This is a genomic window from Arthrobacter sp. GW460-12-1-14-TSB2 (assembly GCF_059423525.1).
Window position 1 is genome coordinate 550,235 of record NZ_JBWKYC010000001.1, and the last position, 86,537, is coordinate 636,771.

Below are 86,537 nucleotides of genomic sequence, written 5' to 3' on the forward strand. Positions count from 1 at the left end.
CCAGGCCGTCCCCTCCGGCGGGCCGGCCGTCGAACCGCGGGCAAGGCAGGTCACATCGTGGCCCGCGGCGGCCGCCTGCCGGGCAATTTCGGCTGACAGGAAAGCGGTGCCGCCAAGAATCAGGATGCGCATGTGGCCACGCTACGACGCTAGTGTTGAAGGTGAACAGAGTGTTATGCGCCCGGCGAACGCCCGGCAGCTCCGGCTGAAGCCGATAAGTAATAAGGAGCATCCCTGCCGATGTACAGCATGTTGTCGATCACCCCGCCCGCCACACCGGACATTTCCGGAATCAATGCCGCAGGAATTGTGATCAGCATCGGAGTGGGTGTCACGATCTGGCTCGTCGCCTCCTTCGTGATTGCCGGAATCACCAAGAGCGTGGCCGCCGGCACCACATTCTTCAAGAAGCCGCACTTCCGATGGGTGGCCCCGGCCCTGCGCGCCCTGGACCACGAACGCCGGGTCCAGCGCGCCAGGACGATCGGGTCCCTGTTGAACAGTGTGGCGGGTGTCCTCATCGCCGTGATCACCATCATGTACGTCCTCAAGAACCTGGACGTGGACATCGCGCCGCTGCTGACGAGCGTAGGCATCCTGGGTGTCGCCATAGGCTTCGGCGCCCAGCAGCTGATCCGCGACTTCCTGGCCGGCATCTTCATCACCATCGAGGACCAGTACGGCATCGGCGACGTCATTGAGACCAGCGAAGTGGTGGGCACGGTCGAATCCATGGGCCTGCGCATCACCCGCGTCCGTTCCGACGACGGTGCCATCTGGTACCTGCGCAACGGCGAAATCCTGCGCGTGGGCAACCGCTCCCAAGGAAACTACGTGGCCCCGGCGGACGATTCCGCGGATGTGCCCGCCCCTGAGACCGCACCCCAGCAGAAGGCCGGAGAATAGAACCATGACGATTCCCAGCGCCGGCGAACCCCGCCAGCCACAGCAGCTGATGCAGAACGATCCCTTCACGCAGCCTGGTTACACCGACAACTTCTACGACGCAGTAGGCGGCCACGAGACCTTCGTGAAGCTCATCGACGTCTTCTACGACGGCGTGGCCACCGACCCGCTGCTCCGGCCGATGTATCCGGAAGAGGACCTGGGTCCGGCGAAAAGGCGTTTTCTGATGTTCCTCGAGCAGTATTGGGGCGGCCCCACCACCTATGGCGAGGAGCGCGGACACCCGCGGCTGCGCATGCGCCACATGCCGTTCCGCGTCACGCCCGAGGCGAAGGAGCGGTGGCTGCACCACATGCGAACAGCAGTGGACGCGCTGGAACTGCCGCCGCTCTATGAAGGCACCCTGTGGGACTACATGGAGCGCGCCGCGCTGTCCATGGTGAACAGCCCCTCGGACGCCTGAGGTCGGTCCCGCATCTACGCTCGGTCAACGCGGCTTCCGCCGCGTCGCGAGTGCGGTGCGTGCGTTGCCGCCAACATGCACCAGCAAGGCAATCACGAGGAACGCAACGAGCACCTGCGCCGTCGTAATCAGCGCGGCCGGCCAGCCGCCCTCGAGCGTCGGATCGAGGAAGTCGTACACGTACCAGCCATCGATGGCCCCGCGCATCCAGGAGTAGACGAGGAAGGCGGACGGGTAGATGAGCCAGGTTAGCGGCCGCGACCATTTTCCGTGGACAGTCTTCGTGACCAGGAGCCAGTCGAGCGCGATGAACAGCGGAGCCAGGCGGTGATGTGCCAGCTGGGGCCAGTACATGTCCCAGCTCCACCACGGCTCGTCCGGCGGGGCGACGAGGACCGCGTAGATGATTCCCGTCATCACCAGATAGAACGTGAGTGCGCCCAGCACATGGTCCCACCAGTCCGGCAGCCTCGACCGCGTCCGGGCGGCGGAAACGACAAGGACCAGCCCCAGGACGAGGTTCGACTGAACCGTGAACTCCGAGTAGAGCTGGCCGACGTCCACATCGCTGCCCGGAAGGGTGGCGTCGTACGTCTTCTGGGCCAGGGCGACCAGAACAATGAGGCCCACCGCAAAGCGGAGCAGGCGGATCCAGATACGGTCGGGATGCAGCGCATCGTTGAAGGCGAGGTGCCGCTCGATCGGGGGAACCAGTACGGCCACGTCGCTCATGCGGTCAGTATGTCAGGCCGCCAGGGCTGGCGGGGAGGAGCTAAAGTCCCGACCCTGTGCGCGCCAGGACGTGTCCGCGGGATCCGCTGAGCCGGAACCAGCGCCCCGCCCGGTAGAGCTGCTGTTCGCCGTCGGCGAGGAAGCCGAGGGTGAGGGCGGCGAAGGCCGCGCCCAGCGGCAGCCCGGCAGCGCCGGGGAGCTCCCTCCCCCAGACTGTAGCCCGGGCGTTGTTGACGATCAGCGCGCCGGGTTTGTCCGGGATGATGGCGGCGATCTCGGTGATACCGGTCTCTGCGGCCCGGCGCAGTTCAGCGTCCGGCAGTGTGGCGACGGGCTCCCAGCCCGTGCGGGGCGCACCGACGCCGGCCCACGATTCGGTGACGGTCACTGGCGGCAACGGCAGTTCGACGTCGTTCTCCCCCGCCCGGGCGAGCCGGTCAAGAACCGCCGAAATCGGAACGGTGACGTCAGTGTCCGCTGGCTGCGCCAGGGCCATGGTCCGCAGCCCGAGGATCGTCGGCGTCGCCTCCCCCAACAGCCTGGGGCGCAGCACGCACACGTAAGCGGCCAGTACCGGGCCGGAGGCCTGGAGGCGGATGGCGCCGTCGTCGATCGACTTGGCGCGGGTGGCAAAGGTGCGCAGATCGGCGAGGTCGCGGGGATCGGTGAACTGCAGGGGCTGGGTTAGGACGTCAGACACAATATCGACTCTACCGGCTGTGCCTCTTTGGGACCGCGCCGGAGTCACGTCTAAAGTCGAACCATGACTGAAGCCGATGCCGGACTGCAGGGGACACCGCCCGTGGACCCTACCTCCTCGCTTATTGAACTCCTTGACCTCGGCGAGCTTGAGGGTGCCCGGACCGATGAGGACATCTTCATGGGGCCATCCCAGCGGCAGCCGCGGCAGCGTGTCTTCGGCGGCCAGGTCCTGGCACAATCGCTCATCGCCGCAAACCGTACCGTTGACCCCGCGCGCAGCGTGCATTCCATGCACGGATATTTCCTGCGACCGGGTGATGCCAACAAGCCCATTACGTTCGGCGTCCAGCGGCTGAGGGATGGCCGTTCATTCTCGGCCCGCCGGGTGCACGCGTACCAGGATGGCATGCCCATCCTGTCCATGATCGCCTCCTTCCAGGAGGAAGACGAGGGAATCGACCACCAGTCCGCCATGCCTGCGGGCATCCCCGACCCCGAATCGCTGCCCAGCACGGCGGATCTCCTGGGCAAGTTCGACCACCCGGTGGCACGGCACTGGGCTTACGAGCGTCCCTTCGATATCCGGCACGTGAACCCGCCGCTGTATGTTTCGGCCAACGGTGAGAGGGACGCCCGCAATGCCGTGTGGATGAAGACCTTCGGGCCGATGCCGGACGACGCCAACACGCACCGCGCTGCCCTTGCCTACGCCAGTGACTACACGCTGCTGGAATCCATCCTGCGCAAACACGGTCTCAGCTGGATCACGCCGGGCATGAGCGTCGCAAGCCTCGACCATGCCATGTGGTGGCACCGGCCCGTTCGCGTCGATGAATGGCTGCTGTACGTTCAGGAATCTCCGAGCGCCCAAGGCGCCCGCGGGCTGGCCACCGGCAAGATCTTCAGCCGCGACGGGCTGCACGTGGCCACGGTGGCACAGGAGGGCATGGTCCGGGTTCCGACCGACCTCAAAAGCAAAGTTGCGGGCGCTGTCCAGGCAAAGGTCCTCCAGCACCAGCTGCGCAAGTCCGGGAAGGACTGACCCGGCAGTTTCGGAGCGCGGCCGACGGCGGCCCACTCCCGGCTGTTGGCGCGGATGCAAAAGGCCGGCTCCCTTCGGGGAGCCGGCCTTTTTTGCATTACCGCGGTGGCTGTGGGGCCTAGTCGCGGGTCAGGCGGCGGTGCGTGACGCGGTGCGGCTTGGCCGCGTCGGGGCCCAGGCGCTCCACCTTGTTCTCTTCGTACGACTCGAAGTTTCCTTCGAACCAGTACCATTTCGACGGGTTTTCCTCGTCACCTTCGTAGGCGAGGATGTGGGTGGCCACCCGGTCCAGGAACCAGCGGTCGTGCGACACCACCACGGCGCAGCCGGGGAACTCCAGCAGTGCGTTCTCGAGGCTGCTGAGCGTTTCGACGTCGAGGTCGTTGGTCGGTTCGTCAAGGAGCAGCAAGTTGCCGCCCTGCTTGAGGGTCAGCGCCAGGTTCAGGCGGTTGCGCTCACCACCGGAGAGGACACCCGCCTTCTTCTGCTGGTCCGGGCCCTTGAATCCGAACGCCGCTACATAGGCGCGGGACGGCATTTCAACGTGGCCCACCTGGATGTAGTCGAGGCCGTCGGACACAACTTCCCAGAGTGTCTTGTTGGGGTCAATGCCGCCGCGGCTCTGGTCAGCGTAGGAGATCTTGACCGAGTCGCCGATTTTCAGGTCGCCGCCGTCCAGCGGCTCCAGGCCCACGATGGTCTTGAACAGGGTGGTCTTGCCGACACCGTTGGGGCCGATGACGCCGACGATGCCGTTACGGGGCAGCGTAAAGGACAGTCCGTCGATGAGGGTCCGGTCCTCGAAGCCCTTCTGCAGGTTCTTCGCCTCGAGCACCAGGCCGCCGAGGCGGGGTCCCGGCGGGATCTGGATCTCTTCGAAGTCGAGCTTGCGGGTACGGTCCGCCTCTGCGGCCATCTCCTCGTAGCGGGCCAGGCGCGCCTTGGACTTGGTCTGGCGGCCCTTCGCGTTGGAGCGGACCCATTCGAGTTCTTCGGTGAGGCGCTTGGCCTGCTTGGCGTCCTTCTTGCCTTGGACTTCCAGGCGGGCGCGCTTCTTCTCCAGGTAGGTGGAGTAGTTGCCTTCGTACGGGTAAAGGTGCCCGCGGTCGACCTCTGCGATCCATTCCGCGACGTGGTCGAGGAAGTACCGGTCGTGGGTGACGGCGAGGACGGCGCCGGCGTAGCTGGAGAGGTGCTGCTCCAGCCAGAGGACGCTTTCGGCGTCGAGGTGGTTGGTGGGCTCGTCCAGCAGCAGGAGGTCAGGCTTCTGCAGCAGGAGCTTGCACAGCGCGACGCGGCGGCGCTCACCACCGGAGAGGAGGGTGACGTCGGCATCGGCCGGCGGACAGCGGAGGGCATCCATGGCCTGCTCGAGCTGGGAATCGAGGTCCCATGCGTCGGCGGCGTCGATGGCTTCCTGGAGCTGGCCCATTTCCTCCAGCAGGGTGTCGTAGTCGGCGTCGGGGTTTGCCATTTCCTCGGAGATCTCGTTGAAACGCTGGATCTTGCCGTAGATCTCGCCGACGCCTTCCTGGACGTTGCCCAGGACGGTCTTCTCCTCGTTCAGCGGCGGCTCCTGGAGCAGGATGCCCACCGTGTAGCCGGGGCTCAGCCGCGCCTCACCGTTGGAGGGAGTGTCCAGGCCAGCCATGATCTTGAGGATGGTGGACTTACCGGCACCGTTGGGGCCAACAACACCGATCTTTGCACCCGGGAAGAAGGACATGCTCACATCGTCGAGAATGAGTTTTTCGCCAACAGCCTTGCGGGCCTTGGTCATTGTGTAGATAAATTCCGCCATGGTTCCAAATCTAGTGGGTCGGCGGGGTTAACTCACATTCGCGGTTGTCATCGGTGGGCGGTTGGTAGCGGTCCGGTTGAGGCTCAGCCGCCGACGAAGCACTTTCCGGTAGCCAGCACGGGCAGGACTGTGACGACGACACTTCCGTCGCGGATCTGGCCGATCACACAATCCGCACCCTGCAGGGCGGCGGCCTCAATGGCGTCGACCTCCAGGCCTGTAGGCGTGCGGCTGGCGGATACCTGCAACGAACCGGCGGGTATTCCCGCACCGGTCAAGGCCGCAGTCAACTGTTCCTGCCCCGGTTTGGGGTTGGCCGCGGCGACTCCCTGCAGGGCGTTGGTCACAGTGTCCTTCAACCTGGCAGTCGCCGCGTCGGGTTCCGGCTCCGCGGCAGCGCCTGTGGCAGTGGTCGCGGTCCCGGCTGGCGTTGCAGGCCGTGCCGCCTCCGATGCCGGCACAGCGGCCGGGGAAGCCGACTGCGAGGCCGGGGATCCGGAGTCCGTGCTGGTGCAGCCGGCGAGGGCCACCGCAAGCATGGAAGCTGCGAGGAGCAGCACTGGCGCGCCCGTTGGGCGCCGTCGGGTTCCGAACTGTCGCGTTCCGGACCGGCTGATCAGGTACCGGCGAATTCCGGATTGTCGCTGGGATGTCTCTGCTCGGATCACTTGGCCATTCTGCCATGCGGCACCGCAGGGGGACGGTGCCGCACTGGCGGCATCAACGGGATGTGTTCAGGCGGCGGCCCCGGTAAGTTCGCCCGTCTCCGAGTCAAGCTGCAGGACGTCACCGTTTTCGTCGTCAACGAAGATCCCGTCTGCGGACGTATCGCCGGTTTCATCGGGGTCGCCAGGGTCGCCAATGCCCTGGGTGTCGGAGGCAGAACCTTGCGGGTCCTGGCCCGTGCCCTGCTGCGCGGGGTTACCGGCGTTGCGGATGAAATTGGCCGAACCCCACATGAGGTCGTGGCCGACGGAGTCTGCGTCGATCTCGGCAGAGTGGTAAATCCGGCCTTCCTTTTCCCAGCTTCGCATTTTGAGCCTTCCCACGATGATGACCCGCTGGCCCTTTTTGATGCTGCAGGCCATGTTGCCGGCAAGCTGCCGATAGCCCTGAACGGTGAACCAGTTGGTATTCCCATCGACCCACGTACCGGATGCGCGATCGTACCGGCGGTCCGTGGAGCCGAGCCGGAAGGATGCCGTTGGGACGCCCCCGGGCGTGGTGGAGGTCTTGATCTCCGTGGCGACGAAGCCCCGGACGGTCATATTGTCAGTCATCTTGGTGTCCTGTCTCGAATGATGATGCCCTAGCAGGCACCTTCAGCTTCACGCCGCAACGCAGCCGTTTCGAGGCACGGCTCCCCCTATGTGCAAAACTCCGGGGAACAAGGGGTTGTTGGGGATGAGTCGAAACGCCGCACACGGGCTGACTGGCCGAACGCGCGCGGCACTGTAAACTTTTCTAGGCGCCGCCGGAGCAGTCCGGAGGCGCCCACGTGCCCCAGTAGCTCAGGGGATAGAGCAGCGGCCTTCTAATCCGCCGGTCGGGGGTTCGATTCCCTCCTGGGGCACAAGAAAAGTGGCTCTGACCTGCGGAAACGTAGGTCAGAGCCACTTTCATTTCAGTCAGAGTATTGGCGAATCCACCGCTTACCCACCGGAATCAATTTCCCAACGCCGAAAGCCCATAGAGCCGCAGGATGGCCAGCTGCCTTGTGGAGTCTCCCGTTTCGACCACGCGCCGAACCCACTGAATGCGAGGCCCATAGGCGAAGATTTGAAAGCGCGAAGTCATGAGCACGTCGTACAGCAGGTTGAAGTAGGGCGCCATCCGGCGGTGCATTGTGTCCATGTCTACGCCAGCCAGTAGCAGCCCCTGAAGGAGCCCTCCGGCGTGCTCGACCAGCCGGAGCACCGGAGCGGGAAGATGATGGCCGCCCACAGCATAGGCGGACCCCATATCCCCGGATAGGTCAGTGAGCTTTGCCAGGCACTCGGCGTTGTGCCGGTCAACAAGTTCCCGGAGGAGCACGCGAGCATCGTCGGGGACGTCCCGGAGGGTTTCCACGGTCATGCCCTTCCGGGTCTCGATCATGATGGCCCGAACCACGTTGACAACCTCCATCCGGTCCTTGGCCCGCTGGGAGAACCTGTCGTTCCGCACTTGAAGGCGCGGTTTTAGGAAGAAGTCCACGAGCAACGCGACGACAGCACCAGCGCTGGCCGTGCCAAGCACAGTCCAGATATTCCAGGCCGGGGCCGCAGCCGCGGCAGTCTCAGCGGGGGTCATTTACCTCCCCCGGCATTTTCCCCGAACGCCTGTAGCAGCTCGGTCATGTCCGGCGCTTCGTGCGTCTTCTGGACGTAGTGCCGGCTGGTTATCTGCTCGTTCGAGTGACCAAGCTGGGCGGATGCCGATGCCATGCCCTCAGAGTTGGCCAGGAGCGTCCCCACGGACTTCCGGAACGTGTGCGGCGTAACCCACTGGAAACCGATGTCATCCCGTGCCGAACGCCACTGCTTCCGGAAGTTCCCCGGATCCCGTAGCGTCCCCGTCGATGACGGAAAGACCACGTCCCATGGGTTGGCCACCCACTGCTGTACCTGGCGGCGGAGGAGCATTTCCACAGCAAATGGCGGCAGGAAGTAGCGCTGCCGCGAGTTGGTGGACTTCGGATGCTCTTGAATCGTCATCCCTTCCCCTTTCACGTAGATGATGGTGCCGGTGACAGTCAGCGTGGGCCTGGTGGACTTTAGGTCAACGTCCTTCCATCTGAGGGCGAGCGCTTCCCCGATTCGCGCGCCAGTTGCGAGCATGATGTCAACGACGTCGAGCAAGTCGTTCGGACGCTTCCTGCCGACCGGCCGAACTGCAACCTGCCACTGATGAAGCCCAGCCCGGAGTGCAGCTGCTTCCTCGATAGTCAGGGCGCGCACCTCCGTCCGGCTTACAGGGACCTTCGCAACGTCGCGGAGCGGGTTCGCGCCGATTGCGCCATGTCGAGCCGCGAGGCCGAGCATGGCTGATAGGACGGTCTTGGCGAGCTTCGCCGAGCCATTTCCGTGCTTCGTCCGAGTGGCCTTGAGGAAGCGGTCAAGCCGAGAAACTGTGGCTTCCCGGACAGTGAGTCCTCCCACGCCTGGGCTCACGTATGAGTCCAAGACCTCTCGGTAGCGGCGCTGCGTATTGATAGCCCGATCCTGGTCCATGAACTCCTGCCACCAGACCTCCGCCAACCGAGTCAGTCGGGTGTCGGCCGTTATATCATCCCCCGCCGGCATCGCCCGGTCCCTAAGAGCGGCCACAAGGGCTTGTTCCGCCCTGGACCCGCGATCATTCTTGGAGGCCGCCAGGGCGCGGGCTTCTACTTTTCGGGTGACGCCATCAAAGTCACGGAACCTCGCCATTGCCCGCCAGACTCCGGGGGTAACCTCGTCCCTGCTGATCTTCCCCCAAGTTCCGATCTGCAGCGGCGGCCTAGGCATCATCGGGCTCCTGAATCCCCGATATCAACAGATTTTCCTTGAAACGGAAGCCTATGCGCGGCTCGTTTGAATCAGTGAAAGTAACCTGTGGGAACTTAGCCTCGAGCGCCTTTCCCATGACGTGCTCAGTCAGGGTGTCTCGAATGTGAATGAGGGAGTTATACCGCGAATCGGCCGGGGTATCTCTCAATTGCTCAACATCCTTCCAACCTAGGCTCAGCCTGTAATCCGCGGGAAGCGATGCATCCAGCGCGTCCAACTCAACCTCCGACTCGACCTTGACCTCCTCCACGGGCGTGTAAATGACGCCCAATCGAGCCAAGGCATCTACCGGAGAGAGACTGGTCTCGGAATACTCATCGCGGATGGCGTCTTGCAAGAACCGCGTCGCCGAGCAGGAAACGGAGTACGGGCCCGGCCGGCCTTCCGAAAGCTCAAATAGGAGCTGAACGCTTCGCCGAGTTGCCGCAGCACTCAAGTACCGGTATCGGAGATCCGAGAAAGCTTCGCGGGCCGTTGACTCCACAACCCTCATCCGCTCCAGGGTGGTTGCGATGGGGTCCTCAGGTGCCAGTAGCTCACTCTGACTAACCCCCAATGCTCTAGATATGGCCGGCAGCTCGGCCAAGCGAATTGGGCGTATGCCGGATTCCACCTTCGACAACGTGCCCTGAGACCAAACAAGACCAGCACTGCGTAGCGCGCGCACGGTCTGCGCCTGATTCAGGTTCTGACGCTCCCTCACTTGCTGGAGTCGCAGGCCTATCTCTTCATCGGGTGTTGAGTTCATGAGTAGGAGCATACACTCAAAATCGAATAATTGCCTTTCGACTTTGACTTGTATCTTTCATCGACTTCGAATACCGTCTATTCCAGCACGAACAACCGCGCTGAATAGAGAGGCCCTTACCTTTGAAACCTCAAGCCGCTCAGGCCACCCAAGAGCGTCACCTATCCCCGAAGGACCTGGCGGATCGGGTCGGCGTACCACTGCAGACAATCTACGGATGGAGGGTCTACCACAAAGGTCCGCGTGCAATGCGGATCGGAAAATACCTGCGCTACCGATTGGCTGATGTTCTCGCCTGGGAGGAGTCCCAACTGGATGAGTCCAAGGCTCCAGCATGATTACCAGTGCAGAAAAAAGCCGCGGAGCTCTCGCCAAAGAATTCACCGCGGCCACGGAACCAAACCATAAATAGAAGGACAGATTCCCGTGAACAACACTACCAAGTACCCGGCCACCATTCGAGAGGCTGGCGATATGGCACACAAGCTCGATCTGGATCTCTCAGAGTTCCTCGAGATGTTGGGCCCTATCCCGATGCCGCCCGAGGGTTACACCCTCGCCCACGGATCCTCAGACCGGTGGATCGGAAACGACATCGTGAAGCGCCGCTGGATCATCACCCCGGTATGGACCTGGAACTCCGCGGGGGGCTCCCACACCATCGAACTCTGGACCGCGAGGAAAAGCGTCGGTGAGACCGACGCGCCCCTCTCACCGGCTGACGCGCTACAGCTCGCCGCTGACCTCACCGCCGCCGCTCAGACCGTCCTGGGCGCCGGAGGTAACAACTGATGCAGCGATCTGAACTTGGACCCGTGCTCGAAAAACTCGAACTGCTGGAGGGTCGCGAGTTTTCAGTGGGCCTCGCTGACACCTGGTTCGAGATCCTCGGTGATCACACCCAGGCCGATGCCATGGCTGCCGTGCTGGCATTCCACTCCAAGCCCTACAAGCGCCCGGCGTATCCCGGCGACATCAAAGGGCACATTCTCGAAACCGAAGGGATCAGGCTCAGGCGTTGCGGGACTCTCCAAGGGAACGAGGCGGATTGGTTCGAGTGCCCGCCGGGCGAGGTGCATGCCAGGCTTCGCCGGCTGGTATCCACGGGCGAATGGAGTCCGGACGATTACCGCCTCTACAAGCGCTCCGAGTTGACGCTAGATCGGTATCTGGAGAAGCAGGGGGCGCTCCTTGGCTAGGGATCGCTCGAATATCCGGGTTGATCTCTGGGCGGACGGTGACTGGCGCGCTCTTACGATGGGCGCCCAGCACCTCTACCAACTGATCCTCACTCACCCGACGTTGAACTACGCCGGTGTCGCTGACTGGCGTCCCGGACGGCTCGCAGCACCGACGGCTGGGCGGACGGCCCAGGACGTCATGGCGGACGCTGAAGAGTTGGCTGCGGCATTTTTCATCTACGTAGACAACGAAACGGAGGAAGTTCTTGTCCGTTCCTTTGCGCGCCATGACGGAGTGATCAAACACCCCCGCCTTCACGTCACTATGGCAAACGCCTTCGCCGGTATCGCCTCGACTGAGATCAAGGAGTTCTTCGCTTTCGAGATCCAGAAGCTCCACTCAGAGCAGCCCGAATTGGCCCTCTGGGAACACCCGAAAGTCCAGACAATCCTCAAAGCGAAGGCAAGGGATATGAAGGAATTTAGCCAAGCGGAGAGCATGGCCCTTGGAAGCGCTATGGCAAAGCCCTTGGCAAAGGATTCGAATAGCGTTCGTATGCGAACAACTACTGCTACTGCTACTTCTTCTAAAGAAGAAACTTCTTCGTCGGCGATTTCTGACGAAATCCCGCGACCCGATGTTGAAGAGCTTCTGAATCTCCTCGATTCATCTCTTGAGGCCAACGGCTCCAAGAAGCCATCGAGGAACAAGAAGAACCGCGACGCGGCCCGGCTCCTGCTGGACAGGGACCAGTACACGGTTGACCAGGTTGCCTGGATGATCCGGTGGGCCACCTCGGATGAGTTCTGGAGGGCCAACATCTTGTCCATGTCAAAGCTCCGGGAAAAGTTCGACCAGCTGAGGGCAAAAGCCGGCGTCGGCGCCAAGCCGGCGTCGGCCGGATTCAACGGGGAGATCGACGTTGACGCAATCCTCGGGCGCGATGTCTGGTCTCCCGGCACACCGCCCGCAGGTCTCGACGTCGCGGCCGAGATCGCGTGGAAGAAGGAACAACGGGCCATCCACAACGCCGAACGGTTGGCTGAAGCTAAACGGAAACTGGGGGTCGCAGCATGACCGACCGGACCCCGCGGCAAGACACGGATGCCGAACGAGCTGTCATCGGCGCCGCGCTACTGGACCAGCGAGCGCTAGAAGACATCACCTTGAAGGGCGAGGACTTCTACAGGCCCCAGCACGAGCAGCTGTGGGACATGATCCTTACGGAGTCACGGGCAGGGAGGCCGTTCACCGCCCTGGCGATGTCGCAGAAACTCATATCCTCCCCAATCAACGGGCTGGACGCGACCTATCTGCACCAATGTATGGAAGCGGCACCGGTGCGATCGGCGGCCGGCCATTACGCCAGCATCATCACGGGAACTGCGCGGCTGCGGCGGCTTGCCGAGGTCGGTGCGAAGCTGCAACAACTGTCCGGAACTGCGGGATGGGATGAAACGGAAGCCGTCCTTGACCAGGCTCGAGTCACCTTGGATGCGACGGCGAACGAAGCCACAGGCATCCGGGTCCGGACGTTCTCGGCGGCACTGGAAGACGCCGTGGACCTGTGGTCAGCACCCAAGGGCCGCTCCTACCCAACGGGATGGTCTGAGTTGGACCACCGATTCAATGGAGGCTGGCACCCTGGGCAGCTAACCGTTATGGGCGCCCGCCCAGCCGTTGGGAAGTCGCTCGTTGCGGGTTGTGCGGCAGTGGCAGCTGCAACGTACGGGGTAGGGTTCTTCTCGCTCGAGATGAAAGAGCACGAGGTGGTAGGTCGCATGGCCGCCGCGTCCGAAGGGATCGATCTCCACAAGATCAACTCCCACAGCCTGGGCGAAGCGGAGTGGGCGAAGATCGCGCGCCTCACAGCGAAGGCTGCCGAATGGCCGGTATACATCGAGGAAGCGTCACGGATCACCATGGCCCAGATTCGTGCCACGGTCCGCACATGGGCCCGACGTGGACCGCTCCCGCTGGTCATCATCGACTACCTGCAGCTGTGCGCGCCGGCGGACCCGAGGGACATGCGGGAACGTCAAGTTTCACGGATAGCTGAGGACTGCAAGCACCTCGCGAAAGAGTTCGACACTCACGTCCTGGCGCTCGCGCAGGTCAACCGCGGATCCACACAGCGAGCCGACACCCGGCCAACGATGGCAGACCTCCGCGAGTCCGGAGGCATCGAAGCGCACGCGGACAACATCATCCTGCTCCACCGCGACGACCAAGAAATGGAAGGCGAAATCGAACTGATCATAGAGAAGAACCGGCACGGAGAGACGGGCAAGATCCGCCTCGCCTGGCGCCCCCACTTCGCATCCGTCAGCAGCATGGCCCACGGACCAGGAGACTTCCGCTATGGCATCGCGTGACCTCACACTCACCCCGCACAGGCCCTACCAAACGTCTAGCTCAGGAGACACCACCATGACAGAGCAGCTGCTCAACAGCACCGTCCACCGCCTCACGCGGGACCACCGCACCACACACACCGACCGCGAGTTGGGAAGCACCACCTATCCGACGGAGCTGGCACTCTTCACTCAGCTTCAGCAAGAGATCACGTCAAGCAGCCGGCCATCGACGGGTGCATCGTCGGGGCCCCGGATTCCCGTTGCCCTGGCGGCCGTTATCCTCTGGGATGAGATTCGCGAAACTCTGTCAACCATGAACATCGCGATCACAGGCAAGGACGAACGATCGGTTTCCCCAGAGTCCAAGCTCCAGAAATGGGCGGCATGGACGCAAGCAGATGTCAGTGGTGACGAGACCCGAAAGTGCCTGCACAAAGCCGCGGCATGGGCGGCCGCCATCGACCAACTCATCAACCCCGTCCGCCGTATCGAGATCACCGGATCCTGCCCTGTCGACGGATGCGGCGCCTCGCACGCCTGGACGTGGGACGAAGACGAATACGTCCGAAATACCGCTATCACGGCCTCGGGGTCCGAAGCGCGTTGCGGTGCCTGCGGAACGACGTGGCTGGGGGCAGAATTGCACACACTGGCACTCGAACTCGGGAAAGTTGCGGCATGACACCCACCACTCCTCAGACGCCCATCTTCAAGGCTGGCCTAACCAAATGGGCGATGCCGTTCGACAGGGCGGCGGGTGCCCGGACCCCGCAGTTGCCCGAGGATCCCGGAACTGTGCACGCCGTCCGCCCGGTGGCTACCGAACTTGGGATCAAAGAGCCCCATTTCATCGAAGACACGTGGGGTTACCGAGCGGCCCTCTGCGGGGCGAAGGTCAAGGTCATCATGCCCAACACGTTCAAGACCGAAGAACCGGACGCCTGCGCGGACTGCATCGCCGAATCCCTCAACCCGATACAAGAGTCACCCACGCGCCCCGGCGCGGGGCTCACGTCACGAACCACGAAAAACGCGGAATTTACGTCGAAAAATGCGAGCACTGCCAACAGGCGGCCGTCGACGGTGAAAAGTGGCTGAAAGACGCGGAACTCGGTACATAAGCGCGCCCATTGAAGAGCGGCAAAAGCGGCAAAACGAGCGGCGTTTGCCGCCGATTAGCCGCGGCAAACGCGCGACAAACAGAGCGGCAGAGTTAAGAGTACCTACTTACGTAGGTGCCTTCCTCACCTAAGTCTCTTCTTCAGTTCTAAAGAAAACACGGTGAAAGTTCTCAATCAATCGTCACCTAAGTAACGCGAGGGACCGGGACGGCTGATTGAAGGAAGGAGTCAATTTGATCACCGAAAACCAAGCCAAGGCCCTGGCCGTCATGCTCCACGAGATGCGCCCACGCTGGTCCGCCCCGGCCATGCTCAAGGTCTTTGAACGAAACCACGGACACCCCGCGGCGTTCGCAGATATCGCGACCGCGGCCGTCAACGCTGCCAGAGACCCGAAGGTTGAGACGCCAGGCTGCATCTTCATCGATCAGCGGTTCTGGCCACCAGAGGTCAAAGCCCGGCTACCCAAGCCCCCGCCATGCGAAGACCACATCGGGCAGGAAGCGCACAGCTGCCGCTCCTGCCACGCCGACGTCAAAGCCGGTATCCGCCCCGCCGACCGCATCGGCAAACACCACGAACCAGAAAGCGAGAACGACGAATGACCACCGAACTAAAGCAAGGAACGCCCGTCCGATACTGGCCAGGGTTTCGCGACGGCGCATCCAAGCTCGGGCGCCTCCGCTCTGGGCTGGCCACGATCGGCGGCACGCAGGGCTACTACGTGGCCGGGGCAGGGTTCATCAGCGGCGGACACGTCGAGCCCCTGCCCCTGAACGACGGCGTCATCGAAGTAGCTAGTGGTCGTGAAGCGTTGGAAGTCTGCGGCTGGGAAGGCGTTACCGACGTCGTAGTCACCGACAACGCGGAACGCCTCAAGCTCGAAAAGCTCATGAGGGGGCTGCGCTGATGGCCGGCGCCCAAACAGCATCGAGCATGACGGAGCTGCTGCGCCAGCACTACAACCCGGACGGGCGAGCCATGGGGCACCTGTTCATGCCCGAGATCGGGGCGCCAGGCGGGCGCCGACGAGCGGACCTGCTCGTTGCGCCAATATCGATCGCCGGAGCGAAAGAGAACACCCTGATTGGGCACGAGATCAAGGTGACCCGATCGGACGTCATGGCCGAGCTCTCCGACCCGACCAAGGCGGATCCGTGGCTGCGCTACTGCACCCGCTGGTATCTCGTCGTCGCCGACCCCGCACTCGTCGAAGGCCTTACGATCCCTGACCTATGGGGCGTTATGGCCCCGCCGTCAGGCAGGCGCACGAGATCGATGACCATCCTTCGTGAAGCCCCGAATCTGACGCCAGACGGCGACATGTCCCCGGCACTGTCCCGGCTCGCGGCATACATGGTCGGCAGGCTCGAAGGCGTCGTGAAGCGCGCCGAATATGACCGTGACAGCTGGAAGAACCGGGCCGAGAATGCCGAGCGGCGAGAGCAGGAAGCCCGGCTGAACGGCGGCGGCGGGCACGTCAGCCCGCACACGAAAAGGATCAATACGATCGTGAACCTCGTCGAGCGCGGCAAGCACGACTACCAGGCCGGGATGCCGTACCTCATGGATGAAGACGTGACCGAACAGGACATCGCCGAGGGCATCCTCGACCTCGCCCGCAGCAAAGCCATCGCCCGCGACGTCAGGCGAAGTATCGACGGGACGATCCGGGAAGTCGAACGGACCCTCAATCCCTTCGCACACGTCACGAAACAACTACAGGCAATAAAGGCCAAAGCCGCAGAAACCGAAGCCGTCCCAACCGGGGCGGCTTTCGACTTTAAAGGAGACATGACGTGAAGCGCGATACAAGATCCGCATACCGCGCCCGAGCTGCCGCGACCGAGCGCAGCGTTGACGAGGCAATAGCCGAATCCGAGGCCGCAAAAGCTGCAGAGGATGCCAAGAAGGCTGCGGCGCATGCCGAGCGAACCAAGCCGGTCCCATTCACCCGCGAGCAGCTACAAGCCGCAAAGGCCGTCCGCACGTACTACGGCTGGCATCGAGTCGTCCGCGTAAACACGAGCACCGTCACCGTCAATGGGGACTTCGGAGACTACCGAGTGCCCGAGAAGAACATCTTGGAGGTAGCAGCATGACCAAATTCCGCATCGGCGACACCGTCCGCATCATCGGCGGCCACGAGCACCTGTTCGATCAAGTCGGGACCATCGTCAGCTTCCACCCGGGCGGGACCAAGTTCCGCTACAACGTCGCCGTCGGAGGTGCCGACAACCTCAGGTTCAAGGACGACGAACTGATTCTCGCCGACGTCGTGCCAAGGACCGTCAACATCATCGTCCACGGAGCACCGGCAACTCAGGGCAGCAAGAAAGGCTTCATCCGCGGCAAGAAAGTCGTCCTAGTCGAGATGGACGAGAAGCTGCCCGCATGGCGTGCCGCCGTCGAAGCCGCTGCCCGCCTTGCCACCGGGCCCAGCTGGGACACATGGGACAGCGCGGTAAGCATCAGCGGAACCATCCAGCTCCGCAAGCCCGCCACCACCAAGTACCCGGACGCCCCGGCCGGCACCCCGGATCTCGACAAACTCCAACGCGCCATCGGCGACGCCCTCACCAAATCCCAGGTCATCAAGGACGACGCCCGAATCGTCCACTGGGACATCCGCAAAGTCTGGGCCGACAACGTCCCCGGCGCCAACCTCACCATCACCCAGGAGCAGCCATGAACACGCCCACCAAGTACCGCAAGAAGCCCGTCGTCATCGAAGCCATGCAGTTCGACGGCACCGACGAGACCAGCCAGGCCATCCACAACTGGGCGGGCCGGGACGTCGCCATCGTGGACACCGACCACATCGAACACCTGTGGGACTTCGATGCCGGGTGCTACATCCTTCCCCGCGGGAAAATGATCCACGCGCCGTTCACTGTGCGGCACCTGATCGTCATGACGCTGGAGGGTGAGATGCTCGCCGCCCCCGGCTGGTGGATCATCAAGGGCGTCCAAGGCGAGTTCTACCCCTGCGATCCGGACATCTTTGCCAAGACCTACGAGGCGGCATGAGCAAGCCGGAACCGTGCCACCGGTGCCGCGCCAAGGTCACAGAGGAGCTGCCGCGACCCGGACTATCCCGATTCCTCGGGAAGGTCTACCGCGAGACATGGCGGATCAAGTTCAACTACCTACGCATGAACAGCTGGGACAAAGCCGTGACGGCTCACGACGTCGTCGCATCAAACCTCTGGAGCGAGGTCACCCTTTGCAGCAACTGCTGGGGCGACGTCCTGGCCTTCATCAACAAGAAGATTGCGAGAGAGTCATGAAGTACTTCTATGACACAGAATTCATCGAGGACGGAACGACCATCGACCTCATCAGCATCGGCATCGTCGCTGAGGACGGCCGCGAATACTACGCCGTGAACGACGGCGCCGACTGGGCCCGGATCCGGAAGCACGAATGGCTGATGGCCAACGTCTTCCCGCAGCTGCCTTTCAGCGGTGATTGGAAGCCGAAAGAGCAGATCCGGGACGAAGTCGCCGAGTTCCTCCTCGCCGGAAGCCCGCCCGAACTCTGGGCATGGTTCGCCTCATACGACCACGTCGCACTTGCCCAACTGTTCGGGACCATGATGGACCTCCCCGAAGGCATCCCGATGTACACCAACGATGTCCGATCCCTCGTGGACTGGACCGGCGTCGAGCTCCTGCCAAAGCAGGCCGCCGGCGAACATGACGCCCTGGCCGACGCCCGGCACGTCAAGGTCATGTACGAGCACATCATCAAGACCCGAGATCGCTCATGAGCGGCAACGCGATCACACTGGTCCGGAACGCCGAGGACAAGAAGACCGGGATGACCGTTGCCGACCTATGGGCATTCGCTCAGGATGCCCTCAACCTTGGCATCGACCCGCGAGAGCCCATCAAAGTCACCACCGGGTGGCGACTCCAAATCATCAAGCTCGAAGCAGGAGGCAGCCGATGACCTTCCCCCATGTGAACGCGACCGAACCCGAACACCCGCCCCGCAAGCTGCGCAAGTTCGCTTACCGGACCTACCCCGACGCCGCGGAGCAGGAGATCAGCTCCCACGAGATCTACTTCTACGAGGCCGGACGGATCGGCTTCTGGAACTTCAGCGACGACGGCGAGCGCGTCCTCGTGCTCGCCACCAAAGCATTCGATGTCAGGGAAATACCCGACGCAACAAGGAGAGCCAAGTCATGACCCTCAAGGACAACATCCACCAGCTCACCAACGAGCACATGACGATGGCCGACGACGGATCATTCGTAAAAGCACCCCCACTACTCGCCGAACTCCGGGCAGCCAGCGGATCAAGCCTCGGAGCCCAAGGGGCAGGATCTGGCGGCTCAGGAATGATCGTCAACGCCAAAGCGGTCAAGCTCGAAAACGAGATCAAAGCAAAGGCCCTCGCCGAGCACGGCGCAATGACGGGCAATGAGTACCGCGGCAGCCTCATTGAACTCCTGCGAGCGTGGGCGCTGGCGGCCTCCACGGAATGGCAACCCTACCTCGAAGGGATCACCCTCGAATGGATCGAAGGTGTCCGGGCCCTGCTCGTTTCCAAGCGGCCGCCGTGGCGTCCATCCATCCCATGTCCAGCCTGCAGCCAGCGCTTCTATGGCCCGGAGCGCGAACCATGCCTCGCCGTCCACTACTGGGACGACGAAGCCGACCAGATCGCCCCACCATCGGCCTGGACGGCGAAGTGCGACGGATGCGGGGCCGAATGGAACGGCGACAACCTCAAATGGCTCCGAGCAGCAGCCGACACGCCGAACAAGGATGTTGCACAGGTGAGTTAATTCCAGATAAGCTGTGTCACGTCGAGGTCACAAGTCTCGAAAAACTCAGGTCGGTCCACTCGGACCGGCCTTTTTGTTGCCCTAAACCTTCCACAACGGGCCCCCAAAGACTGAAGCCCCGCCGACCCCCATACGGCGGGGCTTCACCTGGCAGTAGAAGAGGCAAGGTGCCAGGGCTGGCTGTAAACCGGTCCACGGCAGGTTCGATTCCTGCTGCTGCCGCGGGAACAACAGTTCCCCCGGGCGCCTTCAGGCGTACCCCACACGTGCGGCTCCGTCAACGCCAGGCCAATGACCAGCGAAGGACGGACCGGGAGTCCTCGAATCCTCCTGCCAAGGGACACCCTGCGGAGCCGCACAACAAACTTTCAAAGCTCTCCTGCATGGAGACCGCAGGTCGGTACTGGGCAAGTCACCTAAGTGCGACCAAGGATCAGCCGGGGCTGACCTCACGGTCGGGTCGGATCAACTGCATCTGCGGCCTAAGAACGAGGCGACGCTACGCGCCTACTCCATGCAGGAGCCACACGTCCCGGCCAGTTCCGCGCCATGCACACGAGCATGCTGGGAACCTCATGGCCGGCACCAAACCGGGGAACGCCCACACCAGCGGCTGACACTGGCGGGGCAACACGTAACCCAGCGACCGACACGTAGGAACTGGGCGAAACGCGGCCAAGCAATGAATGCCGGACATATGGGCCGGAACGAGATCCCCATTCGATAAGGGGATGCAACCGCAGACTTCAGGAGGCAGGGCATGCGTCTGTACCGCGCCATTTGCGCCTGGCTCGAAGCCTCAGCAGCCGCAATGACTGAGCCTCAAGAGTTCGGACCCGAGGGAGCAGGAGAGGCCCGTAGCGAGCATGCTCACTCGTACAGCGTGCCTCCTGAGCTACACGTACGCAGCGACCGCGAGCCCCTCTACGACGACGAAGACCGCACGCACCGAAGAAGGCCCATAGGCTTCACTCGGCGCTGATGGACTCCTTAGCGGCCGACCGAACCTTGGCAGCAAACGCCTGGGCCTTAGCCTGATCCCCACGCTTTACCTCGAACGTCCAAGCGAACTCGGGACCCTCAATCAGCAGGTAAGACTCACCGCCAGACTTCTTCTTCATGGCCAGCGAGATCAGGCCGAAAGCAGCGAACCGGGTCAGGGTCACACGCTGAGATAAGGCCTCGCCTGACTCCACCACGGCCGTCACACCCGCCAGCGGATACTCGCCCTTCTGCTTCGACTCAAGGCATCGCACCCTGTCCTTGTACAGCGTGAGCATCCCATACGTCGCTACGGGCGCCTTAGCAGCCCACTCCTTTAGTCCCATGGCAGGTGAGTCTACGTGGCAACCTCACGCACCGGCACCAGTCAATGGAAGAAAGTACGCAAGCGCGCACTCCACCTAGCCCAAGCACAAGGCATAGAGCGATGTCCATACTGCCGAGTCGTCCTTGACTACGTCGTGAGCCGCACACCATCGAGTGCAGAGCCCGACCACGTCATAGCCCATGCAAACGGCGGCCAGGACGCGCTAAACAACGTCATTGTGTGCTGTCGCAAGTGCAATCAGTCCAAAGGCAACCGCCCAGCACCCAAAACAATGACCATTCTGAAGGCCAAACCGCTCAAAACGAGCCGGAAATGGTGACTGTGGATAACCCCGGATAAGGCTTTTCCTTATCCCAAACCCCAAAAAAAGGGGGTGGGGGACACCCCTCCCCGCCCCTCGTTTCCTCGTACCCCAGGCATAGCGAAAAATATCCCCCCGAGCTGGCCCGCAGCTGCAGCCTGATGGATTTCCGCGGCCATGAGGGGCGCCTGTGACCGCTGCGCCGCCTGCTTGTAGGGCTTTTGACCTCCGTCAGATTTGCTCTCGTGGGCGGTGTGGCTCCAATCTTCAATGCGTCTATTTCCCTTTATTTACAAGGAGAAAGTGTGACATTCTGTTAGAATTGGAGCATGTCGAATCGGTGTTGCGAGGAGTGCGGGGAGCCGTTGAGGCTGTATCGCTCGCAGGCTCGGACCTGTTCGGCTCGGTGTCGTAAGCGATTGTCCCGCCGACCGGGTCTGCCGCAGGCCATGACCGAGCGCGCGAGATGGATTCGGCGCACTTCCACGAAGCGTCCGATCACTGTTGCCGGCAAGCCCGCCAGTTCGACTGATCCGGCGACATGGTCCACATTCGCTGAGGCCAAGGCATCGTCTGCTGGCGTCGGCCTGGGCTTTGTTCTCGGTGACGGTATCGGCTGCATCGACCTTGACCACTGCTTCGTCGACGGCGAGCTCGCCGACTGGGCTGCCGAGTACATCCGGAGCGTCTCTGAGCCGGTGGTCTTCGCTGAAGTCTCTCAGTCCGGTGAAGGTGTTCACCTCTTCATCGAGGCGCCGGAGGCTCCTGGCCGGAAGATCCGCGACGGCCGGAACATCGAACGCTACACAGCCGACCGCTACATCGCGGTGACGGGAAACGCCATCAAGCTCTAGGAGCTCTCATGCCGATCAAGCACCATCTCATCGCAGCTGTCGGCCGGGCTTCCGAGGGCCAGACGGTGGCCTGGTTCGGACCGTCGCAGGTTCTCGTGCGCGAGGACTTCATGAGCATCGCTGGCGTGATTGCTGATGGGGTTACGGTGCGGCGGACTAACGGCGCGGAGTCGATCTGGTTCCCCAATGGCGGGCGCATCTGGTTTAAGTCCGTCCGTGCGGCCCGAGGTTTCGTCTGTGATCGGTTGTATGTCCCCGAGCGCATCACCGGCGATGACTTGATGATCCTTGTACCCTCTGTCGTCTCATCTAAAGACGGGGCCATCGTCTACTACTAGGAGGCCGCCGTGGATGAGCCTTCCGGACTTGGTGAGCGCGGTTCTGCTCTCTGGCAGACGATGTCCGGGGCTGACGTCGCTCGGAATGCGCTGGTGCTGGAGGCTGCCCGCACTGCTGACCGCCTGGACGAGTTGGACAACATCATTCAGGGCAAGGGCGTCCTGAACCTCATGCAGTTCCGGTTGCACCTCGATGAGATTGACGAGGATGGCGATCGGAACATCAACGTCGAGGTGAAGTTCGCTGCTCCGTTGGCTGAGGCCCGGCAGCAGGCGACCGCACTGGCGAACCTTCTCACGAAGCTTTCCCCCGCTGATTCCAAGGCGGCAGCCGCGCCGGCTCCCGTGCCGTCGGACCTTCCTTCCAATGTTTCCCCTCTGGACAGGTTGAACAAAAAACTGAAGGCCTAGGTGGTGCGCGTGCTGATCGGTTCGCAGGTCGCACGCTTCAACACCGCTCCTTCCCCGCGTGGCTACTCCATGGAGCATGCCGAGAACGCACTCGAGTTCGCTGAGGGTTATAACTACATCGCGGACCCTTGGCAGGCGGAGGTTGTTCGGGCTTGGCTGCGGACTGATGATGCTGGCTGGGTTGCTTCGACGTGGGGCCTGAGCGTCCCCAGGCAGAACGGTAAGAACGGCGCGCTGGAGATTGTTGAGCTCTACTTGATGGTGGCGCTCCACATGAAGATCCTGCACACCTCGCACCTTTTGAGTTCTGCGCGCAAGGCGTTCAAGCGTCTCATGTTTTTCTTCGGTACGAGGGTCAATGATCCTCACGCGAAGTTCCCCGAGCTGAACGCTCTGGTGAAGGAAATCCGCAAGACCAACGGCCAGGAAGCCATCGAGCTCCACACGGGCGGTTTGATCGAGCTGGGCGCTCGCACGGGCGGCGCCGGGCGCGGTAGTTCCTTTGACGTCCTTGTAGTTGATGAGGGTCAGGAGTATGAGGAGGACGAGCAGGAGGCTCTTGAGCCGACTACCTCGGCCGCCCCGTCTGGTGATCCGATCACGATCTACATGGGCACTCCCCCGAAAGATCTCTCCGAGCGCGGCGAGCCTTTCGTGCGGGTCCGGAATGCTGCCGTGACCGGTGCTGATAAGCGTTCGGCATGGGTTGAACATTCACCGGCCGGCGATGTCGACAAGATGACCGAGCAGGAGCTGCGGATCTTCACTGCCGACCGGAAGAACTGGTCCGAGGCCAACCCCGCACTTGGCGGCCGCATCAAGCTGCGGACGGTCGAGACTGAGCATCACAAGTTCTCCCCGCGGTCGTTCGCGCGCGAGCGGCTCAACATGTGGCCGACTCCTTCGGTTGCCGGGAAACTGGCGTTCACGAAGTGGGACGACCGGGCGATCGATGACCCGGATCCTGACTGGCCAGTGGCCGCATATGGCGTGGACATGAACCCGGAACGCACGAAGGTATCCATCGGGGTATCCACGTTCTCAGAGGGCGACAGCATCCACCTTGAGCTGGCCGCTGATGCCCCGTTCGATGAGCGCGGGACTACGGCTTTGGTGGAGTGGTTGTGGGAGCGTGCGAAGCGCCGCATCCCCATCGTCATCGATGCATACTCCCCGGCCCGTGACCCGCTCGAGGCACTGCTGAAGGCCAAGAAGATGAAGGTATTCATCCTCAGCGGCCAGGAGTACACACAGGCGTGCTCGGGCCTGCATGAAGCGGTCGAGAAACACCCGGCCGTGACGCACTTCGGCCAGGAACACCTCGACCATTCCGCGAAGAACACCACGCAGGACCCGATCAAGAACCGCCCTGGCTCGTTCAAGTGGAACCGAACGAGCCTCGATGTCGATCTGGCCCCGACCGTGGCCGTGACTTGCGCCCATTTTGGAGCGAAGAAGTTCGCCCGCCGCATTCCGAAGGCTTCTGAGAAGAAGGTTCGCGGCGCAATCGTTTTCTAGGAGGTGGCCTGCTTGGCTGTTCTTGATGTAGCGCGCCGCCTGACTGATGTTGAGTCGTCAGCCTTCAACCGGATGCTGAGGACCATCCGGCGGAAGGCGAGCCGGAACCAACTGCGGACCAAGTATGTCGATGACAAGAAGCGCCTCGACAAAATCGGCTTTTCAGTGCCGCCGCACATGGTGGACTTCCAGACTCCGATCGGTTGGGCCCGGAAAGGCATCATCACGCCGGCATCAAGGATCCGCCCGGATGGCTTCACTCTTCCGCGGCAGTCGGATCTTCTCGATGAGATCCATGGCGCTTTCGAGGATACCCACTATGCGGCCGTTGAGCGGATGGCCATTGAGGCGTCACTTCAGCATGGAGTGTCGTTTGTCTTTGTGACCCCGGGAGATCAGATCCTTGGGGAACCTGAGGTCATTGTCTCTGCCCGGACGGCAGTGGAGGGCACTGCTGAAATCGATCCTCGGTCGAACCGGGTAACGATGGCGCTCGAGTTCATCAGCGGTGTTGAGTACTTGCTGTACATGCCTGGGGTGACTCTCAGCGTTGAACGCAAGGATCAGGAGTGGAAGGTTACGCGGGAGCACGTCGGTGTCCCTGACTTCGTTCCTTGTGTCCCCTACATCTGGGGATGGTCGTTGAGTCGTCCGATGGGCCGGTCCCGTGTGACTCGACCACTGATGGGGTACATCGACCGAGGCGTCCGAACGATGCTCCGTCAGGAAGTCACTGCGGAGTTCTTCTCGGCACCGCAGCGGACATTGCTGGGCGCTGAGGAAGAGCACTTCACAGACCCCAAGACCGGCAAGAGGATATCTCCCCTCGACGCACTCATCGGTGGTGTCTGGGCTCTGCCCAACACCCGGGATGAGGAAACCGGAGATCTCATTACGCCCAAGCTTGAGCAGCTGCAGCAGGCATCAATGCAGCCGCACAGTGAGATGCTCCGGACCATCGGCTTGATGGTGTCCAGCGAGTTGTCCATACCCGTCGGATATTTGGGCATCATCCATGACAACCCGTCCAGCGCTGACGCCATTCTGGCGTCGGAATCGGACATGGTGGCCATGGTGGAGTACGAGCGCGACCTCAGCTACGGCATCTCACGGCAGAACCTGGCACGGACGATTATCGCAGTGAAGTATGGCGGTATCACGCCGGCCATGGCCGCCGAGCTGCGCGGCTTGAAGGCACACTTTGCGAATGCCGGCACGCCTACTCGTGCCGCACGTGCTGATTCGGCGCAGAAGTACTCCATGACGTTCCCCAACGGCGATCCGGAGGTGGCCATGGAGGAGTACGGCCTGACCAAGTCGCAGATCGAGCGGAACCTTGCCTATGCAAAGCGCGCCGAGTCAAGCACCCGACTCGACACCCTCATGGCGGCGGCTAAGGTCTCCGCCGCTCCGGTGTTCAGTGACGGCGAGGCTGCAGCTGGACCCGTTGACGAGCAGCTCAAACAGGCCACTCTTCTGAAGGCCAAGGCTGACGCGCTCGGCACCCTCCGTCGCGCCGGAGTGGACGCCGCGTCGGCAGCCTCGCAGGTTGGGCTGACAGGCGTGAAGTTCATCCCGGGTAACCCAATCACCATCCGTGAGGATGCTTAGCAGTGGTCGAACGCGAGTCGATTGAACGGTACCGCCTGGCATCTGCCGAGCTTTCGAGCCGGGTTACTGCCGAGTTGGCCGCATACTTCGCAGCGCTCGATTTATCCCGTCCCGAGGCCGTGCGTGACGCCATGCTGGAGTTCCTGCCCATACTGGTGGCTCAGTATGGGCAGGTGGCCGAGGTGCTGGCTATGGACTGGTACGAGGAGCAGCGCGCCGAGTCGGGCGCAACAAGCCGCTTCCGCGTGGCCGCCCCGCAATCTCCAATATCCGCATCACGCGTCGAAGAGAAGGTCCGGTACGTCGCAGGTCACCTGTGGACTCCGGAGCCCGCCGCGATGCTGTCCGCTCTCACCGTTGCCACAGACAAGTACGTGAAGCAGCACGGCCGCGACACCATCGTGTGGAACGCGGATCGCGAGGGCGCCACATGGGCCCGGGTTCCGACCGGGCCGAAGACTTGCTCTTGGTGTCTGATTCTCGCTTCCCGGGATGCTGTCTACGTCTCACAGAAGTCGGCGGAGACGCGTGCGGATGGAGATAAGTACCACGGCAAGTGCGACTGCCAGGCGGTACCGCTGCGGCGTGGGGACGACTACCCCGAGGGATACCTGCCGGACGACTACTACGACATGTACATGATCGCCCGCGACTCCGCAGGCTCCGGCGATATGAAAGAAATCGCCGCAGCGATGCGCCGCGAGTTCCCGGACTTCGTCAACGACGGCGTCCACACCCACTAGGTTCCCTTCCGTGCGATGCGGGCAGGGTTATTTGCCGTGCGATGCGGCTTTCACGAAGGAGCTTTCCCATTGAAAAAGCAGTTCCCCCACGGCATTGACATCACCGCCCCCGGCGGACTCACTGCGCTGATGGCGTTCCACCGAACAACCTTCGGTGACGCCGTCATGGAGATCGATGCAGAAGCTGAGGCAAAGGCAGCGGCTGATGCCGCAGCGAAGGCAGCATCCGACGCGGCCGCGGCAGCCAAAGACGCTGACGAGAAGCTCGGCGAGGGCGGCATCAAGGCTTTGAAGGCCGAGCGCGAAGCTCGGGAAGCCGCCGAGAAGCGCGCCTCCGACGCGGAAGCGAAGATCCAGGCCGCCGAGAACGCCAAGCTGTCCGACATCCAGCGGGCCCAGAAGGAACGAGACGATCAGGCGACCGAGAACGCGAAGCTCAAAGTCGCCAACGCCCGTCTCACCGCACTGGCGGAGCACCCTGTCCCAAAGGACTACCAAGACTTGGTGACCGGGACGGACGAGGCCAGCTACCTCGCCTCCGCCAAGAAGATCTCCGAGCTATACGCCCGAGCTGAGGGGAAAGCTCCAAAGCCTGACCCGGTTCATAAGTCAGGAACCCGCACCGGCGACAAACCCGCCGAGGGCTCTGTGGCATCCGGCCGCGAGCTCTACGAAAGCAAGCACAAGAAAACCAACTCTTAGGAAGGCTGACCATGCCTCGCTACACCTCCGAATCATTCGGCAGCGGGAACATGTCCTGGCTCGGTTCTGAGCATGCCGTCAACGCGGCACGCACCGAACAGCTGGACATCTCCACGTTCACTGCCGGCACCCACTACCCGGACGGTTACATCCGCTCCGGCACTCCGGTCGCGAAGGTCGGCGGTGTCCTCGTCCCGTACGACGCGACTGAAGGAACCGTGACCGCCGCTGGCATCCTCGCCGGCTTCGTCCTCACGGATCAGAAGGTTGTCGGCACCGCTGACTTCCCTGTTCCGCTGATCGACCACGGCCGCGTTATCGCGTCGAAGGTCCCCGTGACCTTTGTGAAGCCGGCGGCCGCCGCCAAACTGTCCGCAACCACCATCGTTTTCGTCTAAGAAAGGGGGATGACTCATGGCACTTTGGACTGATCTCATCACTCCGGCCGAGCTGACTGGCTACGTCCGCACGGCCCTTGAGGATCTGGAAGTAAACCAGGCCTCTCTCGCTGCATGGCTGCCCAACACCTTCGTGAGCGACATCAACGTCCGCTTCGTGAAGGGCCAGGCTGGTCTTGTCGCCGAAGCGTCCTTCCGGGCGTTCGACGCCGAGCCGGAGATCGCTGGCAGCACTTCGGGTCAGCGCGTCACTCTGGAGATGCTGCCCCTCGGGCAGAAGCGCATCATCTCGGAGTACGACCAGCTGCGCATGCGAAACGCCTCCGATGAGGTGCTGCGCAACAGCATCCTCAAGGAAGCCCGCAACGTTGCCCGCGCCATTGCCGACCGCATCGAACGCCTCCGCGGCACCGTGCTGGAAACCGGCAAGGCCACAGTCAACCAGGGCAACCTCGCGTTCGATGACGACTTCGGGCGCGCTGGTGGGCACAACCTCACCGCAGGTTCGCTGTGGTCGACGTCGTCCGTCGATCGCCTGACGTACCTGCAGACGCTCGTGGCCACCTACAAGGCCACGAACGATGGCACGGCGCCAGGCGCAATCGTGACCTCTGACCGCGTGCTCATTGCGCTGGCAGCCGGCGACCAGTTCAAGACCACGCTGGTGGGTGGAGCGTCTCGCCCCGCTATCGCCAGCGAGGTCCGCGAATACCTGATCGCGGCTGGCCTCCCCCCGGTCACGGTGTACGACCGCCGCACTTCTGGCGGCCGTGTTCTGTCGGACGACAAGCTGATCCTGCTGCCCGCTCCCGTCAACCCGATGGAAGGCGAGTCGGACCTCGGCGCGACGTTCTGGGGTCAGACCCTGACCTCGCAGGAGTCCGAGTACGGCATTGCCGACGTCGAGCAGCCTGGCGTTGTCGTCGGCGCCCACAAGGCCACGTCGATCCCGCACATCGCGACGGTCGAGTCCGACGCTATCGCGCTGCCGGTGCTGGCCAACGCGAACCTCTCGCTGGTGGCCAAGGTCCTCTAGACATGACCGGATGGGGCGCCGTTTCGGCGGCGCCCCATCCCCACCCTTTGCGAAAGGAAAGCAATGCCAAAGTTCTCTGTGCATGTTGCACTGATGTCACCCGTCTTCCGGCCGGTGAGCTTCTCCCCCGGCGACGATGTCCCTGAGTGGGCTGAAGAGCTCGTGGGCGAACATTGCCTCGAACCTGAGGAAGCCATCGACTTCGATGGGGAATCGGACGAGGGCCCCGGTCCGGAATCCGAAGGCCCCGCTGACGACTCCGAGACTGACGAGACCCAGTCCGAGGAAGAGCCGCAGCCGGCTGTAACCGATGTGCCTGACTTCACTGCCCCCGCACCTGCCCGCCGCGGCAGCCGTACCCGGAAGTAGGAGCCATGGCCGCTGACTACGCGACGCTGGCCAACCTGAAGCTGCACTGGCCCGGGCTGCTGGCCGAGGACGAAACCGAAGCGACGCAAAAGCTTCATGAGGCGTCCGTCGAGGTCCGCGGCAACTACCCGGACATCGACGCCCGGCTCTCCATCTCGGTGGAGGACGGCGGCATGGATCCGGACATCCCCAAGCTCGTGGTGAACCGAATGGTCAAGCGGGCCATGGACGTCACCGACGATGCGCCGACTGCCGGGCTGGAGACCTTCCAGTTCGGCACGGGCCCGTTCTCGGTGGGCGGCAAGGTGCACAACCCGGACGGGAATATTTACCTGTCGGCGGCGGATAAGCGCCTTCTGGGCAAGTCCCGTCCGCGCCGGCAGGCTTGGACGATTCACCCGGGAGGCTGACATGGGCGTGGCATATTCACTGCCGGGCGATTACCACGCGCCGGGGATGTCAATCGTGAATCGGTTCCCGAAGTCCTGGCTGACCGCTGTGACCGTTCTTCGGGGCGGCGGCAAGGACGCCAAGGGCAACCCGCTACCGACCATGGAGATCATAGTCACTGGGTGTCTGATCGGGCCGCGGGCGACCGCTGACCCGTTGGACCGCTCAGAGATTGTGAGTGCTGCCGCAGTCCTGTACCGAGGACCGGGCTTCACGTTCCTACCCGCTGACCGGATCCGCGTTCCATCGGGTGCGCGGATGCAGGGCACATGGTCTGTGGATGGGCGCCCTAGCGAATGGCCGTATGGTTCCGAGGTTGGGTTGGTGATGTCCTGATGGCAGTCCGCAAGGTTCCCGGTTCGCGGTATTACATGGCTGATGACAGCGGGCTCCGCGACATCGCCACATCGTCGGCGGTTGGCGAGGCAACCTTGGCGGCCGCGCAACGCCTGGCTGGCAATGCGCAAGCCGTGGGGCGCGGCGAGTACGAGGCCGCGCCAACGACTGTGACTGCCGGTTGGGCGAACGAAAGTCGGGCTGGAGCCGTTGTCCGCGAGACCCGCCGGGACTGGAAAGACACGAGGGACGCGATCCTTCTCCGCGTAGCCCAATCCATGGAGGTGAGGGGTAAATGATCGACGCACTCCTCTTCCCGGACACGCGGGATGCCCTCTTCGACTTGATCGACGGCGCCACGCATCTCGGCGCCCCGGTGCGGGCGGTCTACCAGGTCCCCGCGGACTCCTACGGGGCGATCGAGGGGCCCTTCCCGTTGGCGCTGATCTACGTGAACGGCGGCACCCGGGGATTCGTTGACCGTGTGGACCGGGCGACGATCGAGGTCTATGCTCCCGGGCAACAGGCCGAGAACACGCTGGAGTCCATCGCCGCTTCCATCGTCGGATCGGACATTGAGACGCCGTCCGGATACATCGACGGTATCGCCACAGACATCACCCCTGCCGACGTCCCATATCAGTCCGACACTCTCAACAAGGCCGTGGCGACTTTCCTTGTGACGTCCCGGCCCCTCTAGCCCCGTTCGGGGAACTAACCAACTCTGAGCCCTTGAAAGGGGTCTATTCACCATGCCTACCTTCGATACGATCCGCCAGGAATCCGACAACCGGAACTTGGTCCGCAAGATTCAGAAGGCCGTCGCCTTCCTGGCGCCAACCAGCGTTGACCTTCCCGAAACCCTGTTCGGTGTCGGCGGCGCCCTGATCGACCTCAAGACCGCCGGCTGGCTACCCGTTGGGCTCGTCACCCCGGACGGCTACGAGTTCGGCCGCGACATCAGCACTGAGGATGTCTCCGCCCTTGGCTATGCGAGCCCCGTCCGCTCCGACATCACCGAAGTTGCGCGGTCCGTGACCATGACTCCTTTGGAGACCGGCCGGAAGCACATGCTGGAACTGACCTACGGCACGGACCTGACCGCCGTAACGCAGGCTGTCGCGTCGGGCGAGATCGTCATTGACGAGCCGGACTTGCCGGTTGGCCAGGAATACCGCCTGCTCATCATCGGCTCCGATGGTCCGGCCGCTGACAACTGGATCCTCGGCCGCGGCTACGGCACGGTGAAGCTCTCCTCGACGGATTCGCAGAAGTGGGGCACTGGCGATCCGGTGTCGCAGCCGCTCACCTTCAACGTGTTCACGGATGCCGAGATCGGCACGCCGGTCCGCCACTACATCGGCGGCACGGGTGCTGTGAAGCACAAGACGGCACTCGGCTTCACCGCCGCTGTCTAATCCCCCCAATCACGGTGCGCGCCGCTCTCCGGGTGTGGCGGCGCGCACCGTTCCCACCTACACCCGAAATTCTTAGGAGCCGATATGCCCCGCTTCATTTCCAAAGACGGCAAGCACACCGTCGAGACCGCCGTAGCCACCGAGGCCGCCGAGCTGCGCCGCGACGGCTACACCGAGCAGAAGGCCCGCACAGCTGATGTGCGCGAGGCCGACGCCGCCAAGTCCACCAAGTAAACCCAACCCCTCACACCCGGAGGTAACACCATGGCCGTAGACAAGCCGAACATCAACCTGACCCTCGCTGCCCTCGAGGCGGAGGTCGCCAAGCCAGAGCCTTTCGTGCTCGCACTCAAAGGCGGGAAGCGCATCACGTTCCCCGACCTGTACGACCTGCCTGCCGTCGAAGCTGAGGCTTTCTTCGCCAAGTTCGAAGGAACTGGCAGGACGGACTTCGCACTCCTCGAGGAGTGGCTGTCCAAGGAGGACTACGAGGCGTACGTCGCAGCCCGGCTGCCGCTGCGCGTCCACGGCGCACTCATTGAGCGCGTCATGGCCTACTACCAGCAGACGGTAGGGACCCCGGGGGAAGGTACCGCCTCCGCGAGCTGATCCACCGTTACCGCCCGCAGATCCGCGCCGACCTCTTACGGGAGTTCGGCGTGGACCTGGCGGAGTGGTTCCGGGCTAAGCGGTGGGTTGCGTTGCTCGAGCTGATCGACAACCTGCCCACCGCTTGCAAGCTCAACGAGGCAATAGCTAACGACCCGGAATCCGCGAAGCATCTTGCGGAAATGCGGATGTCCCGGCCGGACGACGCCGACCCGTGGTCCCCAAGAATTTCCGAGTTTGATCTGAACATCACCATGCTCCGCGAGATCCTGCACGCCATCAAAGGTTTGCGGCAGGTCAGTATCGCGGCGGCTGGCGGGAAGCCCGGCGAAGAGAAGCCGTTCCCCGCCCCGTACACCGAGATTGACCGCGCCATCGAGGCGGCGGAACGCAACTGGGCTGAGCTCTTCGTCCAGCAGTTCGGGTTCGCATCCGACGACATCTGACAACTCCATAGGAGGCCCTTGTGCCCGTAATCGGTGTAGCCGAAGTCCTTGTGTCTCCGGTGTTCAAGGACCTCCAGAAGAAGGTCGGCCAAGAGCTCGACGGCGCCGCGACGTCCGCGGGCCAGTCTGCCGGGTCCAAGATGGGTTCCGCCCTCGGCGGCGCGCTGAAGTCAGGTGCGATCGCGGTTGGCACTACTGCCGTGGCTGCCCTCGGCGTTGCGCTCACCAAGGGTTTCGGGCGCCTGCAGGCCATCGAGAATGCCAAGGCTAAGCTGACCGGGCTGGGCCACGACGTCGAGTCCGTAACGGGCATCATGAACGACGCCATGGCCGCCGTGAAGGGCACCGCGTTTGGCCTTGACGAGGCGTCCACAGTGGCGGCCGGAGCGGTGGCAGCTGGCGTAAAGCCCGGCAAGGATCTTGAGCGGACACTCCGGCTGACCGGTGACGCCGCGACGATCGCGGGCGTGGGCATGGGCGAGATGGGCGCGATCTTCAATAAGGTCGCGTCCTCGAACAAGATTCAGGGCGACGTTATCGCCCAGCTGAATGACGCCGGTATCCCCATCGTGCAACTGCTTGGTAAAGAGCTCGGCACGACGGCCGAGGAAACCGTCAACCTTGCTTCTGAGGGCAAGATCAACTTCGAGACTTTCCAGAAGGCAATGGAGGCAGGGCTTGGCGGCGCCGCTCTGGAGTCCGGCAAGACTTTGCAAGGCGCTTTCAAGAACACGATGGCGGCTGTGGGCCGAATCGGCGCATCGCTGCTGTCCGGCGTGTACCCGAAGATTCAGCAGTTCTTTGCCGGCGCCATCGACTGGCTCAAGCCGCTGGAAGAGGGCGCGAAGATCGCAGGCGCGGCCATCGGCACGTTCCTGGACAAGACCATCTCCGGCGCGCAGGGCCTTTGGGATCTGCTCGTCAAGGGCGACTTCACCGGCAAGCTCACCGCGGCCTTCGGGTGGGAAGAGGATTCACCACTGGTGGATTTTCTACTCAAGGTCCGCGACGGTGCGAAGGGCCTCTATGACCTGCTGATCACTGGCGACTTTACGGGCAAGCTGACGTCCGCCTTCGGTTGGCAGGAAGATTCCCGATTCGTTGACTTCCTCCTGACCATCCGGGACGAAGTCAAGAAGATCCCTGGCGCGCTCGAGAAAGTAATCGACACCAGTAAAGACGTGGCTAAGTGGCTGTGGGATATGCGCGAGCCCATCGGCGTCATCGCCGGTCTCATTGTCGTCTCCCTGATCCCCCACTGGGTCGCACTCGGTGTGGAAGCGGTCAAGAGCGCCGTTCAGCAGAAGTTCGCATGGGTCATCGCTCGAAGTGAAGCTATCAAGTCCGCATTCGTCCACTCGTGGGCTGTTGTGGCCATGGTCGGCGGCTGGCTCCTCATGGGCGCCCAGGCAACCATTCAGGCTGTCAAGATCGCCGCCGCGTGGCTCATCGCCATGGGCCCGGTCGGCTGGATCATTGCCGGCGTCGCAGCGATCATCGCCGCCTTCGTGCTGGCCTACAACAACATCGGCTGGTTCAAGGATGGCGTAGATGCTGCCATGCGCTGGATCGGCGACGTCGTGGCCGGCGCTTTCGGCTGGATTCAAGACGCCATCGGCGCCGTGGTCAACTGGTTTACGAACGTGGCAATGCCCACATGGTCGGCCGCCATCGACATGGTCGGCGGATACTTCATGTCCCTGTGGACTGACTGGATCAAGCCAGCCTTCGACGGAATCGCGTCGTTCATCAAGTCAACCATCGACGGTATCGGCGCTGTGTTCACGTGGCTGTACGAGAACATCATCAAGCCCGTGTTCGACGGGATCTCCGCGGCGGTAGCCTTCGTCGGCGCCGTGCTTACCGACTGGTACTTGACATCGATCAAGCCGGTATTCGACTCCATCGGCGTAATTGTCAACGGCTTCTATCTGTTCTTCCGTGGCGTCTTCCAGCTCGTGGTCTCGCTGATCACGTACATTGTGATCCCGCTGTTCATGGCCTTCTGCAATCGGATGGTGGAGGCGTTTACCGCCATCGGAACCGTTATCGCCGGTTGGTGGAACGCGACCGTTGCGATCTTTGCCGCGGTCGGCGTGGCCATCAGCGACTGGTGGAACGGCGTAGTTGCGATCTTCAACACCGCTGTCAGCTTCGTGCGGGACGTACTCTCGGCGGTGTTCACCTGGCTCTACGACACGGTCATCAAGCCCGTCTTTGATGGGATCGGTAACGCGATCAAGTGGGTCTGGGACAACGTCATCAAGCCCGTATTCGACAACTGGGTGTACTTCTTCACCGTTGTCATCCCGCAGGCGCTGAACTGGCTGCACGACAACGTCATCAAGCCAGTATTCGACGCCATCGGCAACGCTGCGAAGTGGGTCTGGGAGACGCTGCTAAAGCCGGTATTTGATGCGTGGGTGAACGTGTTCACGGTCATCCTGCCGGACGCCTTCAACTGGCTGTATGACAACGCGATCAAGCCAGTTTTCGACAGCATCGGTAACGCGATCAAGTGGGTCTGGGACAACGTCATCAAGCCGGTATTCGATGCGCTGAACAAGTTCATCACCGAGACGATCCCGGATGCATTCGACAAGGGCGTGGGCTTCATCAAGACAGCTTGGGACAAGCTGATTGAGATCGCCAAGATGCCGGTGAAGTTCGTCATCGACACGGTCATCAACGATGGCCTGATCGGCGCGTTCAACACGGTGGCTGGCATCCTGCCGGGCATCGACAAGCTGCCCAAGGTGGCGCTCCCCGACGGGTTCGCCCGCGGCGGCATCCTGCCGGGGCAGTCGTCATGGCGGAACGGCGACGACCAGCTGGTGCCCATGCGTAAGGGTGAGGGCGTGCTGGTCTCTGAGGTCATGCGTGACCCGTACGAGCGTGCGCGCTTGTACGCGATGAATAAGGCCGCGATCATGGGCCGGAAAGCATCGGAGGCTCGGGCCCTGTTCGGTGAGGGCTTCGCTAAGGGCGGCATCGTCAATCCGCTCAAGCAGCTGATCGAGACGCAGGGCTACAACCGGATCCACAAGGGCGTCGACTTCGCAGCATCGGTCGGCACTCCTGTCTTCGCTACGGAGGACGGCCGCGTGTCGTGGTCCGGTCCCGGCGTTCAAGCGCCTGGCGTATGGGGCGGCAACGAGGTTCATGTCGATGGCGGTTCCGGGATTCAGTCGTGGTTCGCTCACTTGTCCTCGATGGCCGTCAAGGTCGGCGACTTGGTGCGGGCCGGGCAGCAGATCGCACTGTCGGGTAACACCGGCATCAGCTCCGGACCTCACCTGCACTTCGGGACGTTCGCCGGCGGCTGGCCAAACGATGTCAACCCCTACGGCTACCTCACGGGTGCGGGCACGCCTTCGGGCGGCGGGTTCAATCCGCTGGCCGGCATCATCGACGGGCTGCTGGCGAAGTTCAAAGAGGCGTTCCCGGCCGCCGGCATGATCGCTGACCTCGCCATCGGCGTCGGCAAGAAGCTGTTCGGCGCGGTCGGCGGACTCATCACCGGCGGCCACGGCTCGGCGGCGGGCCCGGCGCTGTATGACCTGGGCGGCATCCTGCCCCCTGGTATCTCGCAGGTAGTGAACCGCACCGGCAAGCCTGAGGCGATCCTCAACCCGCAGCAGTGGGCGGACATCAGCAGGCTCGCCACGCAGGGCGGCGGCGGACGGGGCGACACCCATTTCCACGGCAACGTCGGATGGGACCCCGACGAGGTCGCACACCGTATCGAAACGAAGCGGCGAGACACGTTCGCAGCTTTCGGAATCTAGGGAGGCCATTTAGTGGGTATCGCTTACGCCATCCCTTACGTTCCGCCGGCCCCGCCGGAGTCACCATGGCGGGGCATTAGCCTGTCGTGGCGCGGCTGGGACGGATCCGAGTGGGAGCTCACACGCCCGGCCACAGGGTTGTTCCTGCGGCCGGGCGTGCGGGGATTGCACCTGCCGTCGTTCGACCGGCAGTCCAGTTCCTCGCCCATGGTCGCAGGCTCCCGGCACCGAGGCACGTCAACGAATGACCGGGACGTGTTCTGGCCGCTGTACCTCTACTCGGATCGGGGCTCAGCCGAGTTCATGGAGAGGGACCGCGCATTCTGGCAGTCCCTTGACCCTGACCTTGAGGGCACGTGGACGGCCGGGGTTCCGAACGGCGGGCGCCGCACGCTCGGACTCCGGCTACTGGGCTCCGATGACGAGATGAACCATGACCCGGTGCAGCGCGGCTGGGCGAAGTACGGCATCAACCTGCTCGCCGACCAGCCGTACTGGCTCGGCGAGACGGTCACGAAGTCATGGGCTCAGGGTGACATGCGGAACTACTACATCACCGAAGAGGACCGGACGACGTACGGCTACCCTGCCGACGCCATCCATTACCTCTCCCCTGGCGGCTCGCTCGGCACGGCGACGTTCACGAACGACGGCGACGTGCCGGCGTATGCGGTTTGGACTGCGATAGGCCCGACGACGGCTGTGTCGTTCGGCGTCGGCGGCCGGGACATCATCGTTCCGTTCGACATTCCGGCAGGCTACGCGGTGCAGCTCGACACGGACCCGGTCAACGGGCAAGTGCTCTGGTACGGGGCATGGGATTCCGCAACCAAGTCGATCACGTCCGCCGTGGACCGCACGGCAGAACTCGACCCGGCGTCGGCGTTCGTCCCTATTCCGCGAGGGCAGGACCGGCCGCTGACTATCCAGATGACCGGGACTGGCACCGTGATTGCATCTGTCCGGAATAAGTACTGGAGGGCGTGGTAGTGGCCTCCGAGATCCCGTACGAGATCGTGGTTTACCGAGGCTGGGAGTTCGCTGGCTGGGTGGGGCGGCCGCTAGATTTGAAGCCGACCATCCGGCACAACATGAAGTCCACGGCGACCTTCACCATTGACGCCGATCATCTGCGGGCGACCGACCTTATGGCCCCGGGCGCCCGCGTGATGATCTACCGTCACGGCGAGCTGGAGGTGTCCGGCCCGGTGCGCCTGGCTGGCGGCAGCTTTACTGTGGCGCCGAATCTGACGTTCACTGTTGAGAGCGACTTCCGGATCCTGCATAACTGGCTGGCCTGGCCGAAACCGGCGGCGGCCCTCACTGGGCAGGACGTCGAGTACCGGACCATCACGGGCCCGGCTGAGACTGTCGTGAAGACTGTCATGGCTGAGAACGCGGCACGGCTCGGCTTCCCGCTGACCGTGGCCCCATCGCTCGGCCGCGGCGCGGTCGGCAAGTACACTTTCCGGTTCCATCCGGCCTATGACCGGCTGTTCCCTGCGGTGGATCAGGCTGGGATCGGTGTGACGGTTCGGCAGGACGGCGCCGGGCTACTGCTGGACTGCTACACCACACGGGACTACCCGCACCGACTCTCCCCCGAGAACGGGACCGTCATCGGCGGGACTTACTCGCTGGCGGCCCCGAACACTACCCGCGTGGTTGTCGGCGGCCAAGGCGAGGGAGTGGCCCGCGAGTTCCGGGAATTCCAGGACACGTCACGCGAATCCGCCTGGAACGACGTCATCGAAGTGCTACAGGACGCCCGCGACTCATCGTCCGGCGACGTCTACGCAGACCGCGCCAACGAAGTCTTGGCAGAGGGCGCGCCGCTCGCCGGGCTCTCCCTCGAGCTATCCGAGACCCCGCACTTCCGCTATGGCGGCGACGGGCTGCGCGTCGGCGACCAGGTGACGGCAATGATCCACGGGCAGGCGTTCACGGACGTTCTGCGCGAGGCCCGGCTGTCATGGGACAAAGGCGGCGACGTCGCAACTCCCGTCGTGGGCGAACGCTCCGATGACCCGGACCTCAACCTTGCCAAAAGAATCCGCGCCCTCCAGCGCGACAATGCAGACAGGAAGGCCCGCTAATGGCTTTGACGAGCGTCTTTTACGACGGCGTGGTGACCGAAACGGACCGGGCCAAGAATCAGGCCGGGACACCCATATACGGCGTGTATGGCGTGAGCGACTTCGAGGTCACCGCTCACCCGTCGATCCCATACAACGTTCTGGTGAAGGCTGGCCGGGCGCACGGGCACGGCGTCACCGATACGGCGACGGTCGATCAGGTGGTTCCGTGCGCGACACTGGCCTCCGGCACCCGATGGGACCTGATTGTCGTTCGCCGCAACTGGCAGCCGGCACTCGGTGGGCCGTCAACGCTTGTGGCGCTGCAGTCCGGCGTGGCCGCGGAGATCCCGGCGTCACGCAAGGTTGGCCCCGGCGTGGAGGATGACCAGCCCATCGCCCTCGTGAAGTGGGTTGGCGGGTTGAGCGCGCCGCAGCAGATCATTGACCTGCGCGTGTGGCCCGCCGCCGGCGGCATGGTCGCCAAGGATGAACTGGTGCGGACCTATCTGACGCAGGTAGGCACCCGAGTGAAGATCGGCGCTAACCTCTGGTCGTACGAGCTGCTGGCCAACAACGTGCCCGGGTGGGTAAACGAGGACGGTTCCGGCCCATGGGTGAGCCTCACGCTCGGCACCGACTGGGCGAACAATAACGGCAGCCAGGCACGGGCCCGGTTCGTGGGGCGCGGCGCATTCCTCCACGTCGAGGGCGACGTCCGCTACGTGGGTGACGTGGCGGTGACCGGCCCGCCTCTTGAAGGCTGGGTAGTTGCCAATCTCCCGGCGGGGATGACCCCAGCGTTCACGACATTCGTACCGGGAACAACCAACGAGTATGCCAACGGCGCGTTCTACTACGTGACCCCATCGGGCATCAAAATCGGGCCGAAGCCCCTCAAGAAGGTTGCCCAGTTCAACGGACTGGCGGCCCTGAAATGATCGACTTCCTCAACAAGCTTTGGCTCCGCGTGCAGGAGCCACGCGCACTGTCCGTCATCTACTTCTTCGCCTATCTGGCGGTGTTCGTCCTCGGCCTCGCCGTGGTCTCGGACCCGCCCCGGACAGTGCAGTCAAGTCTCGGCCAAACCCTTGTGGCCTGCTGGGCGGGCATGCTCGTGGCCGGCGGCGGGCTGGGGCTCGCGACTGTCCTGCAGGGCGCTTGGCTATTTGAACGTGCCGGAGCGATTCTCTGCATGTTTGCGATGGCCATCTACGGCGTGTCCGTCACGTCCCTGCCCGTTTCGCAGGCCAGCCTCCGAATAGCCACTCTCTGCTTTGTGATCTTCTCCATCCTCGCGTTCGCTGCACGCCTCGTGAAAACCAGGCACTACGCCTACGACCCCGAACGGTAGGCACACGCATGGACTCAGCACAGGTACTCGTCACGGTTTTCGGGGTGGTCGGCAGCAGCGGCGCCCTCGTGGTCCTGGTCAACGGCGTCGTGAAGTACTTCAACGGAACCGCCGGCCGTGAACGGCTCCGCAACGCCAGCATGAAAGAGCAGCGGAACGAAGCCTGGGCGGACGCCGAGCGCGAGCGGAACCGGGCGGACCGTGAAGCGTACAACCGGCGCCTGACCGAAGAGTACGCCTCCCAGCTGCGCCGTGACTGTACCGAACACGGCGTCACCGACAAAGAGCTCCGGCCCTGGCCCGAACTCAAGAAACCCCCGCCCGGCCAAGACTAAGGAGCACTGATGAGCGGATTCACGCTACCAACTTCCCGCCCGATCACCCAGGCTTGGGCTGCGGAGTTCGACGACTGGGACGGTGACGGCACCGTCGACTACCCGGGCGGTTTCTACCATTCGATCGGCTGGGACGGGCACAACGGCATCGACTATGGCTGTTTCACCGGGGACCCGGTGGAGGCTGTCGCTGACGGTGTTGTGGCGTTCGCCGGGGACGCGGGCTACTGGCATGCGATCCTTTCCGGCGGTGGCAACGCCGTTCTGATCGAGCACCCGGCCTACGAAGTGCAGACCGAGTATCTGCACCTCTCCCGCTGGGCGGTGGCCGTCGGCCAGTACGTCACCAAGGGACAGGTTATCGGATACTCCGGGGCGACCGGGGCAGCGACCGCCCCGCACCTGCACCTGGGCATGCTCAAGCTCCGCGGCTACAACCTGAACGACCGCTGGCGCGGCCGCATCGACCCGACCCCATGGCTCTACGGCTCCCTCAACCCGGACTACGCCGGCGCCGGGGCCATCGCCCCACAAGGCAGCATCACCCCAACGGAAGAAGGATTCCTCATGGCCCTCACGGACGCAGAACAAAAACTAGTCCTAGACACCATCGGCTATATCCGTTCGGCCCAGTTCAAGGCGGACATCTTCGCCGGTACAACTCAGGTCGAAAAGGACGCCCGAAACAAGTTCCATCAGGAGGCCCTGAATACCGGCGTTCCGTGGTTTGGATACGACGGCAAGCAGCCACCCGAAGGCCAGCGCCGCACCACGTCCCCAGCCGTGGACCTCGGGTACGCCGACACCCGCGAAATGCGGACCACCGCCCTCGTGTCAGGGCTGCAGGAACTCGTCAAGCAGCTGAGCGAAAAGCAGGGTGTCACCGTCGACTATGACGCGATCCGCGCTGCATCCGCTGCAGGCGTGAAGGATGCCATCGAATCCATCACCACAACCGTGAAACTGGAGGCCTGACCATGGATGTCCTCGCAACTGTCATCACGGCGCTCCTCACGGTCATCTCCCCGCTAGCCATCGCCTTGGCCAAGCGGGAGTCATGGACACGGCTAGTCAGCGTGTCCGTTTCCATCGTCGTGTCCGTGGCCATCGGCTGGGGCTACCTCGCCTATACCGGCGGGATCAGGTACTCCGCGGACATCGTCCAGACCATCCTTGCCGTCTACGGCGCCCAGCAGTTGGCGTACACCACCATCCTCCGATGGTGGGCCACCGTGCTGGAGCAGGTTGGAAACAAGCCCGCCATCGACGCCCCCGAACACCGAGCAGAATAGGCAGGCCTATCCATGACCGACTACCCGTACGAGGGAACGCTGATCGCGGACCCCGTCACTTTCCAGCGCGCCGTCCGCGCCTCCATCACGGTCTATGACTGGAACGACACCAACAACTCGACGCCGCTGGCGCTCAAGGATCTGAGTGGCCTACCGCTTGCCAACCCATTGACGAGCAGCGCGGACGCTTTCGTTCAGCCTTTCATCACAACGTCAGACGGCGTCAAACTCGTCGGTGGCGGCCTGACGGTTGTGGCTTTCTCGCCGAAGGGGATCCGGGACGCAGCTGAGGCTTCGGCCCTGGCTGCTCAGGAGGCGGCCGGTGCTGCGTCCGACGCTGCCGGGTCCACTCTGGCGACGGCAACGGTCAACGGTTCCGGCCGGCTGATCCTCACGAAGGCAGACGCCTCAATCGTGGATGCCGGTGCCGTGGTGGGTCCCCAGGGTTCAACCGGGGCTACGGGCCCACAGGGTCCTACCGGCGCCCAGGGCCCGGCCGGGGTGGCGGATGACGCCTCTATCGCAGCACAGGTTAGCAACGGAGCGAGCGCCACGCGAGCGGCACTAAATGCCACGATTGCCAGTGAAGTTGCAGCGCCAATTTCGGCCGCAGTAGCACCCAAGCTGGACAGCACAACCGCCGCAACGACCTACGTCAGCCAGAGTTCTGCCGCTGCCGCGAAGGGCATCAAGACCGCGTCCGTAGCCACCTCCGGCTACACGCTTGGCCTGGGTGACCGTGGCAACGCCGTGGAAATCAACGCAGCCACCGATACGCGGGTAATCGTCCCCCTTACTTCGTCAGTTGACTTCCCGGTTGGAACGGAAGTCGAAGTCGTTAGGATCGGCGCAGGCGGGGTGTCCATCGAGCCGACCTTCCGGAACTTCTGCACAAACCCCACCATGGAACTGGACTTCGCCGGATGGGTGGCCCGCACTGGCGGTCTAACTCGCGACCCTGCCGCCGCGCTACTCGGTGGCTATGGCGCCCGCGCAACATCGACGGCGTCCGGGCAGAACTTCGGATTCTTTTATCAGATCCCCGGCGCCCTAGACACGCTCGGCCTCAAGGTGGGCGATGCCGTAAGCGCCCGCATTAACGTCCGCTCGGCGTTCGCCAACGGCGGGCAGATCGCCGTCCGGTTCCAGGCCGGGACCACTACCGTCTCACAGAGCTCCTTCGGCGCGGCTGTAGTCAACGGCGTCGCGCTCATCGAGAACGCCATCATCCCTGCCGGGACTGACAACATCATGATCGTCTCGCAGGCCGTGTCCACGGCGTCCAGCCAGATTGTGGACTGGGACGGGCTCATTGTCGTAAAGGGTGCAACAGCACCCGCCGCTTACGCGGACGGTGACACTGCCGGTTATGGCTGGCTCGGCACCGCGCACGCTTCACAATCGTCGGGGCCGCTGTTCCGTGACAGCGGCCTCACTCTCGGGAAGTTCGGGAGGGCCATTCTTCGCAAACGCGCCGCCAACGAGTGGGTGCTGGGCAATGCGCTGCCAAATGAGGCGCTACTGACCACGGGTACGCTCCAGACCGACCGGGATAACGGCCAGCCCGGTATGGTAGCGCCCGGCACTCCGCTGTCCACCCTCTCGACCGTCGCGCTCACGTCGGGCCGGGCTTGCCTGGCGCGCTTCGTCCCGTCCCGCACGATGTATATCACGAAGCTCGCCTTCCGAGTCCAGACGGCATCGGGCACCGACGACCCCTGCGACGTGGGGATCTACGACTCGAGCGGCACGCGGCTCGTCTCGTCCGGCGCGAAGACTGCCCTGCTCAACACGACGGGCACGAAGTTCATCACGATCACAACCACGAAGCTCACGGCCGGCGTCCCGTACTACGCCGCCTTCGCCGCGACAAGCACGGCGTCACTGAGTCACGTCAACGTGATCGGCGACGGCTTCGGCGCAGGCGCACCCGCGCTGGAGCTCCAGAAGAAGGACGCCTCGTACCCCCTGCCGAGCTCGCTGACGGGGCTGGGTGGCAGCGACAGTGGCCCGGTTATCTTCGTGAGGGAGTCATGAGTCTGCGACGCGACACACGACGCGGGCCACATCAGGCAAGGGCGCTGACGTGGGCACCGCCCACGCTCTCAAGCCCCATCACCGTGACAGTCACTGACGATCCGGCAACGAGGTATATCTCACTGTCGGCAGGGCAGGACCTCATCCTCCAGATGCCAACTACTATCGGCGCTGACTACTCGGGACTGGGCCAGCATGACGCCTTGGTTGAAGTGACTGGCGGGCGACACGTCGTAGTGATTGGCGGCCATATCCAAGCCGTTGACACCGCAACCACAGCCATGTCCGGCGCGGTTGGAACCACCGAAGCGACACTGCCGGTCGCGAGCACTTCGGGGTTCCCTTCCTCCGGGGCGCTTCGGGTTGACGGCGAGCTCATTTACTACGCATCCAAGGACGCCAGCAACTTCCTTGGCTGCACCCGCGACGCCGGATTCTTCAACGATGGGGCGCTGAGCAGCAAGTCGCACGCAGTGGGCGCCCTCGTGCATGTTGCCGAGTCGGCCCGGCAGGGCATCGCTTTCGTCTCACAGACGGGCACGGTTCACGCGGAGGGCTTGCGTATCGATGGGCAGATGAACGACGGTATCCGCATATTCGGAACGGACACCACTATCGTCCAGCTCCAGAACATCAGGATTGGCCCGACAACAGCGGACGACCCCGCGTACAACATCAACGGCCATCCCGACTGCATACAGGTATGGCGCGGTGCGGCAGAGGTTCGCATCGACCGGGCCACCCTGCTATCGAAGCAGGGCAAGGCCATGCTGAACCAGTCGGTCAGCACCTTCAAAACCGGTGCCCTGCGGCTTCGTGACGTCGAAGCCTACGGCCTGGGCGACAATGCGCCCCTGTTCACGAACTCAGACCCGACGACGGCGATCTACGCAAACAACGTGTGGGCTAAGCCGATGGCCGGTAAGGCAGGCACGTCCGGGATGGGCGACTACGTGAACACGCTAAGCGACTCCGAGTATCCTCCGGAGTTCGTCTCGGAGGGCTCGGCCGGCCTCGGCTATGTAAGCCCCGGATACCTGGCGTAGCGGTTCCTATCGACCGGCTAAGTGCCCTAACTGAAATTGGCCCGTCCGCCTGAGAGGACGGGCCAATTTTTCTTTGAATGTGGCGCCATCGCCCCCGACTCGCGTGGGGTTTTCCTTTGCTCCAATTCTCCAAGGCTTCAGCTGCCGGATCGTCCGGCCGCTTTCCGCCTTTGCCAAAAGCGCCGGTCAGTTGACGACAAAGACGGACGTCCACTAGGTCCGCGGTTATCCGGACGCCGTCCTTCTATTCCGCTATCACGGCCGCAAGAGTACCTTATTGCCACTGCCCATTTTGAGCGATGGCGGCAGCAACGGTCTCCCATGAGTGCATGGACCCCTGTGCACACCCCCGAAGTACGGATCCTTGTTCCAGAACAATTCCACTAGGCAAAGAGGCAATCATGCGTTTAGCCGTTCGAATACTTGCCCCGCTCTTTTTCGTCCTTGCGATGCTTACTCCGGCCAGCGCCGCAGTGGCCGACCCCGCACAAGTCACTCACTCGGGAGTGCTAGGTGGGGCCTTCAGCAGCTGCACTAACGAGTTCATCAATATCGAAGGCACGTACGTAAATATCTCACGTCCACTCAGTGACGGAACTTATGACCAACGAGTGATCATCCATGCAACAGGTACCAGTTCCTCGGGTACAGAGTACGTGTGGAACTATGAGTCCCATTGGGTGACAAACGGAATCCAATTCTCGTTCGAAGACGATCGCGCTGTCCTTGTCAGCTTAGGATCCGCCCCCAACCAACGCGTGGTCTTCCACTTCCAGAACGAGCCGTTCGAGTACAGTTTCACCGTCATTTGTACGGGCTAACCCAGGAGGCAACGAACGGGGCTCGCAAGACGAGCTTTCAAATCTGTCCCCTAACTGAAATAGCCCCGTCCACTTCGGTGGGCGGGGCATTTCGGCTCGTAGCGCGTCGCGGGGATTACGTGTGGGCTTTCTGGGCCGCCAGAGACGCTTCGTTCTGTCCATCCGGGAGCTCAGCCAGGTCGTCGAGGAACTGGGTTAGGTGCGTCCATGATTCATACTTGTCGTGAACTTCCCGGTAGGCGATGAACCACCGAATCTGCGGTGCTAGGTGAGTCATCGCTCTCCCCCACGTCGAGACAACGTGCTCTCGAACCACGTCACCCCTGATGGCATACATTGCGAGCGTGTCGTAATGTGCCAAAGCCCGATTTATAAGCCTGAATGGCGTCGTATCAAGGTCTTCGATGTCGGATTGCCTCTTGATGTCAGCAAGGTACGCCCTTCCCAACTGGATGTCAGCGTCAAGAAGCTTGGTGTGCATCGTGTTGAAGAGATCGGCCTTACTTTTCAGCAAGTTGAACTTGAAGGTGTGTACGGCGACTAGGAACGCTGCTGTCGCGATAGATGCCGTGACGAGCTGCAGAACTGTTGAGTGCCAGCCGGGGCCGGTGACGAGCACAACAACACATGTGATTACGGCGCCGACAGCAGCGCCGAAGATCCAGATGGCAAACTGCTCGCGGCGCCGAATAATAACGGTGGGGTTTTTCATTGGGAAAGCCTAATGCCGGGTTGGGCCACAACCGTGACCGTGACGCACTGTTGTCGAGGGTTCTCCGGAAACCCCCATTTGCGGAGCAGCCAAGGACCCCCACGTTTTGAGTCCCCCGACTTTGCATGGGGGTTTCTTCGTATCAGGAATCGTCGGCGAGTTCGCCGGCTGCGACCTGCCGGGCTGTCTTGGCGTAGGCCTGGCTGATGTATTCCTCGACATCAGCCGCTCCGACCCGCCACATGCCACGTCCACCGACCTGAAAACCTCTGAGCTCCCCAGATTTCAGCAGGGCGCGGACGAGTGGGATGCCGACGTTCAACTCTTCGGCCACTTGCTCGACAGTCAGGAAGCGGCGCTTCGGGAGTTCGTCATTCACGGGACCACCATATCCGGACCTAGACTCCTGCTGTGGCAAGCAATGAACGCGACTTCCTCTGGTACTGCGAGAGACACACCTATGTCCGCGTCGAACTTCCGGCAGCCGAGGTGCACAGCTGGGAGTACGGCAAATACCCGCATCTGGCAGCCACGATCACCGTTGATGACGGCGCCCGCATCGAGGTGCTCGGCGAGGGCTCGCGCTGGGCCGGGGACTGGATCTGCTTCTCATGGGTCGACGACGAGGACCAGACGTCATGGACGTGGGTCCCGCGCTCCGACATCCGGAAGGTTACCGACTCGGAGTGGGATGTGCACCAGTTCAACAGGCTCCCGACCGGCATGCAAGCCCACCGGTGGGAACGCGGCCTGCCCGGGTTCATCGCCACCTAATTTTCCACGTCGGGCCGAAGCCCCGCGATCGTCTCGACGCCGAAGTGTCGGACTCTGGGCGTCTGCCAGAGTTGACCAGCTCCTGACTGGCAAACTATCCAGGGGCTGTTCTCGAAGAGATCCCTTTTGTGACACGCGTTACAGGTCACAAGAGGCGCTGGTAACACGGGGAGCTCCGGGCTCTGGCATAGAATTGGCGTATACGAAGGGGGACACTGTGAGGGAAACAGTGACTGAATCACCATTGTCGAACAGAGCAATTTCGGAGTACGCGGAACGCATCGGAAGGTTCCACAATGCATACTCGGCCGAGGGGCGAGCGGACATCAAGTGCCTCGTTCGCGCCTTGGGTGGCACCGTTGACGTATCTGAGTCAGTTTTCGCAAGAGAAGCACTGACCGTCAACGCCCCCGGGGACTTCCTGGTCCATCTGCCGCCGATGACTTCCGACCGACGCGACCGGTTTACCATCGCCCACGAGTTGGGCCACTACTTCCTGCACTATTTGGAACCCAAAGTTGCCGGCTCCAAAACGTTTGGCCGCGGAGAGCGCAACCGTGGAGAGACACAGGCGAACGTCTTTGCGGCTGCACTGCTAATGCCGGCCGAGTTCTTCCGGGAAGCCTATGCTCGCGTCGGTAGCGACTGGTGGACGTTGGCCGAAACCTTCGGAGTTTCGCCCAAGGCTGCAGAGGTACGAGCCCAGGTGCTGGGTCTCTGAACTTGGCACCCAAATCGAATACGGCCAAATCCAAATTATTCGTCTCCTGCGACCTGGTCGGGTCCACTCACTTCAAGCAGACTCAGGCCGGGTGGCAGAAAGTCTTCCTCAGCTTCTATTGGGAGTTCCCGCAGTTTGTAAATGCTGCCGATCGAGAACAGGCGCAGCACGACGGCGGACACACCGACTTTCACCTTTGGAAGGCTGTCGGGGATGAGTTGATCTTCGAGGTAGACGTTACTGACGAGGCGTCAGTTGGCCGGGCAGTAAGAGTTTGGCTTAGCGCCTTGGATGAATACGAGAAGCAGGTCTTGGCCGAGCCGAAAATGGCGCTCAAAGGTGGCGCGTTCATCGCGACGTTTCCCGGTCCTGACAGCGAGTCGACCATACCGCGTAAACCAGAATACGGAGACTCAGACCAACCGGTCGTTTATTTGAACCAGAGCGCGCTGTCGGGAAATCGCACCCCGACAAAATACCTCTACGACTACTTCGGCCCAAGCATCGATACTGGTTTCCGCGTCATCGGACGAGCTGAAAGGCGTTATTTCACGCTCTCCGTGGAAGTCGCTTGGGCTATGGGGCTTGCCGCCCATCACGCCAAAGGATCGAAGAATGACGAAAAAACGCATACGGTGGAGGACTTCGTCTTTCACGGGGCGCATGTGCTCAAGGGTGTCTGGCGGGCTCGGGAGTACCCGATCTTTGCGGTCGACCGGGACTGCGAAGATGCCGTAAACAAAGCCGTCGCCAAAATGAATGGCAAGAAACTTGAGGCGTCGCAAGTCATTGACGTTTGTCACGCCTGCGCTACTGACGGGCAATGGCCTTTCAGACTGTACTTACCCGACTCCACGAACGAGAGCTTCCGGGAAGTACCAGCGGATGCAATGTCAGAGCTCTTAGACTCCGAGACCCCGCTAGATGGAGCCGAAAGTGCCGACGAGTCCAGCGACGGCGACAACTTGGACACCCATGATGGACCCCTCGGCTAGGTCGTACCCCCGGCTATTGAAGGGTAGGCGCGACCGGCTTCAGTTGTTCAGGCGCGCGACCGCTTCCGGCCGGGTACGCGTGTGCTGCCTCCGTGAGGAGCATCCTGTTTACGAGGTCAAGTGATCAGGCGTATTTATAGGTGCCAACCGGGCGTCGATCAGGGCCTTTTGGTGTCTGCGAGCATCAGCGGAGCCTACGACCACGGTCGGACAATAAGTTTTCCTGATGCAACTAAGCGCGGCTTGAAACGATGCCCATACCTAGCGGACTGCCGATTGGCATTCACTCGGATGCTTTCCTGGGGCGATCGCCTGCCTTTCCGTACGGCCGACTACTTCGCTGTTTATCAGCCAGCCTTGTCGCGGACTTCGCGGATCTGAATCGCGAATGGCGCTCGTACTTTCGTGGTGCAACCATGTTGATGAGTATCTGGATTTCCCTGCGCAATTCGGTGTGCGTCGCCGCCCTAACGGCTTCATCCCTAACGCCGACGCCAAACAGCCCTTCGCGTGCGTTGCTGAATTTCATGCACTGGACCAGAACTCGGTATGAGTAATCCGCGACTCTCGGATCACTTGCCTTGGCCAATAAAATGCCAGCCCTGTGGGCAGCTTTAGTATTTGCCGTGTGCTCATCTGATTTGGCTTTCAAATTATCGGCCGTCAGTGACGCCCACCAGTAGGGCTTTTTGTTGCGGATTGCTTCTAACTCAGCCAGGTTGTCCGCCATCACCATGGCCTTCTGTGCGAAGTCCATGACATCTGCTCTTACGGAGGCAACTCTCGCTGCGCGCTCCTTTGCGGTCTGAGCAAGAACCTGAATTATGCCACCCACGACGACCCCGGACAGGCCAATAATGGCAGGCGTGTAGTCCACTGGTGTCTGCGAGACTTGCTCGGCTACGGATGTCGCTAACGGGTAAATCATCGAACTATCCTAGCCCGCTGCTGGACCCGCTCCCCGCCTCACCCGAGCCTGGGCCAAGCGTGCGTACACGCGCAGGGTGGTCTGTGGGTCCTCGTGCCCGAGCCGCGCCTGCACGACATGGACCGGCACGCTTCCTTCAAGGGAATGCGGCGTATTCGCGTGCCAGCTCTAGGCTAGCCGTCGCACTTCAGTTGATGACCGCCAAGTGTTCCAGCCAGGAACTTCATCGTCCAGCGCACGACGGCGATCCCCAGTGAGGTTTCCCTGTGACGCTTCCTGTCGACGGGCGTGAAGCCAGACGCCCAGCACCCGTTCCGCGGCCGTGGCAGCGGTCCGATAGCTGGGCCAACGCCCGTTGCGTTCGTGAAACTCTAAGAGCTCGGTCAGGCGTTTCTGCCAGCGTTCATCGTCGACGACCGGCCGCAGGGGCGTCTCCCAGCCGGGGATAGCAGCAAGTGCCTCCGCCCGCTCCGTGGTCAGAGTCCCCCGCCGATGACTCGTACGTTGGTCGGTGAGCCACCGGGCCATCCTCTGCTCATCGACGTCCTTGCTTCTTGAGGACGGGAAGCATCCGTTCCGCTCACGGTAAGCGCGGACGGCTTCGAACCGCGCCAACCAAATCGTGGGCAGTGGCCGTCGAGGCGCGGGGCGGTTTCGCTCGTGCTCGATCCGGAGGTTCGGATCCCTGAGTTTCTGCAGCCGAATATGCCGGTCCACCGTCCCACGAACCGCTCCGCACACCTCAGCAACGCGACGGACACTGAGCCCTCTTCTGTACATAAGATCCCACTCAGGATGAAGCGACGGCATGTCTGGCATAGCCCGTATTCTTCAGGATGCCGAAGCACTAGCCAAGCATCCCGAACATGCAGTTCTTCACCTGCATCGGCAGGCTACGAGTCGCAAAAGGTGGTAGGAATGTTCCAGACGCTCCAACGGCGGGCGCCAAGGGATCTGGGGGATCAGTGCAGCTGTCCGAAATTTATGCGATTTTCAGCCAATCGTCAGCAGACGACTGGCTGTATGTTCCCTGCCACAGCGGAAGTGGATCGTCCTACGTCGAGGACTGGACCAGCTGGAATGACGGCAAAGAGACATGGGGGCTGGGCCTAAAGCAGCATCCGCACCGAGCTACCTACCGTGGAAATGTGTCACTTACTATCGCCTTCGGCATGGAAGAAGACCGATCGGAAGATTACGACTGGGCCAACGAGCACTTCCCCTCGATGGTCACAACAAAAGGCTCCACGGTGGACTTGGAACGCATCGACATTTTCTGGAATGGCGCACTGATCGACAGGAAGCTCTACTACACGTTGCCTGATGCCCGACGCTGGCTGCCAGTCTTCGACACCCATTACGAAAGCCAGGACGCCGATCCCGAGCGGTCCGTTTCCGAAACTGACGTGCGCCTGCTGGAGCTGCTATACCAGTTGGAAGTTGACCACCTCAGTATCGGTTATCGCCCCATCAGGGAATCGCTTGCCCGGGCTGGCGTAACCATTGAGGACGCGCAGTGAGCGCTATGGAGCGGTACCTCACCCTGACGATCGAGTACCAGAAGGCCAAAGCGAACGAACGGGTGATGAGGACAACTCCTCTTGATAGGACGCCTGCCATCATTGCATCCGAAGCGGACCTTGCGTTACAGGCGATGATTGGTCCCGGTGACGACACGTTGGCACGCGCATACGTTGCCTCGCACAACGCGCTGCAGCGGCTCACCTTCATGCTTGAGTCCAAGGGTGTGCTCGACCACTCAGAGCTCGCCCACGTATGGAACGAGGATCCGAAAGCATAGCTGGAGGCCACTCAGATTCTGCAGCCAGCGATCATATGGTGGCTGGCGTGCCACTTGACACTCCGGGCTGCGGGCTAGCATCTAACGGCTCTATCGAGCTGAGCATCTGTCTAATACGCTCACGCTGCGTGCGGGGCCGATGCTCGGGTTTAGATGGCGGCATGATGATGACCTGATAGTGCGCTTCGGAGAACCGGTAGAGTCGGCCGATTTTGATGTGAGGCCATTTGCCGGCCTTGCACATACGACGCACCGTTTCCGTGGACACGCTCAGCTTCGCGGCCACCTCGGCGGCAGTGAGCAGCGGCGAATCGTCCATCCGTCGATCATAAGTACTCATATCCCTACTCCCTGGCCTAGCATCGTCGGCATGAACCTGGATCCGGGTACCGTCGAAAACTCCAAGCTCGCTTACAACCTAGAAGAGGCGGCCGCAGCCACCGGCTACAGCGTCAGCACGTTACGTATTGCCATACGGCACCACGACCTCCTGGCCCGATATGCCAACACCAAGCCGGTCATCCTTGCCGAGGAACTCCAGGGCTGGTTGAGGTCCCTTCCCACTGAGCCTAAAGGCGGGCACCGCCCGCTCAGCCGCTACGCGGAAGACGTAGAAGGATGGCCCGGCCCGCCAGAAGAACGTCAGCGCCCGCCCATACCGCCTGCGAAAGCACTATTCCGGACACCGGAGGAAGTCGCCCCAGAGCTAGGCATCAGCAAGTCTGCGCTGCGGAGCTACTGCCGAGTCTCCGGTATCCACACGCGCCTCGGCAAGCGCCTCATGCTCCACGAGGACGATGTCATTCGCTTGGTGGAATGGATTCGCGAGCACCACGACAAAGGCGACGAGTGGGCGGCCGAGCCCGAGGCGGACCCATTCGCGTAGGCGCAGGGTGGCCTTTCTTGGTCCATGTCCCCGGATCCCTTAGGAGGTTCGGGGCCTTTTTCGGTCGGCTATGCTCACCCCATGACCAACTTTGCAGAACCACAGACATGGTGGGATCAGCTCTCCGAGGAGACGCAGGCCCGGCTCCTTGCCGGACCCCTGAATGAGGTGCCGGGGGACCTAATACTGGAGGTAGTAAGGGCCGGTGCGCCAGTGACAGGGGCATGGTTCACACATACGGAGAACGGGCCAGACAAGTTGAGCTTGCCGAGAACCTTTGAGGAGTTTCTGGAGGAGCGGCGCCAGCGCTGAGCCCCCGCCGGCCCCGAATCGGGCCGTACACCGTCGGACCGTCGGCTTAGTGTGCCATCCCGTGGTGAAGGTGGATACTCAAGCTGTAGTGCGGCTACTCATGCTCCAGGGCCGATATATTTACGGCATGCCCACTTTCACCCTCTCCGGCGTCGACTACGACTATCTGGCGCCCGAGCTGGCGGGTTCACCCGAAGATGTGCAGTCGTGGGAGTACGGGAACTGGCCCAAGGTCGAGGCTGGCATACCCCTTACCGCGGGCGGGACAGTCCAGGTCCACGGCGAAGCGTCGCGATGGAGCCGCGATCAAGTCTGTGTGTCTTGGCGAAATGACGACGGGCACACGCAATGGGCGTGGATCCCCGCGGGGAACGTTCGCCGCCTTACTGCGTCAGAGTGGGACATCATAGAACATAACGAATGCCCGCCTGGGCTCCGCGCCATTAGATGGGGAAAGCGTCTGCCGGGGTTCTTGCCCGAATAGCCAACTAATTTGGCTCGGTCGGCAGGCTATTGATCCACGTGACTAGGTTCCTCATGCGTGATAAGTGCCTTCGTATTGAAGTATCGAGCCAGCAGGTAGTTGTTCGCGTGCTGGTAGTCCTTCCATTCAGTCATGCGGCCAGTATGGCACGTCAGTGCCGGCGCCTTCAGTCTGTAGGCCCACCGCTTACCCACCGGAAACAACGATTATCAACGACCATCGATGAACGCATTCCGCCACCCGCTCAGCCATTTCCCCCGTAATCTAGGCACCAATGGCATTCACTGAACAATGACGAAAACCAGCATCCCCTAATCCGCCGGTCGGGGGTTCGATTCCCTCCTGGGGCACAAGAACGAGGCGGCCCGCCCCTGCATCAACTGCAGGGGCGGTCCGCTTTGTTCATTCTGCGGACCTCAGGATTCGAGACCTCCATCGAGGCTGCCAGTGCACCCCTCCGCCCTTCCAGCCGGCAGTCTCCGGAGGAATCTCAATAACGTTGTCAACGGATATTGGCAGTCCCGCTCCGGGTCGTGGCCGGGGGCGAATGAGAACACCCCGGCAGTGATGCTTCGAAGCAGGGCGTGCCACGGCAAAGATGGCGCGCCGGGACTTCCCAGCATCAAGGCATGACCGCCGCCGCAGTCACGTTCCTGTATCGAATCACCGGACCGCAGGTGGTCCCACGACGGACCAAGTGTGGGTCTGTCCAAACACTAGTGGGAGCTACTCCTGCGCTGTCACGGCTGTGACCGTATCCTTCGACTTATTCCGATAGATGAACTGGGTGGGAGTGCATGACATGGACATCACAAGAAGAACCCTGTTTGAGGCCGGCGCGGCCGTCGGTGCAGGATTCCTGCTTGCACCGGTCATCACATCGGCGGCCTCCGCGGCCGTTCCGCCGGGGATCACGCCCTTCACCGAGCAACTGCCGACGCTGTCGGAACTGGGCGTCATCGATGCTACGGGCGGTGGCAGCGCAACCATCGAGATGGTCAATGCAACTCATCAATTCCACACTGCGCTGGCAGCAACCCCGACGTATGCCTACCGGGGCGGTACCGTCTCGCAGAACTACCTCGGCCCCGTCATCGTGGCCAGGCAGGGCGTTCCGTTCGACCTGACAATGGTCAACAGTCTCGGCGCGCACCCGCTGGCGTCCGCCATCGACTTCGGCTTCGAAGGCGCCGTCGCCGCCGACGCCACCACCCCCCGGGTCTCCACACACCTGCATGGCGGGAACACCAGCCCGGGCAACGACGGTGACCCAACCGATACCTTCGTGACTGGCGCATCGAAGACCTACCATTACGAAAACACTCAGGAGGCTGCCGGACTCTGGTACCACGATCATGCCCTGGGGATCACCAGGCTAAACGTGCTCGCAGGACTTGCCGGCGGCTACCTGGTTCGCAACGGCGACGACCCCGGAGACGGCACCACCGGCCTGCCACCTGCCCCATTCGAGGCACCGCTGATCATCCAGGACCGAATGTTCAACAGCAACGGCACCTTCCTCTACCCGGCCAATGCCAATCCCGGAACGTCCGGCCGGCCGTGGGCCCCCGAATTCTTCGGCGACGTCGCAACGGTCAACGGCAAGGCATGGCCAAACCTCAACGTCGCCCGGGGCAAGTACCGGTTCCGCGTATACAACGGGTCGAACGCCCGTTTCTATAATCTCAGCCTCAAGTCCGCCGGCCCCGCCAACACGTTCTTCCAGATCGGCTCGGATGGGGGCCTGCTCAACGCTCCCGTACCCCTAAACACGCTGTTACTCGGCCCGGGTGAACGGGCCGACCTCGTGATCGACTTCGCCGGACTGAAGCCAGGCGCCAACGTCCTTCTCACTAACGACGCCCGCGTGCCGTTCCCGGGAGGTCCGCGCGCACCCAAGCGGGGCGGGTCGCCCCTGCCTCAGATCATGCAGTTCACGGTGACCAGTGCACCCGGGTGGACAGCACCGCTGCCTACGACTCTGCGCGCCGCGCCCATCACTCCGCTGGCCACCCCGGCCCGGCCCGTTACGGCCGTCCGGTCCATGTCCCTGGTCGAAAACCTCAACGCGCTGGGCTCTCCGCTCATGGTGTTGCTGAACAACAGGAACTTTGAGGCCGCAGGCGCCACGACAACGGTCGGCACGGACACCCTCGAAGAGTGGGAACTGGTCAACACCACCGTCGATGCCCACCCGATCCACCTGCACTTCACCCAGTTCCAGGTGCTCAACCGGCAGAAGTTCGACTCTGCGGGCTACCTCGCCGCCAACTACGGTCCCCAGCCGTTGGCGCCGAACACCGGTCCGTTCCCGCCGGCACCGGTTGCTGCGTTCCTGAGAGGCGGACCGCAGGTGCCCCCCGCCAACGAACGCGGGTGGAAGGACACCGTTATAGCCATGCCCGGGGAGGTCACCCGTATCGTTGTACCGTTCGCCGCGAACGCGGGCGGCTCCGTGACCGCCTTCCAGAGCTCGTTCACCGGGCCCTACGTGTGGCACTGCCACATCCTCGAGCACGAGGACAACGACATGATGCAGCGCTTCGTCATCGCTTGACACCCCGCGCCGGTGGCGGTGAGTCGCTTCAGATCTGGGCCTCCGAGGCGGATCACATCACGACGGGGCCAATTCAAGCCTGCCGCATGACCGCCCGGCGAAGAACTGCCCCTCAGTGCATTTTCGCGCACCTCGAACAATCACATCGGGCTGTCCGATAAACAGTGTGTGGGTCCGGCCGGTTTTCATTAGTGAGTGGTTCTTTCGGACCGACCGGCGAAGGTAAACGCGAACGCGTTCAGCGCAGGCCTCCACTTCATCACCGAGAGTGCCCGACCGACGCCGGTCGGATCAAGGGACCTGGTGACCAGATTCAGGCATTTCAGGGCCGCGGCCTCGTTCGGAAAGTGCCCGCGGGCCCTCATTGCCCTCCGGTAGCGGGCGTTGATCGACTCGATCGCGTTTCGTTGTGCAGATCACCGCCGGATCTCCACGTCGCAACAAAGCCATACCCGCCTCCCCCGGGTAGCCACGACCCTACAACGGCCGCGGAACCACCCAACAACAAAATAAGGACAGTATTAAGTGACATGCAGGAATAAGGGATCGCGCCCTTCTCCACGCAATTTACGCTAAGCATGCTTATGATTTGATGGCGGCGCCGGCTCATTTGAAGTGGCGCCGGCGCCGCACCTTCCACGACGGTGGATCACCTCGAAGAGGATGGACCGAATGACTCAGCAATCACCGGACTACGAGCCGAACGAAGCAAACGCGGTTCCGCCGACCCCCGCAGCTCGGCCGGCCCAGGGCACCCCGGCCCAAGGCGTGCAGGTTCCGGACGGACCTGGCCAGGCTCCGGGCCCGCGCGCCACACCAACTGCACCGATTCCGACAGAGGACCGGCATGTGACGCGCGCAGGAATGGTCTGGGCCGCCGTCGCCACCGCGTTGGCGGTGATGGTCCTCCTGATCATCTTTATCCTGCAGAACCAGGACTATGTGCAGGTCAGATATTTCGGGCTGGAGGGCGCCGTTCCGCTGGGAATTGCACTCTTCATAGCGGCTGTGGGCGGCGGGGTGCTTGTGGCAGTTGCCGGCGCAGCCAGAATCATCCAGCTGCGCGCCGCGGCCCATCGACGCCGAGTGCTTGCGCAACGGGTCCGCTAGGCAAGGCGCAGCCGTCCACCATGAGAGCGGCGGGGCCGCGTCACCCGTGATCGACGCCGGGGTGCCCCTCCGGCGTGTCATCCATCTCAGCGATGTCGGGCTCGATCGTTGCGGCCAGGTCACCGGCGATGGAATCCCGTGCTGCCTCGTCTGCCGGCCGTGACGTGCCGTCGTCGCCGCGCGCGCTGCCGTCTTCGTCTGGAATCTCAGTCATGTGCCCAAGCTAGCCCCGGACGTCCTTCTTGTCGACGGGGCACTCCTCCCCGGCCCGCCACCCCGGCAGGCACAATGCCGTCAGCGTTCCAGCAGTTCCTTGAGGTTTCCCAGTACCATTTCCCAGAGTTTCGCGGACTCTTCCACCTCGGAATCGCTCTTGTTGTTTCCCTGCCTGATCGTGACCTGCGTTCCCGCCGGCGTCTCATCCAGCCGGTACTCAACAGTGTGGTAGTTTTCCGGCACGTCCGGCAGCCCCGACAGCGGGCTGTAATGGGTGATGCGGAGCAGCTCCCCGGGCCGGTTTTCGAGGACTATGCCCTTGTCCTCATAGCTCTTGCCTTTCCACTCCCCCGCGAACGTCACGGGGTCACCTTCCCGCCAGGTAGTGGTCAGGTTGGTGCCGAGGAAATATTGTTTGACGATCCCGGGATCGGTCAGCGCCTCCCACACCGCGCTCCCCGGGGCCGTCACAAGCACCGTGGCTTCAGCGTCCTTGATCTGCTCATTCATGTGTAGTCCTCCTCCGCACGACAATACGCGCGAGCATCCGTCCTGTTAAGGGAACAGGACGGCTAAGGGAACAGGACGGCTAAGGGAACACGACGACGGCCCGGCACCGTTGGGGGCGGTATCGGGCCGTCGGATGGAAGCGGTCAAGCTGGATGCGGTCAGGTCGGAAGTGGTCAGGCGTACGGCAGGACGAGTCCCGCGTAGCGCTCCTTCATGGTTGCCAGGACGCTGTCGCCGTCGGCGTCCCAGATTTCCTGGTTGAAGATTTCCACTTCGATGTCGCCGGTGTAGCCGGCGTCCCGGACCCAGGTGCCGATGGTCGCGAAGTCAATAACGCCGTCGCCCATCATGCCCCGGGACAACAGCGCATCGGCCGCGATGGGCAGGTTGAAGTCGCACACCTGGTAGGAGGCAATACGGTTCTCCCTGCCGGCCCGTTCGATCTGCGCCTTCAGTTCCGGATCCCACCAGACGTGGAAGGTGTCGACGGCGACGCCGACCGCCTTCGCGTCGTACGGTGCCGCCAGGTCCAGCGCCTGGCCGAGCGTGGAGATCAGGGCGCGGTCCGCGGCGTACATGGGGTGCAGCGGCTCCAGCACCAGCCGGACGCCATTCTCGACGGCGAAGGGAACCAGGTCCGCGAGGCGGTCAGCGACGCGCTGGCGGGCAGCCACCACGTCCTTCTCCCCCGGCGCAAGGCCGCCGACCACCAGGAACAGCTCGTGGGTGTCCAACGCCACGGCTTCGAGGATCGCGGCGCGGTTGTCGGCGAGCGCAGCAGCCTGCCCCTCGGCGTCAACTGCCGTCAGGAAGCCGCCACGGCACAGCGATGAGACGCGCAGGCCGGCGTCCCTGATGAGCTTGGCCGCCTTGTCGACGCCGACCTCGTGCACGCGGTCACGCCACGGGCCGATCGCGGGGATGCCGGCCCGGGCGCAACCGTCAACGGCCTCCGCCAGGGTCCACTTCTTGGTGGTGGCGCTGTTGAGGGAAAGCCTTCCGAAGTCGGCACCTGAGAAGTCGCTCATACTCCCACTCCGTTGATCCGCAGGTAGTCCGACATCCGGAACGCGGCCAGGGCCGGGTCCTTCAACAGCCCGGCCTGGTCTGCCAGCTCGAAGGTCCTCGCCAGATGCACCACGGAGCGGCCCGAGTGCAGCCCGCCGACCATCTGGAAGCCCGGCTGCTTCCCGTTGAGCCAGGACATGAACGCGATCCCGGTCTTGTAGTAAAACGTGGGGGCGCTAAAGATGTGCTTGCCCAGCTCCCGGGTGGAGTCCAGGATGGCACGGGCTTTGACGGCGTCGCCGGCGTCGTAGCTTTGCAGCGCTGCCGAGGCCGCCGGATAGATGGCGGCGAAGATGCCCAGCAGGGCGTCCGAATGGCGGGTGCCGTCGCCGTCGATCAGTTCCGGGTAGTTGAAGTCGTCGCCCGTGTAGAGGCGGACGCCCTCGGGGAGGTTGGCGCGGAGTGCGACTTCATGGCTCGCGTCCAGGAGCGAGACCTTGACGCCGTCCACCTTGTCCGAATGTTCGCGGATCAGGGACAGGAACGTATCGGTGGCCGTGGTGACGTCGTCGGAGCCCCAGTAGCCGGCCAGGGCAGGATCAAACATGGTTCCGAGCCAGTGCAGGATGACGGGCTGGTCAACTTCCCGCAGGAGGGTCGAGTAAACATGCAAGTAGTCGTCTGCTCCGCCGGCCACCTTCGCCAGGGCACGGGAGGCCATGAGGATCACCTTGGGGCCGGCTTCGGACACGACGGCGATCTGCTCGCGGTAGGCGTCGATGACGGCCTGGATGCCCGCAGCGCCCGGCGGCAGGGCGGCCGGATCCAGTTGGTCGGTACCGGCGCCGCAGGACACCAGGTCGCGGACGGACTTGCCGGCCGTGGCGGCGCTGCGCGAGGAGACCACTGACGCGGCCTCTGCGCCGGTGCGCTTGATGAGCTGCTGGGTCGCTGCCCAGTCAAGGCCCATGCCACGCTGTGCCGTGTCCATCGCATCGGCAACGCCGAGGCCGTAGGACCACAGCTCGTGCCGGTAGGCCAGCGTGGCATCCCAGTCGAGCTGCGCCGGGGCGCCCGGGGTGTTGTCCGCGGTGACTTCCGGGATGACGTGGGCCGCTGCATAGGCGTGGCGCGAGGTGATGGGCGCGGCGGGCCGGGACCAAGCCGGGGCGGACTGGAGCCGGTATTCGCGGGTTCCGCCGTCGTGGGTGGGTAGGATCAGTGATGTCATCAGAGCGAGATCTCCGGGATGTCGATGGTGCGGCGTTCGTCGTTGGACTGCAGGCCGAGCTCGGCGAGCTGGACGCCGCGGGCGGCGGAGAGCAGGCCGAAACGGTGTTCGCGGCCGGCGACGACGTCCCGCAGGAATTCTTCCCACTGCAGCTTGAAGCCGTTGTCCAGTTCGGCGTTGGCGGGGACTTCCTGCCACTGGCTGCGGAACGATTCCGTGACGGGCAGGTCCGGGTTCCAGACCGGCTTGGGAGTGTGTGCACGCTGCTGGGCGACGCACTTGTTCAGGCCGGCGACGGCGGAACCGTGGGTGCCGTCGATCTGGAACTCAACAAGTTCGTCGCGGTAGACGCGGACGGCCCAGGAGGAGTTGATCTGGCCGATGACGGGCTCGCCCGCGGGGGTTTCGAGTTCGAAGATGCCGTAGGAGGCGTCGTCGGCCGTGGCCTTGTATTCCTTGCCGGCCTCGTCCCAGCGGGCCGGAATGTGGGTAGCGGTCTTGGCGTTGACGCTCTTGACCTTGCCGATGATGCCTTCGAGGACGTAGTTCCAGTGGCAGAACATGTCGGTGGTCATGCCGCCGCCGTCTTCCTTGCGGTAGTTCCAGGACGGGCGCTGAGCTGCCTGAATGTCACCTTCGAAGACCCAGTAGCCGAATTCTCCGCGGATGGACAGGATGCGGCCGAAAAAGCCTTCATCCACGAGGCGGCGCAGCTTGACCAGGCCGGGCAGGTACAGCTTGTCGTGCACGACACCGGCAGTGACACCGGCTTCCTTCCCGATCCGGGCCAGTTCGATGGCCTCTTCGAGGGTTTCGGCCGTGGGCTTTTCGGTGAAGATGTGCTTGCCGGCGCGCATGGCCTTCTTCAGCGTCGCTGCCCGGAGGTTGGTCATGGATGCATCAAAGACAATGTCCACCGTAGGGTCGTTGATGACGGCGTCCAGGTCGGTGGACCACTCGGAGACCTTGTGCAGCTCGGCGAGCTCCCGGATCTTCGCTTCATTGCGACCGACCAGGATCGGTTCGACCTGGACCTTGGTGCCGTCCTCGAGGGTGAAGCCTCCGGCGTCGCGGATGGGGAGGATGGAGCGCAGCAGGTGCTGGCGGTAGCCCATCCGGCCGGTAATGCCGTTCATGGCGATACGGATCGTCTTTGTTTCGAAGCCCATGTGTCCTCCACAGTTCGTAATCTCATCAGGCGTTGGGAAAGCGCGTTCCCACTGCATTTATGATGCATCTTCCGGCGCCGCATGGCAAGCGCTTTCCCGAAAGTCGTTCAAACTGCCATAATGGCCACTACGCGTACGTTGGCTGAACAGGAGAAACCGGTGGCTGCAAGTACCCTCACCGAGGTGGCACGACTGGCCGGGGTCTCACCGGCTACTGCATCACGCGTCCTCAACGGTTCCGCCCGCAAACCCGGCCCGGGAGTTTCCGAGCGGGTCCGGCAGGCGGCAGAAGCCCTCGGCTACATCCCCAACGCCCAGGCCCAGGCGCTCGCGAAGTCCAGCTCCGGACTCGTGGGCCTGATTGTGCACGACATCGCCGATCCGTATTTTTCGGCCATTGCCCGCGGGGTGCAGGAAGTGGCCCGCGAGCAGCACAAGATGGTGCTGCTGGCCACCACGGGGGGCACGCCGGCCGATGAGAAGGAAGCAGTAGCCGCATTTGCGGCCAGACGGGCCGACGCCATTGTCATTGCCGGCTCACGGTCCAGCCGGCCGGAGGACGCAGAGGGCAATGCCGAGCTGGCCGCCGAACTGGACCGCTACTGCCGCAACGGCGGGCATGTTGGTGTGGTGGGCCAGGCCATCGTCGGAGCCGGCGCGCTGGACGGATATCACTTGGTGGAAGTGCCGAACGAAGAACTTGCTGCGGAACTCGCCGGAAAGCTGGCGGCAAGCCACTCGGGCGACTTCGTGGTCATCGGCGGACCCGAGGGACTCATCACCTCAGATGACCGGATCCGGGGCTTCCAGTCCGGCCTTGCCGCGGCCGGCCGCCCCGCAGCTGAAGTCCTCCGGGCATCCTTCAACCGCGCCGGCGGCTACGACGCCGGCCTCGCGCTGGCCGAACGCTTGAGGAATGCACGGCAAACCGAACCAGCGACCGAGGGCGCAAGGCCCGACCTGTGCATCTTCGCCGCGAACGACGTCATGGCAATCGGCGCCACGGCAGCGCTCCGTGCCCAGGGATTCAGGATTCCCCGCGACGCCCTGATCGCCGGGTTCGACGACATCGAAACCCTGCGGGACTTCCGCCCGGGACTCTCAACCGTCCGCCTTCCGCTGGAGGAAATCGGCCGCCTGGCCACCCTGAGCACCGCGGGGCCCGGTCCCGACGGTACCGAAGGACACCACGACGACGGTCCGGCTGTCACGGGTCAGGTGACGCTCAGGCGGAGCACCGAGTGGACCGCCTGAGCGGCGGTCCCGCGATGCCGGCCGGCCTCAGCGCCATCCCGGCCCGCCAGCCTTCTGCCCGGAGGCCCCCGGCGATGCTGGTCCTTCCGGGCGGTGGCTACGAACACCACGCCGACCACGAAGCCGAACCGGTGGCTGAATGGCTGGCGTCGCTGGGCATCCACGCCTTCGTGCTCCGGTATCGGGTGGCTCCGCACCGCCACCCGGCCCCGCTGGCGGACGCGAAGGCCGCCCTGGCCTGGATCAGGCGGGGCAGCCACGGACTCCCGGTGGAGAGCTCGCGCGTGGGGGTGCTGGGATTCTCCGCGGGCGGCCACCTGGCTGCCACCCTGGCCTCGGGCCTTTCCGCCGGAGACGACGCTCTCGACCTGCCGGAGTCCCGGCCGGACCTCGCCGTCCTCTGCTACCCCGTCGTGTCCTTCCAGGCGTCCGTCCACCAGGGCAGCATCAACAACCTGCTCGGCGGCTCACCGCCCGGTGGCCTCCTGGAAGAGCTCTCCGCCGAGCTGACCGTCACGGGCCGCACTCCCCCGGCCTTCATCTGGCACACGTCTGACGACGAAGCCGTCGATGTGGAACACAGCCTGCTCTATGCCCTGGCGCTGCGCCGGGCAGCCGTCCCTGCGGAGTTGCATATCTTTCCGCACGGCCGCCACGGTCTGGGTCTCGCTGACGGGGTGGCCGGGGTCGAGCGATGGACGGAACTCTGTGCCACCTGGCTCGCCGGACATGGCTGGTGCCCGTGACCGCAGCGCCCGTGACTACAGCGCCGGCCGACTGGCCCGACGTCGAACGCCTCTTCGGAGTACGCGGTGAGCCGTCGCGCTGCTGGTGCAGGTTCTTCGCCCTGACGGGTGCCGGATGGAATGACTCCACGCCCGGGGACCGGAAGAAACAGTTGCGGGCAAGGTTCGACGCCGATGCCCCGGCACCGGGGGTCCTCGCCTTCCGGGACGGACAGCCGGTGGGCTGGTGTGCGGTTGAACCGCGCGACTGCTACGCGCGTATCCTGCGTTCGCAGGTATTCAAGGCGGCCGGACCGGCCGTGCACAGCCAGCCGGAGGACGGTCCCGAGGGGTCTATTTGGTCGGTGACCTGTTTCGTCGTCGCACCGGGGCACCGCCGCAGCGGCGTGGCTGCAGCACTGCTTCGCGCCGCCGTCGGACATGCCATAGGTCATGGCGCCGGCAGTGTGGAAGGCTACCCGGTGGATCCGGTGCTGCGCCCCAAAGCCGGCCCGGCGGACCTGTACCAGGGAACGTTGAAGCTGTTCCTCGACGCCGGCTTCGAGGTGGTCAGCGATGCGGTACCCGGCCGGGCAGTGGTCAGGCTCGCCGTTCGAGCATGAGATCTTGCCGGTCCCGAAAGTCTAGGGTCCCGGCCTCAACCCCTGTGGTGCGGCCAGGACGGAACGCAGGGCACTTCCGGCTGCTCCCAGGAGGGCGGCCGACTGGCCGAGTTCCGAGATTGCCACACTGGCCGGGCCTACGACGCCAGGCGCATAGTCGGCCAGGCTCCGGACCACGGCGGGTGCGATCCACGGTCCCATCCGGGTGAAATGGCCGCCGAGGACCACGGCGGAGAGGTCCATCAACCGGGCAGTGGACGCCGCGGCGATCCCGAGGTAGTGGCCGGCGCGCGACACTGCGGAAATGGCGGCCGCGTTTCCGGCTTCAAGCAGTGCGGTGAGTTGTTCGAGCCGCGCGGAGGCGGTCCCGTCGGGAATGCCGGCCTCAGCGAAGATGGCCTCCTGGCCCGCGAAAGTTTCCAGGCAGCCGCGGCCGCCGCACGAACAGTCCGGTCCCGAAGGATCCACCACCACGTGGCCTACTTCGCCGGCCTGCCCGCGGGGACCCGCAAAGAGCCGTGAGCCGATGACGAGGCCGCCGCCGACGCCCACTTCGCCGGAGACAAAGAGGTAGTCCTGGAAATCCACGCCGTGTCCGTACCAGAGCTCGGCCAGCGCAGCGCAGTTTGCCTCGTTATGCAGGAGAGTGCCCTGTGGCGCCCCCGGCAGCAACCCGTGCAGCTCAAGGACAACCCCGTGCCATTTAAGGTTGGGGGCGCTGGAAACAGTTCCGGATCCGGTGTCCACAAGGCCGGGAACAGCCAGTCCCCCGCCAAGGATTTCGATTCCGGCTGCGGAGGCCTCTGAGGCAACATCAGTGACGAGTCCCGCCAGCAGGGCCATCACGGATTGGGGTGATTTGCCGCGGTTGCCGCTTTCCAGTGTCCTGTGGATCCGCAGGGTCCCGCCAAGGTCAAGGAGCCCGGCCGAAATGTAGTCGACATTGATTTCCATGCCCACCACGCCGCGACAGGTGCTGAGCTCAAGGCCCACGCCAGGGCGGCCGCGTTCACCGTCCCGGGCAGCACCGGATTCCGCCACCAGTCCGGCGTCCACGAGCTCGGCGACGAGGCTGGACACGGAGGCCTTGGTCAGGCCGGTCCGGGCGGCCAGGTCGGCGCGGGTAGGGCGTACGTCCGGATCAGTGCGTGGCTCCGCCAGGGACGCCAGGATGCGCACCAGGTTTCCGCGCCGGACATCCTCGACACGCCCGGGGGCAGGACGCCCCGCACCGCCGTCGGTATTTTTTCCGAGTGACATTTCCGCCGCCTTCATCATTGACCTTAGTCAATCATGATGCATATAGTTCAGATTGAAAACTAATTGATCAACAGCCGCTGCGGCGGTGGACGCAATCTGAACCCAAACCTCCAAATTTCTGAACCAAGGACGCTTCATGACTCTCTCACCCTCCCCCGTTGACAAGTTCACTTTCGGCCTTTGGACCGTCGGCTGGACCGGCGCCGATCCGTTCGGCGTCGCCACCCGCCCGGCCCTGGACCCCGTCGAGGCCGTCCACAAGCTCAGCGAACTCGGCGCATACGGCATCACCTTCCACGACAACGATCTGGTCCCGTTCGACGCCACAGCCTCCGAGCGCGAACTGATCCTGAAGAACTTCAAGGCAGCCTTGGCAGAGACCGGCCTGAAGACACCAATGGTGACCACCAATCTGTTCAGCCACCCGGTCTTCAAGGACGGCGGCTTCACTTCCAACGACCGTTCCGTCCGCCGTTTCGCGCTCAGCAAGGTCCTTCAGAACATCGACCTCGCCGCCGAGCTGGGTGCAGAAACCTTCGTCATGTGGGGCGGACGCGAAGGCAGCGAGTACGACGGTTCCAAGGACCTCTCCGCTGCCCTGGACCGGATGAAGGAAGGCGTGGACACGGCCGCGGCGTACATCAAGGACAAGGGCTACGGCCTGCGGATCGCCCTGGAGCCCAAGCCCAACGAGCCCCGTGGCGACATCTTCCTGCCCACCGTCGGCCACGGACTGGCCTTCATCGCCCAGCTCGAACACGGCGACATCGTGGGGCTCAACCCGGAAACCGGCCACGAGCAGATGGCGGGACTGAACTTCACCCACGGCATCGCCCAGGCGCTGTGGGCCGGGAAGCTCTTCCACATCGACCTGAACGGACAGCGCGGTATCAAATACGACCAGGATCTCGTCTTCGGCCACGGCGACCTCACCAGCGCCTTCTTCACCGTGGACCTCCTCGAAAATGGCTTCCCTAACGGCGGCCCCAAGTACGACGGCCCGCGCCACTTCGACTACAAGCCCTCCCGCACCGACGGCTATGACGGCGTCTGGGAATCCGCGAAGTCCAACATGTCGATGTACCTGCTCCTGAAGGAGCGAGCCCTGGCCTTCCGCGCCGACCCGGATGTCCAGGACGCGCTGGCCACCTCCGGCGTCTTCGAACTCGGCGAGCCCACGCTCGCCGCCGGGGAGACCGCCGCGGAGCTTCTCGCTGACGCGTCCGCTTTCGCGGAGTTCGACGCCGATGCGGCCGCGCAGCGATCGTTCGCGTTCGTCCGGCTCAACCAGCTGGCCATCGAGCACCTGCTCGGCGCACGCTAAGCCAAGCTCCCACACCCAACAAACACCCGCTGCCGCCGGATCCGGACTCCCGGGTCCGGCGGCAGAGCCCTCCAGAAAGAACCCGACATGCCGCTGGTAGCAGGAATCGACAGTTCCACGCAGTCATGCAAAGTGGTGATCCGTGACGCAGCCACCGGTGAGCTGGTCCGCCAGGGCCGCGCCGCCCACCCCGACGGAAGCGAGATCCACCCGGACCACTGGTGGAACGCCCTGCAGGAAGCCATCGCCCAGGCTGGCGGCCTCGATGACGTTGCCGCCGTCTCAGTCGGCGGCCAGCAGCACGGCATGGTCTGCCTGGATGCCTCCGGTGCGGTGGTCCGGCCGGCCCTTCTGTGGAACGACACGCGCTCCGCCGGGGATGCGGAACAACTCATCGCAGATGCCGGCGAAGGCGACGCCCGGGCCGGCGCCGATTTCTGGGCGCAGGCGACGGGGACGGTCCCGGTGGCATCACTGACCATCACCAAGCTTCGCTGGCTGGCCCGCAACGAACCGGACAATGCACGCCGCGTCGCGGCCGTCTGCCTGCCGCACGACTGGCTCAGCTGGCGGCTGGCCGGCTACGGCCCGGGAAGCGGCCCCTCCTCGCTGCAGCACCTTCGCACGGACAGGTCGGACGCGTCCGGCACAGGATACTTTTCCACTGCGTCGGGAACCTATCTCCCGGAAGTCCTCGAACAGGTGCTGGGCCACGTCCCGATACTTCCCGCCGTCGCCGGCTCGCTCGAGGCCGCGGGCAGAATGCCGGCCGGCGCGCTCATCGGCCCCGGTGCCGGCGACAATGCGGCGGCAGCCCTCGGCGTGGACGCGCGTCCGGGCGACGTTGTGGTGTCACTGGGGACATCGGGAACGGTTTTCGCCGTTTCGGAGACCCCGTCCGCGGATGCCACCGGACTCGTTGCAGGATTTGCCGACGCCACCGGCAACTTCCTCCCGCTGGCCTGCACCCTGAACGCCACCCGGATCTTCGATTCCACGGCCGCGCTGCTGGGCGTGACGCTGGCGGGACTCACCGAACTGGCCCTTGCCGCCCCGGCCGGTTCCGGCGGCCTCACGCTTGTTCCGTACTTCGAAGGCGAGCGCACGCCCAACCTGCCGGACGCCACAGGCTCCCTCCACGGGGCCACCCTGGCCAGCTATACCCGGGACAACCTGGCCCGGGCCGCGATCGAGGGCGTGGTCTGCTCCCTTGCGGACGGCCTGGCCGCCTTGCAGGCCCAGGGAGTCAGGGCCGGCCGGATCATCCTGGTGGGAGGCGGGGCCCAGTCAGCGGCCGTGCAGCAGATTGCTGCGTCCGTCTTCGGACTCCCCGTGGTAGTGCCCGAGCCAGGGGAATACGTGGCCGACGGCGCCGCCCGTCAGGCGGCGGCCGTCCTTACAGGTCAATGGCCGCAATGGGGTTCTGGTGGCACCGAAATAAACGCAGCAGACGGCGGTGCGCCGGAGGTCCTTGACCAGTACCGGCGGTACGCCGGGACCTACCTCACCAGCTGAGTTCTGCCTCAACGACTGATTGCGCGGACGGTCCAGCTGGCCTCGTGGGACTCCCCCGGGGCCAGCCGGACCACGTCGGTTCCGCTGTTGAAGGCGTCAGGCGGGCACGTCATGGGTTCAACTGCGAGGCCCAGGCGGGACGGCCCTGCGGGCTTGTCGGCCGTATGGATCTGCAGCCACGGCCACGCAGAATCCCACTCCAGCTCGACGCCGGTGCCGGACGGGTCGTAGGCCCGAACGGACGCAAGGCCGTCCCCGTTGTGAATCAGGCCGGTAAAGGCATGGTCGATCTCCACCGCACCCAGGACCCTCTCGGTCCGGAAGTCAAAGGCATGCCCTTCGACGCCGGCCATGCCCGCCGGCAGCAGCCGTTCGGCGGACACCTCCATGAATTCGGTGGCCGGGATCTGCACCGTCCACTCATCCAGCGGGGCGGCTCCGGCGAGGAGGTACGGATGCGGGCACACGCCGTACGGCGCGGCGTCCCCGCCAACATTCTCGGCGCGCACAGTGCTGCGCAGCCCGTCAGCCCGGAGCTCGTATTCGACAGAGATGTCAAGGCGCCCCGGATACGCCTCGCCGGGTTCAATGCGGGTGCCGAGGCGGACAGAGCAAGCGGTGCGCTCCTGGAGCTCCCATAGTGCTCCAAACACCAGGCCGTGCAGGGCGGTCCCCCGGGCCTCCTCATTGACGGTGGACTGGAAATCCTTGCCGTCGAAGCTGTACCGGCCGTCAGCCAGCCGGTTCGGCCACGGGGCGCAGATGACACCGCGGTAGTCCGGAATCCCGCCGTCGGCGCCGAAACCGACCACCAGATCGCGGCCCTCGTGCTGCAGCCCGCGGAGTGCCCCTCCCCGGGCCGTGGCGACAGCGGTGTACGGGCCGAAACTGATCTCATGCTCGGTGGGGTTCATAGGGTGTCCATTTACTGCCGAAGACGGTGTGTTAGCGCTCACTATTCTAATACATCGCCTGTCAGGGCAGGGTAAGGATGACGGGCCCCTCCGCGGTGATCGCCACCGTGTGCTCGCTGTGGGCCGCGCGGCGTCCATTGGCGGACCGCAAGGTCCACTCGTCTTCGTCGTGGTAGTAGTCGTCCTTGCCCCCAAGGATCAGCATGGGCTCGATGGCAATCACCAGCCCTTCCGTCAGCTTGATGCCCCGGCCTGGACGGCCGTCGTTCGGCACGGGAGGCTCGGCGTGCATCGTCCGGCCGATCCCGTGGCCTCCGTGATGGGCCAGCAGGCCGTAACCGGCGCGGCGGGCAACCCCGCCGATTGCATAGGCGAGGTCCCCCATCTTGTTGCCGATCCTGGCCATCTCAATTCCGCGCGCCAGAGCTGCATCGGTGGCGGCAATCAGCTCAAGATCCGCCGGATCCGCTGTGCCGACCACGAAGCTGACGGCGGCATCGCCGCACCAGCCCTCAACGAACGCGCCGCAGTCCACGCTGAGCAGGTCACCGTCCTCAAGGCGGTAGCCGTTCGGGATGCCGTGGACCACGGCGTCATTAACGCTCGTGCAGATGACACCCGGAAAAGGCACCGAGGCCCACCGCGGGCGGTAATTGAGGAACGCCGGGGTGGCGCCAGCCTCGGAAATGGCCTCGGCGGCAAGTTCATCAAGTTCCTTCAGGGAAACACCTACGGCGGCAGCGGCCCTGACAGCGGCCAGCGTGTTGGCCACGACCCGGCCGGCCTCGCGCATCAGTCCTATTTCCTGGGGATTTTTGATCATGGACATGGCTTTCCTCCGGATTCAGCTTGCCTGGTCCCACTCTAGGACTCCGCCGGACCGGCTGGTAAGCGGCTGGCTAGCACTTGGCAGGAGCCGGGCGCGGCGCCAGTAGAGTTGCCACCATGGCGAACGAAGATCTGATAGCCGGGATCCGCAGCCAGCTGAGGGCCGCGGCAGACCCGGTACGGGCGGCCGGAAGCCAGGCCTACATGAAATCGGACATGCCGTCGCTGGGGGTCAGGGTTCCCGAGGTGCGGAAGATCACCCATGCCGCCGCCGCGCAGTGGCCCTGCAGTCCCGTCCAGGAACTGGGCGATACTGTCCTGGCGCTCTGGCGTTCGGCCGCATTCCGGGAAGAGCGGTACGCCGCCATTGACCTGACGGGTTCGCGGCTTGCCAGCGGGCGGCTGGAGCTGCTGCCGGTGTACGAAGAAATTATCCGGACCGGAGCCTGGTGGGATCTCGTGGACGGGGTGGCTCACCGGATGTGCGCACTGCTGCAGGCACACCGTCCGGAGCTCGACCGGATCCTCCGCACGTGGAGCAAGGACCCCGATATGTGGATCCGCAGATCCGCCATCACCGCCCAGCTCGGGGCAAAGGCCGCCACCGATCCGGAGCTGCTCGCCTCCGTCATCGAGGCCAACGTGTCAGATCCGGAGTTCTTCATCCGCAAGGCCATTGGTTGGGCGTTACGCGAGTACGCAAAGACTGATCCGGCCTGGGTCCGGGAGTTTGTTGCCCGCCACGGCACGGATCTCAGCCCCCTCTCCCGCCGCGAGGCCGTCCGGAACCTCCCGGCCGGATGACCGGCGTCAGATGACCGGGCGGGTGGTTACCGGCTCGTCCGGCTTGCTGAACAACTGCTTCGTTTTGGGATCCAGGAAGATCAGGTACAGCGCGAAAAGCAGTGCGATGATGGCCGCGGCGTTGCGCGCCAGGGCCAGGGGAAGGCCAAGGTCCTCCGTCTGCAGGTAGGGGAAGACTTCGAGCTGGTCCGAGATGGCGTAGACCATAAAGAAGGACACGATGAAGTAGAGAGCCTTTACCTGCCAGTCATCCCGGATGCCTGTGACGGCGAACAGCGGGATGAGCCATACAACGTACCAGGACTGGATCATGGGGGCGAGCAGGACCACGGCCGCGAACCCCAGGGTGAGGCGGCGCATCAGGCGGTCGTGGTCGCCGCGGAAGATCTGCCAGGCAACAATCCCGACAGCCAGCAGCTTGCCGGCGTCGTAAACCCATTTGGCCAGTCCCCAACCGTCCAGCCCGAAGGCGTTCGAGATGGAGGCCACCACAAGGCCCAGCAGGCCCACCGGCGCGTACCAGATCCAGATGCTTCCCGGCGCGGACAGTCCGTTCACCCAGCCGAAGCCAAAGCCGTTCACCAGGCTCATGGCGTACAGCATCGCCAGGCTGATGCCGGCAGTGAGTCCCCAGAAAACGAACTTCCGCAGCCAGCCGGCGTTCTTTCCCGCCCACAGAAGTCCGATAAACGGCAGGAACACGATGGTGATCGGCTTGACGGAGATCGACAGCGTCACGAGGACCAGCCCGAGCACCACGCGTTTGGTGGCGCAGTAATAAAGTCCGGCCAGTGCCAGCCCGATCATGAGCGCATCGTTATGGACACTGGCGATGAAGTTGGTCAGGAACAGCGGATTGGCTGCCGTGAGCCACAGTGCGCGGTGCGGATTCACGCCGTGCAGCTCCGCCAGTTTGGGAACATACACAATGCACAGCACCACGCCCACCAGGGCGGCAACGCGGAAGAGCATGATGCTCGCCTCGGGCTGCACGTTGGTGGACCACACCACCAGTTGTTCGATCCACAGGAACAACTGCCCGTAGGGAACGGGTGCCTCGGTCCACATCTTGTCGGCCCCGAGTTGGAAATAGTTGGAGAGTGCCGAAATCCCGTTTTCGTAGGGATTGAAGCCTTCAACCATCAGGCGGCCCTGCCCGATGTAGGCGTAGACGTCACGGCTGAAGAGCGGGACGGAGAACATCATGGGCAGCCCCCACAGTGCCACAGCCTGCAGGGTGGCCTTTCGTGCACCGGCCCCCCAGACGCGGACACGCTGGCCAAGCCGAAGCCAGGCCCGCACCAGGAGCATGCCGCCCACGGCCAGCAGCACGATGGACAGTGCCACCCCTACCGCTTCGGTGCGCATCCAGATGAACAGCGGCAGGCGGCGAAGCTCAGAGACGGGCGCGAGCCAGCCGACGCCCAACGAGCCGATCGCCATGAACATCGAGCCGGCGAACCCCGAGAGGAGCGGCGAGAGGGCGTTGTCCACTTCAGCCGCGGCCGGCTCCGGTGACGGACCGGCAGCCACATTTCCCGCCGCAGGCACACGCGCCGTCATCTCAGGATCGTCCAATCTGTTGTGGGGCATTATTCACCCGCTAGAAGCCGGACAGGCCGGCGGGGGTGGGGCCGCGGCAGCGAAAAGAGGGCACCGCCACGTATCGAAATCCTAGCACCGGGCAGCTCCGTGGCAGCGGAACGGTAGGCTGGTCGGGTGCCTATTACTAACGAACGCATTGTCTGGATCGACTGCGAGATGACCGGCCTGGACATCAAGAACGACGCCCTTATTGAGGTGGCCGCACTGGTGACGGACTCCGAACTCAACATCCTGGGAGACGGCGTTGACGTCGTCATCCGGCCGGACGACGCTGCGCTCGCCCAGATGAACGATTTCGTCCGCGACATGCACACCCGTTCCGGGCTTCTCGAAGAGCTTCCTCACGGCAAGACGATGGCAGAGGCCGAAGCCGTGATCATGGAATACATCGCGAAATGGGTTCCGGATCCCCGCAAGGCTCCGCTGGGCGGCAATTCCGTGGGCACGGACCGCGTCTTCCTCGCCCGGGACATGCCTGCCGTGGTGGAGCACCTGCATTACCGGGTCATTGATGTCAGCACCATCAAGGAACTGTCACGCCGCTGGTTCGCGCGGGCATACTTCCAGGCCCCGGCCAAGCACGGCGGGCACCGCGCCCTCGGCGACATCAAAGATTCAATCGATGAGCTGCGTTACTACCGTGAAGCAGTTTTCGTCCCGGCCCCGGGACCGGACAGTGCCACCGCGCAGCGCATTTCGAAGTCCGTCACGGCCTCCGCCGAGCCCCTTGCAGAGGCGTCAGAAAAGTAATCTGCGCCACGTTTGAAGGAAATTTTCCCGAAACCGGCAAAAGTGGCTAAAACAGCCCCGCGGAGCAGGTAAGCTATATGACGTTGCCTTCCAAGACAGCCGGTAACCCGGACGGTCTCGCGGGGCACATGGTGGGCTTAGCTCAGTTGGCAGAGCGCCTGGTTGTGGTCCAGGAGGTCGCGGGTTCAACCCCCGTAGCTCACCCTCATGAAGGGCAAGATTTTCGCCCTTACCTAAAGGCCGCACCGGTTATCCGGTGCGGCCTTTACTTGTTTCCGCACTGCATCAAAGGAACCACCTGACATGACCGTTCTGCCGATCACCATCTGGGGCGAGCCGGTTCTCCACCGCCGGGCCGCCGAAGTGGAAGTCTTCGACGACGAACTCCGTACCCTCATCGCCGACATGTTCGAAACGAACGACGCCGCCAACGGCGTGGGGCTCGCCGCCCCCCAGGTGGGCGTTGGCAAGCGCCTCTTTGTGTACAAGTTCGCCAACGACGACGGCGTGCCCCCTGCGGGCGTCGTGGTGAACCCGGTCCTGACGCTGTCCAAGGTTTCCGGCGCACTTCCGGACCCTGATGAGGAAGTGGAGGGCTGCCTGTCCTTCCCCGGCGGCCAGTACCCGCTCAAGCGCGCGGAGTGGGCGCGGGTGCAGGGGTTCGACGGTGACGGAAATCCGGTGGACTTCGAGGCCACTGACTGGTTCGCCCGGATCATCCAGCACGAATACGACCACTTGGACGGCAAGCTCTACGTGAACCGGCTGATGGACCGATACGCCCGCAAGGCCATGAAGCAGGCCAAGCGGAGCGGCTGGGGTGTTCCCGGCCTGACGTGGATGCCCGGCGTCGACCCCGACCCGTTCGGGCACTGACATTAATGGGGCACTGACGCACACTGCCCGCCGCTACCGCGGAATAAGGGTGTGCTGCTCGGGGCACGATGCCAGGACACGTTTCATGGCATCCTTTTCGGTCTGGGTCACCCACAGCGCATAGGCCGCTTTCACTGAGATCTGGCGGGCTACGTAATGGCACCTGAAGGCCTTGTTTTTCGGCAGCCAGCTTGCTGCGTCCGAGGCGCTCTTTTCCTGGTTGGCGGGACCGTCGGCGGCTACGAGGTTGAGAGGATCGTTGGCGAGGTTTTGGCGCTGCAGCGGCGTCAACTGCTGGGCCCCCTTCTGCCATGCGTCGCCCAGAGCCACGACGTGGTCAATCTGGACGGCTTTGCTGCTCTCTGCTCCCCTGGTGAAGGTCACCACCGCTCCGGTGTACGGCTCATGGAATTCCCCGCGTGCCACACGGCACCGGGAGCCCTCGGTGAACTGCGCGCCGCCCAGGTCCCGCCGGAGGATGTCATTGCGGGTGTCGCAGCCGTTGCGGTCCACATCCAGCCAGGCCTGGCCGAACGCGGTGCGGTCGTAGTTGTCGTTGGCCGCCCGCCCTTTCACCTCGAGCGATTCCAGCACATCAGCCGCACGTCCTTCCGGTACTGGGCGGACGGGCAGAACTGCTTTCATCCACACCGGGTCCAGCACGGGAGCAGTGCTGGGACCGGTGACGGGCGGCTCCGCCACGGCAAACTGGCCTGCGGTGAAAAACCAGCACACCGCGGAGACCAGTCCTACGGCCAGCACGATCAGCACGGCCCAGGCCTGGCGGGAGCGGCGCCGCGCACGGCGGTAGGCCGCCCAGCTGATGGTCATGGTTGCAGAGCCCGATGATGATTCCTACGCACCGGACGAGCTTAGGTGCGGCCACTGACAACGCGGCCGATATCCACAGTGTGGAGGGGCAGTTACTGCTCCTTCATCACACGCTTCAGGTCTACGGTGGCAAGGTCAAGCAGCTCCTCAAGCTGTTTGATCCTGCTATCGGGAATCTCTCCCGCGGCATGCGCCACGCGCGCCTGTTCAAGGAGGCGGGTAGCTTCCTTGTGGTTCTGCCGTGCTACGTCGAGGGCGTGTTCGAGGGTGGTTTCATGTTCGAGAGTCGATTCGTGTTCCATGACACCATTTTGGGTCCGTTTCCCGGCCGATGCCAGAGCATCGGCCGGGAAACCTCAGACCCGGACCCGTCCGGACCCCTAGACCGAGATTGCCGCCAGCGCCGCGGCCGGTTCCTTGACGGGGAACGACGGCGGGTTGACGCCGGCCATTTCCTCCATCACGCGGACCACCTGGCAGCTGTAGCCGAACTCGTTGTCGTACCAGACGTAGAGGACCAGGTTCTTGTCGTTGGAGATCGTGGCCAGGCCGTCAACAATGCCTGCACGGCGCGAACCGACGAAGTCCGTGGAAACGACCTCGGGGGAATCGATGTAGTCGATCTGCTTACGCAGCTCGGAGTGCAGGGACATCTGCCGCAGGTAGTCGTTGACCTCATCCTTGGTGGTGCCCTGCTCCAGGCTCAGGTTCAGGATGGCCAGCGACACGTCCGGGGTGGGGACGCGGATGGAGCTGCCGGTGAGCTTGCCGAGGAGTTCGGGCAGCGCCTTAGCAACTGCTTTGGCGGCACCTGTTTCGGTGATCACCATGTTCAGCGCGGCGGAGCGGCCGCGGCGGTCGCCCTTGTGGAAGTTGTCGATCAGGTTCTGGTCGTTGGTGAAGGAGTGGACCGTCTCGACGTGGCCGTGGACCACGCCGAACTTGTCGTTGATGGCCTTCAGGACCGGGGTGATGGCGTTGGTGGTACAGGACGCCGCGGTGACGATCTTGTCCGAGTCCAGGATGGTGCCGTGGTTGATGCCGTGGACGATGTTCTTCAGCTCGCCCTTGCCGGGTGCCGTGAGCAGGACGCGGGAGACGCCCTTGCTCAGGAGGTGCTGGGACAGGCCTTCGGCGTCGCGCCAGCGTCCCGTGTTGTCCACCACGAGGGCGTCCTTGATGCCATAGGCCGTGTAATCCACGGTGGAGGGGTTGTCCGAGTAGATGACCTGGACCTGGACACCGTTGGCCGTGATGGTGTTGTTCTCGGTGTCCACCTTGATGGTGCCCTCGAACGATCCGTGAACGGAGTCCCGGCGCAGCAGGCTGGCACGCTTGGCGAGGTCGTTGTCCGAGCCGCGGCGGACCACGATCGCGCGGAGCCGGAGTCCGTGACCGCCACCGGCCTTTTCGATGAGGAGGCGCGCCAGCAGGCGGCCGATGCGGCCAAAGCCGTAGAGCACGACGTCGGTGCTGGTGCGGTCGTCGCCGCCACGCTTCCCCACGACGTCCGCGAGTTCGGCCCGCAGGAACTCTTCCAGGCTCGCACCGTTCGCCTCGGCCTTGAACTTCTGGTTCAGGCGGGCGATGTCGATTGCCGCAGCACCCAGATCCAGCCCGGCGAGGGCATCCAGCAGCGGGGCCGTCTCTTCCAGGAGCAGCTCGTCCTTGCTCATCCGGCGCGCAAAGCGGTGCGCCTTCAGGATGTTCATGGTGGACTTGTTGATCAGGCTGCGGCCGTGGATGGAAGTCACCACATTGTTCTCGCGGTACAGCCGGCCGATCACCGGGATCATGGCCTCGGCAAGTGCCTCACGGCCCATCCACGTATCAAGACAAGAATCTGACGTCTGGCTCACAGAACTACCTTCCTTGGGTCAACCACATACGTCCTCGTATGCGGATGTCGGCCACCGGAGGTATTCCGGGGCACAGGCATCGGCGGGGATTCGGTCCACCCCGGACACCTTGGAGAATCGCAAAGAAAAACCGCCGGCTGCGAACGCAGACCCGGCGGCAGAACTTCTACGTTCGCTATCCATTCTAGGGTGGCCGCGCCGCCAGTACTGCCCCGCAAAGCGTGAAGTCACTCACATGCCGGCGATGGGAGACGTGGCTGAAAGCGGATGGATGGGTTGACCGATACGCCGGGTTCTGTGTTCCCGCTCCGTTACCGGTGCGGGAGTAGCGGCCATCCATCTACGAACGCCGTTGCCGACGCCCTCCAGCGGCCTACCCGGACACTCGGGCGAGCAGCCCTCGAACGTGCCCTGTCTGGCCTTGCTCCGGGTGGGGTTTACCTAGCCTTCCCGGTCACCCGGGAAGCTGGTGGTCTCTTACACCACCGTTTCACCCTTACCTGCTTCGTGCCGCTTTCAAACCGGCGCGACGCAGGCGGTCTATTCTCTGTGGCACTGGCCTGCGGGTTGCCCCGAGTGGGCGTTACCCACCACCCTGCTCTGCGGAGCCCGGACGTTCCTCGAGCCACTTGCGTGACGCGCGGCCGCCTGGTCAACCCATCCGCATTTCATTCTACGTGCTGCACCGGCGCCCGGCGTGCGGGACGTCCTGCGGGCGCCCGGCGGGACGTTTCGGACGCCAAGCGGGACGTTTCGGGCGCCAAGTGGGACAATTGGACAAGGTCAACTCATGCAAGAAAAGAGGGGATCCTGATGGACCCCACCGGTACCTACATCGCCATCGCCGTCGCAGTGTTGCTGCTCATCTTCCTGAAGATGTCCATCCGGATCGTGCGGCAGTACGAGCAGGGGGTGCTCTTCCGGCTGGGCAGGGTTATTGGCATTAGACTCCCGGGCCTGCGGTTCATCATCCCGGTCGTCGACCGCCTCCCGTTGGTCAGCCTGCGGATCGTGACCATGCCGATCCAGTCGCAGGGAATCATCACCCAGGACAACGTGAGCGTCGACATTTCCGCCGTGGCCTACTACCGCGTGGTCGATGCCGTGAAATCGGTCGTGGCCATCGAGAACGTGGCGGCCGCCATAGACCAGATCGCGCAGACCACGTTGCGGAAGGTAGTCGGCAGGCACAGCCTGGACCAGACGTTGTCAGAAACCGAGCGCATCAATAGCGATATCCGGGAAATCCTCGATGCCCTGACGTTGGCGTGGGGTGTCGAGGTGACCCTGGTGGAACTGAAGGACATCCAACTGCCCGAGAGCATGAAGCGCGCAATGGCCCGCCAGGCCGAGGCCGAGCGGGAAAAGCGGGCGAAGATCATCGCCGCGGAAGGCGAAGCCATCGCGGCCGCTGCCCTCGGCGACGCGTCGGACACCATGATGGCCCACCCGCTGGCGCTGCAGCTGCGGAACCTGCAGTCCCTGGTCGAAATCGCGGTGGACAAGAACTCCACGGTTGTCTTCCCCGCGCCGCTGATGAGTACGATCGGCGAACTGTCTGCCTTCCTCGCCCGCGAAAACCAGGCCGCGACGGCCGCCGCCAAACCGCCGATCAAGGCGGCCTGAGCTGCGGGCCGGTGGTGGGGCCTTCACGCCTATGATCGGCTTATGGAATTTGCGACGCTCGGACGCCGGCGGCTGCTGGAACTCGGAGCCGGCGGTGTGACTGCCGCGGTGCTGGCCGCATGTGCGCTGGTCGCCGACGGCCTCACGGCTTCGACCGGGGAAGTTCGCAGTGGATCCTTCACGTCGAGGTTCCGCCCGGACACGGGAACGAACTGGTCCGTGGCGATTCCGGCCGGCGGCGCCGACAGCGGTCAGCGCCCCCTCCCCGTGGCGCTCTTCCTGCACGGTACGGGCGCGGACCACCGGATGGTTTTCGACGACCTGCAGGCTGACCGGTTCCTGGCACAGCATGTGGCCCGCGGCGGGTCGCGTTTCGCGATCGCGGCCGTCGATGGCGGCGAAAGCTGGTGGCACCCGCGCGCAACGGGCACGGACACGCAGTCCATGGTGGTGGAGGAGTTCCTGCCCTTGCTGGCAAGCCAGGGCCTGGACACCGGCAGGACCGCCGTGTTCGGCCTGTCGATGGGCGGCTTTGGCGCCCTTCTCCTCGCCTCCCGGCACCGGATTCCCGGCCTCCGGGCCGTCGCAGCGATGAGCCCGGCAGTCTGGAGCATGCACGACGCCGGGCGGGCGGACAACTTTGACAACGCCGCGGACTTCGAGGCCAACGACATCTTCGCGCTCAGGCCGGAACTGGAAATGTTGCCCAAGAGGATCGACTGCGGCACCGGTGACAACCTGCTTTACAGCGTCAAGGACTACGTAAGCGGCCTGCCCGGGGAGCATGAGGGTGGCTTCCAGGACGGCGGCCACGACAGCGGCTACTGGCGCTCCATCCTGCCGGATGTCATCTCGTTCCTGGGTCGGAACCTGGCCTGACCGCCGGCCCATCACTCCGTTGCCCCGCGCCGGTAAGATCGTACGGTGCTGATTCTGCTGCCGCCGTCTGAAGGCAAGACCCCCGCTGTCCATGGTGAAGCCGTCGACTGGACCGCCCTGAGCTTTCCGGTGTTGAACACTTACCGTGCGAAGGTGCTGGAAGCACTGGGCGACGTCAGTGCCCACCGCGACGCCCTCGCCCTGCTGGGCGTCGGGGCCTCGCTCAGTGCCGACGTCGAACGCAACACCCGGCTGCACACGGAACCGGCGGCACCGGCGCACCAGGTCTATTCCGGCGTCCTGTACGACGCGCTCGGCTACCAGTCGCTGACGGCGGCGCAGCGCCGGAAGGCGGATGAATCGGTGCTGGTCATCTCCGCCCTCTGGGGCGCGATCCGCTTCGCTGACCGGGTGCCTGCCTACCGGCTGTCGATGGGAACGTCACTGCCCGACGTCGGCCGCCTGGCTTCATTCTGGAAGCCGCAGATTTCGGCGGCGCTGGCAGCCGCATCCGAGGGGGAGCTTCTGGTGGACTGCCGCTCCAGCACTTATTCTGCGGCCTGGACTCCCCCGCCGGCGCAGACCGTCGCCGTCAACGTGTTCACGGAAGTGAACGGCGTGCGCAAGGTGGTCAGCCACTTCGCCAAGCACACGCGCGGCGAGCTGGCCCGCCACCTGCTGACGCGCCGGGGTGCCGCTCCCCGGACCCCCGCTCAGCTGCTCAAGGCGGCACGCGAAAAGTGGGAAGCCGAGCTGGTCGAGGGCACTCCACGCAAAGCGCACGCCCTCAACATCATTCTCGGCGCCTAGGCCCATTCCGAGGAGCGGACCAGGATGCAGCCGGAGTCCGGGCAAAACACGATGTCATCCTCGGCCGCTGCCTTGATCTCGGCAAGGTCGCCGGGGCTCAGCTGCATCCCCGAACCTTCGGACTTGCCGTGGAAAAGCCGCGCCGCCCCCACTCCGCGTCTGGCCAGCGTCTTGTCATAAACAGCCAGCAGCCCGGCATCAAGGCCGGCGGCAAACTCCGCACGCGCGGCGCCCACTTCGGCGGCCTCGGCGGCAATCTCCGCCAGGGCGGCGTCAAGCTCCCCACGGATCCCGCCGAAGGATCCCTGGACGTCGTCCACGATCTTCTGCTGGGCCGCCTGGCGTTCACGGAGCCCCTCAAGCCGTTCCATGACCTCGAGCTCCACATCTTCAAGGGCCGAGCGCCGCTTGTTGAGCGAGGCAATGTCGCTTTGCAGGGCAACCAGGTCCTTGGACAAGCCGGTGCCGCTGTTCAGGCGCGCTTCATCGCGTTCGATCCTGGACGCCACCTGCTCCACATCGGCTTCCGAGCGCTTGAGCTCGGCTTCGGCGTCGTGGACCGCCATTTTCGCGGCACCGAGTTCACCGTTGGCCACGGACAGCGCAGCCTGCAGGTCACTGATCCGGGGATCGTTCTCGAGGGTGCGGCGGCGGTTGGACAGCGATTTGAGCCTGGCGTCGAGTCCCTGCAGTTCGAGCAATTTCAACTGTTCTGCCGGTGCTGCCTTGGCCACTATTACCTCCGCTTGTTCCTACCGGCCGCAGCCGGGCACCGGACCGGCGCAGTTTAGACTCTAGTCCCCGCCCGGAGTCAGAATGAAGTCCCACGGATCACTGTTGGTGGTGCTGACCCGGATGTCGACGTCGTGGCCCTGATCGCTGAGGACGTTTCCCAATGCCTCGGCCGCCGCCGGCAGCCACAGCCACTCGCTGGCGAAGTGGGAAACGTCGATGAGGTACGGCCTGTCATTCACGGCATTCTCACGCGCCTCGGACGCCGGGTGGTGGCGGAGGTCCGCGGTCACGAAAAGGTCAGCGTTGCTCGCCCGGACCTCGTTGAACAGGGAGTCCCCCGCGCCGCCGCACACTGCGACGCGGCGCACCAGGCCGTCCTTGTCCCCGGAGACCCTGACGCCACCGGCGACGGAGGGCAGGATGCCGTATACGCGAGCTGCAAAGTCCCCGAGCGTCATGACGTCTTCAAGGTCGCCAACGCGGCCAATGCCTTCTTCCGGCAGGCCGTTCGTGGCCGGAGTCAACGGCACAACATCTTGGAGGCCCAGGGCATCCGCCAGGACATCGGACACGCCCCCAACCGCGGAGTCACCATTGGTATGGACAGTGAGGAGCGCTGTTCCGGATTCGATCAGGCGGTGGACGGCTTTGCCCTTTGCCGTCGTGGCCGCGACGGAAGTGACTCCCTTGAGCAGCAACGGGTGGTGCGTGATCAGCAGGTCAGCGCCCCATTCGATGGCTTCCTCAATGACGTCAAGGGTGGGATCGACGGCGAACATGATCCTGCTGACCGCTGCTGAGGGATGGCCTGCGACGAGGCCCACCTCGTCCCACTCCTCGGCGAGGGATTCGGGCCAGAGTTCTTCGACGGCCAGCAAGATCTCGCCCAGTGCGGGGGCATCCGAGTGCTCGGCAGCGTCAGACTCAGCACCGGCCGGATCAGCAGCGGTGCGGGCGTCTTCTGCAACGTCGGTGTTCACAGGTTCCATACCCTCATTTTTACCCTATTCGCCGTCTTCGCCTGCACGCGCAGCAGTCTCGTAAAGTGGTTGGGGAATCATCAGGGCGCTTCAACCATTGAAGAGGACATGAAAACTTTTGTGCTTGGCGGAGGCTGCTTCTGGTGCCTTGACGCCGTCTACCAACAGACCAAAGGTGTTACGGCGGTCATTTCCGGCTATACCGGCGGCCACGACCGCCATCCGGACTACTACTCGGTCTGCTCGGGCACCACAGGCCACGCCGAAGTTGTGGCCGTGAGCTTTGATGAAGACGTGATCCCGGCCGAGGTCATACTGGACATGTTCTTCGCCCTCCACGATCCCACCACACTCAACCGCCAGGGATACGACGTCGGCACCCAGTACCGCTCGTCCATGTTTTACGAGACCACGGAGGAAAAGATCCTTTTCGAGGAGGCGATCGAACGGAACCAGGCGCTGTGGGCACATCCGATCGTCACCGAGGTCAGCAGGCTGCCCGTGTTCCATGTGGCCGAGGATTTCCACCAGAACTACTACGGCAAGCATCCGGAACAGGGCTACTGCCAGGTGATCATCAACCCCAAGCTGGCAAAGGCAAGGAAATATTACTCTGCATGGCTTAATGCTTAGCTAGGCTCCGGCCGCCCTCGTTAGGCTGACCTCAGTATTCGCTGTTCAGAGAACTCTTCAGAGATAGGCACAAATACATGGCACGGATCTACGACGACGTCACCCAGCTTGTCGGCGGCACTCCGCTGGTCAGGCTCAACCGGCTGACAGAGGGCCTCGACGCCCAGGTGGCGGTCAAGCTCGAGTTCTACAACCCGGCCAACAGCGTCAAGGACCGTATCGGCGTGGCCATTGTGGACGCGGCTGAGAAGTCCGGCGCACTGAAGCCCGGCGGAACCATCGTCGAAGGAACCTCCGGCAACACGGGCATTGCCCTGGCCATGGTGGGTGCCGCCCGCGGCTACAAAGTCATCCTGACCATGCCTGAGACCATGTCCACCGAGCGCCGTGTCATGCTTCGCGCGTTCGGCGCGGAGATCGTGCTTACCCCGGGTTCCGAAGGCATGCGCGGCGCCGTGGAGAAGGCCCAGGAGATCGTGGCAAACACGGAGAACTCCATCTGGGCCCAGCAGTTCGCCAACGAAGCCAACCCGGAGATCCACCGCACCACCACCGCGGAGGAAATCTGGTCCGACACCGACGGCAAGGTGGACATCTTCGTCGCCGGCATCGGCACCGGCGGCACCGTCACCGGCGTCGGCCAGGTCCTGAAGGAACGCAAGCCGGACGTCCAGATCGTTGCCATCGAACCGAAGGACTCCGCCATCCTGAACGGCGGCGCTCCCGGCCCGCACAAGATCCAGGGCATCGGCGCCAACTTCATTCCCGAAATCCTCGACACCAACGTCTACGACGAAGTCCTGGACGCCACACTGGAGGACTCCGTCCGCGTTGCCCGCGACCTCGGCGTCAAGGAAGGCATCCTCGGCGGCATTTCCTCGGGTGCGATCGTCTGGGGAGCCCTCGAACTCGCCAAGCGGCCGGAGAATGCCGGCAAGCTCATCGTCGCGGTTGTCTGCGACTTCGGCGAGCGTTACATCTCCACCGTGCTCTATGACGACATCCGGGGCTAAGCCTTAGCCCGCCACTCACCGTTTCCTGTAGAAAGGTCTTTGTGAGCTTCTTCGCAAGACTTAAGGAAGACCTCGACGCCGCCCGGTCGCATGACCCGGCGGCTCGAGGTTCTTTTGAGAACTTTTTTGCCTACTCCGGCCTCCACGCAATCTGGGCACACCGCCTGACGCACAAGCTCTGGCAGAATCCTTCGCTTCGCTTCCCGGCCCGGCTGATTTCGCAGCTGGCACGCTTCCTGACCGGGATTGAGATCCACCCGGGAGCCACGATCGGAAAGCGGTTCTTCATCGACCACGGCATGGGCGTGGTCATCGGTGAAACGGCCGAGATCGGTGAGGACGTCATGATCTATCACGGCGTCACCCTGGGCGGACGCTCGCTGGCGAAGGTCAAGCGGCACCCCACCATCGGGGACCGCGTGACCATCGGCGCGGGCGCCAAGGTCCTGGGCCCCATCACGATCGGACGGGACAGTGCAGTGGGCGCCAACGCCGTCGTGGTCAAGGACGCCCCGCCGGAATCCATCATCACCGGGGTTCCTGCAACGTGGCGCCACCGGGACGCCCAGCGCGAAACCAAACCGGCTGTGGACCCTGCCGAGTACTACATCGAGTACCGGATCTAGCGGCCAAGCCGCTGGTAGATAGTCCAGAAGATTACGTCGAACGCACGGTCCGGCAGGATCCTTCGCAGGGTCAGGATGGCGCGCGCACCCTTGCCCACCGGGTAGCGCGTCTTCGGCCGGGCCGCCGTTGCGGCATGGACAATGGCATCGGCAATAACGGCAGGGTGCGTTGACATGCTGGAACCCTCGGTGGAGGCCAGCGCCGCGGCGACGATCTTCGCCTGGTCCCGATAGGGGCCGTGACCGGACGTTTCCAGCAGGCTCTCGCCGGAGATGCCTCCCCATTCAGTCTGCGTGCCTGCCGGTTCGATGATTGACACCTTGATGCCATGCGGCTTGAGCTCCAGGCGCAGGGAGTCGCTCAGGCCCTCCACGGCGAACTTCGTGGCGTGATACCAGGCGCCCAGAGGCTCGTACATCTTGCCGCCGATGGAGGAAACATTGATGATCCTCCCCTGGGCGGCGGCCCGCATGGCGGGCAGCACGAGCTGGGTCATGCGCGCCAGGCCGAAGACGTTGACGTCGAACTGCCGCCGGCCTTCAGCCAGGTCCACCTCTTCCAGCGACCCGTAGGACCCGTAGCCGGCGTTGTTCACGAGGACATCGATCCGGCCGTGCGCCTCGAGGATTCCGCCCACGGCCGCCGCCATGGACGCCTCATCCGTGACATCCAGCGCCAGCACCTTTACGCCGTGGGCCTTCAGCGGCTCCATCTTCTCGACCCGGCGGGCGCCGGCGTAGACAGTGAATCCCTGCCCACTCAGCTTCTTGGCGGCCTCGAAGCCGATGCCGGTGGACGCACCGGTAACAAACGCGACTGGCTGCGACATGGGCTGCACTCCTTGGAGACGACAATCATTGGACAGGCGGCGATTGGAAGCCGCGGCCACCGAAAGAGCAGTCCGCAAACGGCAACGGCCGGCACCTCCCAGAGTATCCGGGCAGCGCCGGCCGTTGCGGTCAGAGCAGGGTGTGGCTTGAAGCTAGTGGGTGTCCACTGCCTCGATTTCGGACTTGTCCTCGCCCCACAGGGTGTGGAACGTGCCCTCGGCGTCAACGCGGCCGTAGGTGTGCGCACCGAAGAGGTCGCGCTGGCCCTGGATCACGGCGGCCGGCAGGCGCTTGCGGCGCAGGCCGTCGTAGTACGCCAGCGACGAGGAGAACACCGGTACCGGGATGCCCAGCTGAACAGCCGTGGCCACCACGCGGCGCCATGCCGGCAGGACCTCGGCGATGGCCTTGGTGAAGGCCGGTGCAAACAGCAGGTTGGCGGGCTTTTCGTCCGCGGCGTAGGCCTTGGTGATTTCCTTCAGCAGTTCCGCACGGATGATGCAGCCGCCGCGCCAGAGGGAAGCGATCTCGTCCAGCTTCAGGTCCCAGCCGTATTCCTTGGCAGCCGAGGTCAGCATGTCCAGGCCCTGGGCGTAGGAAACCAGCTTGGAGGCGTACAGCGCCTGACGGACGTCCTCAACGAACGTTTCCGGAACCTCGACGGCGATTTCCTCGCCGGCCAGGAGTTCCTGGGCCAGCTTGCGCTGTTCCGACTGGGACGAGAGGGCGCGTGCGAACACGGATTCGGCAATGCCCGACGTCGGGGATCCCAGCTCGAGTGCGGAGATAACCGTCCAGCGGCCCGTGCCCTTCTGCCCTGCGGCGTCCACCACGACGTCGACGAACGGCTTCCCGGTGCGGGTATCCACGTGGCCGAGGACCTCGGCGGAGATTTCGATCAGGAACGAGGCGAGTTCGCCCTTGTTCCACTCGGCGAAGATCTTGGACTGCTCGGCCGGTTCGATGCCGGCACCCGAGCGGAGAAGGTCGAAGGCTTCGCCGATAACCTGCATGTCGGCGTATTCGATGCCGTTGTGGACCATCTTGACGAAGTGGCCGGCGCCGTCGGTGCCGATCCAGGCGCAGCAGGGCTGGCCGTCAACGTTTGCGGCGATCTTTTCCAGCAGCGGTCCGAGGGCGTCGTAGGACTCCTTGGAGCCGCCGGGCATGATGGACGGGCCGTTCAGGGCGCCTTCCTCACCGCCGGAAACACCGATGCCTACGAAGTGCAGGTCCTTCTTGGCCAGGGCGGCTTCGCGGCGGCGGGTGTCCTCGTAGTGCGAGTTGCCGGCGTCGATGATGATGTCGCCGGCTTCCAGCAGGGGCTCGAGCTGTTCGATCACGGAGTCGACCGGCTTGCCGGCCTTGACCATGATCAGCACGCGGCGGGGCTTTTCCAGCGAATCCACAAGCTCCTGGAGGGTTTCGGTACGCACGAAGTCGCCATCGTGTCCGTGCTTTTCCAGCAGCGCGTCAGTCTTTTCAACAGACCTGTTGTGCAGGGCAACGGTGAAGCCGTTCCGGGCCAGGTTGCGGGCGAGGTTGGCCCCCATCACCGCAAGGCCGGTGACACCGATGTGTGCTGACATCAAAACTCCAATTCATTTCTGTGCAACGTGTGCATTCTGTTCCGCACTTCCTGCGGAACACGCTTTAAGAACCAGTGGCTGTCAATAAACCATATGTATTTCCGTCGACTACGGGAAAGTTGCGCCCACGTTTTGGAAGGTGGCGCGTCACAAAACAGTCTATGATGCCGCCAGCGCCATGACAGGCGAGGATGTACGCCCGGGCCGCGGACGGTGCCGCGCAGGACGGCGCCGCCAGCCCCATTATGCTTACGACTATGTCAACCAGCCTCCACCACCGCGCCATCGAAAACCTGGGCACCCGCATCGTGAGCGGCGCGCTGCCCACTGGCCATGTGATGCTGGCTGAGCAGCTTGAGGACGAACTGAAAGTCTCGCGTTCTGTGGTCCGCGAAGCAGTCCGCGTCCTGCAGTCCCTCGGCCTGGTGGAAACCATCAAGCGCGTGGGAATCCGGGTGCTGCCGGCACACCGCTGGAACCCGTTTGATCCGCTGGTCATCCGCTGGCGCCTGGCCGGTGACGGCCGCGGCGCCCAGCTCAGGTCCCTCGCGGAGCTGCGCTCCGCCGTCGAGCCTGTTGCCGCCGAGCTGGCGGCCGCCAACGCCCCCCAGGCAATCCGGCAGGAACTGCTGGACGTCTCGCTGGCAATGCGCGACGCCGGCGAGGCCGGCAACGTGGCGGAGTTCCTGGAGCTGGACATCAAATTCCACTCGCTTCTCCTCACCGGATCCGGCAACGAAATGTTCGCCAACCTTGTCGGACAGGTGGCGGAAACCCTGACCGGCCGTACCGTCCACGGACTCATGCCGGACCGCCCGCGGGAGACGGCCCTGCAATGGCACGTGGATGTGGCCGAGGCCATCGCCGCAGCGGACGCCGCCGGAGCCCGCGAGGCTTCCAGCAGGATCATGCGCGAGACGATCTCCGAGATGGAACCCGGCTGGCGGGACCAGCCCAGGGTTTTCATTCCGCTGCAGCAGGGCTGAAGTCCAGCAGCACCTTCCCTGATTCCGCGGAGTTCCGGGCAACGCCGAACGCCTCCAGGGCTGCCTCCACGGGGTACTCGTGGGTGATCACGGGGTCCACGAACAGGGTGCCGTCGGCGAGGGCCGCGATGACGTCGTCGATCTCGTCGTTGAAGCGGAAGGAACCCTTGAGCTCCAGTTCGCGGGTGATGGCCAGCGAGATCAGGACCGGCTGCGGGCCGGTGGGCAGCAGCCCGACCATCACGAC

At 63.7% G+C, this 86,537-nt stretch carries 103 protein-coding genes, 3 tRNA genes, 1 other RNA gene and 2 pseudogenes (1 of these 109 cut by a window edge); 75 read left to right on the plus strand and 34 right to left on the minus strand.

Annotation, left to right across the window (positions count from 1 at the left end; all coding sequences use genetic code 11):
• Positions 1-132, minus strand: the beginning of a protein-coding gene (locus AC07YR_RS02605) for an NAD-dependent epimerase/dehydratase family protein (protein ID WP_494732928.1). The gene continues 870 nt to the left of window position 1, outside the view; the window shows 132 of its 1,002 coding nt (coding positions 1-132); it begins with the start codon at positions 130-132; its stop codon lies beyond the left edge, outside the window.
• 108 nt (positions 133-240) lie between these two features.
• Here AC07YR_RS02605 and AC07YR_RS02610 point away from each other — a divergent pair, with 108 nt between their 5' ends.
• Together AC07YR_RS02610 and AC07YR_RS02615 are read left to right on the plus strand one after the other, a co-directional pair.
• Positions 241-906 (plus strand): mechanosensitive ion channel family protein, encoded by a 666-nt coding sequence (locus AC07YR_RS02610; protein ID WP_055803588.1) that lies wholly within the window; start codon positions 241-243, stop codon positions 904-906.
• A 4-nt stretch (positions 907-910) separates the two neighbouring features.
• A complete protein-coding gene (locus tag AC07YR_RS02615; protein WP_436057867.1) occupies positions 911-1,369 on the plus strand; it encodes a globin in 459 nt (152 codons plus the stop codon).
• A 24-nt stretch (positions 1,370-1,393) separates the two neighbouring features.
• Here the strand turns inward: AC07YR_RS02615 and AC07YR_RS02620 are convergent, their stop codons facing one another.
• On the minus strand, positions 1,394-2,101 hold the full coding sequence (locus AC07YR_RS02620) for a Pr6Pr family membrane protein (RefSeq protein ID WP_494732929.1): 708 nt from the start codon (positions 2,099-2,101) through the stop codon (positions 1,394-1,396).
• Between the two features lie 40 nt (positions 2,102-2,141).
• The gene (locus AC07YR_RS02625; RefSeq protein WP_494732930.1) at positions 2,142-2,801 is read right to left on the minus strand and encodes a DUF8185 domain-containing protein; all 660 of its coding nucleotides are present in this window, start codon (positions 2,799-2,801) and stop codon (positions 2,142-2,144) included.
• Positions 2,802-2,864: 63 nt separating this feature from the next.
• On the opposite strand from AC07YR_RS02625, the gene AC07YR_RS02630 reads away from it, so the two are divergent.
• Positions 2,865-3,845, plus strand: a complete 981-nt coding sequence (locus AC07YR_RS02630; protein WP_436057870.1) for an acyl-CoA thioesterase — start codon at positions 2,865-2,867, stop codon at positions 3,843-3,845.
• 118 nt (positions 3,846-3,963) lie between these two features.
• Here AC07YR_RS02630 and ettA read toward each other — a convergent pair whose 3' ends face one another.
• The 3 genes from ettA to ssb form a co-directional block, all read right to left on the minus strand.
• Positions 3,964-5,646, minus strand: a complete 1,683-nt coding sequence (ettA, locus tag AC07YR_RS02635; protein ID WP_055803603.1) for an energy-dependent translational throttle protein EttA — start codon at positions 5,644-5,646, stop codon at positions 3,964-3,966.
• An 83-nt stretch (positions 5,647-5,729) separates the two neighbouring features.
• A complete protein-coding gene (locus AC07YR_RS02640) occupies positions 5,730-6,206 on the minus strand; it encodes a DUF6993 domain-containing protein (protein WP_494732931.1) in 477 nt (158 codons plus the stop codon).
• 174 nt (positions 6,207-6,380) lie between these two features.
• Complete coding sequence (gene ssb / locus AC07YR_RS02645) at positions 6,381-6,926, minus strand: single-stranded DNA-binding protein (protein WP_494732932.1); 546 nt, start codon at positions 6,924-6,926, stop codon at positions 6,381-6,383.
• Positions 6,927-7,146: 220 nt separating this feature from the next.
• On the opposite strand from ssb, the gene AC07YR_RS02650 reads away from it, so the two are divergent.
• Positions 7,147-7,219: transfer RNA gene (locus AC07YR_RS02650), tRNA-Arg, on the plus strand.
• A 92-nt stretch (positions 7,220-7,311) separates the two neighbouring features.
• Here the strand turns inward: AC07YR_RS02650 and AC07YR_RS02655 are convergent.
• Genes AC07YR_RS02655 through AC07YR_RS02665 form a run of 3 tightly spaced genes read right to left on the minus strand, consistent with a single transcriptional unit; the run spans position 7,312 to position 9,924 of the window.
• Positions 7,312-7,938 carry a hypothetical protein gene (locus AC07YR_RS02655; protein WP_494732933.1) on the minus strand — a complete coding sequence of 209 codons (627 nt, stop codon included), beginning with the start codon at positions 7,936-7,938 and terminating at the stop codon, positions 7,312-7,314.
• Positions 7,935-9,137: a tyrosine-type recombinase/integrase gene (locus AC07YR_RS02660; protein WP_494732934.1), complete on the minus strand. Its 1,203-nt coding sequence runs from the start codon at positions 9,135-9,137 to the stop codon at positions 7,935-7,937. Before AC07YR_RS02660 ends, AC07YR_RS02655 begins: the two co-directional genes overlap by 4 nt.
• On the minus strand, positions 9,127-9,924 hold the full coding sequence (locus AC07YR_RS02665; protein ID WP_494732935.1) for a helix-turn-helix domain-containing protein: 798 nt from the start codon (positions 9,922-9,924) through the stop codon (positions 9,127-9,129). The genes AC07YR_RS02660 and AC07YR_RS02665 overlap by 11 nt, the downstream gene beginning before the upstream one ends.
• Positions 9,925-10,046: 122 nt before the next feature.
• Between AC07YR_RS02665 and AC07YR_RS02670 the strand changes: the two genes are divergently transcribed.
• From AC07YR_RS02670 to AC07YR_RS02760, 19 genes are all read left to right on the plus strand, one after another.
• Positions 10,047-10,262 carry a helix-turn-helix transcriptional regulator gene (locus AC07YR_RS02670; protein WP_494732936.1) on the plus strand — a complete coding sequence of 72 codons (216 nt, stop codon included), beginning with the start codon at positions 10,047-10,049 and terminating at the stop codon, positions 10,260-10,262.
• 88 nt (positions 10,263-10,350) lie between these two features.
• Positions 10,351-10,716: a hypothetical protein gene (locus tag AC07YR_RS02675; RefSeq protein ID WP_494732937.1), complete on the plus strand. Its 366-nt coding sequence runs from the start codon at positions 10,351-10,353 to the stop codon at positions 10,714-10,716.
• Complete coding sequence (locus AC07YR_RS02680; protein WP_494732938.1) at positions 10,716-11,123, plus strand: hypothetical protein; 408 nt, start codon at positions 10,716-10,718, stop codon at positions 11,121-11,123. Before AC07YR_RS02675 ends, AC07YR_RS02680 begins: the two co-directional genes overlap by 1 nt.
• Positions 11,116-12,183, plus strand: coding sequence for a phage replication protein O (locus tag AC07YR_RS02685; protein ID WP_494732939.1), 1,068 nt, complete (start codon positions 11,116-11,118; stop codon positions 12,181-12,183). The genes AC07YR_RS02680 and AC07YR_RS02685 overlap by 8 nt, the downstream gene beginning before the upstream one ends.
• Complete coding sequence (locus AC07YR_RS02690) at positions 12,180-13,481, plus strand: replicative DNA helicase (RefSeq protein ID WP_494732940.1); 1,302 nt, start codon at positions 12,180-12,182, stop codon at positions 13,479-13,481. Before AC07YR_RS02685 ends, AC07YR_RS02690 begins: the two co-directional genes overlap by 4 nt.
• A 55-nt stretch (positions 13,482-13,536) precedes the next feature.
• Positions 13,537-14,145 carry a DUF7341 domain-containing protein gene (locus tag AC07YR_RS02695; RefSeq protein WP_494732941.1) on the plus strand — a complete coding sequence of 203 codons (609 nt, stop codon included), beginning with the start codon at positions 13,537-13,539 and terminating at the stop codon, positions 14,143-14,145.
• The gene (locus tag AC07YR_RS02700; RefSeq protein WP_494732942.1) at positions 14,142-14,561 is read left to right on the plus strand and encodes a hypothetical protein; all 420 of its coding nucleotides are present in this window, start codon (positions 14,142-14,144) and stop codon (positions 14,559-14,561) included. The genes AC07YR_RS02695 and AC07YR_RS02700 overlap by 4 nt, the downstream gene beginning before the upstream one ends.
• Before the next feature lie 256 nt (positions 14,562-14,817).
• Positions 14,818-15,189 carry a hypothetical protein gene (locus AC07YR_RS02705; RefSeq protein ID WP_494732943.1) on the plus strand — a complete coding sequence of 124 codons (372 nt, stop codon included), beginning with the start codon at positions 14,818-14,820 and terminating at the stop codon, positions 15,187-15,189.
• A complete protein-coding gene (locus tag AC07YR_RS02710; RefSeq protein ID WP_494732944.1) occupies positions 15,186-15,494 on the plus strand; it encodes a hypothetical protein in 309 nt (102 codons plus the stop codon). The genes AC07YR_RS02705 and AC07YR_RS02710 overlap by 4 nt, the downstream gene beginning before the upstream one ends.
• 26 nt (positions 15,495-15,520) lie before the next feature.
• Positions 15,521-16,387, plus strand: coding sequence for a hypothetical protein (locus AC07YR_RS02715; protein WP_494732945.1), 867 nt, complete (start codon positions 15,521-15,523; stop codon positions 16,385-16,387).
• Positions 16,384-16,686: a hypothetical protein gene (locus tag AC07YR_RS02720; RefSeq protein ID WP_494732946.1), complete on the plus strand. Its 303-nt coding sequence runs from the start codon at positions 16,384-16,386 to the stop codon at positions 16,684-16,686. Before AC07YR_RS02715 ends, AC07YR_RS02720 begins: the two co-directional genes overlap by 4 nt.
• On the plus strand, positions 16,683-17,276 hold the full coding sequence (locus tag AC07YR_RS02725; RefSeq protein ID WP_494732947.1) for a RusA family crossover junction endodeoxyribonuclease: 594 nt from the start codon (positions 16,683-16,685) through the stop codon (positions 17,274-17,276). The genes AC07YR_RS02720 and AC07YR_RS02725 overlap by 4 nt, the downstream gene beginning before the upstream one ends.
• Positions 17,273-17,614: a hypothetical protein gene (locus AC07YR_RS02730; protein WP_494732948.1), complete on the plus strand. Its 342-nt coding sequence runs from the start codon at positions 17,273-17,275 to the stop codon at positions 17,612-17,614. Before AC07YR_RS02725 ends, AC07YR_RS02730 begins: the two co-directional genes overlap by 4 nt.
• Positions 17,611-17,874: a hypothetical protein gene (locus AC07YR_RS02735; protein ID WP_494732949.1), complete on the plus strand. Its 264-nt coding sequence runs from the start codon at positions 17,611-17,613 to the stop codon at positions 17,872-17,874. Before AC07YR_RS02730 ends, AC07YR_RS02735 begins: the two co-directional genes overlap by 4 nt.
• Positions 17,871-18,356 (plus strand): 3'-5' exoribonuclease domain-containing protein, encoded by a 486-nt coding sequence (locus tag AC07YR_RS02740; RefSeq protein WP_494732950.1) that lies wholly within the window; start codon positions 17,871-17,873, stop codon positions 18,354-18,356. The genes AC07YR_RS02735 and AC07YR_RS02740 overlap by 4 nt, the downstream gene beginning before the upstream one ends.
• Complete coding sequence (locus AC07YR_RS02745) at positions 18,353-18,538, plus strand: hypothetical protein (RefSeq protein ID WP_494732951.1); 186 nt, start codon at positions 18,353-18,355, stop codon at positions 18,536-18,538. The genes AC07YR_RS02740 and AC07YR_RS02745 overlap by 4 nt, the downstream gene beginning before the upstream one ends.
• Positions 18,535-18,780 carry a hypothetical protein gene (locus tag AC07YR_RS02750; protein WP_494732952.1) on the plus strand — a complete coding sequence of 82 codons (246 nt, stop codon included), beginning with the start codon at positions 18,535-18,537 and terminating at the stop codon, positions 18,778-18,780. The genes AC07YR_RS02745 and AC07YR_RS02750 overlap by 4 nt, the downstream gene beginning before the upstream one ends.
• Positions 18,777-19,382 carry a hypothetical protein gene (locus AC07YR_RS02755; RefSeq protein ID WP_494732953.1) on the plus strand — a complete coding sequence of 202 codons (606 nt, stop codon included), beginning with the start codon at positions 18,777-18,779 and terminating at the stop codon, positions 19,380-19,382. Before AC07YR_RS02750 ends, AC07YR_RS02755 begins: the two co-directional genes overlap by 4 nt.
• A gap of 149 nt (positions 19,383-19,531) precedes the next feature.
• Positions 19,532-19,604 (plus strand) — tRNA-OTHER (locus tag AC07YR_RS02760).
• Between the two features lie 746 nt (positions 19,605-20,350).
• Here the strand turns inward: AC07YR_RS02760 and AC07YR_RS02765 are convergent.
• Complete coding sequence (locus tag AC07YR_RS02765; protein WP_494732954.1) at positions 20,351-20,710, minus strand: hypothetical protein; 360 nt, start codon at positions 20,708-20,710, stop codon at positions 20,351-20,353.
• Between the two features lie 15 nt (positions 20,711-20,725).
• Between AC07YR_RS02765 and AC07YR_RS02770 the strand changes: the two genes are divergently transcribed.
• The 27 genes from AC07YR_RS02770 to AC07YR_RS02900 all read left to right on the plus strand — a co-directional run bounded on the left by AC07YR_RS02770 (position 20,726) and on the right by AC07YR_RS02900 (position 44,179).
• Complete coding sequence (locus AC07YR_RS02770) at positions 20,726-21,031, plus strand: HNH endonuclease (protein ID WP_494732955.1); 306 nt, start codon at positions 20,726-20,728, stop codon at positions 21,029-21,031.
• A 431-nt stretch (positions 21,032-21,462) separates the two neighbouring features.
• A complete protein-coding gene (locus AC07YR_RS02775; protein WP_494732956.1) occupies positions 21,463-21,867 on the plus strand; it encodes a bifunctional DNA primase/polymerase in 405 nt (134 codons plus the stop codon).
• Between the two features lie 8 nt (positions 21,868-21,875).
• Positions 21,876-22,205, plus strand: a complete 330-nt coding sequence (locus AC07YR_RS02780) for a hypothetical protein (protein ID WP_494732957.1) — start codon at positions 21,876-21,878, stop codon at positions 22,203-22,205.
• Between the two features lie 9 nt (positions 22,206-22,214).
• A complete protein-coding gene (locus AC07YR_RS02785) occupies positions 22,215-22,616 on the plus strand; it encodes a hypothetical protein (protein ID WP_494732958.1) in 402 nt (133 codons plus the stop codon).
• A 9-nt stretch (positions 22,617-22,625) separates the two neighbouring features.
• Positions 22,626-24,134 (plus strand): hypothetical protein, encoded by a 1,509-nt coding sequence (locus AC07YR_RS02790; protein ID WP_494732959.1) that lies wholly within the window; start codon positions 22,626-22,628, stop codon positions 24,132-24,134.
• Positions 24,135-24,146: 12 nt separating this feature from the next.
• Positions 24,147-25,745, plus strand: a complete 1,599-nt coding sequence (locus AC07YR_RS02795) for a hypothetical protein (RefSeq protein ID WP_494732960.1) — start codon at positions 24,147-24,149, stop codon at positions 25,743-25,745.
• A 2-nt stretch (positions 25,746-25,747) separates the two neighbouring features.
• The gene (locus AC07YR_RS02800) at positions 25,748-26,488 is read left to right on the plus strand and encodes a VG15 protein (protein WP_494732961.1); all 741 of its coding nucleotides are present in this window, start codon (positions 25,748-25,750) and stop codon (positions 26,486-26,488) included.
• Positions 26,489-26,557: 69 nt separating this feature from the next.
• Positions 26,558-27,190 (plus strand): hypothetical protein, encoded by a 633-nt coding sequence (locus AC07YR_RS02805; protein ID WP_494732962.1) that lies wholly within the window; start codon positions 26,558-26,560, stop codon positions 27,188-27,190.
• An 11-nt stretch (positions 27,191-27,201) separates the two neighbouring features.
• The gene (locus AC07YR_RS02810) at positions 27,202-27,588 is read left to right on the plus strand and encodes a head decoration protein (protein WP_494732963.1); all 387 of its coding nucleotides are present in this window, start codon (positions 27,202-27,204) and stop codon (positions 27,586-27,588) included.
• 16 nt (positions 27,589-27,604) lie between these two features.
• On the plus strand, positions 27,605-28,624 hold the full coding sequence (locus AC07YR_RS02815) for a major capsid protein (protein WP_494732964.1): 1,020 nt from the start codon (positions 27,605-27,607) through the stop codon (positions 28,622-28,624).
• A gap of 63 nt (positions 28,625-28,687) precedes the next feature.
• Positions 28,688-28,993 (plus strand): hypothetical protein, encoded by a 306-nt coding sequence (locus AC07YR_RS02820; protein WP_494732965.1) that lies wholly within the window; start codon positions 28,688-28,690, stop codon positions 28,991-28,993.
• A gap of 5 nt (positions 28,994-28,998) precedes the next feature.
• Positions 28,999-29,403 (plus strand): hypothetical protein, encoded by a 405-nt coding sequence (locus AC07YR_RS02825; RefSeq protein WP_494732966.1) that lies wholly within the window; start codon positions 28,999-29,001, stop codon positions 29,401-29,403.
• A 671-nt stretch (positions 29,404-30,074) separates the two neighbouring features.
• Positions 30,075-30,479, plus strand: a complete 405-nt coding sequence (locus AC07YR_RS02830) for a hypothetical protein (RefSeq protein WP_494732967.1) — start codon at positions 30,075-30,077, stop codon at positions 30,477-30,479.
• A gap of 52 nt (positions 30,480-30,531) precedes the next feature.
• Positions 30,532-31,197: a hypothetical protein gene (locus AC07YR_RS02835; RefSeq protein ID WP_494732968.1), complete on the plus strand. Its 666-nt coding sequence runs from the start codon at positions 30,532-30,534 to the stop codon at positions 31,195-31,197.
• Between the two features lie 84 nt (positions 31,198-31,281).
• Positions 31,282-31,431: a hypothetical protein gene (locus AC07YR_RS02840; RefSeq protein WP_494732969.1), complete on the plus strand. Its 150-nt coding sequence runs from the start codon at positions 31,282-31,284 to the stop codon at positions 31,429-31,431.
• Positions 31,432-31,461: 30 nt separating this feature from the next.
• Positions 31,462-31,806 carry a hypothetical protein gene (locus AC07YR_RS02845; RefSeq protein WP_494732970.1) on the plus strand — a complete coding sequence of 115 codons (345 nt, stop codon included), beginning with the start codon at positions 31,462-31,464 and terminating at the stop codon, positions 31,804-31,806.
• Positions 31,807-31,856: 50 nt separating this feature from the next.
• Positions 31,857-32,252, plus strand: a complete 396-nt coding sequence (locus AC07YR_RS02850) for a hypothetical protein (protein WP_494732971.1) — start codon at positions 31,857-31,859, stop codon at positions 32,250-32,252.
• Between the two features lie 20 nt (positions 32,253-32,272).
• Positions 32,273-36,040, plus strand: coding sequence for a peptidoglycan DD-metalloendopeptidase family protein (locus AC07YR_RS02855; protein ID WP_494732972.1), 3,768 nt, complete (start codon positions 32,273-32,275; stop codon positions 36,038-36,040).
• 12 nt (positions 36,041-36,052) lie between these two features.
• The gene (locus tag AC07YR_RS02860; protein ID WP_494732973.1) at positions 36,053-37,030 is read left to right on the plus strand and encodes a hypothetical protein; all 978 of its coding nucleotides are present in this window, start codon (positions 36,053-36,055) and stop codon (positions 37,028-37,030) included.
• Positions 37,030-38,136 (plus strand): Gp37-like protein, encoded by a 1,107-nt coding sequence (locus AC07YR_RS02865; RefSeq protein ID WP_494732974.1) that lies wholly within the window; start codon positions 37,030-37,032, stop codon positions 38,134-38,136. Before AC07YR_RS02860 ends, AC07YR_RS02865 begins: the two co-directional genes overlap by 1 nt.
• On the plus strand, positions 38,136-39,056 hold the full coding sequence (locus tag AC07YR_RS02870; RefSeq protein ID WP_494732975.1) for a hypothetical protein: 921 nt from the start codon (positions 38,136-38,138) through the stop codon (positions 39,054-39,056). The genes AC07YR_RS02865 and AC07YR_RS02870 overlap by 1 nt, the downstream gene beginning before the upstream one ends.
• Positions 39,053-39,469 (plus strand): hypothetical protein, encoded by a 417-nt coding sequence (locus AC07YR_RS02875; protein WP_494732976.1) that lies wholly within the window; start codon positions 39,053-39,055, stop codon positions 39,467-39,469. Before AC07YR_RS02870 ends, AC07YR_RS02875 begins: the two co-directional genes overlap by 4 nt.
• Positions 39,470-39,477: 8 nt before the next feature.
• A complete protein-coding gene (locus AC07YR_RS02880) occupies positions 39,478-39,804 on the plus strand; it encodes a hypothetical protein (protein ID WP_494732977.1) in 327 nt (108 codons plus the stop codon).
• Between the two features lie 9 nt (positions 39,805-39,813).
• Complete coding sequence (locus tag AC07YR_RS02885; RefSeq protein ID WP_494732978.1) at positions 39,814-40,779, plus strand: M23 family metallopeptidase; 966 nt, start codon at positions 39,814-39,816, stop codon at positions 40,777-40,779.
• A 2-nt stretch (positions 40,780-40,781) separates the two neighbouring features.
• Positions 40,782-41,096: a hypothetical protein gene (locus AC07YR_RS02890; RefSeq protein WP_494732979.1), complete on the plus strand. Its 315-nt coding sequence runs from the start codon at positions 40,782-40,784 to the stop codon at positions 41,094-41,096.
• Positions 41,097-41,108: 12 nt separating this feature from the next.
• Positions 41,109-43,133, plus strand: coding sequence for a hypothetical protein (locus AC07YR_RS02895; protein ID WP_494732980.1), 2,025 nt, complete (start codon positions 41,109-41,111; stop codon positions 43,131-43,133).
• Positions 43,130-44,179, plus strand: a complete 1,050-nt coding sequence (locus tag AC07YR_RS02900) for a hypothetical protein (protein ID WP_494732981.1) — start codon at positions 43,130-43,132, stop codon at positions 44,177-44,179. Before AC07YR_RS02895 ends, AC07YR_RS02900 begins: the two co-directional genes overlap by 4 nt.
• 936 nt (positions 44,180-45,115) lie before the next feature.
• Here AC07YR_RS02900 and AC07YR_RS02905 read toward each other — a convergent pair.
• Together AC07YR_RS02905 and AC07YR_RS02910 are read right to left on the minus strand one after the other, a co-directional pair.
• A complete protein-coding gene (locus AC07YR_RS02905) occupies positions 45,116-45,712 on the minus strand; it encodes a hypothetical protein (RefSeq protein WP_494732982.1) in 597 nt (198 codons plus the stop codon).
• Between the two features lie 142 nt (positions 45,713-45,854).
• Positions 45,855-46,091 (minus strand): helix-turn-helix domain-containing protein, encoded by a 237-nt coding sequence (locus AC07YR_RS02910; RefSeq protein ID WP_494732983.1) that lies wholly within the window; start codon positions 46,089-46,091, stop codon positions 45,855-45,857.
• A gap of 32 nt (positions 46,092-46,123) precedes the next feature.
• Here AC07YR_RS02910 and AC07YR_RS02915 point away from each other — a divergent pair, with 32 nt between their 5' ends.
• From AC07YR_RS02915 to AC07YR_RS02925, 3 genes are all read left to right on the plus strand, one after another.
• Positions 46,124-46,486, plus strand: coding sequence for a hypothetical protein (locus tag AC07YR_RS02915; RefSeq protein ID WP_494732984.1), 363 nt, complete (start codon positions 46,124-46,126; stop codon positions 46,484-46,486).
• Positions 46,487-46,703: 217 nt separating this feature from the next.
• Positions 46,704-47,207, plus strand: coding sequence for an ImmA/IrrE family metallo-endopeptidase (locus AC07YR_RS02920; protein WP_494732985.1), 504 nt, complete (start codon positions 46,704-46,706; stop codon positions 47,205-47,207).
• Between the two features lie 2 nt (positions 47,208-47,209).
• Positions 47,210-48,202 carry a hypothetical protein gene (locus tag AC07YR_RS02925; RefSeq protein WP_494732986.1) on the plus strand — a complete coding sequence of 331 codons (993 nt, stop codon included), beginning with the start codon at positions 47,210-47,212 and terminating at the stop codon, positions 48,200-48,202.
• 283 nt (positions 48,203-48,485) lie between these two features.
• On the opposite strand, the gene AC07YR_RS02930 is transcribed toward AC07YR_RS02925, so the two are convergent.
• Together AC07YR_RS02930 and AC07YR_RS02935 are read right to left on the minus strand one after the other, a co-directional pair.
• A complete protein-coding gene (locus tag AC07YR_RS02930; RefSeq protein WP_494732987.1) occupies positions 48,486-49,130 on the minus strand; it encodes a hypothetical protein in 645 nt (214 codons plus the stop codon).
• A gap of 168 nt (positions 49,131-49,298) precedes the next feature.
• Positions 49,299-49,949: a helicase associated domain-containing protein gene (locus AC07YR_RS02935; protein ID WP_494732988.1), complete on the minus strand. Its 651-nt coding sequence runs from the start codon at positions 49,947-49,949 to the stop codon at positions 49,299-49,301.
• A 47-nt stretch (positions 49,950-49,996) separates the two neighbouring features.
• Between AC07YR_RS02935 and AC07YR_RS02940 the strand changes: the two genes are divergently transcribed.
• Together AC07YR_RS02940 and AC07YR_RS02945 are read left to right on the plus strand one after the other, a co-directional pair.
• On the plus strand, positions 49,997-50,650 hold the full coding sequence (locus AC07YR_RS02940; protein WP_494732989.1) for a hypothetical protein: 654 nt from the start codon (positions 49,997-49,999) through the stop codon (positions 50,648-50,650).
• Positions 50,647-50,931: a hypothetical protein gene (locus tag AC07YR_RS02945; RefSeq protein WP_494732990.1), complete on the plus strand. Its 285-nt coding sequence runs from the start codon at positions 50,647-50,649 to the stop codon at positions 50,929-50,931. Before AC07YR_RS02940 ends, AC07YR_RS02945 begins: the two co-directional genes overlap by 4 nt.
• 31 nt (positions 50,932-50,962) lie before the next feature.
• On the opposite strand, the gene AC07YR_RS02950 is transcribed toward AC07YR_RS02945, so the two are convergent.
• Complete coding sequence (locus AC07YR_RS02950; RefSeq protein ID WP_494732991.1) at positions 50,963-51,250, minus strand: helix-turn-helix domain-containing protein; 288 nt, start codon at positions 51,248-51,250, stop codon at positions 50,963-50,965.
• A 51-nt stretch (positions 51,251-51,301) separates the two neighbouring features.
• On the opposite strand from AC07YR_RS02950, the gene AC07YR_RS02955 reads away from it, so the two are divergent.
• From AC07YR_RS02955 to AC07YR_RS02965, 3 genes are all read left to right on the plus strand, one after another.
• On the plus strand, positions 51,302-51,817 hold the full coding sequence (locus tag AC07YR_RS02955; protein ID WP_494732992.1) for a helix-turn-helix domain-containing protein: 516 nt from the start codon (positions 51,302-51,304) through the stop codon (positions 51,815-51,817).
• Between the two features lie 81 nt (positions 51,818-51,898).
• On the plus strand, positions 51,899-52,129 hold the full coding sequence (locus AC07YR_RS02960) for a hypothetical protein (protein WP_494732993.1): 231 nt from the start codon (positions 51,899-51,901) through the stop codon (positions 52,127-52,129).
• A gap of 1,286 nt (positions 52,130-53,415) precedes the next feature.
• Positions 53,416-55,170 (plus strand): multicopper oxidase family protein, encoded by a 1,755-nt coding sequence (locus AC07YR_RS02965; RefSeq protein ID WP_494732994.1) that lies wholly within the window; start codon positions 53,416-53,418, stop codon positions 55,168-55,170.
• Between the two features lie 188 nt (positions 55,171-55,358).
• On the opposite strand, the pseudogene AC07YR_RS02970 reads toward AC07YR_RS02965, so the two are convergent.
• Positions 55,359-55,574, minus strand: a pseudogene (locus AC07YR_RS02970) (transposase); the annotation flags it as partial.
• A 268-nt stretch (positions 55,575-55,842) separates the two neighbouring features.
• Here AC07YR_RS02970 and AC07YR_RS02975 point away from each other — a divergent pair.
• On the plus strand, positions 55,843-56,280 hold the full coding sequence (locus AC07YR_RS02975) for a LapA family protein (protein WP_494732995.1): 438 nt from the start codon (positions 55,843-55,845) through the stop codon (positions 56,278-56,280).
• A gap of 40 nt (positions 56,281-56,320) precedes the next feature.
• Here the strand turns inward: AC07YR_RS02975 and AC07YR_RS02980 are convergent, their stop codons facing one another.
• From AC07YR_RS02980 to AC07YR_RS03000, 5 genes are all read right to left on the minus strand, one after another.
• Positions 56,321-56,494: a hypothetical protein gene (locus AC07YR_RS02980; RefSeq protein WP_156372431.1), complete on the minus strand. Its 174-nt coding sequence runs from the start codon at positions 56,492-56,494 to the stop codon at positions 56,321-56,323.
• Positions 56,495-56,574: 80 nt separating this feature from the next.
• Positions 56,575-57,006: an SRPBCC family protein gene (locus AC07YR_RS02985; protein ID WP_436057875.1), complete on the minus strand. Its 432-nt coding sequence runs from the start codon at positions 57,004-57,006 to the stop codon at positions 56,575-56,577.
• 173 nt (positions 57,007-57,179) lie between these two features.
• Positions 57,180-58,034 (minus strand): sugar phosphate isomerase/epimerase family protein, encoded by an 855-nt coding sequence (locus AC07YR_RS02990; protein WP_494732996.1) that lies wholly within the window; start codon positions 58,032-58,034, stop codon positions 57,180-57,182.
• A complete protein-coding gene (locus AC07YR_RS02995) occupies positions 58,031-59,245 on the minus strand; it encodes a dihydrodipicolinate synthase family protein (protein ID WP_494732997.1) in 1,215 nt (404 codons plus the stop codon). The genes AC07YR_RS02990 and AC07YR_RS02995 overlap by 4 nt, the downstream gene beginning before the upstream one ends.
• Positions 59,245-60,414 (minus strand): Gfo/Idh/MocA family protein, encoded by a 1,170-nt coding sequence (locus AC07YR_RS03000; RefSeq protein ID WP_494732998.1) that lies wholly within the window; start codon positions 60,412-60,414, stop codon positions 59,245-59,247. The genes AC07YR_RS02995 and AC07YR_RS03000 overlap by 1 nt, the downstream gene beginning before the upstream one ends.
• Positions 60,415-60,573: 159 nt before the next feature.
• Between AC07YR_RS03000 and AC07YR_RS03005 the strand changes: the two genes are divergently transcribed.
• From AC07YR_RS03005 to AC07YR_RS03015, 3 genes are read left to right on the plus strand one after another with little or no spacing between them, the layout of a single operon-like run.
• On the plus strand, positions 60,574-61,668 hold the full coding sequence (locus AC07YR_RS03005) for a LacI family DNA-binding transcriptional regulator (protein WP_494732999.1): 1,095 nt from the start codon (positions 60,574-60,576) through the stop codon (positions 61,666-61,668).
• A 14-nt stretch (positions 61,669-61,682) separates the two neighbouring features.
• Positions 61,683-62,414 (plus strand): alpha/beta hydrolase, encoded by a 732-nt coding sequence (locus tag AC07YR_RS03010; protein WP_436059335.1) that lies wholly within the window; start codon positions 61,683-61,685, stop codon positions 62,412-62,414.
• Positions 62,411-63,016: a GNAT family N-acetyltransferase gene (locus tag AC07YR_RS03015; protein ID WP_436057879.1), complete on the plus strand. Its 606-nt coding sequence runs from the start codon at positions 62,411-62,413 to the stop codon at positions 63,014-63,016. The genes AC07YR_RS03010 and AC07YR_RS03015 overlap by 4 nt, the downstream gene beginning before the upstream one ends.
• 21 nt (positions 63,017-63,037) lie before the next feature.
• On the opposite strand, the gene AC07YR_RS03020 is transcribed toward AC07YR_RS03015, so the two are convergent.
• A complete protein-coding gene (locus AC07YR_RS03020; protein WP_494733000.1) occupies positions 63,038-64,276 on the minus strand; it encodes an ROK family transcriptional regulator in 1,239 nt (412 codons plus the stop codon).
• A gap of 136 nt (positions 64,277-64,412) precedes the next feature.
• On the opposite strand from AC07YR_RS03020, the gene xylA reads away from it, so the two are divergent.
• Both xylA and xylB read left to right on the plus strand, forming a co-directional pair.
• Positions 64,413-65,600: a xylose isomerase gene (xylA, locus tag AC07YR_RS03025; protein ID WP_494733001.1), complete on the plus strand. Its 1,188-nt coding sequence runs from the start codon at positions 64,413-64,415 to the stop codon at positions 65,598-65,600.
• Positions 65,601-65,687: 87 nt separating this feature from the next.
• A complete protein-coding gene (xylB, locus tag AC07YR_RS03030; RefSeq protein ID WP_494733002.1) occupies positions 65,688-67,115 on the plus strand; it encodes a xylulokinase in 1,428 nt (475 codons plus the stop codon).
• Between the two features lie 8 nt (positions 67,116-67,123).
• Here xylB and AC07YR_RS03035 read toward each other — a convergent pair whose 3' ends face one another.
• On the minus strand, positions 67,124-68,029 hold the full coding sequence (locus AC07YR_RS03035; RefSeq protein WP_494733003.1) for an aldose 1-epimerase family protein: 906 nt from the start codon (positions 68,027-68,029) through the stop codon (positions 67,124-67,126).
• Between the two features lie 61 nt (positions 68,030-68,090).
• Positions 68,091-68,858: a type I methionyl aminopeptidase gene (map, locus tag AC07YR_RS03040; RefSeq protein WP_494733004.1), complete on the minus strand. Its 768-nt coding sequence runs from the start codon at positions 68,856-68,858 to the stop codon at positions 68,091-68,093.
• A 116-nt stretch (positions 68,859-68,974) separates the two neighbouring features.
• Between map and AC07YR_RS03045 the strand changes: the two genes are divergently transcribed.
• Positions 68,975-69,661, plus strand: coding sequence for a DNA alkylation repair protein (locus AC07YR_RS03045; RefSeq protein WP_494733005.1), 687 nt, complete (start codon positions 68,975-68,977; stop codon positions 69,659-69,661).
• 6 nt (positions 69,662-69,667) lie between these two features.
• On the opposite strand, the gene mptB is transcribed toward AC07YR_RS03045, so the two are convergent.
• Positions 69,668-71,224, minus strand: a complete 1,557-nt coding sequence (gene mptB, locus AC07YR_RS03050; RefSeq protein ID WP_200939388.1) for a polyprenol phosphomannose-dependent alpha 1,6 mannosyltransferase MptB — start codon at positions 71,222-71,224, stop codon at positions 69,668-69,670.
• 156 nt (positions 71,225-71,380) lie between these two features.
• On the opposite strand from mptB, the gene orn reads away from it, so the two are divergent.
• The 3 genes from orn (at position 71,381) to def (ending at position 72,892) form a co-directional block, all read left to right on the plus strand.
• The gene (gene orn, locus AC07YR_RS03055; RefSeq protein WP_494733006.1) at positions 71,381-72,016 is read left to right on the plus strand and encodes an oligoribonuclease; all 636 of its coding nucleotides are present in this window, start codon (positions 71,381-71,383) and stop codon (positions 72,014-72,016) included.
• 131 nt (positions 72,017-72,147) lie between these two features.
• Positions 72,148-72,220 (plus strand) — tRNA-His (locus AC07YR_RS03060).
• 99 nt (positions 72,221-72,319) lie between these two features.
• Complete coding sequence (gene def, locus AC07YR_RS03065) at positions 72,320-72,892, plus strand: peptide deformylase (protein WP_436057886.1); 573 nt, start codon at positions 72,320-72,322, stop codon at positions 72,890-72,892.
• Positions 72,893-72,925: 33 nt separating this feature from the next.
• On the opposite strand, the gene AC07YR_RS03070 is transcribed toward def, so the two are convergent.
• From AC07YR_RS03070 to rnpB, 4 genes are all read right to left on the minus strand, one after another.
• Complete coding sequence (locus AC07YR_RS03070) at positions 72,926-73,723, minus strand: HNH endonuclease family protein (RefSeq protein WP_494733007.1); 798 nt, start codon at positions 73,721-73,723, stop codon at positions 72,926-72,928.
• A 92-nt stretch (positions 73,724-73,815) separates the two neighbouring features.
• A complete protein-coding gene (locus AC07YR_RS03075; RefSeq protein WP_028268959.1) occupies positions 73,816-74,025 on the minus strand; it encodes a hypothetical protein in 210 nt (69 codons plus the stop codon).
• Positions 74,026-74,103: 78 nt separating this feature from the next.
• Positions 74,104-75,582: a glyceraldehyde-3-phosphate dehydrogenase gene (locus AC07YR_RS03080; protein ID WP_082506887.1), complete on the minus strand. Its 1,479-nt coding sequence runs from the start codon at positions 75,580-75,582 to the stop codon at positions 74,104-74,106.
• A gap of 268 nt (positions 75,583-75,850) precedes the next feature.
• Positions 75,851-76,242, minus strand: an RNA gene (rnpB, locus tag AC07YR_RS03085) — RNase P RNA component class A.
• 153 nt (positions 76,243-76,395) lie between these two features.
• On the opposite strand from rnpB, the gene AC07YR_RS03090 reads away from it, so the two are divergent.
• The 3 genes from AC07YR_RS03090 to AC07YR_RS03100 are packed head-to-tail and all read left to right on the plus strand — an operon-like array spanning position 76,396 to position 78,897.
• Entirely contained in the window at positions 76,396-77,208 is an 813-nt protein-coding gene (locus AC07YR_RS03090) for a slipin family protein (RefSeq protein ID WP_436057888.1), read from the plus strand.
• A 42-nt stretch (positions 77,209-77,250) separates the two neighbouring features.
• Positions 77,251-78,087 (plus strand): alpha/beta hydrolase, encoded by an 837-nt coding sequence (locus tag AC07YR_RS03095; RefSeq protein ID WP_494733008.1) that lies wholly within the window; start codon positions 77,251-77,253, stop codon positions 78,085-78,087.
• 45 nt (positions 78,088-78,132) lie between these two features.
• The gene (locus tag AC07YR_RS03100; RefSeq protein ID WP_494733009.1) at positions 78,133-78,897 is read left to right on the plus strand and encodes a YaaA family protein; all 765 of its coding nucleotides are present in this window, start codon (positions 78,133-78,135) and stop codon (positions 78,895-78,897) included.
• Here AC07YR_RS03100 and AC07YR_RS03105 read toward each other — a convergent pair.
• On the minus strand, positions 78,894-79,631 hold the full coding sequence (locus AC07YR_RS03105) for a zinc ribbon domain-containing protein (protein ID WP_436057891.1): 738 nt from the start codon (positions 79,629-79,631) through the stop codon (positions 78,894-78,896). The genes AC07YR_RS03100 and AC07YR_RS03105 overlap by 4 nt on opposite strands.
• A 60-nt stretch (positions 79,632-79,691) precedes the next feature.
• Positions 79,692-80,621 (minus strand): Nif3-like dinuclear metal center hexameric protein, encoded by a 930-nt coding sequence (locus AC07YR_RS03110; RefSeq protein WP_436057892.1) that lies wholly within the window; start codon positions 80,619-80,621, stop codon positions 79,692-79,694.
• Positions 80,622-80,720: 99 nt separating this feature from the next.
• On the opposite strand from AC07YR_RS03110, the gene msrA reads away from it, so the two are divergent.
• The 3 genes from msrA (at position 80,721) to epsC (ending at position 82,884) form a co-directional block, all read left to right on the plus strand.
• Positions 80,721-81,245 (plus strand): peptide-methionine (S)-S-oxide reductase MsrA, encoded by a 525-nt coding sequence (msrA, locus tag AC07YR_RS03115; protein ID WP_055803659.1) that lies wholly within the window; start codon positions 80,721-80,723, stop codon positions 81,243-81,245.
• Positions 81,246-81,322: 77 nt separating this feature from the next.
• Entirely contained in the window at positions 81,323-82,258 is a 936-nt protein-coding gene (gene cysK / locus AC07YR_RS03120; protein WP_011692288.1) for a cysteine synthase A, read from the plus strand.
• 41 nt (positions 82,259-82,299) lie between these two features.
• Entirely contained in the window at positions 82,300-82,884 is a 585-nt protein-coding gene (gene epsC / locus AC07YR_RS03125; protein WP_055803662.1) for a serine O-acetyltransferase EpsC, read from the plus strand.
• Here epsC and AC07YR_RS03130 read toward each other — a convergent pair.
• Both AC07YR_RS03130 and gnd read right to left on the minus strand, forming a co-directional pair.
• On the minus strand, positions 82,881-83,714 hold the full coding sequence (locus AC07YR_RS03130) for an oxidoreductase (RefSeq protein WP_436057894.1): 834 nt from the start codon (positions 83,712-83,714) through the stop codon (positions 82,881-82,883). The two genes, epsC and AC07YR_RS03130, sit on opposite strands and share 4 nt — an antisense overlap.
• A 153-nt stretch (positions 83,715-83,867) precedes the next feature.
• Positions 83,868-85,304 carry an NADP-dependent phosphogluconate dehydrogenase gene (gnd, locus tag AC07YR_RS03135; RefSeq protein ID WP_055803668.1) on the minus strand — a complete coding sequence of 479 codons (1,437 nt, stop codon included), beginning with the start codon at positions 85,302-85,304 and terminating at the stop codon, positions 83,868-83,870.
• A gap of 257 nt (positions 85,305-85,561) precedes the next feature.
• Between gnd and AC07YR_RS03140 the strand changes: the two genes are divergently transcribed.
• Positions 85,562-86,290 carry a FadR/GntR family transcriptional regulator gene (locus AC07YR_RS03140; protein ID WP_055803767.1) on the plus strand — a complete coding sequence of 243 codons (729 nt, stop codon included), beginning with the start codon at positions 85,562-85,564 and terminating at the stop codon, positions 86,288-86,290.
• Here the strand turns inward: AC07YR_RS03140 and AC07YR_RS03145 are convergent.
• Positions 86,268-86,537: pseudogene (locus tag AC07YR_RS03145) on the minus strand (L-idonate 5-dehydrogenase); the annotation flags it as partial. The gene AC07YR_RS03140 and the pseudogene AC07YR_RS03145 overlap by 23 nt on opposite strands.

What these genes read in the sequence shown, in the direction of transcription:
- AC07YR_RS02610 (WP_055803588.1), top strand. Translation starts at nt 241, where the DNA reads ATGTACAGCATGTTGTCGATCACCCCGCCCGCCACACCGGACATTTCC.
- AC07YR_RS02615 (WP_436057867.1), top strand. Translation starts at nt 911, where the DNA reads ATGACGATTCCCAGCGCCGGCGAACCCCGCCAGCCACAGCAGCTGATG.
- AC07YR_RS02620 (WP_494732929.1), bottom strand. Translation starts at nt 2,101, where the DNA reads ATGAGCGACGTGGCCGTACTGGTTCCCCCGATCGAGCGGCACCTCGCC.
- AC07YR_RS02630 (WP_436057870.1), top strand. Translation starts at nt 2,865, where the DNA reads ATGACTGAAGCCGATGCCGGACTGCAGGGGACACCGCCCGTGGACCCT.
- ettA (WP_055803603.1), bottom strand. Translation starts at nt 5,646, where the DNA reads ATGGCGGAATTTATCTACACAATGACCAAGGCCCGCAAGGCTGTTGGC.
- ssb (WP_494732932.1), bottom strand. Translation starts at nt 6,926, where the DNA reads ATGACTGACAATATGACCGTCCGGGGCTTCGTCGCCACGGAGATCAAG.
- AC07YR_RS02655 (WP_494732933.1), bottom strand. Translation starts at nt 7,938, where the DNA reads ATGACCCCCGCTGAGACTGCCGCGGCTGCGGCCCCGGCCTGGAATATC.
- AC07YR_RS02660 (WP_494732934.1), bottom strand. Translation starts at nt 9,137, where the DNA reads ATGATGCCTAGGCCGCCGCTGCAGATCGGAACTTGGGGGAAGATCAGC.
- AC07YR_RS02665 (WP_494732935.1), bottom strand. Translation starts at nt 9,924, where the DNA reads ATGAACTCAACACCCGATGAAGAGATAGGCCTGCGACTCCAGCAAGTG.
- AC07YR_RS02680 (WP_494732938.1), top strand. Translation starts at nt 10,716, where the DNA reads ATGCAGCGATCTGAACTTGGACCCGTGCTCGAAAAACTCGAACTGCTG.
- AC07YR_RS02690 (WP_494732940.1), top strand. Translation starts at nt 12,180, where the DNA reads ATGACCGACCGGACCCCGCGGCAAGACACGGATGCCGAACGAGCTGTC.
- AC07YR_RS02695 (WP_494732941.1), top strand. Translation starts at nt 13,537, where the DNA reads ATGACAGAGCAGCTGCTCAACAGCACCGTCCACCGCCTCACGCGGGAC.
- AC07YR_RS02700 (WP_494732942.1), top strand. Translation starts at nt 14,142, where the DNA reads ATGACACCCACCACTCCTCAGACGCCCATCTTCAAGGCTGGCCTAACC.
- AC07YR_RS02710 (WP_494732944.1), top strand. Translation starts at nt 15,186, where the DNA reads ATGACCACCGAACTAAAGCAAGGAACGCCCGTCCGATACTGGCCAGGG.
- AC07YR_RS02715 (WP_494732945.1), top strand. Translation starts at nt 15,521, where the DNA reads ATGACGGAGCTGCTGCGCCAGCACTACAACCCGGACGGGCGAGCCATG.
- AC07YR_RS02725 (WP_494732947.1), top strand. Translation starts at nt 16,683, where the DNA reads ATGACCAAATTCCGCATCGGCGACACCGTCCGCATCATCGGCGGCCAC.
- AC07YR_RS02730 (WP_494732948.1), top strand. Translation starts at nt 17,273, where the DNA reads ATGAACACGCCCACCAAGTACCGCAAGAAGCCCGTCGTCATCGAAGCC.
- AC07YR_RS02735 (WP_494732949.1), top strand. Translation starts at nt 17,611, where the DNA reads ATGAGCAAGCCGGAACCGTGCCACCGGTGCCGCGCCAAGGTCACAGAG.
- AC07YR_RS02740 (WP_494732950.1), top strand. Translation starts at nt 17,871, where the DNA reads ATGAAGTACTTCTATGACACAGAATTCATCGAGGACGGAACGACCATC.
- AC07YR_RS02745 (WP_494732951.1), top strand. Translation starts at nt 18,353, where the DNA reads ATGAGCGGCAACGCGATCACACTGGTCCGGAACGCCGAGGACAAGAAG.
- AC07YR_RS02750 (WP_494732952.1), top strand. Translation starts at nt 18,535, where the DNA reads ATGACCTTCCCCCATGTGAACGCGACCGAACCCGAACACCCGCCCCGC.
- AC07YR_RS02755 (WP_494732953.1), top strand. Translation starts at nt 18,777, where the DNA reads ATGACCCTCAAGGACAACATCCACCAGCTCACCAACGAGCACATGACG.
- AC07YR_RS02765 (WP_494732954.1), bottom strand. Translation starts at nt 20,710, where the DNA reads ATGGGACTAAAGGAGTGGGCTGCTAAGGCGCCCGTAGCGACGTATGGG.
- AC07YR_RS02775 (WP_494732956.1), top strand. Translation starts at nt 21,463, where the DNA reads ATGACCGAGCGCGCGAGATGGATTCGGCGCACTTCCACGAAGCGTCCG.
- AC07YR_RS02780 (WP_494732957.1), top strand. Translation starts at nt 21,876, where the DNA reads ATGCCGATCAAGCACCATCTCATCGCAGCTGTCGGCCGGGCTTCCGAG.
- AC07YR_RS02810 (WP_494732963.1), top strand. Translation starts at nt 27,202, where the DNA reads ATGCCTCGCTACACCTCCGAATCATTCGGCAGCGGGAACATGTCCTGG.
- AC07YR_RS02815 (WP_494732964.1), top strand. Translation starts at nt 27,605, where the DNA reads ATGGCACTTTGGACTGATCTCATCACTCCGGCCGAGCTGACTGGCTAC.
- AC07YR_RS02820 (WP_494732965.1), top strand. Translation starts at nt 28,688, where the DNA reads ATGCCAAAGTTCTCTGTGCATGTTGCACTGATGTCACCCGTCTTCCGG.
- AC07YR_RS02825 (WP_494732966.1), top strand. Translation starts at nt 28,999, where the DNA reads ATGGCCGCTGACTACGCGACGCTGGCCAACCTGAAGCTGCACTGGCCC.
- AC07YR_RS02830 (WP_494732967.1), top strand. Translation starts at nt 30,075, where the DNA reads ATGATCGACGCACTCCTCTTCCCGGACACGCGGGATGCCCTCTTCGAC.
- AC07YR_RS02835 (WP_494732968.1), top strand. Translation starts at nt 30,532, where the DNA reads ATGCCTACCTTCGATACGATCCGCCAGGAATCCGACAACCGGAACTTG.
- AC07YR_RS02840 (WP_494732969.1), top strand. Translation starts at nt 31,282, where the DNA reads ATGCCCCGCTTCATTTCCAAAGACGGCAAGCACACCGTCGAGACCGCC.
- AC07YR_RS02845 (WP_494732970.1), top strand. Translation starts at nt 31,462, where the DNA reads ATGGCCGTAGACAAGCCGAACATCAACCTGACCCTCGCTGCCCTCGAG.
- AC07YR_RS02870 (WP_494732975.1), top strand. Translation starts at nt 38,136, where the DNA reads ATGGCTTTGACGAGCGTCTTTTACGACGGCGTGGTGACCGAAACGGAC.
- AC07YR_RS02875 (WP_494732976.1), top strand. Translation starts at nt 39,053, where the DNA reads ATGATCGACTTCCTCAACAAGCTTTGGCTCCGCGTGCAGGAGCCACGC.
- AC07YR_RS02880 (WP_494732977.1), top strand. Translation starts at nt 39,478, where the DNA reads ATGGACTCAGCACAGGTACTCGTCACGGTTTTCGGGGTGGTCGGCAGC.
- AC07YR_RS02885 (WP_494732978.1), top strand. Translation starts at nt 39,814, where the DNA reads ATGAGCGGATTCACGCTACCAACTTCCCGCCCGATCACCCAGGCTTGG.
- AC07YR_RS02890 (WP_494732979.1), top strand. Translation starts at nt 40,782, where the DNA reads ATGGATGTCCTCGCAACTGTCATCACGGCGCTCCTCACGGTCATCTCC.
- AC07YR_RS02895 (WP_494732980.1), top strand. Translation starts at nt 41,109, where the DNA reads ATGACCGACTACCCGTACGAGGGAACGCTGATCGCGGACCCCGTCACT.
- AC07YR_RS02900 (WP_494732981.1), top strand. Translation starts at nt 43,130, where the DNA reads ATGAGTCTGCGACGCGACACACGACGCGGGCCACATCAGGCAAGGGCG.
- AC07YR_RS02905 (WP_494732982.1), bottom strand. Translation starts at nt 45,712, where the DNA reads ATGAAAAACCCCACCGTTATTATTCGGCGCCGCGAGCAGTTTGCCATC.
- AC07YR_RS02930 (WP_494732987.1), bottom strand. Translation starts at nt 49,130, where the DNA reads ATGATTTACCCGTTAGCGACATCCGTAGCCGAGCAAGTCTCGCAGACA.
- AC07YR_RS02935 (WP_494732988.1), bottom strand. Translation starts at nt 49,949, where the DNA reads ATGCCAGACATGCCGTCGCTTCATCCTGAGTGGGATCTTATGTACAGA.
- AC07YR_RS02940 (WP_494732989.1), top strand. Translation starts at nt 49,997, where the DNA reads ATGCAGTTCTTCACCTGCATCGGCAGGCTACGAGTCGCAAAAGGTGGT.
- AC07YR_RS02950 (WP_494732991.1), bottom strand. Translation starts at nt 51,250, where the DNA reads ATGGACGATTCGCCGCTGCTCACTGCCGCCGAGGTGGCCGCGAAGCTG.
- AC07YR_RS02955 (WP_494732992.1), top strand. Translation starts at nt 51,302, where the DNA reads ATGAACCTGGATCCGGGTACCGTCGAAAACTCCAAGCTCGCTTACAAC.
- AC07YR_RS02960 (WP_494732993.1), top strand. Translation starts at nt 51,899, where the DNA reads ATGACCAACTTTGCAGAACCACAGACATGGTGGGATCAGCTCTCCGAG.
- AC07YR_RS02965 (WP_494732994.1), top strand. Translation starts at nt 53,416, where the DNA reads ATGGACATCACAAGAAGAACCCTGTTTGAGGCCGGCGCGGCCGTCGGT.
- AC07YR_RS02975 (WP_494732995.1), top strand. Translation starts at nt 55,843, where the DNA reads ATGACTCAGCAATCACCGGACTACGAGCCGAACGAAGCAAACGCGGTT.
- AC07YR_RS02980 (WP_156372431.1), bottom strand. Translation starts at nt 56,494, where the DNA reads ATGACTGAGATTCCAGACGAAGACGGCAGCGCGCGCGGCGACGACGGC.
- AC07YR_RS02985 (WP_436057875.1), bottom strand. Translation starts at nt 57,006, where the DNA reads ATGAATGAGCAGATCAAGGACGCTGAAGCCACGGTGCTTGTGACGGCC.
- AC07YR_RS02990 (WP_494732996.1), bottom strand. Translation starts at nt 58,034, where the DNA reads ATGAGCGACTTCTCAGGTGCCGACTTCGGAAGGCTTTCCCTCAACAGC.
- AC07YR_RS02995 (WP_494732997.1), bottom strand. Translation starts at nt 59,245, where the DNA reads ATGACATCACTGATCCTACCCACCCACGACGGCGGAACCCGCGAATAC.
- AC07YR_RS03000 (WP_494732998.1), bottom strand. Translation starts at nt 60,414, where the DNA reads ATGGGCTTCGAAACAAAGACGATCCGTATCGCCATGAACGGCATTACC.
- AC07YR_RS03010 (WP_436059335.1), top strand. Translation starts at nt 61,683, where the DNA reads ATGCCGGCCGGCCTCAGCGCCATCCCGGCCCGCCAGCCTTCTGCCCGG.
- AC07YR_RS03020 (WP_494733000.1), bottom strand. Translation starts at nt 64,276, where the DNA reads ATGTCACTCGGAAAAAATACCGACGGCGGTGCGGGGCGTCCTGCCCCC.
- xylA (WP_494733001.1), top strand. Translation starts at nt 64,413, where the DNA reads ATGACTCTCTCACCCTCCCCCGTTGACAAGTTCACTTTCGGCCTTTGG.
- xylB (WP_494733002.1), top strand. Translation starts at nt 65,688, where the DNA reads ATGCCGCTGGTAGCAGGAATCGACAGTTCCACGCAGTCATGCAAAGTG.
- AC07YR_RS03035 (WP_494733003.1), bottom strand. Translation starts at nt 68,029, where the DNA reads ATGAACCCCACCGAGCATGAGATCAGTTTCGGCCCGTACACCGCTGTC.
- map (WP_494733004.1), bottom strand. Translation starts at nt 68,858, where the DNA reads ATGTCCATGATCAAAAATCCCCAGGAAATAGGACTGATGCGCGAGGCC.
- AC07YR_RS03045 (WP_494733005.1), top strand. Translation starts at nt 68,975, where the DNA reads ATGGCGAACGAAGATCTGATAGCCGGGATCCGCAGCCAGCTGAGGGCC.
- mptB (WP_200939388.1), bottom strand. Translation starts at nt 71,224, where the DNA reads ATGACGGCGCGTGTGCCTGCGGCGGGAAATGTGGCTGCCGGTCCGTCA.
- def (WP_436057886.1), top strand. Translation starts at nt 72,320, where the DNA reads ATGACCGTTCTGCCGATCACCATCTGGGGCGAGCCGGTTCTCCACCGC.
- AC07YR_RS03070 (WP_494733007.1), bottom strand. Translation starts at nt 73,723, where the DNA reads ATGACCATCAGCTGGGCGGCCTACCGCCGTGCGCGGCGCCGCTCCCGC.
- AC07YR_RS03075 (WP_028268959.1), bottom strand. Translation starts at nt 74,025, where the DNA reads ATGGAACACGAATCGACTCTCGAACATGAAACCACCCTCGAACACGCC.
- AC07YR_RS03090 (WP_436057888.1), top strand. Translation starts at nt 76,396, where the DNA reads ATGGACCCCACCGGTACCTACATCGCCATCGCCGTCGCAGTGTTGCTG.
- AC07YR_RS03095 (WP_494733008.1), top strand. Translation starts at nt 77,251, where the DNA reads ATGGAATTTGCGACGCTCGGACGCCGGCGGCTGCTGGAACTCGGAGCC.
- AC07YR_RS03110 (WP_436057892.1), bottom strand. Translation starts at nt 80,621, where the DNA reads ATGGAACCTGTGAACACCGACGTTGCAGAAGACGCCCGCACCGCTGCT.
- msrA (WP_055803659.1), top strand. Translation starts at nt 80,721, where the DNA reads ATGAAAACTTTTGTGCTTGGCGGAGGCTGCTTCTGGTGCCTTGACGCC.
- cysK (WP_011692288.1), top strand. Translation starts at nt 81,323, where the DNA reads ATGGCACGGATCTACGACGACGTCACCCAGCTTGTCGGCGGCACTCCG.
- AC07YR_RS03130 (WP_436057894.1), bottom strand. Translation starts at nt 83,714, where the DNA reads ATGTCGCAGCCAGTCGCGTTTGTTACCGGTGCGTCCACCGGCATCGGC.
- gnd (WP_055803668.1), bottom strand. Translation starts at nt 85,304, where the DNA reads ATGTCAGCACACATCGGTGTCACCGGCCTTGCGGTGATGGGGGCCAAC.
- AC07YR_RS03140 (WP_055803767.1), top strand. Translation starts at nt 85,562, where the DNA reads ATGTCAACCAGCCTCCACCACCGCGCCATCGAAAACCTGGGCACCCGC.